The sequence below is a fragment of the Mycobacterium adipatum genome, assembly GCF_001644575.1.
Classification (GTDB): domain Bacteria; phylum Actinomycetota; class Actinomycetes; order Mycobacteriales; family Mycobacteriaceae; genus Mycobacterium; species Mycobacterium adipatum.
Genome location: NZ_CP015596.1, coordinates 4,278,308 through 4,390,168 on the forward strand (window position 1 = coordinate 4,278,308; position 111,861 = coordinate 4,390,168).

The window sequence follows — 111,861 nt, forward strand, 5'->3', positions numbered from 1 at the left end:
CGATATCGATCTACTCATCCGAAGTGGTAGCAAAGCCACGCCCCATGCCCTTTATCTCTGATTTCCGGACTGTTGCGGTGGGGATTGACGACCCCAATTCTTTCACCGGTATGACTTGGGGTATTCCGCCCATGTTTCAATTCGAACCACATTCCAACCTTAGCTGGACAGTCAGCTTTTCAGCGGGCATTCACTTGCCAAGCGCAGACACAAATCTGCAGGACCTCCCCCCGATCATCGTCGCGATGCCCCTGTTCGTCACCGACTGCCAGGCGGGACCTCAGGTTGCATACGACTCAAACGGAGGAATCCGCACACTCGACACCTATAACTCGCAGATCAGCAGGCGACCTTACGACGGCGACAACATTCTGTACGAAATCCGCCCTATCTCGAAAACGTCAGACCGGCGAACAGACCGCTTGATGGCACGCTATGAAATCCGATGCGAAACAAGAGACTTCAACACGACACCAGCCGGGATCGCTGCTGAGAACTTCGAACTCGCGTACCTTCCGCGTCGTGCCGCGGAGGCCGGCCTGACACCCGGACTCGGGGGCCTCGAACCTGGCTTTGGGGTCAGCCTATCGCCTTACACCCACGGCAACGGCGAGTCCGACGACGTCGTGATTGACATCGCTGGACTTGATCCGACACCGGCTGGGATTCAAGATCGCACTGCATTTTGGCATATCGTCCGCAACAATGAACTCGCTGTACGCGGTTCAATCGCACAGAGGTGGATCGCCACCGCAGACGCTTGGCAAAAGTGGGTGTTCATCGGCCTCGGCGGAGCGTTCTTAGGAGCATTGCTCGCTACGGTAATCCCCGCCCACCCGGGCGGCAAACGCGAAAGCTAATTGGTCGGTCAACCTCACGATGATTGCAGGAGTCTACTTTGTCCAATTGCTCCAAAGGTCACCAGTACTTGGCGAGGGGCGAAAGGTCAGTACCGCGGTAGAACAGGGCTCGTCGGGCCCTTGCAGACCGACCTCAAACGAGACTCGACGCTGCTTCAGGGCAGACGCCAGTCGATCGGTTCGGCTCCGAGCTGCGTCAGCAGTTCGTTGGCGCGGCTGAACGGCTTCGATCCGAAGAAACCGCGCGATGCCGACAGCGGCGACGGATGCACCGATTCGATACAGGCGCATCCGCCCTCGGTCAACATCGGTTTCAGCGTCTGCGCATCGCGCCCCCACAGCACCGCCACCAGCGGTTGCGGCCGCGCGACCAAGGCCCGGATGGCGCACTCGGTGACCGCCTCCCAGCCCTTGCGGCGATGCGAGGCCGGTTCCCCCGGGCGCACCGTGAGCACCCGGTTCAGCAGCATCACTCCGCGCTGCGCCCACGGGCTCAGATCCCCGTTCGCGGGCACCGGGTAGCCGAGGTCGGCGCCGTACTCGGTGAAGATGTTGACCAGGCTGCGCGGCACCGGGCGCACGTCCGGGGCCACCGAGAAACTCAACCCGACGGCATGACCGGGTGTCGGGTACGGGTCCTGGCCGACGATGAGCACCCGCACCGCCTCGAACGGAAACGTGAACGCCCGCAAGACGTTCTCACCCGCGGGCAGATACTGGTGACCGGCGGCCAACTCGGCACGCAGGAACTCCCCCAGTTCGGCCACCTGCGGTGCCACCGGCTCGAGCGCACGCGCCCAACCGGGTTCGACGAGATCTGTCAGCGGGCGTGGTGTCACGAGGCCCAAAACTAGCGTGCCGCCCGTTCAGTACGACTGCCAGCCCGCGTTTCCCGACCAGGACTCACCGTCGACGTACACCGCCGCCCGTCCGTCCAGTACCCGGCCGATCACCCGCCAGCCCCGCGGTACCGCACCGGGGAACGTGGCCACCAGCGCGTGATCCTCACCGCCGCCGAACACCCACTCCCAGGCGTCGACGCCGGTCGCCACCGCGGCACCGGACAGCGCATCGTGGTCCGCACCCAACGCCTCCCGCGACAGATCGATGACGACCCCCGACGCGGCGGCGATATGACCGAGGTCGGCCAGCAGACCGTCGGACACATCGGTCATCGAGGTGGCGCCGGCATCGGCGGCGACACGCCCCTGACCATACGGCGGCTTCGGCACCAGGTGCTGCGCACGCAATGCAGTGGGTTCACGTATTCCGTTGAGCCACAACGCATATCCCGCACCGGACCGACCCAGGTCACCCGCGACCGCGACCGTGTCACCGGGCTGGGCGCCGTCGCGGCGCACCGGTGCGCGGCCGCCGAGATCACCGAGCACCGTCACCGACACCACCCACAGCGGAGCGCTCACCAGATCGCCGCCGGCGATACCGGCGCCGCAGCGGCGAGCCTCGTCCCACAAGCCGTCCGACAACGCCTGAGCCGCCGCCACCGCGGTGTCCGGGGGCGCACCGAAGGCCACCACGAACGCCGTCGGGGTCGCACCCATCGCCTCGACATCCGCGGCGTTCTGCGCGATCGCCTTGCGGCCGATGTCATGCGCCGTCGACCAATCCAGCCGGAAATGCCGGTCCTGCACCAGCATGTCGGTGGACACCACGGTGCGCCCGTCGGCGGCGGTGATCACGGCCGCATCGTCGCCGGGTCCCAGCGCCACCGCATCGGGTTGGTGGCGGCCCGCGTTGATCGCGTCGATGACGCCGAACTCACCGAGCTGTGCCAACGTCGGCTCGTTGTCGCTCATCTCACCGTCCTGCGTCGGGGTTCCTGGCCTGAACACTCCCGCGACCTGCGGTACGTTTGGTCCCTGCGGCGACGAGTCTATGCAGCGGAAACGGAGGGCACACCCAGTGGTGGAGGCATTCATGCTGATTCAGACCGAGGTGGGCCGCGCCGAGGTCGTCGCCAAACAGCTGGGCGGCCAACCCGGGGTGCAGTCCGCGGAATACGTGACCGGACCCTATGACGTGGTGGCCCGGGTCGGTGCCGCTTCCGCGGACGAGCTCCAGCGCGACGTGGTGTCCAAGGTGCAGCAGGTGCCCGGAATCACCCGGACCCTGACCTGCCCGATCGCCGCGACGGCGCATCCCTAGAGTTACCGGTGTGACACAGCCCGATGAGCAGGACGGCCCACCCCGGTCGCTGATCATCGCGGCGGTCGGAGTGGCGGTCGCGGCTGTGATCGTGGTGCTCACCTTCGCCGCGACCCGGCAGGCCGCCCCGCCGGAGAAACCGGTGGCCATCGCCGCCGCCCCCGCCCCGCAGGCCGACAGCCCGCCGTGCGCGGCCCTGCTGGCGGCGCTGCCCGAGCATTTGGGTGATTATCGGCGCGCGCAGGCCGTCGAGCCGGTGCCCGCCGGCGCGGCCGCGTGGCAGGCCGATCCCGATGCCGACGCGGTCATTCTGCGGTGCGGCCTGGACCGGCCGGCCGATTTCGTGGTGGGCACCCCGCTGCAGGTCGTCGACGACGTGCAGTGGTTCGAGGTCAACGCCTATGGCGTCAGCACCTGGTTCGCCGTCGACCGGGGCACCTACGTCGCGCTCACGCTGCCGTCGGGGTCCGGGCCGACGCCCATCCAGCTCATCTCCAAGGCGATCGCGAAGACCATGCCCGCCCAGCCGCTGGATCCCGGGCCGCCACGCTAGCGCTAGCGCAGCCCGGTGCCGCGGGCCACCGCGGTGTCGACCATCGTCGCCAGCAGCGTCGGGTAGTCCACCCCGCTGGCCGCCCACATCCGCGGGTACATGGAGATGGTGGTGAAGCCGGGCATCGTGTTGATCTCGTTGATCACCGGGCCGTCGTCGGTGAGGAAGAAATCCACCCGGGCCAGACCCTGACAATCGATGGCGCGGAACGCTCTGATCGCCAGCGCGCGCAGTTCATCGGCGATCTCGTCGTCGACCTTGGCCGGCACGTCGAGTTCCGCGGCGTCGTCGAGGTATTTGGTGGCGAAGTCGTAGAAGGTGTCCTCCCGGTCGCGGACCCCGGCCACCCGGATCTCGCCGATCTCGCTGGCTTCCACCCGCCCGTCCGGGAACTCCAGGACACCACATTCCAGTTCGCGTCCGAGGATGGCGGCCTCGACGATGACCTTCGGGTCGTGCCGGCGGGCATCGGCGATCGCGGCGTCCAGCTGATCCCAGGCGGTGACCCGGTTGACCCCGATCGAGGAGCCGCCGCGGGCGGGTTTGACGAACACCGGCAGGCCGAGGCGCTCCCGGTCGTCCAGCGCGACGGTGTCCTGCCGGGCCCGCAGCACCACGTGGTCACCGATCGGCAGCCCATCGGCCACCAGCAGCTTCTTGGTGAATTCCTTGTCCATGCCGGTGGCGCTGGCCAACACCCCGGCCCCGACGTAGGGCACCCCGGCGAGTTCGAGCAGGCCCTGGATGGTGCCGTCCTCGCCGTAGGGGCCGTGCAGCACCGGGAAGACGACGTCGACGGCGGCCAGCACCTCACCGGCACCCTCGCCGAGGGACAGCAGTTCGCCCTTGCGCACCGGGTCCGCAGCCAGCGCCAGCGCGGCACCGTCGGCCACGTTCGGCAGCTCACCGGCGGTGATCGCCAGGGTTTCGGGTTTCCCGTCGGTCAGCACCCAGGACCCGTCCGGGGTGATGCCGACGGCGACCACCTCGAATCGTTCGGGGTCGAGATTGCGCAGGATGCTTCCTGCCGAAACACAGGAAATCCCGTGCTCAGAACTGCGTCCGCCATAGATGACGGCGACACGGGTACGGGCACTCACAACCTGCAGAGGCTACCGGCTCGAACCCGCGATCGGCTTCCCAGGGGATCGGCTCAGGCCAGCGCGCGCTCGATATCGGCGACGATATCGTCGGTGTCCTCGATACCCAGAGAGATCCTGGCGAAGCCGGCGGGCACCGGGTCCCCCCACCGCGCACGACGGTCGACACAGGTGTGGATACCGCCGAAGCTGGTGGCCGCCACCAGCAGCGCACTGCGCTCCACCAGTTGGTGAACGGCGTCGGCGTCGGCCAGTTCCACCGACACCAGGCCGCCGAAGCGCCGCATCTGTTCGACGGCGATCGGGTGCGACGGATCCTGCGGCAGGCCCGGGTAGCGCACCGCACGCACCGCGGGATGATCGCGCAGCATCAGCGCCACAGCCTGGGCATTGCGGCACTGCCGGTCGATGCGCAGCCCGGCGCTGCCCAGGCTGCGCAGCACCAACCACGCCTCGAACGTGCCGAGCACCGGACCGGCCAGCAACCGGTCGCGTTCCACGGCGGCCAACAGGGCCGGGTGCGAGCCCGCCACATAGCCGGCCAGCAGATCACTGTGCCCCGAGAGCGCCTTGGTGGCGCTGGCGACGACCAGGTCCGCACCCAGTGACAGCGGTTGCAGTCCCAGCGGGGTCGCGGTGGTGTTGTCGACCACCAGGACCGCACCGCGGGAACGACAGGTGGTGGCCAGCCGGTGCAGGTCCACCACGTCCAGGGTCGGATTCACCGGGGTCTCGGCAAGCACCACATCGGCGTGTTGGGCCGCCTCGCACATCTGCGTCGCGGCGGCCTCCACGACGGTGACACCGAGCGGTGCCAGGTATTCCGCGGCGTAGCGGCGCACCTGGTAGTAACCGTCGGCGGGGACGACCAGGGTGGCGCCCGGTTTGGCCAGCACGCGCAGCGCCGCGGTGATGGCGCCCATCCCGGAGCCGAAGGTGAGCGCCCAGGAGGCGCCCTCCAACTCGGCCAGCGCCGATTCCAGCTGCCGCCAGGTCGGATTCGACATCCGCCCGTAGGTGTCCAGCGGTTCTGACTCGTCCGGGGACAGATGGAACGCCGAGGCCGGAACCGGCACCGGCGCCACCGGTGTGCCGGGAACTGCGTGCGCACCAACAGCATTCACGGTGCGGGTGGAGTCTCCGAAAACATCCATGCTGATCTCCCGTCGCTTCGCTCGCCCCGGGTGGCGTTCACTCCGGCTTCGTGCTGCGCCCGAGCAGCAACATCACGGCCTGTTCGACGGACAGACCGCGATGACAGACCTGGTGGACCGCATCGGTGAGCGGCATCTCCACGTCGTAACTGGACGCCAAGGCCAACACCGACTGACACGATGTGGCGCCCTCGGCGACGTGTCCCTGCGCGGCACGCAAGGCGGACTCCATCGATCCGCCCTGTCCCAACCGCATCCCGAAGGTCCGGTTGCGCGACTGCGGCGAGGTACAGGTGGCGACCAGGTCTCCGACACCGGCCAATCCCGCCAGGGTTGCACCCTTGGCGCCCAGAGCGATTCCCAGCCGCATGATCTCCGCGAGTCCGCGGGTGATGATGGCCGCGGAGGTGTTCTCACCAAGCCCGACCCCGGCGGCCATGCCGCACGCCAGGGCGATGACGTTCTTGCACGCGCCGCCGATCTCGGCACCGATCACATCGGCGTTGGTATACGGGCGGAAGTAGGCGGTCGACAGCGCGCGCTGCAGCGCCACCGCCCGGCCGGAGTCGGTGCACGCGACCACCGTGGCGGCCGGCTGCTCGTCGGCGACCTCCTTGGCCAGATTCGGCCCGGTGACCACGGCGACCCGGGCCGGGTCGGCGCCGGTCACCTGGGTGATCACCTGACTCATCCGCATCAGGGTGTCCAGTTCGATGCCCTTGGCCAGACTCACCAGGGTGGCGTCGTGGCCGATCAGGTGCTTCCAGGATTCCAGGTTGGAGCGCATCGTCTGGGACGGCACGCCCAGCAGTACGGTGCAGGCTCCCTCGAGCGCTTCGGCGGCATCGCCGGTGGCCCGGATTCCGGCGGGCAACGGGGTGTCCCCGAGGTAAGCCGGATTGCGGTGCGTCGCATTGATCTCATCGGCGAGCTCGGCCCGACGGGTCCACAGCGTCACGCTGTTACCCGCGTCGGCAAGCACCTTGGCCAGCGCTGTTCCCCACGCACCGGCTCCCATTACTGCGGCTTCGACCACGGCTCAACCCTAGCTGCCCCGCGACGACTGGCAGGATGGCGGATATGAAGGGCAGCAGCGCGCAGCCGGAGGTCGGTGTGCTGATCGCGGTGAAGCGGCTGGCCGCGGCCAAGACACGGCTGGCGCCGGTGCTCTCGGCATCGGCGCGGGAGAGTCTGGTGCTGGCCATGTTGGTGGACACCGTCAGCGCGGCGTCGGCCGTGGCGGCCGTGAGTTCGATCACCGTGGTGACCCCGGATCCGGGAGCGGCGGCGGCCGCCCGCGAGCTCGGCGCGCGGGCTCTGATGGACCCTACCCCCGACGGACACCCCGACCCGTTGAACAACGCGCTCGGTGCCGCGGAAGAGGCCACCGGCCTGGCCAACGTCATTGTCCTGCAAGGCGACCTGCCGGCGCTGAGATCCGATGAACTGGCCGGTGCGCTGGCCGCCGCGCGTCGGTTCCCGCGCAGCTTCGTCAGCGATCGGCACGGCACCGGCACGTCGGCACTCTTCGCGTTCGATACGCCACTGGACCCGCGATTCGGCGCGGAATCCACACGCCGCCATGCCGATTCGGGTGCGGTCGAGTTGACCGGAGGATGGCCCGGGTTGCGCTGCGACATCGACACCCCCGACGATCTCGCCACCGCGCTGCGGCTGGGCCTCGGCCCGGCGACCCACCGGGTGGTCGGCGATCTGGCATCCACGGGTAGCGACGGCTGAGCGCGATGTGCACTGGAATGCTCGGTGGGGATAGGCAATGATCGAGGGATGACCGACGCCGATACAACAACTCCTGACACCGAGTGGACGCCGGCCGAGACTGTGGACAGCTCTCCCGACGCGCCTCCCGCGGAGACCACCGCCGCCGAGGAGGACGCGCTTCCCGAGGATCGCTACCTCAACCGCGAACTGAGCTGGCTGGACTTCAATGCCCGGGTGCTGGCACTGGCCGCGGACCCGTCCCTACCGCTGCTGGAGCGGGCCAAGTTCCTGGCCATCTTCTCCTCCAATCTCGACGAGTTCTACATGGTGCGCGTCGCGGGCCTGAAGCGCCGCGATGAGATGGGGCTGTCGGTGCGATCCGCCGACGGCCTGTCCCCTCGGGAGCAGTTGCGCCGCATCGGTGAGCGCACCCAGCAGATCTCCAGCCGGCATGCCCAGGTGTTCATGGAGGCGGTACGACCCGCGCTGGCCGAGAAGGGCATCGTGATCGTCAGCTGGTCGGATCTGGACGAGGACGAACACGCGACGCTGTCCACCTACTTCCACGAGCAGGTCTTCCCGGTGCTCACGCCGCTGGCGGTGGATCCGGCTCACCCGTTCCCCTTCGTCAGTGGCTTGAGCCTGAACCTGGCGATCAGCGTGCGCCAGCCCGATGACCGGACCCAGCACTTCGCTCGAATCAAGGTCCCCGACAACGTGGACCGTTTCGTCGAGTTGCCCCGCCGCGAGAGCGAGGACGGCGCACCGGGCCCGGTGCGTTTCCTGCCGCTGGAGGAACTGATCGGCGCCTTTCTCCCGGTGCTGTTCCCGGGCCTTGAGATCGTCGAGCAGCACGCGTTCCGGATCACCCGCAACGCCGATTTCGAGGTCGCCGAGGACCGCGACGAGGATCTGTTGCAGGCGCTCGAGCGTGAACTCGCCCGGCGCCGGTTCGGCTCCCCGGTGCGTCTCGAGGTCGCCGACGACATGACCGAGAACATGCTCGAGCTGTTGCTGCGGGAACTCGATGTCCATCCCGGCGATGTCATCGAGGTGCCGGGACTACTCGACCTTTCGTCACTGTGGCAGATCTACGGGGTGGACCGGCCCGATCTCAAGGACCGCCCGTTCGTGCCCGCCACACCCGCCGCGTTCGGGGAGCGCGAGACACCGAAGAGCATCTTCTCGACGCTGCGTGACGGCGACGTGCTGGTGCACCATCCGTATGACTCGTTCTCGACGACCGTGCAACGTTTCATCGAACAGGCGGCCGCCGATCCGAATGTGCTGGCCATCAAACAGACGCTGTACCGCACCTCGGGCGACTCCCCGATCGTCAACGCGCTCATCGACGCCGCCGAGGCGGGCAAGCAAGTCGTGGCCCTGGTGGAGATCAAGGCACGCTTCGACGAACAGGCCAACATCAAGTGGGCCCGCGCCCTCGAACAGGCCGGCGTGCACGTGGTGTACGGGCTGATCGGATTGAAGACGCATTGCAAGACCGCACTGGTGGTGCGCCGGGAAGGCTCGACGATCCGGCGGTACTGCCATATCGGGACGGGTAACTACAATCCGAAAACCGCCCGGCTGTACGAGGATGTCGGGCTGTTGACTGCCTCACCGGATATCGGCGCCGACCTGACCGACCTGTTCAACTCGCTGACGGGGTACTCGCGCAAGGTGTCCTACCGCAACCTGCTGGTGGCGCCGCACGGCGTGCGCCGAGGCATCATCGGGCGCATCGAAGAGGAGACCGAAGCCCACCGCCAGAATGGGCAGGGCCGAATCCGGCTGAAGGCCAACGCCCTGGTGGACGAACAGGTCATCGACGCGCTCTACCGGGCATCGCAGGCCGGGGTCCGGGTGGAGGTCGTGGTGCGTGGGATCTGCGCGCTACGCCCCGGCCAGGACGGGCTTTCCGAGAACATCGTGGTGCGCTCGATTCTCGGCCGTTTCCTGGAACACTCCAGGATTATTCACTTCCGCGCCATCAATGAGTTCTGGATCGGCAGCGCGGACATGATGCATCGTAATCTCGACCGCCGCGTGGAAGTCATGGCACAGGTCAAGGATCCGCGGCTCACCGCCCAGCTCGACGACATGTTCGAGTCCACCATGGATCCGGCGACCAGGTGCTGGGAGCTTCAGGCGGACGGTCGCTGGAATGCGCTACCGCTGCCCGGCCAGACGGTGCGTGATCACCAGGTCGCGTTGATGGCGAGACATCGCTCGCCGTGATCGCCTCGACTGTCGGCCACTGACAACACCTAGGAGTTGATGTGACGGACAGTTCGTCCCGCAAGAAGGCACAGACCGTGCATGCCGCCGGTGCGGTGTTGTGGCGCGAGCTCGCGGGACGCCTGGAGATCGCCCTCGTGCACCGTCCGCGTTATGACGACTGGTCGCTGCCCAAGGGCAAGGTCGATCCCGGGGAGTCCCATCCCGTCACCGCCGTGCGGGAGATCCTGGAGGAGACCGGGTTCGCCGGCCGCCTCGGACGCCGGCTCGCCGTCGTCAGCTATCCCGTGGACGGCGCCGTGAAGCGGGTGGTGTACTGGGCCGCCGGAGCGGGCGACGGCGAGTTCACCGCCAACGACGAGGCCGACGAGCTGCTGTGGTTGCCGCCGAAGGAGGCGATGAAACGGCTGCAATACCAACTCGACCGTAAGGTACTGCGCCGCTTCGCCAAAGCCCCGGCGGCCACGCACACGACCGTCATCGTGCGCCATGGGCGGGCGGGGTCGCGGTCGAAATACAAGGGCGAGGATTGCGCACGGCCGCTGGACAAGCTGGGTCGCGCACAGGCCGAATCGCTGGTGGGTCAGCTACTTGCCTTCGGGGCCACCGAGCTTCACGCCGCCCCTCGGGTGCGGTGCGTGCAGACCCTGCAACCGCTCGCGCAGGAGATCGGTGCGGCCATCGACATCGAGGCAACCCTCACCGAAGAGGCCTACACGGCCGACAAGAAGTCGGGCCGCGCACGGGTTCTGGAGATCGCCTCCGGGGCGGCCGGTGCGACGCCGGTGATCTGCACCCAGGGCAAGGTGATCCCCGATCTCATCGCGTGGTGGTGCGAACGCGACGGCGTGCGGCCGGACAAGTCACGCAACCGCAAGGGCAGCATCTGGGTGCTGTCATCGGCCGAGGGCCGCCTGATCGCCGCCGACCATATCGCGAGCCCGTTGGCCGTCCTCGACTGACGGCCGCCTCCTGGGCCGCGACACACAAGAACACCCCAGAACTTCCGTTCTGGGGTGTTCTTGTGGTTTCAGCCGGAATTACTTGCGGCCGCGCTTGACCGGAGCCTTCTTGGCCGGAGCCTTCTTGGCCGGAGCCTTCGCGACAACCTTCTTGGCCGGAGCGGCCTTCTTGGCCGGGGCCGCCTTCTTGGCCGGAGCCTTCTTCGCCGGTGCGGCCTTCTTGGCTGCCGGAGCCTTCTTGGCCGGTGCGGCCTTCTTCGCTGCCGGTGCGGCCTTCTTGACCACAGCCTTCTTGACCGGAGCCGCCTTCTTGGCCGGGGCCGCCTTCTTCGCCGGAGCGGCCTTCTTCACTGCCGCCTTCTTGGCCGGGGCGGCCTTCTTGGCGGCGGTGCGCTTGGCCGGAGCGGCTGCCACACCACGCTTGACGGCCGGGCCGTCCGCCGGGAGACGCTGCGCGCCAGAGACAACCGCCTTGAACTGCGCGCCCGGGCGGAAGGCCGGAACCGACGTCGGCTTCACCTTGACGGTCTCACCGGTGCGCGGGTTACGTGCCACACGGGCGGCACGGCGACGCTGCTCGAATACGCCGAAGCCGGTGATGGTGACGCTCTCGCCCTTGTGCACCGCACGCACGATGGTGTCGACGATGTTCTCAACCGCGGCAGTAGCCTGTCGACGATCGGTGCCCAACTTGGTTGTGAGTGCGTCGATGAGCTCTGCTTTGTTCATGCAAACCCTCCGAAGTCCAGTGGTCCACCTTGGACCGACTAGAGGACACGGTAAACCTATTTGCCGCATATTTCCAAGAGCCACGCGCAGTTTCATACGTAGCTGAGCCATATTCGGCAATGGGATTGCCCCACTTGGACAGTGGTACCGGCGTCCGAGAATGGGGTTGCCGAGCCATATTTGGGGGGCCTACAAGCCCCGAAATCAGGCTGGCAGAGTCCGTGGTTTGAAGCTCGGCCTGCGCTTCTCATAGGCCTCGATTTCGTCCTGTTTCCGCAGCGTAAGACCTATATCGTCGAGCCCTTCCAACAGCCGCCACGCGGTGTAGTCATCAATCTTGAACGGCAGCAGGACCGTTCCAGCGGAGATGGTCCGATCTTGAAGATTCACAGTGATTTCCAAGCCCGGATTCTGCTCGATCAGCTTCCAGAGAAGTTCGACATCATCGTGGGACACTTCGGCGGCCAAAAGACCCGCTTTGCCGGCGTTGCCCCGAAAAATGTCGGCGAATCGGGGCGAGATGACCACCCGGAACCCGTAGTCCATGAGCGCCCAGACGGCGTGTTCGCGCGACGATCCGGTGCCGAAATCGGGGCCGGCCACCAAAACCGACCCCCTGTCGAATGGCGGCAGATTCAAAATGAACGACGGATCATTACGCCACGCCGCGAACAAACCATCCTCGAAACCCGTTCGGGTGACCCGCTTCAAATAGACGGCCGGGATGATCTGGTCGGTGTCGACGTTGGAACGGCGCAGCGGTACGCCGATCCCGGTGTGAGTGGTGAAAGCCTGCATGTCCTGGTGCTCCTTACGGTTCGAAGACCTAATGAGTGGCGGTGGCCGGTTCGAGGTCGGCCGGCGAGGACAGCGTGCCGCGCACCGCGGTGGCCGCCGCCACCGCGGGCGACACCAGATGGGTGCGCCCGCCCTTGCCCTGTCGACCCTCGAAGTTGCGGTTGGAGGTCGACGCGCAACGCTCGCCGGGGGCGAGTTGGTCCGGGTTCATGCCCAGGCACATCGAACAACCGGCCTGGCGCCATTCGGCGCCCGCGGCGGTGAAGATCGCTCCCAGACCCTCGGATTCGGCTTGCGCGCGCACCCGCATGGATCCCGGCACCACCAGCATCCGGACCCCGTCGGCCAGTTTGCGGCCCTGCAGGATTTGGGCGACCACGCGCAGATCCTCGATGCGCCCGTTCGTGCAGGACCCGACGAACACCGTGTCCACCGGGATTTCGCGCATCGGAGTGCCGGCGCGAAGATCCATATAGGTCAACGCTTTCTCCGCCGCCTGCTTGGCGTCGTCATCGAGCATGTCCTCGGGATCGGGAACCGTCGCCGAAAGCGGGACACCCTGGCCGGGATTGGTGCCCCAGGTGACGAACGGGCTCAATGTAGTCGCGTCGATGAAGACCTCGGTGTCGAATTCGGCGCCCTCGTCGGTGTGCAACTCACTCCAGGCCGCCACCGCGGCATCCCAATCGGCGCCGGTCGGCGCGTGCGGGCGCCCCTTGAGGAACTCGAAGGTGGTGGCATCGGGTGCGACCATGCCCGCCCGGGCCCCCGCCTCAATGCTCATGTTGCAGATCGTCATGCGGCCCTCCATCGACAAGGATTCGATGGCGCTGCCCCGGTATTCGATGACGTGTCCCTGACCGCCGCCGGTGCCGATCTTGGCGATCACGGCCAGGATGATGTCCTTGGCGCTCACCCCGTCGGGCAGCTCGCCGTCGACGTTGACCGCCATCGTCTTGAACGGTTTGAGGGGAAGTGTCTGGGTGGCCATCACGTGCTCCACCTCAGATGTGCCGATACCCATGGCGATCGCACCGAACGCGCCGTGGGTCGAGGTGTGGCTGTCGCCACAGACCACGGTCATGCCGGGCTGGGTGAGGCCCAGCTGCGGTCCGATGATGTGCACGATGCCCTGCTCGGCATCCCCCATCGGGTGCAACCGGATACCGAACTCCGCGCAGTTGCGACGCAACGTGTCGACCTGGGTTCGCGACACCGGATCGGCGATCGGCTTGTCGATATCGACCGTCGGCACGTTGTGATCTTCGGTTGCGATGGTGAGATCGGGGCGGCGCACCGGTCGTCCGGCCAGTCGCAGGCCGTCGAAAGCCTGTGGGCTGGTGACCTCGTGCACGAGGTGCAGATCGATGTAGATCAGGTCGGGTTCCTTGGCCGCACCTTCCCCGGCGCCGCGTGAGACGACGTGGTCGTCCCACACCTTCTCGGCCAGGGTGCGGGGCCGCGGACGTGACTGTGTCTGCTCCATGGGCATCTCTATTCGACTCGGGCGTCCTGCCGTGACGGGCTGGCAATCTCACGATGCGGGACGCTAGTATCTCCCTGTGAGACAGGATAGCGGTATCGGCGTCCTCGACAAAGCGGTGGGCGTGCTGCACACGGTGGCCGAGTCACCATGCGGTCTGGCCGAACTGTGCGAGCGCACCGGCCTGCCCCGGGCCACCGCACACCGGCTGGCCGCCGGACTCGAGGTGCACCGCCTGCTCGCCCGCGACGAGGAGGGCCGCTGGCGGTTGGGTCCGGCGCTCACCGAATTGGCCGGGCAGGTCAACGATCCGCTACTGGCGGCCGGCGCCGCCGTCCTGCCCCGGCTGCGTGAACTCACCGGCGAGAGCGTCCAGCTCTACCGCCGGGAGGGCACCTCTCGGGTGTGCGTGGCCTCCCTGGAACCTCCGGTCGGGCTGCGCGACACCGTTCCCGTCGGCACCCGCCTGCCCATGACGGCCGGCTCCGGCGCCAAAGTGCTACTGGCCTACAGCGATAGCGCCACCCAGCAAGCGGTGCTCACGACCGCCAAATTCACCGAACGCACCCTCGCGGAGGTACGCAAGCGGGGTTGGGCGCAAAGCGCCGCCGAGCGGGAATCCGGTGTCGCCAGTGTGTCCGCCCCGGTGCGCGACGTACGCGGCGCGGTGATCGCCGCCATCTCGGTGTCCGGGCCGATCGACCGGATGGGGCGCCGGCCCGGGGCCCGATGGGCCGCCGATTTACTGGCCGCCTCCGAAGCGTTGACCCGCCGGCTCTAGCAAACGTCGCACCCGGGTCCTATTCTCGACACCACGAGCGCAACGGCGCTGGCCGGAGGTGTCGATCACGGGTTCACAATCACCGCAGTGGTTGGCGACCGCGCGGATGCTGCGCAAGTCCGGTTTCGGTGCGACCGGGCGCGACATCGACGCCGTGGTGCGCCAAGATCGGGCGGCCTACCTGGACGCGGTGCTCGCCCTCGACCCGGCGTCCGACCCCGGCGCCATCGCGACACCGATGCGCTCCTATTCGACCCCGGCACTGCCCGCCAGCGAAGCCGCCACCGCACCCTTCGTGAACGAGATGCTGGCGCAGATGCAGGACCTGTCGGGATGGTGGATCCGCCGGATGGTCGCGGTGCGCCAACCCCTGCACGAGAAGCTGACCTTCGTCTGGCACAACCATTTCGCCACCTCGGCGGAGAAGGTGGTGGCGGCCGAGTTCATGGCGGAGCAGAACCAAACCCTGCGCAGGCATGCGCTCGGCGATTTTCGCGACCTGGCATACGCGATGCTGACCGACTCCGCGATGTTGCGCTGGCTCGACGGGCTGGGCAACACGAAGGAGTCGCCGAACGAGAATCTGTCCCGGGAGTTCATGGAGCTCTTCGCGCTCGGTCACGACAACGGGTACACCGAAGCCGATGTGCGCGAGGGCGCCCGAGCGCTCACCGGACGCGTCGACACCCTGGGCGACGGCACGGTGGTGGTATCGGCGCAGCACGACGGGGGTACCAAGACGGTTCTCGGCGTGACCGGCCCGCACGGAGACACCGAGTTCTGCGATATCGTGCTCGGCCACCCCGCCTCGGCCCGCTTTGTCACGAACAAGCTGTGGCGACTGCTGGCCACCGACGCCGACCCCGGCGCGGCCACCTCGGACCGGTTGGTCGCCGCCTACGGCCCGAACCGGGATCTGAAGGCGTTGACCAAGGCCATTTTTGTCGACCCCGACTTCATCGCCGGCGCCGGCACCGCCGTGGTGACGCCGGTGGAATGGTTGATCGGGATGCTGCGCTCGTTGACGGTGCCACTGGACGCCGCGAACACCCTGACGGCCTGCGATGTCGTGCTCAAGGTGATGGGCCAGCGGCCGTTTGCGCCACCGGATGTCGACGGCTGGCCGCAGGGCCGGGTGTGGCTGTCCAATACGAGTGCGGCCGCGCGGGTCTGGGCGGCCGACCGGTTCGTCCCGATGGGTGATCTCTCGACGGTGCAGGACGCCCCGGCCCCCGACCGGATCGACGCCGCGGGATATCTGCTCGGTATCGGCGCCTGGTCCGATTCGACGGCCGCGGCCCTGAAACCACTGACGGACAAGCCGGACCGGTTGGTCGCCGCGGCCGTCAACACGCCCGAGTACCTCACGGTGTGACGAAGGTGGGGTGAACAGAACAGATGCCGGATATCAATCGACGCAGGTTCTTGCTCGCCAGCGCGGGCGCGGCCGGGCTGGCCGCCGCGGCCGGCGCGGCGGTCACCCTGCCCCAGATATTCGACCGCGCCGAACAGCAGCCGCTGCCCGCCGACGCCGGAATCCTGGTGATACTGACGCTTTACGGCGGCAACGACGGCCTGAACACCGTGATCCCCTACACCGACGACGCGTATTACGACGCGCGTCGGAATCTGGCGTTCGGCCCGGACTCGGCGATCGACCTCGACGGTGTCTTCGGGCTGAATCCCGCGTTGACCGGCCTTTCGGCCGCGTGGCACAACGACAACCTGGCCATCATCCGCGGGGTGGGCTACCCGAAACAGGACCGCAGCCACTTCCGCTCGATGGACATCTGGCAGTCGGCCTCCCCGGAGGATCCGACCGCCACGGGTTGGATCGGCCGCTGGTTGGACGCCGGCGGAGACGACCCGTTGCGTGCGGTGAACATCGGCACGATATTGCCGCCGATGGCCATCGGCGAAAAGCACGTAGCGGCGGGGCTTTCGGCGACCATTCCCAAGATGCCCGACGATATGTCGATGGTTCTGGACGCGATGAGCGCGCCCGACCCGCACGACACCGACGCGATGGCGGCGGTGCGTGCCGACTACCGGGCCTACCGGACGACCGATGACACGTTCCGGACCTTCACCGACAGCCCGCTGCCCCAGACAGCGGCCACCGATCTCGGCAAGCAACTCGCCGACGATCTCGAACTGGTGGCCCAATGTGTGCGCGCCGGGGTGCCCACCCGGGTCTACATGGTCTCGCTCGGCGGATTCGACACCCACGCCAACGAGCGCGGTGACCAACAGCGACTGCTCACCGCTCTCAACGACGCCGTGACGCCGTTCCTCAAGCAGATGCGTAACAGCGCCTATGGCCGCAACGTGGTGACAATGATCTATTCGGAGTTCGGCCGCCGGGTCGCCGCCAACGCCACCCAGGGCACCGATCACGGCACCTCCGGTCCGGTACTGATCGTCGGGGAACCGGTGCGTGGCGGCTTCTACGGCGACGCCCCCAGCCTCACCGATCTCCAGGACGGTGACCTCAAGACCACAACCGATTTTCGAGACATCTATCACGAACTGCTCGACACGACCCTGGGCACCGATCCTGAGCCGTCGGTCGGCCCTGGCCGCAAAGCCGTCGGCTTCCTGTGATGTCACGGTCAGGGAACACCGGAACAAAAAGAGAAGTCCCAGGATTTCTCCTGGGACTTCACGGTGTACCCCCGATGGGATTCGAACCCACGCTACCGCCGTGAGAGGGCGGCGTCCTAGGCCGCTAGACGACGGGGGCTAGAACTTCCGGTGAGCCAGCATAGCTCAGGAGCGTAAGCAGACCTAATCACCGGTAGTGCTCTGATCGCTCATCGTGCGAGCGCTCATTGCAGCTGGGGTACCAGGACTCGAACCTAGAATGAGGGAATCAGAATCCCTAGTGTTGCCAATTACACCATACCCCATTTGATGCCCATCACCGCAGGTCAAGGCATCGGCCGACCCAATCAGCGGCGCGGAGGTTGTCTCCGCTGTGCTTCTCGGGCCGACGAACAGATTACCAAAGAATCGGAGCCACTTTTCACACCCCACCCCGTGCGGCCCGCAACCGGGCCAGGCTGCGGTCACGACCCAGCAACTCCATCGACTCGAACAGGGGCGGGCTGATCGTCGCGCCGGTCACCGCGACCCTGATCGGACCGAACGCCTTACGCGGTTTGAGCTCGAGACCCTCCAGCAGCGCCGTCTTGAGCGCTTCCTCGATCGAGGCTGTCGTCCACTGCGGCGCGGCCGCCAGCGCCGCCAGCGCCGCATCGAGCACCGGAGCGGCCTCGGCCTTGAGCTCCTTGGCCGCCGCCTTCTCGTCGAGCAGATAGCTGGCATCGTCGAAGAACTTCAACAGCTCCCACGCATCGCCGAGCACGACGATGCGGGTTTGCACCAGCGCCGCCGCCACCGCGAAACCGGCGTCGTCCAGCCCGGTGTCGTGGCCGTGCGCGTCCAGGTAGGCGCGTAGCCGGGCGGCGAAATCCTCGGGCGCCAACATCCGGATGTGTTCGGCGTTGATGGCGTCGGCCTTCTTCTGGTCGAACCGCGCCGGATTGGAGTTGACGTCGACGACGTCGAAGGCCGCGACCATCTCGTCGAGGCTGAACAGGTCGCGATCGTCGGCAATCCCCCAGCCCAGCAGCGCCAGATAGTTCAGCAGCCCCTCCGGGATGAAACCCCGGTCGCGGTGCAGGAACAGGTTGGACTGCGGGTCACGCTTGGACAGCTTCTTGTTGCCGTCGCCGAGAACGCTTGGCAGGTGGGCGAACTCGGGAATGCTATCGGTGACACCGATCCGGATCAGCGCCTGGTACAACGCGATCTGTCTCGGCGTGGACGGCAGCAGATCTTCACCGCGCAGCACGTGGGTGATCTTCATCAACGCGTCGTCCACGGGATTGACCAAGGTGTACAGCGGATCTCCGCTGGCCCGGGTGATCGCGAAATCGGGCACCACGCCGGCGGCGAAGGTGGTCTCACCGCGCACCAGATCGTTCCAGGTGAGGTCCTCGTCGGGCATCCGTAACCGCAGCACGGGTTTGCGGCCCTCGGCGGCGAAGGCCGCGCGCTGCTCGTCGGTGAGGTTGCGGTCGTAATTGTCGTAGCCCAGTTTGGGATTGCGCCCGGCGGCGACATGGCGGGCCTCGACCTCTTCGGGTGTGGAGTAGGCCTCGTACACCTCGCCGGCGGCGAGCAGTTCGGCGATCACCTCGCGATAGAGATCGGTTCGCTGAGACTGCCGGTAGGGCTCGTGCGGCCCGCCGATCTCCGGGCCCTCATCCCAGTCCATGCCGAGCCAGCGCAACGCGTCCAGGATCGCGTCGTAGCTTTCCTGGCTGTCCCGCGCCGCGTCGGTGTCCTCGATGCGGAAGACGAAGGCGCCACCGGTGTGCCGGGCGTAGGCCCAGTTGAACAGCGCGGTGCGGACCAGCCCGACGTGCGGGGTGCCCGTCGGTGAAGGGCAGAAACGTACCCGTACGGTCATCGCTATTTTCCTTTACGCACAACAGGATTGGACAGGGTGCCGATACCCTCGACGGTGATGCTGACGATGTCGCCGTCCTCGATCGGGCCGACCCCCTCGGGGGTCCCGGTCAGAATCAGGTCACCGGGCAGCAGCGTCATGACCGCCGACACCCATTCGATGATGGCGCCGACATCGTGCAACAGCAGCGCGGTATTGCTGTTCTGCCGGACCTCGATCTCCCCGACCGAACCGTCCTCGGCCCGGTGGATCACCTCGGTACGCAGGTCGAGCCCGGAGGGGTCGACGTCGGTCTCGATCCAGGGACCGACCGGGCAGAAGGTGTCATGGCCCTTGGCCCGCATCCACTGGCCGTCCTTCTTTTGTTGATCGCGGGCGGACACATCGTTGGCGATCGTGTAGCCGAGGATGTAGTCCGCGGCCTTCGCGGCGGGCACATCCTTACAGGGCCGCTCGATCACGGCCACCAGTTCGCCCTCGTGGTGCACCGGATGCGCGTCGGCGGGTAACTGGATGGCGACATTGGGGCCGATGATGGCCGTGTTCGGCTTGAGGAAGATCACCGGATCCTCGGGCGCCTCACCACCCATCTCCAGGGCATGCGCGGCGTAGTTCTTGCCCATACAGACCACCTTGCTGGCCAGGATCGGGGCCAGCAGTCGCACATCGGCCAGTGGCCAACTGCGGCCGGTGAAAGTCGGGTTCCGCGACAGGTACTGCTCGGCGATCTCGCGGCATACCGCGTCGGAGTTCGAGTCGCCCTCGATGACCACGAAGGCGACCCCGTCAGGACTGGCAATTCGACCGAGGCGCATGCGTTCAGCCTAGTGAGGCCCCCCACCCCACCGTCGCCGGGCGTCGGCCCGCCCCTGCACAACACCGCGGTGTTCCATATAGTGAGATGATAGTTCAATATCATGGGATCGGCGTGGCACCATGGCGCTATGGCCACGTCGTCGATCAGCACCGCGCGGCGGTGGTCCATGCTGGTGATCGCCCTGACAGCGACCACGTGCGCCAACGTGTTCATCAACGGCGCCGCGTTCCTCATCCCCACCCTGCACAGCGAGCGCGGCGTCGACCTGGCTGCGGCGGGACTGCTCTCGGCCATGCCGAGCTTCGGGCTTGTTCTCACGCTCATCGCCTGGGGATGGCTGGTGGACCGGGTCGGCGAGCGACTGGTCCTCACCGTCGGCTCGGCGCTGACCGCCGCGTTCGCCTTCGGCGCCGCCTCGGTGCACTCGCTGTTCGCCGTCGGCGCGTTCCTGCTACTGGGCGGGATGGCCGCCGCCAGCAGCAACTCGGCGAGCGGGCGGGTCGTGGTCGGCTGGTTCCCGCCGCACCAGCGCGGCCTGGCCATGGGTATCCGGCAGACCGCGACCCCACTCGGTGTCGGCCTGGGCGCGCTGGTGATCCCCCGGGTCGCCGAGAGCCAGGGCGTGGCGACCGCCTTGCTGTTTCCCGCGGCGGTATGCGTGCTGTCCGCGGTGATCTGCGCCGTCGGCGTCCTCGATCCGCCTCGGCCGCCCCGCGCCGAGGCGCCGGCCGAGCACCTCGCCAATCCGTATCGCGGATCGTCGATGTTGTGGCGCATCCACGCGGTCTCGGTCCTGCTGGTGATCCCGCAAGGCTTCTTGTGGACCTTCACGTTGGTCTGGCTGATGACCGAGCGTGGCTGGTCGGCGGCCTCGGCCGGCACCCTGGTGACCGTCGCCCAGGTACTGGGTGCCGGCGGCCGGATCGCCGCCGGCCGGTGGTCCGATCTCGTCGGATCGCGGCTTCGGCCCATCCGTTCCATCGCCGCCGCCGCCGCGGTGACGATGGCGCTACTCGCTCTCACCGACCTGCTGGACTCTCCGGCGAGCATCGTCCTGATGGTCGTCGCGGCCGTGGTGACGGTGTCCGACAACGGGTTGGCGTTCACCGCCATCGCCGAGATTGCGGGCCCGTTCTGGAGCGGGCGCGCGCTGGGGACCCAGAACACCAGCCAACATCTCGCGACCGCCATCGGGTCGCCGCTGTTCGGCGGACTGATCGCACTCGCCGGCTTCCCGGTCGCCTTCGCGATATGTGCACTGTGCCCGTTGGCGGCGTTCCCGTTGGTGCCCACCGAGCCCCGTCCGCTCGCCAAATAGCACATCTCAGAACAACTCTCAGCGCCACCTCGAGGTCCGCCGCTGTGGTGACCATCACGGCAACACGGCTTGTCGTCGCCCGGCCGAGGCTGCAGAATCGACATGCACATTGGATCTATTCCAGATTTTAAGGAGTACCGGACGATGCCCTTGTTGACGATCGGCGACCAATTCCCCTCTTACGACCTGACCGCCGTCATCGGTGGTGATCTCAGCAAGGTCGATGCGAAGAAGCCCGATGACTACTTCACCCGGGTCACCAGCTCCGACCATGACGGCAAATGGCGCATCATCTTCTTCTGGCCCAAGGATTTCACCTTCGTCTGCCCCACCGAGATCGCGGCATTCGGCAAGTTGAACGAGGATTTCGAGGATCGTGACGCCGCGGTGCTCGGCGTCTCGGTGGACAACGAGTTCGTGCACTTCCAGTGGCGCGCACAGCATGACGACCTCAAGAAGTTGCCCTTCCCGATGGTGTCGGATCTCAAGCGTGAACTCGTCACGGCGACCGGTGTGCTCAACGCCGACGGCGTGGCCGACCGTGCCACCTTCATCGTCGATCCGAACAACGAGATCCAGTTCGTGTCCGTCACCGCCGGCTCGGTCGGCCGCAACGTCGAGGAGGTGCTGCGGGTACTCGACGCGCTGCAGTCCGACGAACTGTGCGCCTGCAACTGGCGCAAGGGCGACCCGACGATCGACGCCGGCGAACTACTGGCCGAAGCGGTCTGATGAGCCTCGACAACATCAAAGACGCGCTGCCCGAATACGCCAAGGACCTCAAACTGAACCTGGGCACCATCGCCCGCACCACCGAGCTCACCGAGCAGCAACTGTGGGGTGCACTGGTGGCCACCGCTTCGGCCACCAAATCCCAACGGCTGCTTCGTGAGATCGCCGAGGATGCGCTCGACGTGCTGTCCGGCGAGGCCTACAACGCCGCCCTCGGCGCGGCCGCCATCATGGGCATGAACAATGTGTTCTATCGCACCAAGGGACAGCTCGACGGTCGCTACGACGATCTGCGGGCGGGCCTGCGGATGAACATCATCGCCAATCCCGGTGTCGAGAAGACCGATTTCGAGCTGTGGTCGCTGGCCGTATCGGCGATCAACGGCTGCGGGCACTGCCTGGCCGCGCACGAGTCGGTGTTGCGCGATGCCGGAGTGGACCGCACCGTGATCTTCGAGGCTATCCGGTTGGCCTCCATCGTCGCCGGTGTGGCCCAGGCGTTGTCGACGGCGGACGCGCTCGCGGCGGTCTCCTAGCGCGAGCAGACACAAAGGGCCGCTTTTCCGGGTGGAATTGCGGCCCTTTGCGTCTGCTCGTCAGGTCGGGTGCCGCCGCCCGATCAGCAGCGCCGCGCTCAGAAAGCACAGCGCCCCGACGAAGGTGCCCAGATTCGCCAGCGGCTGGTCCACCGTGGCTCCGGTCTTGAGCACGAACGCCGCCACCGCCGATATCCCGAACGCGATACAACCAATCAGGTTGATCCAGCCCGCCTGCCAGTCCACCGATCTCGGTGACCACCAGCCGACCACCATCACCGCCAGCACCCCGCTGATCAGGAACGCCAACGAACCCGTCGCATCCGGAGCCCACACCTCGCGCCGCTCGGCATGGACGGTGTGCGCCCACACCGATGCCCCGGTGCTGACATTGAACAGGACGGTGCCCGCGAACTGGACGGCCGCCGACCACCAGCCGAGACCGCGGTCGGATCCGCGGTCGGCTTCGGAGAGTGCCAGTTGCATCCACGCGGCCGTGGTGAAGAACCACGATCCGATGAAACACAGCCCGTCGGCGGCACCGGAGCCGATCGACGCGGCCAGTCCCGGGACCGTCGCGATCGCGAAGAACGCCGAACCGATCGCGAACAGCCGGAACTGCCGACTCAGCGTCGCGACGGCGGCCACCCGCGTTACAGCAGCGACAGGATCCGGTCGCCGACCGCAGTGGTCGACAGCTTGGCCTCGCCCCGGCTCGCCAGGTGCGCGGAGACCGCGTTGTCCACCCTCGCCGCGGCGGCGTCCTCGCCGACATGGGAGAGCAGCAGCGCCACGCTCATCACCGCGGCCGTCGGGTCGGCAATACCCTGGCCGGCGATATCGGGTGCGCTGCCGTGCACCGGCTCGAACATCGACGGATTGGTGCGCGTCGCATCGATATTGCCGCTGGCGGCCAGCCCGATACCGCCGCACACCGCCGCCGACAGGTCGGTGATGATGTCGCCGAACAGGTTGTCGGTGACGATGACGTCGAATCGTCCCGGGTCGGTGACCATGTGAATGGTCGCGGCGTCGATGTGCTGGTAGGCCACCTCGACGTCGGGGTAGGCCACCCCCACCTCGGCCACCACCCGGGCCCACAGGCTGCCCGCGAAGGTCAGCACATTGGTCTTGTGCACCAGCGTCAGGTGCTTGCGGCGGTTCTGCGCGCGGGCGAACGCATCGCGCACGACGCGTTCCACGCCGAAGGCGGTGTTCACACTCACCTCGGTGGCCACCTCGTGCGGTGTGCCGACCCGCAGCGCGCCACCGTTACCGGTGTAGGGACCCTCGGTGCCCTCGCGGACCACGACGAAGTCGATGCCGGTCACACCCGAGAGCGGGCTGGTGACACCGGGATACAGCCGGCCGGGACGCAGGTTGACGTGGTGGTCCAGGGCGAAGCGCAACTTGAGCAGCAGACCGCGCTCCAGCACTCCGCTGGGCACCGACGGATCGCCGATCGCGCCGAGCAGGATGGCGTCATAGCCACGCAACTCTTCGATGGTCTCCTCGGTGAGCAACTCGCCCGAGGCGTGATACCGCCGCGCTCCCAGGTCGTACTCGGTGCGCTCCACACCGGGCAGCACCGCATCGAGGACGCGGAGCGCCTGCTCGATGACCTCCGGCCCGATGCCGTCACCGGCGATGACGGCCAATTTATTGAGAGATGTCATGACAGATCGACCACTTCCAGTGTGGTGGCGCCGACCGCCGAGGCGATCGCGGCGCGCACCTCCTCGGGCACATCGGTATCCAGGCGCAGCATCACGGTGGCGCTCTCACCGCTGGCATCCTGGCTCATCTGGGCGGCCAGGATGTTGACCTCGGCGCCACCGAGCAGGGTGCCGATCTTGCCGAGCGCGCCGGGCTGATCGGTGTAGTTGACGATGAGGTTGTAACCCTCGGCGCGCAGGTCCAGGTTGCGACCGTTGATCTGCACGATCTTCTCGACCAGCTGCGGGCCCGACAAGGTACCGGCCACGTTGAGCGCGCCCCCGTCGGCGTAGACCGCGCGGACATCCACGACGCTGCGATGGTTGGGGCTCTCGCTGGCCGTGCTGATCTCGGCGGTCACCCCGCGGTCCTTGGCCAGCGCCGGGGCATTGACGAAGGTCACCTGCTCGTCGACGACCGCGGAGAACAGGCCCCGCAACGCCGAGAGCCGCAGGATCTCAACATCTTCGGACGCCAGTTCACCGCGGACCTGCACGGTCAGCGACACCGGCGCAGATTCGGCGAGCGAGCCGACCAGCAGGCCGAGCTTGCGGACCAGGTCCAGCCAGGGCGCCACCTCCTCGCCGACGGCTCCCCCGCCGACGTTCACGGCGTCGGGCACGAATTCACCGGCCAGCGCCAATTTCACGCTGGCGGCGACATCGGTGCCGGCCCGGTCCTGCGCCTCGGCGGTCGAGGCGCCCAGGTGCGGGGTCACCACGACCTGCGGCAGCTCGAAGAGCGGGCTGTCGGTGCAGGGCTCGGTGGAGAAGACGTCCAGACCCGCGGCGCGGACATGCCCGCTGGTGATCGCATCGGCCAGGGCCTGCTCGTCGATCAGACCGCCACGCGCGGCGTTGACGATGATGACGCCGGGCTTGGTCTTGGCGAGGTTCTCCTTGCCGAGCAGCCCCGCGGTCTCCTTGGTCTTGGGCAGGTGCACCGAGATGAAGTCCGCACGGCTCAGCAGCTCGTCGAGGCTGAGCAGTTCGATCCCGATCTGCGCGGCCCGCGCCGTGGACACGTAGGGGTCGTACGCGACGACGTGGGTGCCGAATGCGGCCAGCCGCGCGGCGACCAGCTGGCCGATCCGGCCCAGGCCGACCACGCCGACGGTCTTGCCGAAGATCTCGGTGCCCGAGAACGACGACCGCTTCCAGGTGTGCGCACGCAGCGTGGCGTCGGCGGCCGGGACCTGGCGCGCGGCCGACAGCAGCAGCGCCAGCGCGTGCTCGGCGGCGCTGTGGATATTAGAGGTCGGGGCGTTGACCACCAGCACGCCGCGGGCGGTGGCCGCGTCGACGTCGACATTGTCCAGGCCGACGCCGGCGCGCGCGACGATCTTGAGCTTGGGCGCGGCGGCGATGACCTCGGCGTCCACCGTGGTCGCCGAGCGCACCAGCAGCGCGTCCGCGTCGGCGACGGCCTCCAGCAGCTTCGGACGGTCCGGGCCGTCCACCCAGCGGACCTCGACCTGGTCGCCGAGGGCGGCGACGGTCGACTCGGCAAGCTTGTCGGCGATCAGTACAACGGGAAGACTCACGGCGCTACAGCCTAGTGCGTGCCCCCGCGCGCCCGACACGCCACGTGCGGTCGACGGCGATGCTGTCTACTGGAGTGGTGGACGTCACCATCGTCGGAAGCGGCCCCAACGGGCTGACCGCAGCCGTCATCCTCGCCCGGGCCGGATTGTCGGTGCGTGTCATCGAGGCACAGACCACGGCGGGAGGTGGCGCACGCACCGTGGCCGACCCGGAGTTCGACGGCGTCAGCCACGACATCTGTTCGGCCGTGCACCCGCTGGCGCTGGCGTCACCGTTCTTCGCCGCCTATGACCTGCAGGCCCGTGGTGTGCGGTTGTCGGTGCCCGAGATCTCCTACGGCAACCCGATGCCGGACGGCCCCGCCGCGATCGGCTACCGCGATATCGAACGCACCGCGGCCGAACTGTCCGACGGTGCTTCCTGGCGGCGGCTGCTGGGACCGCTGGCCGCCGACTGTGACGGGGTGGTCGGGTTGCTGCTCGGCGACAAGCGTTCGCTGCCGCCGTCGATCACCGCGGCGCTCAAGGTGGCACCCAGACTGCTGACCCAGGGCAGCCCACTGTGGGGCGCGTTGCGCGGCGAGGACGCCCGCGCTTTGTTCACCGGTGTTGCCGCGCACACGATTTCGACGATGCCGTCACTGGTGTCGTCGGGCGCCGGTCTGATGCTGGCAACACTCGGGCACGCGGTTGGCTGGCCGATTCCGGTCGGCGGATCACAGGCCATCCCCGATGCGCTGATCGCCGATCTGCTCGACCACGGCGGCGAACTCGTGCTCGGCGAGGAGGTCACCACAGCCCCGGGCGGGGTCGTGCTCTATGACACCTCGCCCACCGCGCTGCTGTCCATCTACGGCTCGTCACTGCCATCGAAGTACGCAAAAGCCTTGCAGCGCTACACGTATGGCCCCGGGATCGCCAAGGTCGACTTTGTGCTCTCCGGTGAAATCCCCTGGCGTGATGCCCGGCTGGCCCAGGCCCCGACGCTGCACCTGGGCGGCAGCCGATCTCAGATGGCGCTGGCCGAGAAGCAGATCGCCGCCGGCCGGCATGCCGAGTGGCCGATGGTGCTGGCGGCGCTGCCGCATATCGCCGACCCGGGCCGCGTCGACGCCCGGGGCCGACGGCCACTGTGGGCATATGCCCACGTGCCGTCGGGTTCGACGGTGGACATGGCCGAGGCCGTCACCGACATCTTCGAACGGTTCGCTCCCGGATTCCGCGATCTCGTGCTGGCCGTGCGCAGCGTGCCCGCCGCGCGACTCTCCGAGCACAACGCCAACCTGGTCGGCGGCGATATCGGCGTCGGCGGTAACAACATGCGCAGCGCGATCGCCGGCCCCACCCCGCGCTGGAATCCGTGGTCCACCCCGATCCCGAAGGCCTACCTGTGTTCCTCGGCAGCACCGCCCGGCGGCGGGGTACACGGCATGGCCGGTTTCTACGCCGCGCGGACCGTGCTGAAACGCGAGTTCGGCATCCGGGAATTGCCCGACCTCGCGCCCTGAGTGAAAGCCGGCGACGGTGGGTACCCCACGGACCATGGCGGATCTCGACGAAGCGCATGCCCGCCCGCACGGCACCTCCGACGACACCGTGGAAGCCGTCGGCAAGGTGTCCGAGGCCCTGGAGTACGTCGAGCGGGCGCGCGGGCATCTGTATTCGTTTCACCAACTGATGGGGCATGCCGACCTGCTGCTCGGCGAGGCTGCCGACGCGCTGCGTGACGCCGGGCACCCCGAGGTCGCTGACCGGCTCACCGAGGACATGGTCGGCCGCAACGTCATTCGCGGCCGGTGGACGTTCCAGGTGGTCGAGGAATTCGACGATGACTACTGGTCGCGGCTGCGTGAGCACGAGAAGCGGGTCCGCGACGAACTGATGGACGGCAAGCGCCACGTGTTCGAGGCCGAGATGAAGGCAGACCGCCGCACCAAGGGCCGCGACGGCCACGAGGCGACGCCGTAGCCGCGATTTGTGGAGTCTTAGCCGCAATGAGTACGGCTAAGACTCCACAAATCGTCAGGCAGTCTCGGTGATCGGCCGGTCGACCCAGCTCATCAGGTCGCGCAGCTTCTTGCCGGTGACCTCGATGGGGTGCTCGGCGTTCGCCTTGCGCAGACCCTCGAGCTCGGTGTTGCCGTTCTCGACATTGGCCACCAGGCGCTTGACGAAGGTGCCGTCCTGGATGTCGGACAGGATGGCGCGCATCCGCTCCTTGGTGCCGGCGTCGATGACGCGCGGACCGGAGATGTAGCCGCCGAACTCCGCGGTGTCGCTCACCGAGTAGTTCATCCGGGCGATGCCGCCCTCGTAGATCAGGTCCACGATGAGCTTGAGCTCGTGCAGCACCTCGAAGTAGGCCATCTCGGGGGCGTACCCGGCCTCGACCATGACCTCGAAGCCGGTCTTGATGAGCTCTTCGGTGCCACCGCACAGCACGGCCTGCTCACCGAACAGGTCGGTCTCGGTCTCTTCCTTGAAGGTGGTCTTGATCACGCCGGCGCGCGCGCCACCGATGGCGGCGGCGTAGGACAGCGCCAGCGCCTGGCCCTCACCCTTGGGGTCCTGCGCGACGGCGATCAGGGCGGGCACACCCTTGCCGTCGACGAACTGCCGGCGCACCAGGTGGCCGGGTCCCTTGGGGGCGACCATCGCGACGGTGATGTTCTCGGCCGGCTTGATCAGGCCGAAGTGGATGTTCAGGCCGTGCCCGAAGAACAGCGCGTTGCCCTCTTCGAGGTTGGGCTCGATGTCCTTGGTGAAGATCTCGGCCTGCGCGGTGTCCGGCGCGAGCAACATGATCACATCGGCCCACTTGGCGACCTCGGCCGGCGTGCCGACCTCCAGGCCCTGCTCCTCGACCTTGACGCGGGACTTCGAGCCCTCCTTCAGGCCGACCTTGACCTGCACGCCCGAGTCACGCAGCGACAGCGAGTGGGCGTGGCCCTGGCTGCCGTAGCCGATCACCGCGACCTTGCGGCCCTGAATGATCGACAGATCCGCGTCGTCGTCGTAGAACAGTTCGATTGCCACTGAATTTCCTTCTCTTTTGTCTCTTTGATCCGTTGGTGAAGCTATTTGGCGGTGCCGATGCCGCGCGGTCCGCGCGACAGCGAGACGATGCCGGACTGCACGATTTCCCGAATACCGTACGGCTCGAGCACTCGCAGGAATGCCTCGAGCTTCTCCGGGGTGCCGGTGGCCTCGATGGTCAGCGACTCGGTGGACACGTCCACCACCTTGGCACGGAACAGATTGACCGCTTCGATCACCTGGCTGCGGGTGGTCGCGTCGGTGCGCACCTTGATCAGCGCGAGCTCACGCGAGACCGACTGCGCCTCGTCCTGCTCGACGATCTTGATCACGTTGATCAGCTTGTTGAGCTGCTTGGTGACCTGCTCCAGCGGGAAGTCCTCGACCTCGACGACGATCGTCATCCGGGACAGGTGCTTCTGCTCGGTGGCGCCGACGGCGAGGCTCTGGATGTTGAACCCACGCCGGGAGAACAACGACGCGACCCGCGCCAGCACGCCGGGCTTGTCCTCGACGAGCACGCTCAGGGTATGGGTGGAGATCGTCATCAGGCGTGCCCTTCCTCGGAATCGAACAGCGGGCGGATACCGCGCGCAGCCTGGATCTCGTCATTGCTGGTGCCGGCGGCGACCATCGGCCACACCTGCGCATCGGCGCCGACGATGAAGTCGATCACCACGGGCCGGTCGTTGATGGCACGCGCCTGGTTGATGACGTCCTCGACGTCTTCGGCACGCTCACAACGCAATCCGACACAACCCAGCGCCTCGGCCAGCTTCACGAAATCGGGGATCCGGTGGCTGTGGGTGGACAGGTTGGTCTGGCTGTAGCGCTCCTCGTAGAACAGCGTCTGCCACTGGCGCACCATGCCCAGGTTGCCGTTGTTGATCAGCGCGACCTTGATGGGCGCCCCCTCCAGGGCGCAGGTGGCCAGCTCCTGATTGGTCATCTGGAAGCAACCGTCACCGTCGATGGCCCAGACCTCGGCCTCCGGGCGAGCAAACTTGGCCCCCATCGCGGCCGGGATCGCGTAGCCCATAGTGCCCAGACCGCCGGAGTTCAGCCACGTCTTGGGGTTCTCGTACTTCACGAACTGCGCGGCCCACATCTGGTGCTGGCCGACGCCGGCGACGTAGAGCGCCTCCGGTCCGGCGATCTGGCCGAGCTTCTCGATGACGTACTCGGGGCTCAGGCTGCCGTCGCTCTGCGGACCGTAGCTCAGCGGGTAGGTCGCCTTGATGCTGGACAGGTACTCCCACCAGTTGCCCAGCTCCAGCGACGCCGCGGTGACGTTCTCCCGGCGCAGTATCTCCAGCAGATCGCGGATGACGTTGCGCACATCGCCCACGATCGGCACATCGGCGTGCCGGTTCTTACCGATCTCGGCGGGGTCGATATCGGCGTGGATCACCTTGGCCTCGGGCGCGAAGGAGTCCAGCTTGCCGGTGACCCGATCATCGAACCGGGTGCCCAGCGCGATCAGCAGATCGCTCTTCTGCAGCGCGGCCACCGCCGAGACGGTGCCGTGCATACCGGGCATACCCATGTGCTGCGGGTGGCTGTCGGGGAATGCGCCGCGGGCCATCAGGGTCGTGACGACCGGGATACCGGTCAACTGAGCCAGTTCCATCAGTTCTTCGGTGGCCTCGCCACGGATGACGCCGCCGCCGACATAGAGCACCGGCTTGCGTGCCTCGGCGATCAGTTTGGCGGCCTCGCGCACCTGACGGCTGTGCGGTTTGGTGTTGGGCTTGTATCCCGGCAGATCCATCACCGGCGGCCAGGAGAACGTGCACTCACCCTGCAGGATGTCCTTCGGGACGTCGACGAGGACCGCGCCGGGCCGCCCGGACTGGGCGATGTGGAAGGCCTCGGCGATCACCCGCGGGATGTCATCGCCCGAACGCACCAGGAAGTTGTGCTTGGTGACCGGCATGGTCATGCCGGTGATATCGGCTTCCTGGAACGCGTCGGTGCCGATCAGCGACCGCCCGACCTGCCCGGTGATGGCCACCACCGGGATGGAGTCCATCTGGGCGTCGGCCAGCGGGGTCACCAGGTTGGTGGCACCCGGGCCCGAGGTCGCCATCATGACCCCGACCTTGCCGGTGGCGTGGGCGTAACCGCTGGCGGCATGTCCGGCGCCCTGCTCGTGGCGGACCAGAACGTGCCGCAGCTTCTCGGAGTCATAGAGCGGGTCATACACCGGCAGCACGGCTCCCCCGGGGATGCCGAAGATCACCTCCACACCGATCTCTTCCAGCGACCGCACAACCGACTGGGCGCCAGTCATCTGTTGCGGGGCAACGACATTGGCCTTCGACTGCGCCTTGGCCGGGGCCTGGACGCCATTCCCGCGCGGGGTGGACTCCGGCGGACGCGTGGTGGGTGCGCTCACTTTTTCCTCATTGATTCGGGTTGATCTTCAGGTTGTGACGTTCGGTGACAGCAAAAAACCCCCGTCAGCGGAGTCCGCTGTACGAGGGTTGGCGCGTCGATGCTGTTGGCTAAGCCCGGCAGAGAGCTAGCGCGGCATCAACGCGCCAACCAATTACTACGAGCTTGTCCGGGGTGTGCATAGCACCTGACGGTAGCCGCCGCACTGCTCAAAGGTCAAATTGCCGCCGGCGGGCGCCCTGGGGGAACGGCCGGTCACACCCGCGATGAGAAGATGTCGGGGTGAGTGCCCCCTCCCCGCTTGTCATCCGCATCTCCCCGATGGCCCACTTCGCGGTGTTCTTCCTCTTCCTCGGGCTGGCGGCGCTGGTGTTCGTGTGGCCGAGCTGGACGCAGGTCTTGTTCGTGCTCCCGGTGCTGGTGTCGGCGGCCATCGTCCGCTACCGCACGGTGGCCGACCGGGACACGGTGAGCGCACGCACGCTGCTGAGCAGCCGGACCGTGCCGTGGACCGAGATCGAGGGCCTGCGCTTCACCCGTTCGTCGTGGGCCCGGGCACGGCTGCGCGACGGCAGCGAAATGACCCTTCCCGCAGTGACGTTCGCGACGCTGCCGTTGTTGACGGCGGCCAGCGGCGGACGGGTCCCCAACCCCTACGCGTGACGCGTCAGCCCAGCGGATTGGCGCCGTTGAGCAGCACCCACATCCCGACGCCGACACCGATGCCGAGCAGCAACGCCAGAAACGATCCGACGAACGGCCGCCGGGCCCAGCCCCGGCCGGCGTCCAGGCCGTAGCGCCCCGGACCGGTCAGGGTCAGCGCCGCGGCAACCAGGACCAGGGTGGCCTGGTGCTCATGTCCGCTCGGCACGACGAAGTCGACGAAGCCCACGCCGGGCCCGGCGGCGATGGACGCCAGCAGCGCGTTCACCAGATAGGCCAGTGCGGCGGCCGCGGCCAGCGGGGTGAACAGCCCCAGCACCAGCAGCAGACCGGCGGCGACCTGCGCGCCGGCGCCCACATAGGTCAGCAGGCCGGCGTGCTGATAACCCAGGTCCGCCAGCGAACCCTCGAAACCACTCAGGCCCGCGCCACCCCACCATCCGAAGATCTTCTGCAGGCCGTGCACGATCAGCAGTGCGCCCAGACCGACCCGCAGCAGCATCAAGCCCAGGTCGGTGGTGCCCCGCCGCCCGGCATTGCGGATCTGCTGCTCGGCGTCGTACGGGCCGATCTCGGTCGGGGCGGCCGGTGCCGCGGCGTACGGGTTGTGCTGCGCCGGGGACACATAGGGCAGCGGCTCGGGATCGTTGAGCAGCGCAAACGGCGACTGCTCGGGCTTGGATGAGCCATCGGCGCCGTAGCGCGGGATGGCGGTTGTTTCGAAGTCTCCCCCGTAGGTCGACGAGGGCAGGTCTTCTTCGGGGTCGACCAACTGCGCCGACGCCGGCCGTTGCCAGTCGGTCAGGTTTTGAGGTTCAGCGGTCACGAATGCCAGCGTAAGTGCAAGTCACCGCAGAACAAGGTATTGGCGCGGCGCATTGTGCAGCGTATCCACACCGTTGCCGAGTTGTGACACGGTCCTGGGCGAGCGCAGCGACGGGGAGGAACTCCTGGGCGAGCGCAGCGACGGGGAGGAACACAGGCCTTCGTGGCGCGCACTGCCCGGGGATCCGTAATCTGGCCTGCATGAGACTGGGCGCACCGACCCGAAGCATGTCGCTGCGACTGGCGGTGCTGCTGTGCGCGGCGTTGCTGGTCGGTTCGGGATGCGCACGGTTCGACGACGCCCAGTCCCAGCCGTTCACCACCGAGCCCGCGATGACGCCGCCTCCGCCGACCAAACCGGAACCTCCCCCACCGCTGCCCGCCACGCCGTTCCCGAAGGAGTGCAAGGCCACCGGCGTCATGCAGGGTTGCCTGGCGAGCACAAGCGGTCTGATCATGGGCGGCGACAGCCAGTCGGCGCTGGTCGCCGAGCGCACCACCGGTGTGGTCAAAGAGGTGTCGACGAAGGCCGAGCCGAAGGTCAAGCTGGTCATCCCGGTGGACCCGGCCGGTGACGGTGGTCTGCTCGACATCATCAAATCGCCGACCTATGCCCAGGACCGGCTGATGTACGCCTACATCAGCACTCCCACCGACAACCGTGTGGTGCGCATCGCCGACGGCGATCCGCCCAAGCCGATCCTCACCGGGATCCCGAAGGGCCCTACCGGCAATGCCGGCGCGCTGGTCTTCACCAGCCCGACGACGCTGGTGGTCCAGACCGGTGACGCCGGCGACCCGGCGCAGGCCGGCGATCCCGCGTCGCTGGCGGGCAAGGTGCTGCGCATCGAGCAGCCCACCACCGTCGATCAGGCACCGCAGACCACCGCGTTGTCCGGGATGGGTGCCGGTGGCAGCATGTGCGTCGATCCGGCCGACGGCGCGCTCTACATCACCGACCGGACCCCGACGGCGGACCGGGTGCAGCGGATCACCAAGGACTCGGTCGTGTCCACGGTGTGGACCTGGCCGGATCGACCCGGGGTCGCCGGTTGCGCCGCGCTCGACGGCACCGTGCTGGTGAACCTGGTGAACACCAAGCAGACGGTGGCGCTGCGGTTGGCGCCCGATACCGGCGCGGTCACCGGCGAGCCCGAGGTGGTCCGCCAGGACCAGCACGGGCACGCCTGGGCGCTGGCGGTGTCCCCGGACGGCAACATCTGGGGCGCCACCGTGAACAAGACCGCCGGCGACGCCGGGGATTTCGACGACGTCGTGTTCCCGTTGTTCCCGTCCGGCGGCGGGTTCCCCCGCAGCAACGCCGACAAGACGTAGCGTTTCGGCGTGATCCGACGCGCCCAGCGCATCGGATCACGCCGAAATCGCTCAGGAACAGGCGGCGAGCACCAGTTCGCGCACCCGGGCGGCGTCGGCCTGCCCCTTGGTGGCCTTCATGACCGCACCGACGATCGCGCCGGCGGCCGCCACCTTGCCGCCGCGGATCTTCTCGGCGATATCGGGTTGCGCCGCAAGAGCTTCATCGATGGCGGCTTGGATCAGCGAATCGTCGCGCACCACCACCAGGCCACGGGCGTTCATCACCTCTTCGGGCTCGCCCTCGCCGGCCAGCACACCCTCGACGACCTGGCGGGCCAACTTGTTCGAAAGCTTGCCGTCGTCAACGAGTTTGACCACAGCAGCCACCTGGGCGGGTGTGATCGGCAGATCGGACACCGGGGATCCGACCTCGTTGGCCTTCTGCACCAGGAAGTTTCCCCACCAGGCGCGCGCGGATTCACTGGAGGCCCCCTGCGCCACGGTCGCGGCCACCAGTTCGACGACCCCGTTGTTGACCAGGTCCCGCATCACCTCGTCGGAGACTCCCCATTCCTGCTGAACACGGTTGCGCACCAACCATGGAAGCTCCGGGATGGTGCCGCGCAACCGCTCCACCAACTCGGCCGACGGCGCCACCGGCTCCAGGTCCGGCTCCGGGAAGTACCGGTAATCCTGGGCGGTCTCCTTGCTGCGCCCGGGGGTGGTGTGACCGTCCTCGTGGAAGTGCCGGGTCTCCTGGGTGACGGTGCCGCCGGACCGCAGCACCGCGGCCTGCCTGCGCATTTCGTAACGCACGGCGACCTCGACGCTCTTGAGCGAGTTGACGTTCTTGGTCTCGGTACGGGTACCGAACTCGCCGGCCCCCTTCGGTTTCAGTGAGACGTTGGAGTCACAACGCATGGAGCCCTGATCCATCCGCACATCGGAAACGTCCAGGCCGCGCAGCAGATCCCGCAGTGCGGTCACATAGGCACGCGCGATTTCCGGGGCCCGCTCGCCGGCGCCCTCGATCGGCTTGGTGACGATCTCGATGAGCGGCACACCGGCTCGGTTGAAATCGGCCAGCGAGGTGGTCGCGCCGGAGATCCGTCCGGTGTCGCTGCCCAGGTGGGTGAGCTTGCCGGTGTCCTCTTCCATGTGCGCGCGCTCGATCTCGATGCGCCAGGTGGTGCCGTCGTCGAGCGGCACGTCCAGATAGCCGTTGATCGCGATCGGCTCGTCGTACTGACTGATCTGGTAGTTCTTCGGCTGATCGGGATAGAAGTAGTTCTTCCTGGCGAAACGCCCCCACGGCGCGATATCGCAGTTGAGCGCCAACCCGATCCGGATCGCCGATTCCACCGCGGCCTGGTTGAGCACCGGCAGCGAGCCGGGCAGCCCCAAGCACACCGGGCACACCTGGGTGTTGGGCTCGGCGCCGAACTGGTTGGCGCACCCACAGAACATCTTGGTGGCGGTGGACAGCTCGACGTGCACCTCCATGCCCATCACGGGGTCGAACTCGGCGATGACCTCGTCGTAGTCAAGAAGTTCGGCGGTATCGACAGACATGCATCGATCCTAATGGGGGCGGTCAGCGTCACTTCATGGTGGCGACGTTGCGCCAGAAGTTCTGCAAACTGTCGGTGCCCCCGAACAGGGTGGTGAAGTTGGTGGAGTCGACCAGCACGATATGACCGGACCGTGCCCCGGTCGGCGGCATCGAGATCAGCGCATTGAATTCGGTGTGGCCGGCCGCGGTGAACGGGTGCGGGCGGTGGGGATCGACCCGCTGCCTGCCGAGCACCCGCAAATCCTGGCTTTCCGGCGCCGTCAGTTCGTAGTGCGGCAGGTGCGGGTGGAAGTTGAAGGTGGTGACACCGCCGAGCAGGCCGCTCGTGTCGAGGTCGTGAAACGCGGTCAGTGGCGCGATCTGGTCGGTGGTGCCCTCGACGACCGCCGGGCGCAGCCCCCAGGTGTTGTGCACAGGAACCTGCAGTGCGCCCATCAGGGATCGGGTGTATTGGCTGAAGCGCTGCTGCCTGGGCACCAACCGGTCACCGTGGTGCAGGTACTCGACCTGGCGCTGGGCATAGTCGTCGGTGAACCCGACGTCGTGATGCGGGGCCAGCACCAGGCAGGTGCCCTCCCTGTGCAGCCACCGGGAAATGGCCTCGACCTCGTCGGGGGTGGCGTCCTGTTCGGAGGGCAGGTGGTCGAGCCCGAACACCATCAGGGTGTCGGTGTCGGCCAGGATGCGGTCGTCGATCGGCAACCGGTAGCCGGCCTGGTCGATGCGTTGGAACACCGCCACCGGATGCCCGGTCGCCTCCTCGGCGAGCGCCTGGAACGCTAGCGTGGACCGGTGGAAGAGTTCGAGTGTGCCGGCGATGCCCTGTAGGAAGTTCGCCGCGTCGTAGTCGGGTGTCTCATAGGCCGGCCACGCCACGTTGCGGACCTCGGTGATGGTGGAGAACCGGTTGGACATTTCCGCCGGGTCACGTTGGGCCTCCCACGGATAGCTCCACGTCCAGTAGATGCTCATCCGACGCCGCCCGTTGTGCGGGCGCGCCACGTGAGCCTGGTTGTAGGTGCGCGCAGCGCTCATGTCACTCCTCCGTCCCGAGTGCAGCGAGGTACCTCATCGCCGACATCCCCGGCAGAAAGAAGTACGCCCCACCGGTGAGGGTCGTGAAAGCCGGTAAACCCTTGTGCACTTTGCGAATCGGACGTTTGGGCACGGTGAAGTCCAGGGAGCCGTCCTGGGCTCCGCAGATCGGGTCGTGTTCGTTGCCCAACTCATGGAACGTCTTGTCGTTGATCCAGACGTTCTGTGCGAACTCGAACTGGCGCACCAGATCTGCGCAGATGATGAAAGCTGCGATACCGCGCTCGACACCGTCCTCGGGGGCGCCGTCGGGCAGCGCCGGGCCGTAGGTCGCGCCCCGCCGGATCATCCGGCGGCGATTCATGTAGTGCGCCGTGTCGCGAGGATTGAGCCGGCGGGCATGCGAGCCGAGTGGGCAGGCGTATCCGTGCGGATCCATCTCCCGATAGTTGAAATCGTTGTTGCGCATGGGGTCCGCGCCCAGCTCCGGGTCGTCACGCTCAGGGGCCAGCACCAGCGGTGCGCCGCTGCGCCACCGTCCCATCAACTTGGCGGCCAGCAGTTCCTGCTCCTCGGAGGTCTCGGCATGATCGCTGAGATACTCGCGAAAGGTGCCGACGTGCTCATGCAGTCTGCGGTAGGCCATGAAGCTGCCGTTGCGCGACAAGATCTGGGGCTGCGGAAGATTCGCAACCGGACCGTTCTCGTCGGGATAGCCGAGGATGAACTCCCCAGGTTCCAGCGCCTCGCCGGAACCCGGTGTCGGCTCCTCCCCCGATCCCTTCATCACCGGCTGGGACAGCCGGTCCCGGAAACCGAAATGATCGTGCGCGTAGTTGAACGGCGGCGAGGCGTTCAGGTCCAGGTGGGAGAGACTGCGCACACCGTCGGTGCGAGCGAGCAGCTTGTCGTGCTCCTCGATGGAGCGGGCGGACTGCTCGGCGGTGCGGGAGAACAAGATCGCAATGGCATGCACATCGTCGCCGGCCAGCCCGCCGACCCAGTGTGCGGGTGCATTGGTGCCGATGTCACCGAGGATGGCGGCCCGGGCGGCCATCCCCTCCCGGAACGCGGGCGGGAAGGTCGCCAGCGATTCTTCGGGCACGCCCAGCGCACGCAGGCCGGTCCAGGTGAACGCGAGGGTGACCCACCGGTCCGCGTCGTCCAGCGTCCTCCTCGCGTCGGACGCCGACTGCACGCGGTCGAGCAACGCGGTCAGCCAAGCACGGCCCCCCGCCGGGGTGTCGAACGTCAAGAACTCGTAACGCCCGGTGATCGCCGGCGTCCTGGTCAGCAGGATGTGCTGGATATCGTCGAACTCGAGCGTTTCGGTCACTGCATCTGGTCGAGCATGTCCGAGAAGGCGGCCTTGAGCTTGAGCGCCTTCTTGATCTCGTCGGCGGTGACGTAGGGGTACTCCCCGTATTCGAGGAAACTCGGATGCTGGTGGTCGCGAACGAACTTGACGAACGCCTCCGGATTCTCCTTCCAATCCTCGGGAAAGCCTTCGAGGTTGGTGAACACGGTGGTCACCCCGGTCGCGCTGAACAGCTGGACGGCATCCTCGGTGTACTTGTCGAAATCGGTGTCGAAGATACCCATGTACTGGAAGTGCAGTCCCGAGCCGATGTCGAACAAGTTCCACCGCAGGTAGTGCAACCGCAACGGCGCAAGAGCCTCCGGACTCGCGGCGATGGTCTCCTCGATCGTCTTACCGTAGGCGCGGACCGCCTCCTCGCGGCCCTCCTTCACCTTGGCGATGATGGAGAAGCCATAGCACGCCGGTGTCCTGGGGTAGACCGGACCGTACCGTCCGCGCTCCAGCTCGAAGTAGCCCTCTTTCGGGATGGCGAGCGCGGCCGGCTTGGTCCAGTCGTCATTGCCTGCAGCCATGTCGGCGCCCTCCCCGATTCGGTGCCTCGGACGCTACACCGGGAGACGCTGCGTCGCGCGGGAATTCGCAGCGATAGAGAACTGGTCACCGCCGTGCCGCCGGCCGTTCGCCATCGTCACGTTTGGGCAGCGCCCCGTCAGCCGAAGAACTCCGCGGCATCGTCGTAGCGACTCTGCGGAACCAGCTTGAGCTGGCGCACCGCGTCGGCCAGCGGGACTCGGCCGATCTCCTGCCCGCGCAGCGACACCATCATCCCGTACTCCCCCGCATGTGCGGCGTCGGCGGCGTTGACGCCGAACCTGGTCGCCAGCACCCGGTCATACGGCGTCGGGGTGCCGCCCCGCTGCACATGGCCGAGCACCGTCACCCGCACTTCCTTGTTGATCCGCTTCTCGATCTCCACGCCGAGCTGGTGGGCCACACCGGTGAACTTCTCGTGCCCGAATTCGTCGGTGCCGCCCTGCTTGAGCTGCATCGAGCCCTCGGCGGGTTTGGCGCCTTCGGCCACCACGCAGATGAAATGCGAATCACCGCGCACGAAGCGCTGCTTGACCAGCCGGCACACTTCCTCGACATCGAAGGGCTGCTCGGGGATCAGCGTCATGTGCGCGCCCGAGGCCAGGCCGGCGTTCAGCGCGATCCAACCGGCGTGCCGGCCCATCACCTCGACCAGCATCACCCGCTGATGCGACTCGGCGGTGCTGTGCAGCCGGTCGATGGCGTCGGTCGCGACGTGCAGCGCAGTGTCGTGCCCGAAAGTGACATCGGTGCAGTCGATATCGTTGTCGATGGTCTTGGGCACCCCGACCACCGGCACGTTCTCCTCGGACAACCAGTGCGCCGCGGTCAGTGTGCCCTCGCCGCCGATCGGGATCAGGACGTCGATGCCGTTGTCTTCGAGGGTCTGCTTGATCTGGTCCAGACCGGCCCGCAGCTTGTCCGGGTTGACCCGCGCGGTGCCCAGCATGGTGCCGCCCTTGGCGAGCAGCCGGTCATTGCGGTCGTCATTCGACAGCTGGATGCGGCGGTCCTCCAACAGCCCGCGCCAGCCGTCCTGGAAACCGACGACCGACGATCCGTAGCGCACCGCGCTGGTGCGCACCACCGCGCGGATCACCGCATTCAGGCCAGGACAGTCACCACCACCGGTGAGAACACCAATACGCATGGGCTAGATCCTGCCAGCTTCGTCCAGCCCGGGCTCGCCCACAGCGAAAGTCAAGCTCAACGCCCTAGGGTTGGGCTATGACCACAGTCGCCGATCACGTCATCTCGACACTGCAGGCCAGTGGCATCACCCGCATGTACGGACTGCCCGGGGACAGCCTCAACGGCCTGACCGACGCCATCCGGCGCGCCGAGCATTTCAGTTGGGAACACGTCCGCCACGAGGAAACCGCCGGTTTCGCCGCCGCCGCCGATGCCGCCCTGACCAAACGGCTCGCGGTCTGCGCCGGCAGCTGCGGGCCGGGCAACCTGCACCTGATCAACGGACTCTTCGACGCACAGCGCAGCCGGGTGCCGGTGCTGGCCATCGCCGCGCACATCCCGCAGTCCGAGATCGGCTCGCAGTACTTCCAGGAGACCCGCCCGCAGGACCTGTTCCGCGAATGCAGTGTGTACTGCGAGCTGGTCACCACCGCCGAGTCGGCGCCGCGGGTGCTGCAGATGGCGATGCGCGCCGCCATCGAGGAGAACGGGGTCGCCGTCGTCGTCATCCCTGGCGAGATCTTCCTGCACAAGACCGGTGACCTGAGAGTCCACCCGGTGCTACCCACCCACTCGACATGCCGGCCGGCTGACGATGAACTACTCCGCGCCGCAACAATTCTCAACAACTCCGACAAGATCACCATCCTCGCCGGCGCCGGGGTCGAGGGCGCCCACGACGAGTTGGTGACGTTGGCGGACACCCTGAAGGCGCCGGTGGTCCATGCCCTTCGCGGCAAGGAGTTGGTCGAATACGACAATCCGTACGACGTCGGGATGACCGGCCTGCTCGGCTTCGCCTCCGGCTACAAGGCGATCAAAGAGGCCGAGGTGCTGCTCATGTTGGGCACCGATTTCCCGTACCGGCAGTTCTATCCCGAGCACGCCACCGTCATCCAGGTCGACATCCGTGGACGGAATCTGGGGCGTCGCACCCCGGTCGACCTGCCCCTGGTCGGCTCCGTGGCCGACACGCTGCCCGCGCTGCAACCATTGCTGCGCACCAAGGACGACCGCACGCATCTGGACCGGTCGCTCAGGCACTACCGAAAGACCCGGCGCCGGCTCGACGAGCTCGCCGTCAACGACCGCGACAAAGCCCCGATCCGGCCCGAATATCTTGCCGCCGCGGCAGATCGGGTCGCCGCGGCGGACGCGGTGTTCACCGTCGACGTCGGCTCCCCGGTGGTGTGGGCGGCCCGCTACCTCACCATGAACGGACGCAGGCGTCTGCTCGGCTCGTTCAACCACGGCACCATGGCCTGCGCGCTGCCGCTGGCCATCGGCGCTGCGACCGTCAACCGTGACCGCCAGGTGGTGGCCTTCGCCGGTGACGGCGGGCTGACCATGCTGTTCGGCGAACTGATCACCCTGACCCAGAACCGGCTGCCGGTGAAGGTCATCGTGTTCAACAACTCGTCGCTGAATTTTGTGGAACTGGAGATGAAAGCGGCCGGTATCGTCACCTTCGGCACCGACCTGCACAATCCCGACTTCGCGGCCGTCGCGCAGTCCCTGGGCATCTTCGGCCGGCGGGTGGAACAGCCCGGCGACCTGGAGTCCGCGCTCGCCGAGGCCTTCGCCCATGACGGCCCGGCGCTGGTCGACGTCGTGACGGCGCGCCAGGAACTGTCCATCCCGCCGGCCATCACCGCCGAACAGGCCAAGGGATTCTCCCTGTACGCGATCCGCACCATCCTGGCCGGGCGGTCCGACGAGCTGCTGGATCTGGTCAGTACCAATGTGGCCCGCCGGATCCTGGACTGACCTACACCGCGGTGGGCAGCGCTCCCCGCGCGACCTCGTAGGCCGCACCCACCCGGTAGAGCCGGTCGTCGGCCAGCGCCGGCGCCATGATCTGCAGCCCGACGGGCAGGTTGTCCTCGGCGGCCAGGCCCGAGGGCACCGACATGCCGCAGTGCCCGGCGAGGTTCAGCGGCAGCGTGCACAGGTCGAACAGGTACATGGCCAGCGGGTCGTCGACCTTCTCACCCAGGCGGAACGCGGTGGTCGGGGTCGCCGGTGAGACCAGCACGTCGACCTTCTGGTAGGCCTCGTCGAGGTCGCGGGCGATCAGGGTGCGGACCTTCTGCGCCTGGTTGTAGTAGGCGTCGTAATAGCCCGCCGACAGCGCGTAGGTGCCGATCATGATGCGGCGCTTGACCTCTGGGCCGAAACCGGCCGCGCGGGTCAGGGCCATCACCTCTTCGGCGCTGCGGGTGCCGTCATCGCCCACCCGCAATCCGAACCGCATGGCGTCGAAGCGCGCCAGATTGGACGACACCTCCGAGGGCAGAATCAGGTAGTAGGCCGCCATCGCGTGGTCGAAGTGCGGGCAATCCACCTCGGTGACCTCGGCGCCCAGCGCGGTCAACTGGTCGACCGCGGTGTTGAACGAGGCGAGCACACCGGGTTGATAGCCCTCGCCGCGCAGCTGCTTGACCACACCGATGCGGACACCCGTGAGGTCGCCGTGCGCCCCCGCGCGGGCCGCACCGACCACATCGGGCACCGCGGCATCCACCGACGTGGAGTCCCGCCCGTCGTGACCGGCGATCACCTGGTGCAGCAGCGCGGTGTCGAGCACGGTGCGCGCACACGGCCCACCCTGGTCCAGCGAGGAGGCGCAGGCGACCAGCCCGTACCGGCTGACGGTGCCGTAGGTGGGCTTCACCCCCACGGTCGCGGTGAGCGCGGCCGGCTGGCGGATGGAGCCACCGGTGTCCGTACCGATCGCCAGCGGCGCCTGGAAGGCGGCCAGCGCGGCGGCGCTGCCACCGCCGGAACCACCCGGGACCCGGTCGGTATCCCACGGGTTGCGGGTCGGACCGTACGCCGAGTTCTCGGTCGAGCTGCCCATGGCGAACTCGTCCATGTTCGTCTTGCCGAGAATCGGGATGCCGGCCGCGCGCAGCCGCGTCGTCACCGTCGCGTCGTATGGCGGGTTCCAGCCCTCCAGGATCTTCGACCCGCAGGTGGTCGGCATGTCCGTGGTGGTGAACACATCCTTGAGCGCCAGCGGCACGCCGGCCAGCGGTGAGGGCAGCTGCTCACCGGCGGCGACCATGGTGTCGATCTCGGCGGCCGCGGCGAGCGCCCGGTCGGCCGCGACATGCAAGAACGCGTGGTAGCGCTCGTCGGTCGCGGCGATCTGATCCAGATGGGCCTGGGTGACCTCGGTCGAGGACACCTCCTTGGCCGCGATCCGGGCGCCCAGCGTGGCGGCATCCTCGCGGATCAAGCTCATTCGGGTTCTCCCAAGATCCTGGGCACGGCGAACCGGCCGTCCTCGGCGCGCGGCGCCGCGGCCAGTGCCTCGTCCTGCGCCAACCCCGCCACCACGGTGTCCGGCCGGGTCACGTTGAGGACCTTCAGGGGATTGTCGGTGGCTTCGACGCCGGTGACGTCGACGGACTGGATCTGGCCGACATGGGCCAAAATGGCGTCGAGTTGGCCTGCGAAACCGTCCAGCTCACCGTCGGACAGGGCGAGCCGGGCCAGTCGCGCGAGGTGCGCTACCTCGTCCCGGGAAATCTGTGACACGGCCGCAAGCCTAGTCACCCTGCAATCCCCGGGTCGCTGAGGCCCAACCCCTGTGACAGGGTGTTGGCCGTGCCGTCATATCTGCTGCGGGTCCAGCTGGAGGACCGACCGGGCAGTCTCGGCTCACTGGCCGTCGCCCTCGGTTCGGTGGGTGCGGACATCCTGTCCCTGGACGTCGTGGAACGCGGCGCCGGATACGCCATCGATGATCTGGTCGTCGAGCTGCCGCCCGGTGCGATGCCCGACACGTTGATCACCGCGGCCGAACACATCAAGGGCGTTCATGTCGACAGCGTGCGCCCGCACACCGGCTTGCTGGAGGCGCACCGCGAGCTCGAGCTCATCGACCACATCGCCGCCGCTCGCGGCCGCGCCGAGAAACTGCACGTCCTGGCCCAGGAGGCGCCGCGGGTGCTGCGGGTGGGCTGGTGCACGGTGGTCAGGTCCGTCGAGGCCGGCGTCGAGCGCATCGCCGGCAGCCCGGGCGCGCCGGAGACCCAGGCCACCACCGCGCCATGGCTGCCGCTGGAGCACGCCGAGGCGCTGGACGCCACCGCGGCCTGGGTGCCACAGGTGTGGCGCGATATCGATACCGCACTGGCCGCTGCCCCGCTGGGTGATCCGCTCACCGCGGTCGTGCTCGGCCGCGCCGGCGGCCCGGCGTTCCGGCCGTCGGAGGTGGCCCGGCTGGGCTACCTGGCCGGCATCGTGGCCACCATCCTTCGCTGATAAAGCTGAGAACCCGCTGTCAAGCGAGGCTGTACGGTAGAAATCTGGCCGCCGACCACGATGAAAGGTGTTGCGTGGGGGAACTACTGATCGTCCTCGCCATCGTCGCGCTCGCGGCGGGCGTCATCGTCTTCCTCGTCGCCCGCACTCGCCCCAAGCAGCCCAAGCAGCCCTCGGCCCGCCAGGATCCGTTGCGATTCGCTTCGGAGACAGCCACTTTCGGTCCCCGCCAGCTGGGCCCCGGTGCCATCGTCAGCTACGGCGGCACCGACTATGTGGTGCGCGGATCGGTCACCCTGCGGGAGGGGCCGTTCGTCTGGTGGGAGCACCTGCTGGAGGGCAAGGCCGACGAGCCGCCGGTGTGGTTCAGCGTCGAGGAGGACGAGGGCCGCCTCGAACTGGTGTGGTGGCACAAGCGCGCGGGATTGCCTGCCGAACCGGGCAGCAGCATCGACGTCGACGGGGTGTCGTTCACCGTCGACGAGAACGGCCGCGCGTCCTACACCACCGAGGGCACCACCGGCCTGCCCGCGGGCGGCGACATGGACTACGTGGACTACCGCGCCAACGGCGACACCGCGCTGCTGGGCTACGAACGCTGGGCGCCCACCATGGCATGGGAGGTCTCCTATGGCACGCCGGTGCGCGCCGGCGAGCTGACCGTGTACCCGGCCCCGCCGGCCGGATCCTAGGCACCGCGTTGCCGTTGCACCGCCTGCGCGTGGTTCCCGCCGATGTCAGTGGCGCGAATCTGCGGTTGACGCTCAACGCCCCGGCCCCGGCGCCGCTGGCGTCCTGCACGCTGCGCCATCCCGACGGTACGGATCTGGTCCTCGGGGTGCTCGGCGCCTCCCATGTCGTCAGCGTGGCCGGGTTCTGCGAACAGGTGTCCTGTACCGAGCACCATGACGGTGCGGCGCTACCGGACTCGGCGAGCGCACCCGGTTACCGGATGCGGTCCCAGACCGCCGCCCATGACGAGTCCGCCTTCCGTGGGATCGCCGCCGACCTGCGGCACCGCTGTGAGCACGAGACCGGTTGGCTGGGTGGCAGTTTCCCCGGCGACGAGGCCGCGCTCACGGCGCTGTGCGCCAGCCCCGATGGCCCCGGCTGGCACTGGCAGACCTGGCATCTGTACCCGGCGGCACGGGGCGGGGTCGTCGTGCACACCGAGAGCCGGTGGCAGCCGTGAGCCGCAACGCCCTGTTCGCGCTGGCCGGAGTGCTGGGCGCGCTCGGCGCCGTGCTGTTGATCACCGGACTGGTGTTGCTGAACAAGGATGTTCGCAACCACGTCAGCGAGAACTACCGGCAGTACGCGGCGGACGGCGGTGACGGCCGCTATGAATGCAGCGGCTCACCGAAGTCGGTGGCCGACGATATCGCGTCCTACGACGCCCCGGAATCGCGTGCCTCCGACCGCGGCAGCGAGTATCTGCGTTACCCCGATGACATCGTGATCGTCGGGCCGGACGGCCGGTACCCGTGCAGCGTCCGGGTCGAGGACATCAACTCCCGCTACAGCGGTGGCGGGTTCATTTTTCTGGGTCCGGGGTTCACCCCGGGCTCGCCAGCGGGCGGCTCGGGCGGTAGCTCCGGGGGACCCGGCGGAACGAAGTAGGAGCAGGAGACACCGATGGACACGTCTTATCTTGCACTGGAGTTCGGCACCCTCGACGGCGGCGCACTGATCCAGAACACGGTCGCGGCGGCGCTGTACTTCGTCGTCGGCATCACGGTGCTGGGCGCCGGATTCCTGCTGGCCGACCTGCTCACCCCGGGCAGCCTGCGCCACCTGGTGTTCGTCCAGCACCGGCCCAATGCGGTCGCGGTGGCCTGCGGGATGTACCTGGCGCTGGCGATGGTGACCGCCACCGCCATCGTCGCGAGCTCGGCCGAACTCGGTCAGGGGCTCGTCGATGCGTTGGTCTACGGGCTGGTTGGCGTGCTGCTGCAGGGCGCCGCGCTGGTGGTGCTGGAAGTGTTGGTGCCGGGCCGTTTTCGCGACCTGATCGCCGATGAGAAGCTGCATCCGGGTGCGGTCGCGACCGCGGTGATCCTGCTGGCGGTCGGAGGGGTGAACGCAGCCGCACTGTCATGACCGGCACCACGCGCTGGCGGGCACTGCTGCTGGCCGCTGTCGCGGCCTGCGCGGCGTGCGGGCTCATCTACGAGCTCGCCCTGCTGACGCTGTCGGCCAGCCTGCACGGCGGCGGTATCGTCGCCACCTCGCTGATCGTCGCGGGCTACGTCGCCGCGCTGGGCGCCGGCGCGCTGCTGGTCAAACCGTTGCTCGGGCATGCCGCCATCACCTTCATCGCCGTCGAGACCCTGCTCGGGGTGATCGGCGGTGTATCCGCTGCGGCCATGTATGTGGCGTTTTCCTTCATCGGCGGTTCACTGTGGGTGCTGGTGGCGGGCACCGCGGTGATCGGCGCGCTGGTGGGCGCCGAGGTGCCCTTGCTGATGACACTGCTGCAGCGGGGCCGCACCGCCGGCGCGGCGGACGCCGGCCGGGTGCTGGCGAACCTGAATGCCGCGGACTATCTGGGCGCGCTGATCGGCGGTCTGGCCTGGCCGTTTCTGGTGCTGCCGCAGCTCGGGATGATCCGCGGCGCGGCGGTCACCGGGATGATCAACCTGGCCGCCGCGGCGATCGTGGCGGTGTTCCTGCTGCGCACCATCATCAGCCGTCGCCAGCTCGTCTCGGCGCTGGCCGTGCTCACCGCCGCCGCGCTGACCCTGACCGCGTTGATCGTGGCCGCCGACGGGATCCAGGCCACCACCCGTCAGCGGCTCTACGCCGATCCGATCATCGCCCACCGGCAATCCGCCTACCAGGAGATCGTGGTGACCCGCCGCGGCACCGATACCCGGCTCTACCTCGATGGCGGGCTGCAATTCTCGACGCGCGACGAGTACCGGTACACCGAGAGTCTGGTCTATCCGGCGCTACGTGACGGCGCACGCTCGGTGCTCATCCTCGGCGGCGGTGACGGTCTGGCTGCCCGCGAGCTGCTCCGCATGCCCGGGTTGCAGACGATCGTCCAGGTGGAACTCGATCCGGCGGTGATCGAATTGGCCCGCGGCCCGCTGCGCGAGGCCAACCGTGGAGCCCTGGACGATCCCCGAGTCGACGTCGTGGTCGATGACGCCATGACGTGGTTGCGGACACCCGATGCGCGGCCCGCCGGCGGGTTCGACGCGGTGATCATCGATCTTCCCGACCCCGACAATCCGGTGCTGGGCCGGTTGTACTCACGCGAGTTCTACGCGCTGGTGACCCGCGTGCTGTCGGCCGACGGGCTCGTGGTGGTGCAGGCGGGTAGCCCGTACTCGACACCGAATGCCTTCTGGCGCACGGTATCCACGCTGGATTCGGCCGGGTTCGCGGTCACCCCATACCACGTGCACGTGCCGACCTTCGGCGACTGGGGCTTTGCGCTGGCCCGGCGCGGCAGCTCGCCACCCACGCCCACGATTGCCGAAGATGCTCCCCCGCTGCGGTTTCTGACCCAGCAGGTGCTGGATGCCGCGACGGTGTTCCCGCCGGACAACGCCCCGCAGCACCTGGCGCCCTCGACGCTGGACAATCCGCGGATCGTGGAGGACATGCGCGCGGGGTACCGCTAGAACGCACCCCGGGTGGACCGGGCAGAGTCGATGCTGCCGGGCCACACGTCGCGTGGCAGCACGAAAGTTGTTGCTTCCGTCCAGTTGTCGGACTTGTCCCCTGTGCGGCGAGACGATTCTTGGTGTTCGGTATGAGTCCCGTGACTGCGATCTTGCGTGCCCATAGGTTGAAAGTGCACACGGTAACACCACCCTCGGCGCGCCTCAGACACAGCCGGACATGCCGTCACAACCAGAAAGGCAACAAGAATGCCCAAGAACAGCTTCGCCACAATCGGCATCATCGCGTTGGCCGCCACGATCCTCGGGATCGCGCCGGCCGCGGCTACCACCCCGTCGTCAGCCATATCGGACGTCAAAGCCGCAGCAGAACAACGGGTTCCGAGCCAGGACACGACGGCCGATGGAACGCGCAACGGTCGCCAGAAACCAGCCGATCCCACCGCCGGAAAGATCTTCACTCCCCCGGTGACCGCCCCGCAGGCCACGGTCGATACGTACAACGACTGAGTGACCCCGCCCCGACTTTCGGACCGGCCGAGGCGAGCTCGCGCGCGGCTAGCTCTCGGCCGGCTCGGGCGCGGGCTCCGGCCCCGCTGCGAGCAGCTTGCGGAAGCCGTCCTCGTCGAGCACCGGCACCCCGAGTTCGATCGCCTTGTCGTACTTGGATCCCGGGGCGTCGCCGGCGACCACGTATGACGTCTTCTTGGAGACCGATCCGGCCGCCTTACCACCGCGGACCAGGATCGCCTCCTTGGCCTCGTCGCGGGAGAAGCCGGTCAGCGAACCGGTCACCACGATCGACAGCCCCTCCAGGGTGCGTTCGATGCCGGCATCGCGCTCGTCGACCATCCGTACCCCGGCGGTCCGCCACTTGTCGACGATCGCGCGGTGCCAGTCCAGCTCGAACCACTCGATGACCGCCGCGGCGATCGTCGGGCCGACACCCTCCACGGCGGCCAGTTCGGCCTCGGACGCGGCGATGATGGCGTCCAGGCTGCCGAATTCGCCGGCCAACGCGCGGGCCGCGGTCGGTCCGACATGCCGGATGGACAGCGCGACCAGCACCCGCCACAGCGGTTGGGATTTCGCCTTGCCGAGATTGGCGAGTAGCCGCTTGCCGTTTGCCGACAGCTCGCCCGCCTTGGTGGTGAACAGCTCGGTGCGCAACAGGTCCTCGGCGGTGAGGCCGAACAGGTCGCCCTCGTCGGTGATGACCCCGGCCTGCAGCAGTGCGGTGCCCGCCTCGTACCCGAGGCCCTCGATATCGAAGGCGCCGCGACCGGCGGCATGGAACACCCGCTCCCGCAACTGCGCCGGACAGGTGCGGTTGTTCGGGCAGCGGATGTCGGCGTCGCCTTCCTTCGCCGGGGCCAGCGTGGTGCCGCATTCGGGACACGTTGTGGGCATGACGAATTCGCGTTCGGTGCCATCGCGCAGTTCGACGACCGGGGCCAGCACCTCGGGAATCACATCGCCGGCCTTGCGCAGCACCACGGTGTCACCGATCAGCACACCCTTGCGTTTGACCTCGGACGCGTTGTGCAGGGTGGCCAAACCGACGGTGGATCCGGCCACCTTGACCGGTTCCATGTAGGCGAATGGGGTGACCCGTCCGGTGCGCCCGACATTGACGCGGATATCGAGGAGTTTGGTGGTGACCTCTTCGGGCGGGTACTTATAGGCGATCGCCCACCGCGGGGCCCGCGAGGTCGCGCCGAGACGGCGCTGCAGGGTCACATCGTCGACTTTGACGACCAGGCCGTCTATCTCGTGTTCGACATCGTGGCGGTGTTCGCCCCAGTAGGCGATGCGTTCGGCCACCGCCTCGATGCCCTGGACCTTGGCGGTGTGGGTGGACACCGGCAGCCCCCAGGCGCCCAGCGCCCGGTACGCGTCGTGCAGCGAGCCCGGCGTGAACCCCTCGGTCTTGCCGACTCCATGGCAGATCATCCGCAGCTTGCGCCGCGCGGTCACGGCGGGATTCTTCTGCCGCAACGAGCCAGCGGCGCTGTTGCGCGGGTTGGCGAACGGCGGCTTCCCCTCGGCCACCAGACCGGCGTTGAGTTCCTCGAAATCGGACAGCCGGAAGAACACCTCCCCGCGCACCTCGAGCACGGTGGGTACCGGGAATTCGTCGGTGCCGGTGAGCCTTTCGGGAATGTCCTCGATGGTGCGGGCATTGTTGGTGACATCCTCGCCGCTGCGGCCGTCACCGCGGGTGGCGCCGCGGACCAGAACGCCCTCACGGTAGACCAGGGCCAGCGCGACACCGTCGATCTTGAGCTCGCACAGATAGTCGATATCGGCGCCGACTTCGGCACCCACCCGCGCTGCCCATGCAGTCAGCTCATCGGTGTCGAATGCGTTGTCCAGCGACAGCATTCTCTCCAGATGGTCAGCCGCGGCGAAGTCGGTGGTGAAACCGGCGCCGCCGACCAGCTGGGTCGGCGAGTCCGGGGTGCGCAGTTCAGGGAAGGTGTCCTCCAGCGCCTGCAATTCACCCAGCAGGGAGTCGAACTCGGCGTCCGAAACGACAGGTGCGTCCTTGACGTAGTAGCGGAACTGATGGCCGCGCACTTCTTCGGCGAGTTCCTGCCAGCGTTGACGTACCTCTGCATCCGGTGAGCTCACCCTGGTCAGGCTAGTGGAGCCCGCCGACACCGCTCACCGGGTCTGGATGCGCCTGAACTGCACGACGTCGCGCCAGCTGCTGCCCTCCCAACGGTGCAGCACGAAACCGCGGGGCTCCATCAGTTCGCGCAGCGCCGCCACGCTCAGGCGGAGCACGGTATCCATCCACGATGTCGGCATCTGAGCCCCCTCACCTGCAAAAGTAAGGTTAGCCTAAATGATAGGTCGGCCCGATAGGGTGCTACCTGTGCCACACCCGGTCATGTTCTCCGACGACGATTTCGGGCTCGCCGAGCTGCGCGGTCTGGCGCTCGGGTTTCCGGAGGCCTTCGAGAAGGTGTCCTGGGGGCGGCCGGTGTTCGGCGCACCGAAGATGTTCGCCATGTACGGCGGCAACATGAAGGCGGATGGGGGGATGCTCGCCTTCCCACACTCTGTGCTGGTCAAGGTCGACGACTCCGACCGCAAGGCACTCGAACAGGACGACCGGTTCTACGTCCCCGCCTATATGGGGCCGTTCGGCTGGATGGGCCTGGACCTGACCGCGGCCGAGGTGGACTGGGACGAGGTCAAAGAGCTGCTGGACGCCTCGTTCCGCATGACCGCCAGCAAGAAGTTGGTCAAGCAGCTCGACGAGCGCTAGTTCACGGTGCCGATCCGCGTGAAAATTCTTCCCCGGCTGCGATATTCGCCGTTTTCTACACCACGGTCGCGCAACCGGCGCGACTACAGCCCTGGTGTAGAAAACGGCGCGGGCTAGTACGTCTAGGTGGTCTTGAGGAACGTCCGCAGCCGGTCGAGCACCAGTTCGGGGCGCTGTTCCACGATCCAATGCCCGACACCGGGCACCAGTTCGAGCTCGAAATCCGAACAGTGCTCGGGCAGCACCCGCAGCAGCTCCGGGGTGAGCACCGAATCGTCGGTGCCGTGCAGCCAGCGCACCGGCACCGTCACGTGGTGGGCGTCGAACTCCCCGCGCATCCAGCGCGCGGCTTCGCGGGTCTGGAAGGTCCGGTACCAGCGTGAGCCCGCCTCGGCGTAGCCGGGCCTGCGCATGCAGTCGACGTAGAAGGCGATGTCCTCGTCCGGGGTGGTGAAATCCCCGCCCACCCAAGAGCCCAGCAACCGGAAGAAGCGCGCCTTCGGGTCGGCGATCACCTTCGGGCCGATCACCGGCAGCAGCATCGGCACCTGGTACCACATGCGCCAGATGTTGATCAGCGCCGTCCGGTCGTGCTTGAGCCAGGGCACCGCCGTGTTCAGGCCCATGAACGCCGCGACCTTGCCGGGATGACGCAACATGAAGATGGTGGCCACCGGCCCGCCCCAGTCGTGCGCGACGAGTTTGACCGGGCCCACGTCGAGGCGGTCACAGACCGCGGCCAGATCGTCGGCCATATCGTTCTTGAGGTAGCGGTCCTTGGGCGCCGAACTCCAGCCCGCCCCGCGCAGATCCGGGCACAGCACCCGGTATCCGTCCTCGGCCAGCGGGCCGATCAGCTCATGCCACTCCCACCAGTTCTGCGGGAAGCCGTGCACCAGCATCACCGGCGGGCCGTCGGCCGGGCCGGCATCGGCGACGTGGATCCTCACCCCGCGACCGAGATCGACATAGCGGTGCTGCACGCCGGGGAGATCGGGCGGGTTATCCATGGCGACAATCTACGGTATCCGGTACCGGTGGTAACGAGTCGGCCTTCCCAGTTCGCCCCGCCGGCCCCGCGAGCGTGGTTCGATAGGCACCACCATGAGTATCGAGAGCCCGTTCCCCCCGGTCCAGATCCCCTCATCCAGCGTCTACGACTACCTCTTCGCGGATATCGACCCCGCGGTGGCAGAGCAGGTCGCCCTGCTCGACTCCAAGACCGGCACCACCCTCACCTACCGCCAGATGATCGACCGGATCGATGCGTTCGCCGGCGCGCTCGCCGCCCGCGGCCTCGGCCCCGGCGACGTGGTGGGATTGCTGTCCCCGAACAGCTCGGCCTTCGCGGTGGCCTTCCACGGCATCCTGCGCGCCGGGGCCACCGCCACCACGATCAACGCCCTGTTCACCGCCAAGGACATCACCAAGCAACTCACCGACTCCAAGGCTGCGCTGCTGGTGACGGTCTCGGCGCTGAAACCGCAGGCGCTGGAGGGCGCGCTCGGAGCGGGCCTCGATGAATCGTCGGTCATCGTGCTCGACGGCCCCGGCGCCGAGACCGACGGGCACCACAACGCCGACGATCTGCTGGGCCCCGCGCACCCGGCACCGCGGGTCAGCTTCGACCCGGCCGACCACCTGGCCGTGTTGCCCTACAGCTCGGGCACCACCGGTAACCCCAAGGGGGTGATGCTGACGCACCGCAACCTGGTGTCCAACGTCGCGCAGATCCGGCCGCTGCAGGGCATGCGCTCCGGTGACGTGGTGCTGGCCGTCCTGCCGTTCTTCCACATCTACGGGATGACGGTGTTGCTCAACGCCGCCCTGCACGCCCGCGCCCAGTTGGTCGTGATGCCCGCCTTCGACCTGGCCGAGTTCCTGGGCAATATCGCCGACCGGCGGTGCACCCACGCGTTCATCGCCCCGCCGGTCGCGGTGGCATTGGCCAAGCATCCGCTCGTCGACGACTACGACCTGTCCTCGCTGCGCGCCATCATGTCCGGCGCCGCCCCGCTGGACGAGGACCTCGGCAAGGCCGTCACCGCCCGCCTCGGCTGCGCCCTCGTGCAGGGCTACGGTATGAGCGAGCTGAGCCCCGTCAGCCACATCACCCCGTTCGATGGGGGCCGGGAGTTGGTGGGTGCCGCGGCGCCGGTCAGCTCCTGCGGATGGACGGTGCCCAACTCGGTGTCCAAGCTCGTCGACCCAGCCAGCGGGCAGGAGATCGGGCTACCGGATTCCGGTCTCAGCGAGACCGGCGAACTGTGGTTCAAGGGCCCCAATGTGATGGTGGGTTACCTGGGCAACGACAGCGCGACCCGCGACACCATCGACGACGACGGGTTCTTGCACACCGGTGATCTCGCGCGCGTGGACCCGACCGGCTGCATCTTCATCGTCGACCGGCTCAAGGAGCTGATCAAGTACAAGGGCTACCAGGTGCCGCCGGCCGAGTTGGAGGCCGTGCTGCTGGGCCACCCGTCGATCGCCGACGCCGCCGTCGTCGGGGTCGTCGAGCCCGAATCCGGCGAGGAGGTACCCAAGGCGTTCGTGGTGCGCCAGCCGGACGCCGAGCTCGACGAGCAGGCCGTGATGGACTTCGTCGCCGGCCAGGTCGCGCCGTACAAGAAGGTGCGGCAGGTGGCGTTCATCGATGCGATCCCGAAGTCGGCGGCCGGGAAAATCCTGCGCAAGGATTTACGCGGGCGGTAGCCCGCTTGTCCCGGCGGGCGGTAGCCCGCTTGTCCCGGCGGGCGGTAGGGCCCGCGCTGCCCGGGCCTGCCGGTAGCCCAGCGCCGCGCCGGCCAGCGGGATCAGCAGCAGCCCGAGGATGCCGAACAGCGAGGTCATGGGTTGACCGGGCCGCGGGTCGGGCCCGATCGGCAGGACCGCAACGCTCATATCGACCACGGGCAGCCGCGCGGCGGGCGGCGACGCGGCCGGCTGGGGCACCGGTGCCGTCGGCGCCGATACGACCACGTCGGCCGACGCCGGCACCGGCGACACGCTCGGCTGCGGTGCCGCAGCAGGCTGGGGTGTTCTGGCGGCGGTCGTGATCTGGGGCAGGGCCCGGCCGACGGGCTCGGCGGGCGCGACGGGGCGCAATCCCGCGCCACCGGTGCCGGCCTCATCGGCCGTGCGCGCGGTTCTGGCCGTGCGCACCGTCCGTGCGCCGTCCGCGGTGGTCAGCGACGGGCGAGCCCGCCGGCCCTGCGCCGCGGCGCCGGGCTGGTCACTGCCCGCGGCGTCACCGGCGGATTCGTTGCTGGCGGGCCCCGCCGAGGTGGAATCCGCGGCGCGGGCGCCGGTAGCGGCCCGGCGATCGGACTGACCGGAAGACGATCCGCGGGATCCTGGATCAGCGATTGCGACGGCGGCAGGGCCGATGACCAGCGTCAACGCGATCGTTGCGCCGGCACCGGCCGTCACCAAACGCTTCCACTGATTCACTGGCTCCCCAACCTTCAGCGTTCACCTTACGCCACCGAGATGTTTGCCTGTCACATTCGGTCAGGATCGGTTTCCAAACCGTCGGCCGCTTTCTGGGCCAAACCGATCGCGGTCCTGGCCCAGTCCTCGGTGGCCCCGGCCAGCCCGCAGCCAGGTGTGATGCCGATCCGCTCGCGCAGCACGGTGCGCGGGAAGCCCAGCCGGTCGGTGACCGCCGCTGCCGCCGCCGCGACGTTCGCGGGCAGCCACCGCTGTTGCTGCGCGGTGGCGGGCACCACCCCGAGCAGGACGGTACGGCCGGATTCGACGAATTCGCCCACCCCGTCCAGGTCGGCGGCGGCCAAGGTCGACACATCCACCGCGAGCGCCGCCAACGTGCTGCGCTGCAACAGTTTCCACGGAAGGTCGGCGGCACAGCTGTGCAGCGCGACCGGGCCGCCGACGGCGGCGATACATTCGTCCAGCAGCGCCGCGGCGACCTGTTCCTCGACCGGGTTCACCGGCGAGAATCTGGTCACCCCGGTCAGCCGGCCCAGCATGGCCGCGGGTAGGGACGGCTCGTCGAGTTGCACCACGACCTCGGTGTCCAGCCGCCGCGCCACCTCGGCCCGGTGCGCGGCGAGCCCCTCCGCCAGCGAGCCGGCGAGATCGCGCAGCGCCCCGGCGTCGGTGATGGCCCGGTGGCCGTTGGCCAGTTCCAGTGCAGCGGCCAGCGTGATCGGTCCGGCGGCCTGAACCTTCACCGGTCGGCCCGAGCCGCGCAGCCCGGCCTTCTCCCAGGCCTCCTCGAGGGCGTCGATATCCTCGCTGAGCCAGCTCACCGCGCGGCGCAGCACCGCGCTGCGGCCGGGTGCGATGCGGTAGGCGCGGGCCACGGTGTCGAATCCGATGTCGACGAGCAGCGCGCCGGTGCGCCCGATCAGGTCCGCCCCGACACCGCGGGCCGGCAACTCCGGCAGGTACGGCAGATTGTGCAACTCACCGACGATGATCTCGGCGGCCTGACGTGCCGCCGTGCCCGGCCAGGATCCGATGCCGGTAGCGGCGGCGAAAACACTCATCGGCCAACCGTATTCGATTACCCGATCACCGGGTGACGGTGGCGCTGCCGATGACCTCGTCGCCGGCCGGGTCGGGCCGGTAGAGCACCATGGTCTGGCCCGGCGCCACCCCGCGTATCGGGGTGCGCAGATCGGCGATCAGCAGGCCGTCACGTACTTCGGCGACGGCCTCGGCGATACCGCCGTGCGCGCGCACCTGCACCACGCCCTCGACCGGTCCGCTCGGTGCGGTTCCGGCGGTGAACACCGGCTTGTCCCCCGTCAACCGGGCCACGTCCAGGTCGTCGGCGGCGCCGACCCGCACCGTCCCGGTCGCGGCGTCGATACCCGTCACGTAGCGAGGCTGCCCGTCCGGCCCGGGGCCGGCGATACCCAGGCCCTTGCGCTGACCAATGGTGAAACCGTGCACCCCGTCATGTTCGGCGAGCACCGCGCCGCCGGCGTCGACGACCGCGCCGGGGCGTACCCCGATGCGGGCGCCCAGGAAGGCGCGGGTATCACCGGACGGGATGAAACAGATGTCGTGGCTGTCCGGCTTCTCGGCGACGGCCAGACCCCGCCTGGCGGCCTCGGCGCGGATCTCCGATTTCGGGGTGTCCCCGATCGGGAAGAGCGCGTGCCGCAGCTGCTCGGCGGTCAGCACCGCCAGCACATAGGACTGGTCCTTGTCGATGTCGACCGCGCGGCGCAACCGGCCGTCGGCAAGTCGCGCGTAATGACCGGTGGCGACGGCGTCGAATCCGAGGGCCAGCGCGCGCGCCGACAGCGCGGAGAACTTGATGGTCTCGTTGCACTTCACGCACGGGTTGGGCGTTTCACCGCGGGCATAGGAGTCGACGAAGTCGTCGATCACCTCTTCCTTGAAGCGGTCCGCGAAATCCCACACGTAGAAGGGGATGTCGAGGATATCGGCGACGCGGCGGGCGTCACCGGCATCCTCCTTGGAGCAGCAGCCCCGCGACCCGGTACGCAGCGTGCCCGGGGTCGCCGACAGCGCGAGGTGCACACCGACCACATCGTGGCCGGCATCCACCATCCGTGCCGCGGCCACCGAGGAGTCGACGCCGCCGCTCATCGCGACCAGAACCCTCATCGGCGCGTCCCCGCACTGGCCAGCGCGGCCTGGCGGGCGCGCTCCACCGCGGCGGGCAGCACATCGAGCGCGGCGTCGATATCGGCATCGGTACTGGTGTGCCCCAACGACAGTCGCAACGAACCCCGTGCGGCCGCCGGATCGGCACCCATCGCGATCAACACGTGCGAGGGCTGCGCGACGCCGGCCGTGCAGGCCGAACCCGTCGAGCACTCGACACCCTTGGCGTCCAGCAGCATCAGCAGGGCGTCACCCTCACAGCCGCGAAAGGTGAAGTGGGCGTTGCCCGGCAATCGGCGATCACCGTCGGCGCCGTTGACGTCGACATCGTCGATCTGCGCGAGCACCCCGGCGATCAACCGGTCCCGCAGTGCACGCACCCGCGCACCGGTCTCGGCGAGTTCGTTCACCGCCACCGTGGCGGCCGCGGCCATCGCCACCGCGGCGGCGACATCCGGTGTGCCCGAACGGACATCCCGTTCCTGCCCGCCGCCGTGCAGGATCGGCACGCAGGCGGTGTCGCGCCGCAGCACCAGTGCGCCGATGCCGACCGGACCGCCGAACTTGTGGGCGGCCAGACTCAGCGCCGACAGCCCGCTCTCGGCGAAGGCCACCGGGATGTGCCCGACCGCCTGGATCGCGTCACTGTGCATGGGGATGTCGAACTCCGCTGCCACCGCGGCCAATTCGGCGATCGGTTGGATGGTTCCGACCTCGTTGTTGGCCCACATGATGGAGATCAGCGCGACATCGTCGGGATTGTTCAGCGCCGCGCGCAGCGTCTCGGGAGCCACCGAACCCGCATCGTCGACCGCCAGCCAGGTGACCTCGGCGCCCTCGTGTTCGACGAGCCACTCGACGGCATCGAGCACCGCATGATGCTCGATCGGGGTGGTCACGATGCGACGCCGACGGGGATCGGCGTCGCGGCGCGCCCAGAAGATTCCCTTGACCGCCAGATTGTCGGACTCGGTGCCACCGGCGGTGAAGATCACTTCCGACGGGCGGGCCCCCAGCAGGCCGGCCAGCGTCTCGCGGGCCTCCTCCATCCGTCGCCGCGCGGCCCGACCCGAGGTGTGCAGCGAGGACGCGTTCCCGACCGTGGCCAGCGCGCCGACCATCGCCTCGACTGCAGCGGGGTGCATCGGGGTGGTGGCAGCGTGATCCAGGTAAGCGGCTGTCATGGCCCATCAAGGATAGCCGCCGGGGCGGGTACGGCTGTCCGTCGAGGTCAGGCCGCCATGGTCAGGTGGCCGTGCACACCGTGTGTCGCGTCCCGTCCGGCAGTGCCGCGCACGGCGGCCTCGCACCGGGCGGCCAGGTCGCGCCGGTCCTGACCCGGCAGTTCCAGCGACTGCACAGCCACGTGCACCACGGTGCGGCGCGCGGTGACGAGCCGGCGGATCGAGTTCAACAGGGTGTCCTCGCCGACGTAGGCGGGCACGGTGGACGGGCTGCCGTCGCGGTGGTGATAGGTCAGCCGGAGTGGCTGTACCGGACGACCGGCGTCCACGGCGGCCTGGAACATGGCCGGGCGGAACGGTCCGTACCCCAGTCCGCACCAGGTGGTGCCCTCCGGGAAGGCCACCACGGTCTGTCCACTGCGCAACCGTGCCGCCACCGCGCCGACCACCGCGGGCAGCCTGCGCAGGTTCTCCCGCTCGATCGGGATGACCTTCATGATGCGGGCCACCACGCCGAGTGCGGGCCAGTCGATCAGGTCGGCGCGCGCGACGAACGATCCCGGCAGGACCGCGCCGATGCTGAAGATGTCCAGCCAGGACACGTGGCCGCTGACCACCAGCACGCCCCGCAGGTTGCGGATGGGTCCCCCGGAGACGGTGATCCGCACGCCGACGCTGCGCAGCATCAGCCGGCAGTAGGCGCGCTGCAGGTGTGAGCGGCCCGGCAGCGGGACCGCGAGCAGTGGCACCGCCAGGAACAGCAGCAGGGCTCCGGTGATGCGCAGCGTGGTGCGGGTCCAGACCGCGGGACGTGACCCCAGCGGGGCGGCGCCGGCGTGCATGCAGCTGGCGTCACAGGAGGCGCGCGGCAACCAGGAGTGGTCCTTGGCGACGGTCATGCCCGGGCCTCGCTGTCGGTGGGGTCGGCGGCCTGCGACACCGAGCGCAGCCGCTTCAGGTAGCGGACGTCTGCGTGACGCTTGTCCAGTAGCGCCGGGAAGTCACCCACGCCGAAATCGGGGTCGTGGGCGGGTTCGCCGCACACCTGGGCGCCCAGGCGCAGGTAGCCGCGCATCAGGGCCGGCACGGTGACGCGGTCCGGTGGATCGATCTCGTCGAGGCTGCGTCCGTCGATCACGACCGGCCGGTAGGGCCGCACGGTGTACTCGGCCGGCGCGCCGTGCCGGCGGGACACGAAGTCGCGCACCCCGCGCAGGCCACGACCGGGCACCTCGCCCGCGGGATGGGTCGGCACCGACACACAGCCGGTCACGTAGTCATAGCCGCAGCGGTCCAGGTAGGCCAGGATGCCTGCCCACATCAGCAGCACCACGGCACCGTTGCGATGATCGCCACGCACCACCGCGCGGCCCATCTCGACCAGCGAGGGCCGCAGCGCATCGAGCGAGCGGACATCGAATTCGGTAGCGGTGTAGAGACTTCCGGCGGCGATCGCGCCGGGCGGCGGCAGCATCCGGTAGCAGCCGACCAGCTCACCGGAGCCGTCCTCGCGCACCAGCAGGTGATCGCAGAACTGGTCGAAGCGGTCGGCGTCCAGTCCGTCGTGCGTGCGCGCCATGGCGAAGCCGGGCTCGGTGGTGAACACCTCGTGGCGCAGGCGCTGGGCCGCCTCGATATGGGCCGGATCGGTGGACAGCAGCAGGGTGTAACGGGGACTCGGTGTCCCGGACGTCGCGTGGTCGATGTCATCGGCCGGTATGAGGACGGATGCGGTGCTCATGCCCAGCACGGTCGCGCCTGTGGGTCTCCGGGCGGCATCAGGGGCGTGACGTGTCCGTGCACGGTGCGTGAACAGCACGGTCAGCGCACGAAAGGCGCCCCGGAACATGCGGGCGGGTTCACATGGTCGTCGCAACACTCTCGATTGAGAGGTTGCGGCGACCATGTCGTTTTCGGAGGACTGTGTTCGGTTGGGGGATCAGCTAGCGAGGCTGGTTGATGCTGGGGTGCCGGTGAAAGAAGCCGCGGTCGTGATCGGGGTCTCGCGTGAGCGGTGTTATGCCATTCTGCGGGCGATCGGCCGGCCTGTCGGGTCGGCCCGTGGTCAGCGCGCGGTGGCCGACCGGGATGTCATCGTGGCCGTCTTCCAGGACAGCGGTTCGATCCTGCAGGCGGCTAAAGCGTGTGGGGTGTCGCATTCGACGGCACGCAAAATGTTGGTCGCCGAAGGGCTGGTCACCAGCGAAAAGATCCCGTGGGGCAAGCCCGAGGCGAAACGTCGGTGCGTGGAGCTGTTCGAGCAGGGCTGGTCCACCGAGCGAGCCGCGCGGGAGGTCGGTGTCAACGTGCGGACCGCGCGGGACTGGCGCAAAGGGATCCGGCACGTCAACAACACGCGGATTCACTCCGATGGGCTGGTCGTGGACTACACCAAAAAGACCGTCTACAAACAGCCGGTGAGCAATCTGATCTGCGATGACACCGGGCGACCGGCCATCGGTGACCGGTACTTGTCGGTCCAGGACCGTGTGGCCATCGCCGACGGAATGCTCGGCAAGCAGTCGCTGCGCACCATCGCCAAACGGATCGGCAAGAACGTGTCCACGGTGTCACGGGAGATTCGTGCTCGCAGCGTTGATGGCTGCTATCTGCCTTATCACGCCGATCGGGCGGCCGCCGAAGCCCGGGCTCGGCCCAAACAGTCCAAACTGGTCGTCAACGCGGTCCTGCAGGAAGCGGTTGAAGAAGGTCTGTCGCGCAAGCTGTCACCGGAGCAGATCTCCCATCGCCTCCGTCGGGATCATCCCGACGACGAGAGCATGCGGGTGAGCCACGAAACGATCTACCAAGCCCTCTACTTCCAGGCTCGCGGTGGCCTTAAAAGGGAAGTGGCTCACGCACTTCGGACCGGTCGCACCAGACGTAAACCGCAGCGCAAGGAAAGTGAACGCTATCAACGCTTCGTCGATCCGATGGTGATGATCAGTGATCGTCCTGCCGAGGTGGCCGACCGTGCGGTTCCTGGACATTGGGAAGGAGACCTGATCACCGGTGAGAAGAACCAGACTGCGATCGGCACCCTGGTTGAGCGATCGACGCGCTACACCATGCTGGTACACCTGCCGGGCAGCCACGACGCCGAATCCGTACGCGACGCACTGATTGCGACCATGAGCACGCTTCCAGCGCATCTGCGTGGATCGCTGACCTGGGATCAGGGCGCCGAGATGGCAGGGCACAAACAGTTCGCCATGGCTACAGACATGGCGGTGTACTTCTGCGATCCGGCCAGCCCCTGGCAGCGCGGCAGCAACGAGAACACCAACGGCCTATTGCGCCAGTACTTCCCAAAAGGCACGGACCTGAGCGTGTTCGGGCCCGAAGATCTCGAACACGTCGCCCAGGAACTCAATGGCCGCCCACGCAAAACGCTCGGCTGGGATACCCCAGCCGAGCGCCTGCGTGATCTACTACTGGCCAATTAACCAGCAGTGTTGCAACGACCCCTAGAAACCGCCTGCGTTCCGGGGCGCCTTTCGAACTGCAGAGAGCGGGATCTAACCCTTGCGGGCCTTGACCGCCTCGGTCAGCTGCGGGGTGACCTTGAACAGGTCGCCGACGATGCCGAGGTCGGCGATCTCGAAGATCGGCGCCTCTTCGTCCTTGTTGACCGCGATGATGGTCTTCGAGGTCTGCATGCCGGCCCGGTGCTGGATGGCACCGGAGATGCCCAGCGCGATGTAGAGCTGCGGGGACACCGTCTTGCCGGTCTGACCGACCTGGAACTGCCCGGCGTAGTAACCGGAGTCGACGGCGGCGCGCGATGCACCGACGGCGGCGCCGAGCGAATCGGCGAGCTCCTCGACGATCTTGAAGTTCTCCTCGCTGCCCACGCCGCGGCCACCGGCGACCACGACGCTGGCCTCGGTGAGCTCCGGACGGTCACCGGCGACGACCGGCTCGCGGGAGGTGATCTTCGTCGCATTCTCGGCCTGGGCGGGCACCTCGACGCTGACGACCTCGCCGGCGCCCTCGGCCGGGGCTGCCTCGACGGCACCCGGACGGACGGTGATCACCGGGAGTTCACCGGTGGCCTGGGCGTCGACGGTGAAGGCACCACCGAAGATGGAGTGCACGCCCACTCCGCCTTCCTTGATCTCGACGACGTCGACCAGCAGGCCCGAGCCCAGGCGCGCGGCCAGCCGGCCGGCGACTTCCTTGCCCTCGGCATTGGCGGCGATCACGACGGCCGCGGGTGCGGCCGACTCGGCCAGCGCGGCGAGCACGTCGACCTTCGGGGTGACCAGGAAGTTGTCCACGTCGGCGGACTCTGCGACGTAGATCTTGGCGGCACCGGCGGCCTTGAGACCATCGGTGAGACCGGCGGCGGTGCCCTCGGGGCCCACCACGACCGCAGACGGCTCGCCCAGCACGCGGGCGGCGGTGATCAGTTCGGTGCTGACCTTCTTCAGGGCACCTTCGGCGTGCTCGACGAGCACAAGTACTTCAGCCATGTGTGTCTATGTCCTTTGTGAAATGAATGTTCGGGGGGCCGCTGCTAGATCAGCTTCTGGGAGACCAGGTACTCGGCGACCTTCTTGCCGCCCTCGCCCTCGTCGGTGACCTTCTCGCCGGCCGTCTTCGGGGGCTTGGGGGTCGAGGAGAGCACCTTGGAACCGGCGTTGGCCACGCCGACCTCGTCGGCCTCGACACCGATCTCGGCCAGCGTCAGGACGGTGACTTCCTTCTTCTTGGCGGCCATGATGCCCTTGAAGGACGGGAAGCGCGGTTCGTTGATCTTCTCGTTGACGCTGACCACGGCGGGCAGCGACGCCTCGAGGCCGAACACGCCGTCGTCGGTCTCGCGCTCGGCGGTGACCTTGCCGCCTTCGACGTTCAGCTTGCGCACGTGGGTCAGCTGCGGCAGTCCCAGGTACTCGGCGATGACGGCGGGCACGGCACCGCCGACACCGTCGGTGGCCTCGTTACCGGCGATGACCAGCTCGGTGCCCTCGATGGTGCCCAGCGCGCGGGCCAGCGCCCAGCCCGTCTGGACCAGGTCGGAGCCGTGCAGACCGTCGTCCTTGAGGTGCACGGCCTTGTCGGCGCCCATGGACAGCGCCTTGCGGATGGCCTCGGTGGCGCGCTCGGGACCGGCGGTGAGCACGGTCACCGTGCTGTCGCCACCCTCACGTTCCTTGATGAGCAACGCTTCTTCGACGGCACGCTCGTTGATCTCGTCGAGCACGGCGTCGGCGGCTTCCCGGTCCAGGGTCCAGTCACCCTCGGACAGCTTGCGCTCGGACCAAGTGTCAGGGACCTGCTTGATCAGGACCACGATGTTTGTCATGACTGTGGTTCGTCCTCCTCGATGAGGCCGGCAGCCGGCCTGGGCATATCACGTTTCGTCCAACGGCCACCATGTTACTCGCGGGTAACTTTGACGGCGCGCAAGGACACCATAACCGGTCAGTTGGTTCGCTCAGACCCCACGGTCACCCAGGGCATCCGTTCGCGAACCGGCCATTACGGGTTAGCCTGCCTTCCAATGAGCACAATCGGTTCCGTCGACAGCACCGGCCCGGGTGATCCCCTGCCTCTCACCGGCGAGCGCACGATTCCCGGCCTGGCCGAGGAGAACTACTGGTTCCGCCGCCACGAGGTCGTCTATCAGCGCCTCGCCGACCGCTGTGCCGGTCGCGACGTACTGGAGGCCGGGCCCGGCGAGGGGTACGGCGCGGATCTGATCGCCGATCGCGCGCGCAGTGTCACCGGGGTGGATTACGACGAGCAGGCCGTCGCCCACATCCGGGCGAAATACCCGCGGGTGCAGATGCACCTGGGCAATCTGGCGGACCTGCCACTGGCCGACGACTCGGTCGATGTGGTGGTCAACTTCCAGGTCATCGAGCATCTGTGGGACCAGGGCCAGTTCGTCGCCGAATGTGCCCGCGTGCTGCGCCCGGGCGGGCAGCTGCTGATGTCCACCCCCAACCGGATCACCTTCTCGCCCGGGCGCGACACCCCGCTCAACCCGTTTCACACCCGCGAACTGAATGCCCGCGAGCTCACCGAGCTGCTGCACGAGGGCGGCTTCCGGGTGGACGCCATGCTCGGGGTCTTCCACGGGGACGCGCTGGCCGAACTCGACGCCCGGCACGGCGGGTCGATCATCGCGGCCCAGATCGACCGTGCGGTCGCCGGCGCACCGTGGTCGCACAGCCTGCTCGCCGACGTCGCCGCGGTCCGTGCCGAGGATTTCGATCTGCTCGACGCCGGTGAGCGCAGCATCGATGACAGCCTGGATCTGGTGGCCATCGCGGTGTTGCCGTGACGCAACCTGCGGTCCCCGGAATGTTCACGCTGGTGCTGCACACGCACCTGCCGTGGCTGGCCCATCACGGGCGCTGGCCGGTCGGTGAGGAGTGGCTGTATCAGTCGTGGGCGGCGTCCTATCTGCCGCTCATGCGGGTACTGCGCACCCTGGCCGCCGAGGACCGCAGTCACCTGGTGAGCCTGGGCATGACGCCGGTGGTCACCGCCCAGTTGGACGACCCGTACTGCCTGACCGGCATGCACCACTGGCTGGCAAACTGGCAGCTGCGCGCCCTCGAGGCGACCACCATCCGCACCGGCACCGCGGCGGGCACCTTCGGTTCCCCGGAAGCCATGCGACAGTTCGGATTTCGCGAGCACGAGGCAGCGACCGCCGCACTGGAGGACTTCACCACGCTGTGGCGCCACGGCGGCAGCCCACTGCTGCGCCAGCTCGTCGACGCCGGAACCATCGAACTGCTCGGCGGACCGCTGGCACATCCGTTCCAGCCCCTGCTCAATCCGCGGCTGCGCGACTTCGCACTGCGCGAGGGGCTGGCCGATGCCCGGCAACGTTTCGCCCACACCCCGACCGGGATCTGGGCGCCCGAATGCGCGTACGCACCCGGCATGGAGGTCGGTTACGCCGCGGCAGGTGTCGGCCATTTCATGGTCGACGGGCCGTCGCTGCACGGCGATACCGCGCTGGGCCGCCCCGTCGGCGACACCGATGTGGTGGCCTTCGGCCGGGACCTGCAGGTGAGCTATCGGGTGTGGTCACCGAAATCCGGTTACCCCGGGCACGCGGCCTATCGCGATTTCCACACCTACGACCATCTGACCGGCCTGAAACCGGCGCGGGTGACCGGGCGCAACGTGCCCTCCGACGCCAAGGCGCCCTACGAGCCGGAGCGCGCCGAGCGGGCGATCGACAGACACGTCGCCGATTTCGTCGACGTGGTGCGCCGCCGGTTGCACGCGGAGTCCGAGCGCATCGGCCGGCCCGCACACGTCGTCGCCGCCTTCGATACCGAACTGTTCGGGCACTGGTGGCACGAGGGCCCGCGCTGGCTGGAACGGCTGCTGCGTGCCCTCCCGGAGGCCGGAGTCCGGGTGGGCACCCTCGCCGATGCCACCGAGGCCGGGTTCGTCGGCACCGCTGTCGAATTGCCGCCCAGCTCTTGGGGTTCGGGCAAGGACTGGCAGGTGTGGAACGGTACGAAGGTGTCCGATCTGGTGGCGCTCAACGCCGAGGTCGTCGATACCGCGCTGGCGGCGGTGGACAAGGCGCTGGCCCACCGCGGCCCCGGCGCGTCCCGCGACTTCGTGGCCGACCAGATCCTGCGGGAGACGCTGCTGACGGTGTCGAGTGACTGGCCGTTCATGGTCAGCAAGGATTCCGCCGCCGAGTACGCGCGTTATCGCGCCCATCTGCATGCGCATGCCACGCGCGAGATCGCGGCCGCGCTGGCCTCCGGGCGCGGTGAGCTGGCGCAGCGGCTGGCCGGCGACTGGAACCGGGCCGACGGGCTGTTCGGTGCCCTCGACGCCAGGCGGCTCCCCCGATGAACCGGATCGTCGAAGGTGCCTGCGCGTGAAGATCCTCATGGTGTCCTGGGAGTACCCGCCGGTGATCATCGGCGGGCTGGGCCGGCACGTGCATCATCTGGCCACCGAGCTCGTGCTCGCCGGCCACGAGGTCGTCGTGCTCGCGCGTCGGCCCACCGGCACCGACCCGAGCACCCATCCGTCCACCGACGAGGTCGACGAGGGTGTGCGGGTCATCGCCGCCGCACAGGACCCGCATGAATTCGGTTTCGGCACCGACATGATGGCCTGGACGCTGGCGATGGGCCACGCCATGGTCCGCGCCGGACTGACCCTGCGTGACTGGCAGCCCGACCTGGTGCACGCGCACGACTGGCTGGTGGCGCACCCGGCCATCGCCTTGGCCGAGTTCTTCGACGTGCCGTTGGTGACCACCATCCATGCCACCGAGGCCGGGCGGCACTCGGGCTGGGTGTCCGGGCAGGTCAGCCGGCAGGTGCACGCACTGGAATCCTGGCTGGTCCACGAATCCGATTCGCTGATCACGTGTTCGGCGTCGATGCGCGAGGAGATCGACACGCTGTTCGGGCCGGGGCTCTCCGAGACCACCGTCATCCCGAACGGGATCGACACCGACGGATGGCCTTTCGCGCCCCGCAGCCGCCACGGTGGACCCGCCGAGCTGCTGTACTTCGGCCGCCTCGAATACGAAAAGGGTGTGCACGACGCGATCGCCGCGCTGCCGCGCATCCGCAAGGCCCACCCTGGCACCACCCTGACCATCGCCGGCGACGGCACCCAGCTCGATTTCCTCACCGCGCAGGCCCGCAAGTACCGGGTTCTCAAGGCGACCCGGTTCATCGGCCGGGTGGATCATCAGGGACTGGTCACCTTGTTGCACCGCGCCGATGCGGCCGTCCTGCCCTCGCATTACGAACCCTTCGGCATCGTGGCGCTGGAGGCCGCCGCCACCGGAACCCCGTTGGTCACCTCAACCGCCGGTGGGCTCGGCGAAGCCGTCATCGACGGCGTCACGGGGGCATCGCACCCGCCGCGTGATGTCGCCGCCCTCGCCGCGGCGGTGTGCGGCGTGCTCGACGACCCGGCCGCCGCGCAGGTGCGGGCGTTCGCCGCCCGGGACCGGCTCACCTCGGATTTCTCCTGGCCGACGGTCGCCGACCACACCGCGCAGGTCTACCTGTCGGCCAAACGTGCCGAGCGGCAACCACAACCGCGACGGCTGATCGTGGAACGCCCCCTCCCGGATTACGGCTGACCCACCCGGCCGCACCCGCGGAACCCCTTGACAAATAATTTTGTCAAGGACGAGACTGGCTGACATGGTCGAGATCGAGGTGATCAGCGACCCGGCGGCCGCCACCAGCGTGCTCGACCCCGTGCGCGCCCGGCTGCTGGCCGAGTTGACCGAGCCCGCTTCCGCGGCGACGCTGGCCGCCCGCGTCGGGCTGACCCGGCAGAAGGTCAACTACCACCTGCGGGCGCTGGAACAGCACAACCTGGTCACCGTCGCCGAGGAACGGCAGTGGGGTGGACTCACCGAACGTCTGTTGGTGGCCAGCGCGGCGTCCTACGTGGTGTCGCCCACCGCCCTCGGCGAGGTCGCCCCCACCCCGGGCAAGACCAACGACCGGTTCTCCGCCGGCCACCTCATCGCGCTGGCGGCTCGCATCGTCAGCGAGGTGGGCGAACTGTGGCAGGCGGCGCGCAGCGCCGACAAACGGATGGCGACGCTATCCGTCGACACCACGATCCGCTTCCGGTCCCCGGCGGATCGGGCGTTTTTCACCCGGGACCTCACCGAGGCCGTCGCCGCGCTGGCGGCCCGCTACCACGACGAGACGGCACCGCGCGGACGGGCGCACCGATTGGTCGTCGCGTCCTACCCCGCGCCGTCGGACGGATAGAAGGAGTGCCCCATGCCCGCCCACCACGATGACGAGAAGCGCTGGGTCGACCTCGAATTGGTCGTCGACGGCACACCGGAACAGGTGTGGCAGGCGGTGGCCACCGGCCCGGGAAACTCGGCCTGGTTCACCGACACCACGATCGACGAGAGCGTCGGCGGCAGAGTCGAATTCGATTTCGGAGCGAGTGGATCCTCCAGCGGTGACGTGACCCACTGGGAACCGCCGCACCGGTTGGGCTATGTCGAACGGGACTGGTGTGAGGGCGCGCCGCCGGTCGTCACCGAGGTCACCGTCACCGCACGCGCCGGGGACCGCTGCGTCATCCGGATGGTGCACTCGCTGTTCACCGACAGTGCCGACTGGGATGACCAGATCGAGGGGTTCGAGTCCGGTTGGCCCGGGCACTTCGCGGTGCTGCAGACCTATCTCCGGCACTTCGCGGGCCGGCCGGCGGTCTCGGTCCACCTTTCGGCCACCGGCGACCTCCCCCAGCCCGAGGCGTGGAAGCTCATGCTGGCGGCCTTCGGCCTGCACGGCGCCGACGTGGGCGACCTGCGCACGCTGCGGCCCGCCGAGGACGATTTCGTCGGGCTGGTCGAGCGGATCCATCAGGACGAGAACCAGCGCTACCTGGTGGTGCGGTTGGCCGAACCCACCCCGGGGACGGTGATGTTCGGCAGCTGCGCGCCGGGGGGCCAGACCAGCACCGCGGTCAACGCGTTCTTCTACGGTGCCGACGCCGAGCGCAATGCCGCGCTGGCCCGGCCCGCGTGGCGCACCCTGCTCGAGGGCGCGCTGCGCTGATCAGCGGGCGGCTTTCTTCCGTTCGATATCGGCCAGGTTCGCCGCCAGTTCGGCGCGTTCGGCGGCCGAGGCATCCCAGGCGACCTTGCGGTTCTTGACGACCTTGGCCGGTGAGCCGACCGCGATGGAGAAGTCCGGGATCTCCCCCTTGACCACCGCGTGCGCACCCAGCACGCACCCGCGCCCCACGGAGGTGCCGCGCAGCACGCTGACCTTCGCCGCGACCCAGGTGTCCGGCCCGATCCGCACCGGGCTCTTGATGATGCCCTGGTCCTTGATGGGCAGCTCCAGGCTGTCCATCTTGTGGTCGAAATCGCAGACGTAGCACCAATCGGCCATCAGCACCGAATCACCGAGTTCGATGTCGAGGTAGGTGTTGATCACGTTGTCGCGGCCCAGCACCACCTTGTCGCCGATGCGCAACGAACCCTCGTGGCAGCGGATGGTGTTCTTGTCCCCGATGTGCACCCAGCGCCCGATTTCCATGGTGGACAGCTCCGGGGTGGCCTCGATCTCGACACCCTTGCCCAGGAACACCATGCCGCGGGTGATGATGTGCGGGTTGCGCAGCTTGAACTTCAACAGCCGCCAGTAGCGCACCAGGTACCACGGCGTGTACGCCTTGTTGGCCAGCACCCAGCGCAGCGAATCGCGGGTCAGAAACTGCGCCTGGCGCGGATCGCCCAACCGCGAACCCCGCCACCTCTTGTGCAACGGCGCGCCCCACATCGTCGTCATGGCCGGTCAGCCTACGCGAGCCCGGTACGGGCTAGTCTCGGGACTCGATGCCTGCTCGAGGAGGAACTGTGCGCCGGCTTGCTGCCGTGTTGGGAATCGCGGCGCTGACCGTCAGCTCCTGCGGAAATACCGATTCGTGGGTGGCGGCCCACCCGTCGACCGGCTGGGCGGCCCAGTACGCCGACGCGGCCAACAGCAGCTACCGCCCGCTCGACGGGGCGCAGGCGCTGACCCCGGACTGGGAGCGGTCGGTCAAGGGCGACCTGGGCGCGCAGGTCGCCCTCGGATCGCGCAGCTACCTCGCCGTCAACGGGCAGACCCCCGCCGGGTGCTCGCTGATGGTGTGGGAGACCGACAACAACGCCCGTCAGCGCTGGTGCACCCGGTTGTGGCAGGGCGGCGCGCGGTCGAGTCCACTGTTCGATGACTTCGACAACCTCTACATCGGCCAGCCCGGCGGCATGATGTCCTACCCGCCCACCCAGTGGATCCGCTGGCGTCAGCCGGTGATCGGGATGCCGACCACGCCAAGGCTGCTGTCCCCCGGCCGGCTCCTCGTGCTGACCCATCTGGGCCAGGTACTGGTGTTCGACGCCCACAAGGGCACCGTGGTGGGCACCTCACTGGATCTGGTGGCCGGGGTCGACCCGACCGATTCCGATCGTGGTCTCGCCGACTGCGCGACGGCCGGACCCCGGTGCCCGGTGTCGGCGGCCCCCGCATTCGCCGCGCAGACCGGCATCCTGGTAGTCGGGCTGTGGGAGCCGGACGCGCCGGCGCCCGTGCTCGTCGGCCTGCGCTACCGACCGGACCAGACCCCCATCCTGAGCCGTGAATGGACCAGCCAGGCGGTCGGCGGCGGGCCCATCGCCAGTCCCGTGCTGTCGGCCGACGGCAGCACCGCCTACGTCAACGGCCGCGACGGACGGTTGTGGGCCCTCGACACCGCCGACGGCACCGCGAAATGGTCGACGGTGCTGGGGTACCAGCCGCAGACCCCGCCCTCGGTGACACCGGAGGGCGTCATCGTCGCCGGGGGTGGCCCGGGCGCGCAGTTGACCGGGATCACCGACACCGGCGAGATCGTCTGGACGCGTGCCGATATCGAACCGCTGTCGACGTCGAGCCGGGCCGGTGAGGACCTCGGCTACACCGTGGTGCGCGACGGCGAGCAGGGCCAGGCCCTGCTGGTGTTCGACCCCCTGGAGGGCGGCACCGTCAACCGGTACCCGCTGCCGGAGGCCACCGGCTGGCCGGTCGGGGTATCGATCGGTCACGACGGGCGGATCGTCACCGCCACCAGCGACGGCCAGGTCTACGGCTTCGCACCCGCCTAGCCTGTCGTGGGATCAGGCGAGCAGCGGGGCGACGATCGCCCGCGGCACCGACACCGCAACGGCGCCTGCCGCTTCCGGCAGCAGCTCGCCCTGCCCGAAGAAGAAGATGACGGCCTCGTCGGTGATGGCGAAGTTCTGGTAGTTGGCCGGATCCAGCCCGGCGTCCGGCAGCACCGGGTCCGGGATGCCGGACTGGCGGGCCAGGTCGGCCTGCACCACCGGGAAGATCACCGGCAGCGGGTCGGTGCCCGCGCGGAACAGGTTCTCGAAGGTGATCGGTTTGCGGTAGGCCTGGTCCCAGCTGAACGCCTTGTAGAAGGTCTGCGGGTGCGCACCCCCGACGTTCTGGTAGGTGGTGAACACCACCGACTGCGTGCCGCGCGGCGGCACCGCGGAGGTGTACTGAACCGAGGTGGTGTCCAGTTCGTAGGGCATCGGACGGTAATCGGGGGTTTTCGCCACGTTCAAGAACCCGTCCCGGGTCTGCTTGATGTACTCGACGACCGCTTTCTGGTCCGGGTAATCGGACGGGAAACTGATGTTCAGGGTGTAGGCCGGGTCGGTCTGCTGGATCTGGCAGGTGAAACCGGGGCCGGCGGTGGCACCCACGTCCTCGCACTTGGGCGGGGCGGCCGCCGCCGTGCCGGCACCCGCGAGACCCGACAGGGCGGTGACGGTTGCGGCCAGCACCGAGACGGCCAGCGGGGGTACGCGCATCTAAGGGATCCTCCGGAAGCAGGGGGCGGCCCAGGCGCCGCTGCCCGTCAGGGTACCCGTGGCACTATCGCGACGGCCGACAAATGAACGCCACCGCCCGTCCCGCCGCTCCGGTACCGATCCGGGTGATGACCACCGAGTGCGGTTGCGCGCCGCGCAACTTCAGACGTCGGCGTAGCGCGTCGGGATCCACGTCGACACCGCGCACCAGGATCTCCAGCGCACCACCGTCGCGGGCCGCCAGTTCCCGGCGCAGTCGCTTCTCGTCGAATCCGATCTCGGCGAGAACCTCGAAACCCCGCACCCCGTCCGGAAGTTCGTCACCGGACAGATAGGCGATGTCGGGGTCCAGCTGCCAGCACCCGTACCGGGTGCCGTACTGGCGCACGAGGCCGGCGCGCACCACCGCACCGTCGGGGTCGATGATCCAGCGCCCCGCCGGGCGCACCGCGCACTCGTCGGGATCGGCGTCGGTGAGCTGCTCTGCGCGATCCAGCAGGCTCGCCCGGCGCCGCACCCCCGGCGTCGCCAGACCCGCCGACCACAGGCATGCCTCCCGCACGCTGCCGCCCGACGAGCACAGCTCCACTTCCCCGTCGAAACCGAGTTCGGGGAGCTGGTCGAAATCGATTCCGGGCGCGCACTTCACCACCAGATCGCGCCCGCGATAGACGTCGAACAGCGCGTCCAGCGGCGGAGCGTATGCGCGCGGATCGAACCGGCGCCGGCCACCGGAGCGGCGGCCCGGGTCGGCCAGCACCACGGTGTCCCGGGTGACCGGCCGCAGCGCGTCCGCACGGCACAGCGGAACGTCGGGAATGTTGTTGTGCGCCATCGCCAGTCGCACGGGGTCGAGATCACTGCCCAGCAGCTGCCCGGCGACCGGCCCCAGCGCGGCCAGTTCGGCCCCGACCGAGCAGGTCACGTCGTGCACCCGCGCGCCGACGAGCCTGCGGGCCCGGTGCTCGGCCACCGCGGCGGCGGTGGCCTGTTGCAGGGCGTCGTCGGTGAACAGCCACGCCGACGGATCGTCGAACTTGGCCGCGGCCTTGCGGCGCAGCAATATGGTCTCCACGAGTATCGCGGTGCGCTCACCGAAACGTGTTCGTACCGTGGCGATATCGGTGACCTGTCCGGCGCCGCTCAGCGCCAGGTCGGCCACGTCGGCCAGCGCTCGTCGGCCATCGTCACTGCGGAGGTAGGCGACGTCGTCGAGCGTGAAGTCAACCAACGGTCAGGACGGCTTGACCCCGGTGACCATCACGTTGTAGAACCAGCCCTTGGGCACCACCCGGCGCCAGACGTTGGCGTCCACCCAGCTCAGGGTCGTCCAACTGTTGAACGCGAATTTGGCCCAGCCCCAACCCAACCGGCCCGCGGGCACCGACGCCTCGAAGGTGCGGATCGGCCAGCCCAGCATGGCGGCGGTGAATTCCTCACTGGCGGTCGCGACGTCGACGGCTCCGGCATTGGTCGCCATCCGCTCCAGATCCTCGGGATCGAAGGTGTGCAGGTCCACGACGGCCTCCAGGGCGGCCGCGCGCGAGGATTCGTCAAGCTCCTCTTGCGGGCGGCGCCAGCTCTCCAGTCCGGGCAGCTTGGTGATATTGGTCGACAGCCGCCAGGTCAGCGTGGACAGATTGCGGGCGTAGACGTTGCCGGCGCTGGTGGGCTCCCCGGCGAACACGAAACGGCCGCCCGGCTTGAGGATCCGTACCACCTCGCGCAGCGACTTCTCCACATCGGGGATGTGGTGCAGCACGGCGTGGCCGACCACCAGATCGAAGGTGTTGTCCTCGTACGGGATGCCCTCGGCGTCGGCGACCTTACCGTCGATGTCGAGTCCCAGGCCCTGCCCGTTGCGGGTGGCGACCTTGACCATGCCCGGGGACAGGTCGGTGACCGAGCCTCGCCGGGCCACCCCGGCCTGGATCAGGTTGAGCAGGAAGAACCCGGTGCCGCAGCCCAGCTCGAGCGCCCGGTCATACGGCAGTTCCCGCTGCACCTCGTCGGGCACGATGGCGTCGAAACGACCGCGCGCGTAGTCGATGCAGCGCTGGTCATAGGAGATCGACCACTTGTCGTCGTAGGTCTCGGCCTCCCAGTCGTGGTAGAGGATCTGGGCCAGCTTGGTGTCCTTCAGCGCGGCCTCGACCTGCTCGGCGGTGGCGTGCGGATTGGGTTCCGGAGCCGCTCCGGCGGCGACATCGGGCTTGCGGTCGGCGTCGGTGGCAACGCCTGGCGTGTGGTCCGTGCTCGTCATATGGGCAGCCTAACTGCCGATGGTCGACCCGAAGACCTCGACGTAGCGGCGCACCCCTTCACCTGCGGCGTCGGTCACGGTGGCAGCGGCATCGATCATCGCCTTGGCCCCGGCGAGCACGTATCCGGGCGCCTCGGCGTGCCGGCGCGCCCAGCTCAGCGCGGCATCGTACACCCCGTCCGGGGCCACCAGCTCGTCGACCAGGCCGAGCGCGAGGGCCTCTTCGGCGCCGACGAAGCGACCGCTGAACACCAGCTCCTTGGCCCGCGCGGCGCCGACGGTGCCCACCAGCCGGTCGGTGCCCGCGGCGGGCAGCAGCCCGGCCAGCACCTCGGTGACGCCCACCTTGACGTTGTCGCCGGCGATCCGCCAGTCCGCGGCCAGCGCGAGCGCCAGACCGGAACCCAGCGCATACCCGGTGACCGCGGCGACCGTCGGCTTCGGGATCGCCGCGACGGCGTCCAGTGCGGCCCGGCAGCCCGCGGTGACGCTCTCGGCATCGGCGGCCCCCAGGCGGCGCAACACCGCGATGTCGTCACCGGCGCTGAAGACCTCGTGGCCGCCGAACACGATGACGGCGCCCACATCGTCGCGGGCACCGAGCTCGGCGGCGACCGCGCCGATCTCGCGGTACATCTGCCGGGTCAGCGCATTGCTGGGCGGCCGAGACAGCACCAGGGTGCCGATCCCCTCATCGGCGACGGAGGTGACGAACTCCCTCATGCGCGGTAACCGTCCGGGGAACGCCGGTTGCGGGCCTCGTTGTAGCGGCCACTGTCGAAGAACTCGATCTCCCAGTTGCCCTCGGACACCGTCAGGTGCGGCGACACCGCCACGATCTGGCGGTCCACCGCCAGCACCTCGGCGACGGTGCGCCCGGCCAGCGAGTCCAATTGGGTCCAGGTGGGCGGGAGCAGGAAGGTGCGGCCCTCGGCGAAGTCATCGAGCGCCGACTCGGGGGTGGCCCAGTAGGCACGGTCGGTCTCGGTGTTGTCGCCGTCGGCCTTCTGGCCTTGCGGCAGCGCACCGACGAAGAAGTAGGTGTCGTAGCGACGGGTGCGCTCCTCGATCGGGGTCACCCAGTTGGCCCACGGCCGCAACAGATCGGCACGCAGCATCAGGTTCTCGGTACGCAGGAACTCCGCGAAGGACAGTGACTTGTTCTCCAGGGCGGCGCGCTGCTCGCGGTAGACCGACGCGTCATCGACCAGCAGGTCCGGATCGTCGGCGGCCCCGGCGAACAGCACCCCGGACTCCTCGAAGGTCTCCCGCGCCGCCGCGCACACCAACGCCGCGGCGAGGTCGTCGTCGACGCCGATCTTGTCCGCCCACCACGTGGGGTCGGGCCCGTACCAGGCGATCGTCGCATCCCGGTCCCGGTCATCGACGCCGCCGCCGGGGAACACCGTGGTGCCCGCGACGAACTGCATGCCCGCGTGCCGGCGCATCAGGAACACCGAGATGCTCTCCTGCGGAGTGTCCCGGATGAGCATGACCGTGGAGGCCGGCCGGGCCGGCAGCGGCTCGAAACTGTCGGTCATGCGCGCCTCCTGTGTGCCGCGCGGCTGCGGGTGCGCCGGGCGAAATAGCGACCGTCGATGTAGTCCAGGGCGATCGACTGCCCGAATGCCGTCGACAGATTCTGCGCGGTCAGCACCTCGGTGAGCAGTCCGGCCGCGACCACGCTGCCCTCCGAAAGCAGCAGGCAGTGGCTGAAACCGGGCGGGATCTCCTCGACATGGTGGGTGACCAGCACGATGGCGGGCGCGTCGGGGTCGGCGGCCAGATCGGCGAGGCGGGCCACCAACTCCTCGCGGCCGCCCAGGTCCAGACCGGCGGCGGGCTCGTCGAGCAGGAGCAGTTCCGGGTCGGTCATCAGGGAACGCGCGATCAGTACCCGCTTGCGTTCGCCCTCGGACAGGGTGCCGTAGGTGCGCATCGCCAGGTGCTCGGCGCCGACGCTTTCGAGCATGTCCAGGGCCTGCTCGTAGTCGACATCGTCATAGTGCTCGCGCCAGCGCCCGAGCACCGCGTAACCGGCCGAGACCACCAGGTCGCGAACCATCTCGTCATCGGGAATCCGTTGGCTCAGAGCCGAACTGCTCAACCCCACCCGGGAGCGCAGTTCGGCCATATCGGTGCGCCCGAGGCGCTCGCCGAGCACGTACGCCGTCCCCGAGGACGGATGGTCCACGGCGGCGGCGATGCGCAGCAGCGACGTCTTGCCCGCCCCGTTGGGCCCGATCACCACCCAGCGTTCGTCGAGTTCGACGGCCCAGTCGATGGGCCCCACCAGGGTCTTGCCCCCACGCCGCAGGGTGACCTTGGCGAAATCGATCAGTAGGTCTTCTCCGGGGACATCGGCTGCAACGGGCTCGTCTGCGGGCACCCGCCCATCGTAGTGTCGCCACCCCCGACCGGACGGCGCCGCCCGGCACCGCGCGGTGTCACCGCTCGCTCCGCTCGCCCCGGGGCGCCGAAGTCGTGCAGCAGCAGCCGCCGCGGCATGTGCCGAAGGATCAGTTGCACCAGTGGCCCGATACCGAACGCGTAGACGACGGTGCCGACACCGACGGTGCCGCCGAGCAGCCACCCGGCGCTCAGCACGGTGGCCTCGATGACGGTGCGGACCAACCGCACCGAGAGCCCGGTGCGCGCCACCAGCCCGGTCATCAGCCCGTCACGCGGGCCGGGTCCCAGCCCGGCCCCGATATAGAGCACCGTGCTGACGGCGTTCAGCAGCACCGCGCCCACCATCATCGGTACCCGCAGCCGGAGGTCTTCGGGGGAAGGCAGCACGGCGATCCCGATGTCGACGGTGACGGCGATGACGATGACGTTGGCGATCGTGCCGATCCCCGGCCGGTTGCGCAGCGGGATCCAGGCCAGCAACACCGCCACGCCGACGACCGCGGACGCGACGCCGATGGTCATCCCGGTGTGCCGGCTCAAACCCTGATGAAAGACATCCCACGGGTCCAGTCCGAGTCCGGCCTGGACCATCAGGGCCATCGAGAAGCCGTAACCGGTCAGGCCCGCGAGCAGCAGGCCGGCCGGCAGCACCGCAGCACCGCGGCCCCTCATGCGTGGTCGGGGAAGCGCGCGCGGATGGCGTCGAGTTCGTTGCGGACCCGGCGTGCGTCCGAACTCTCCGGGTCGCGCGCATCCCACCGGTTGTGGGTGCCGGCCCGTCGATACTTACCGACCACTCGGGACATCCAGTTGCTGTGCATGACTCGATGATCATGGTCATGTGGCTTGCCAATCAATAGCCAGTTGACCGATACTGGCCTTAATGTCCAGCGAAATGGGAACCAGAGCACTCGATGTGGACCTACTGGCCCGCGAATTGGGCAACTGGCGCACATCCAGTTTGACCGGCCCGGCCTACCTCGGCCTGGCGGATGCCCTCCGGCTGCTCATCGTCGACGGCCGTGTCCCGGTGGGCTCCCGGCTGCCCAGCGAGCGTGCGCTGGCCGACGCGTTACGGGTGTCGCGGACCACCGTCACCGCGGCGTTCAGCGCGCTGCGCGAGGACGGCTATCTCACCGCCCGTCGCGGCGCCCGCAGTACCGCGTCCCTGCCGCCGCGACCGCAGATCGCCGCTGCGGCCGGCGCGCCGACGATGAGCCTGGCCGCGGCCGCGCTGTCGGCTCCCAGCGCCGCGGTGCTGGAGGCCTTCGCCGATGCCACCCGCGATATCACGCCCTACCTGGCCGAGCCCGGCCACGAACTGACCGGTGTCTGCACGCTCCGCCGGGCGGTCGCCGAAAGATACTGTGCGCGTGGACTGCCCACCGAACCCGAGCAGATCATGATCACCAGCGGCGCGCAACACGCCATCGGCCTGATCCTGGCGGCGTTCACCCAACCCGGTGACCGGGTACTCGTCGAGCAACCCAGCTATCACGGTGCACTGTCTGCGATCTCGACCGCCGGTGCCCGCGCGGTGCCGGTGGCACTCAACGAGAACGGGTGGGAACTCGACGCCCTGCACGCCGCGATCCGTCAGCTGGCACCCGCGCTGGCCTACGTCATCCCGGACAGCCACAACCCGACCGGGTTCACCATGTCGCCCGCGCAGCGAAACCGACTGGGCCACATAATTTCTGAGACCCGGACCCGCACCATCGTCGACGAGTCCATCATGGACATGTGGATCGACGAGGCACCGCCGGCGCCGCTGGCCGCGGCGGTGCCGTCCCGCCACGACCTGGTGCTGACCATCGGTTCGATGTCCAAATCGTTCTGGGGCGGCCTGCGGATCGGCTGGATCCGCGCCGAACCCGCCACCCTGGCCACCATCGCCGCCATCCGGTCCTCGGTCGATCTCGGTACCCCGATTCTCGAACAACTCACGGCGGCAAGACTTCTCACGATCCGCGACGCGGTCCTACCGGAGCGTCGCGAACTACTGCTGGCCCGGCGGGCCCATCTCGTCGAACTGCTGGCCCGCCGGCTGCCGGACTGGCGTCCCGGACCGGGCCGCGGCGGGATGTCACTGTGGGTGCAACTGCCCGCGCCGATGAGCACCGCGCTGTCGGCCGCCGCGTCGCGGCTCGGGCTGGATCTCCCCGCCGGGCCGCGCTTCGGCGTCGACGGCACGCTGGAACGGTTCATCCGGGTGCCCTACGCGCTGCCCGAGCCCCAACTGGAGGCGGCCGTGGAGGTGATGGCGCGCGCCTGGCAGTCCATCACCGGCGTCGCCGCCGCCGAGACCCGCGCGGGAGTGGTCGTCTAGACGTCGGGGATGTCGACCCGGCGTGCGGTGCCGTCGACGGCGTCGGCGGCCTCGATCTCACCGCGGGTCACCCCCAGGATGAACAGCACGGTGTCCAGGTACGGGTGGCTCAGCGACGCGTCGGCCACCTCGCGCAGCGCGGGTTTGGCGTTGAAGGCCACACCCAGCCCGGCGGCCGAGAGCATGTCGATATCGTTCGCACCGTCCCCGACGGCCACGGTCTGCTCCATCGGCACCCCGACCTGCTGGGCGAAATCGCGCAGCGCCTTGGCCTTTCCGGGGCGGTCGATGACCTGACCCACCACCCGGCCGGTGAGCTTGCCGTCGACGATCTCCAGCTCGTTGGCCGCGACGAAATCCATCATCAGGTCGTGCGCCAGCGGCTCGATCACCTGGCGGAAGCCGCCGGAGACGATGCCGCAGTGATATCCCAGTCGACGCAACGTGCGGATCGTGGTGCGCGCCCCGGGGGTCAGCTCGATCTGATCGGCCACCTCGTCGAGCACCTCGGCGGGCAGGCCGGCCAGCGTGGCAACCCGCTTGTGCAGCGACTCGGCGAAGTCCAGCTCACCGCGCATCGCCGCCTCGGTGACCTCGGCGACCGCCGCCAATGCGCCGGCCCGGTCGGCGAGCATCTCGATGACCTCACCCTGGATCAGGGTGGAATCCACGTCGAACACGATGAGGCGCTTGGTCCGCCGCGACAGGCTGTAATCCTCCAGCGCGATATCGACCCCGAGCGCGACGGCGGTGCGCGCCATCACGTTCTGCAGTTCGGCGTAGACCGCGCCGGGCGGCACCGAGACCCGCAGCTCCAGCCCGGTCACCGGGTAGTCGGAGACCCCGCGGATGAAATCGATGTTCACTCCGAGCGCGGCGACCTCGCGGGCCACCACCCCGAACGCCTCGGCGGTGATCGGGCGGCCCAGCACCACGATGGTGTGCGTGGAGGGCCCCTCCAGCACCGGCTTGTCGTCACTGCGCTCGATCGCGACATCCAGGCCCACCCCGTGGATGGCGGCGCGGACCTCGTCGGCGAACTCGGAGCCGTCGGCGACCTTGGACTCCACCGACACCAGCACACCCAGGGTGAGCCTGCCGCGGATCACGACCTGTTCGACGTTGAGCAGCTCCACATGGTGGCGGGAGAGCACCTCGAACAGTGCGGAGGTCACGCCGGGCTGGTCCACCCCGGTGACCGTGATCAACAACGATGAACGCTTGCGCGCGGGGTCGACTGACTGCGAGGCCGTCGGCACACCCACCTCCGTTTGATGCCTCGAGTCAGTTGTCGTCAGGTCGTGCCGGATCAGATCAGCTGCGGACTTCGACGTCATCGATTCTGGTGACGTCACCGTCGGAGGGCCCGTGCGCACGACCGATGTGCGCCTCGGCCCGCATCCGCTCGACCATGTGCGGGTAGTGCAGCTCGAACGCCGGACGCTCCGAACGGATCCGGGGCAGTTCGGTGAAGTTGTGCCGCGGCGGCGGGCAGCTGGTGGCCCACTCCAGGGAGTTGCCGTAACCCCACGGGTCGTCGACCACCACGGGCTCGCCGTAACGCCAGCTGCGGAACACGTTCCAGACGAACGGCAGCGTGGAGATGCCGAGGATGAACGCGCCGACGGTGGAGACCACGTTCAGCGTGGTGAACCCGTCGCTGGGCAGATAGTCGGCGTAGCGGCGCGGCATGCCCTCGTCACCCAGCCAGTGCTGCACCAGGAAGGTGGCGTGGAAACCGATGAAGGTCAGCCAGAAGTGCAGCTTGCCGAGGCGCTCGTCGAGCAGGCGGCCCGTCATCTTCGGGAACCAGAAGTAGATACCCGCGTAGGTGGCGAACACGATGGTGCCGAACAGCACGTAGTGGAAGTGCGCGATGACGAAGTAGGAGTCCGTCACGTGGAAATCCAGCGGCGGGCTGGCCAGCAGCACACCGGACAGACCACCGAGCAGGAAGGTGATCAGGAAGCCCACCGAGAACAGCATCGGTGTCTCGAAGGTCAACTGCCCCTTCCACATCGTGCCGATCCAGTTGAAGAACTTGATACCGGTCGGCACCGCGATCAGGAACGTCATGAACGAGAAGAACGGCAGCAGCACCGCACCCGTGGCGTACATGTGGTGCGCCCACACCGCCACCGACAGCGCCGCGATACCGAGCGTCGCGTAGATCAGCGTGGTGTATCCGAAAATCGGCTTGCGGCTGAACACCGGGAAGATCTCGGAGACGATGCCGAAGAACGGCAGCGCGATGATGTACACCTCGGGGTGACCGAAGAACCAGAACAGGTGCTGCCAGAGCAGCACGCCGCCGTTGGCCGGGTCGTAGATGTGCGCGCCGAGGTGACGGTCGGCGGCCAGACCGAACAGCGCGGCGGTCAGGATCGGGAACGCGATCAGGATGAGGATCGAGGTCACCAGGACGTTCCAGGTGAAGATCGGCATCCGGAACATGGTCATGCCCGGGGCACGCATGCAGACCACCGTGGTGATGAAGTTGACCGCACCCAGGATGGTGCCAAGACCACCGACGGCCAGACCCATGATCCACAGGTCACCACCGGCGCCCGGGGAGTGGATGGCATCGGTCAGCGGCGAGTACGCGGTCCAGCCGAAGTCGGCGGCGCCGCCGGGGGTGATGAAACCACCCATGGCGATCAACGCGCCGAACAGGAACAGCCAGAACGCGAACGCGTTGAGCCGCGGGAACGCGACGTCCGGGGCGCCGATCTGCAGCGGCAACACCAGGTTGGCGAACCCGGCGAAGATGGGGGTCGCGTAGAAGAGCAGCATCACCGTGCCGTGCATGGTGAACAGCTGGTTGAACTGCTCGTTGGACAGGAACTGCAGGCCCGGGACCGCCAGCTCGGTGCGCATCAGCAGCGCCATCAGGCCGCCGATGAGGAAGAAGCTGAAACACACGACGCAGTACATGATGCCGATCAGCTTGTGATCGGTCGTGGTGATCAGCTTGTAGATGAGGTTGCCCTTGGGGCCCATCCGCTGCGGGAACGGACGCCGTGCCTCGAGTTCTCCGATTGGGGGCGCTTCGGCTACCAACAGATCCTCCATAAAAAGTCGACGGGTCGTCCCGGCAATGGCTCTGTCGGCATCTTATCCCCATCACCGTCGGGCGCGGCATCGGTGTCCTACAAACTGTCGTATTCGCGTGTGGACGGTGTCTGACCGGCCGGAAACGGCCCGGTTGGTACCCTCGCCCGGTGCCGTTCCCCACTGCGCGCAAGGGCCTGCTCGCCGCGGGTGTCGTGGCCTCGTTCACCCTGCTGACGGCCTGTGGGGCCACCGAGACCGTGCCGGGTACCGAACCGGGCGCCCCGATCACCAGCACCACCAGGATCGCCAGCGCCGGCGTGCTGGGCAACCACCGCAGACCGGACGAATCCTGCGCGCCCGAACCGGCCCCGGCCCAGTCTCCCGACGCACCGCGGCAGGTCCGCAACGCGACCGGCCCGGGCGTGGCCCCAGACACCGAGGTGCGCGGAGATCCGCAGCGCATCGTGGCGCTGTCGGCGTCCGCGCTCGACGCGCTGTGCGCTCTCGGTCTGCAGGGCCGGGTGGTCGGCACCGCGGTCCCCCAGCCGTCGTACCTGGGCACCGTCCTGCACGACGCGCCCGGCGTCGGCCCGCGTGACACACCGGACCTGGACGCCGTGCGGGCCGCCGCGCCGGACCTGATCCTGGGCTCGGTGGCGCAGACGCCCGGATCCTTCACCGCGCTGTCGGAGATCGCGCCGACGGTGTTCACCGGCGGCCCTACCGACTGGCAGGACACCTTGCGCGCGGTGGCCGCGGCCACCGCGCGCCCGGGCGCGGCCGATGCCGCGCTCGACGGTTTCGAACGCGACGCCCGTGAGGCCGGTGCGCGCGCCGACGCCACCCATTTCCAGGCCTCGGTCCTGCAGTTCACCGAGACCACCATCAGGGTGTTCGGTGCGGCGAACTTCCCGGCCACCGTCCTGCGCGCGGTCGGCGTGGATCGCCCTGCGGCACAACGCTTCACGGATACCCCGTATATCGAGTTGAGCACCGCGGACCTGTCCGGCGACACGGATCTGTCCGCCGCCGACGGCGACATCATCTACCTGTCCTTCGAGACGGCCGCAGCCAAGGAACGGGCGACCACCGTGCTCAACAGCCAGGCCTGGCGGGCATTGTCGGCCAACCGCGACGATCGGGTGTTCGCGGTGAACAACGAGGTGTGGCAGAGCGGACAGGGCGTGATCGCGGCCCGTGGCATCGTCGAGGACCTGCGCTGGCTGAATGCGCCGATCAACTGATCCGTCGGTAATCTTCGGCGCGTGTTCCACATACTGACAATCACCTACCTGCAGCCGCCCGATGTCATCGAGGGCACCCGTCCCGCGCACCTGCAATGGTTGACCGACGAGGTGGCCGCCGGTCGCATCCTGTTGGCCGGCCGACTGGAATCCCAGCAGGGCGCGGTGCTGATCGCCGGGGACATGTCCGCCGAGCAGGCCGATGCCGTGGCCGCCGCCGATCCGTACACCCAGGCGGGCGTCGCGCGCTATGACCGCGTCAGTTTCACCGCCGGATTCCGCGCGCCCGGGCTTTAAGCCGATTCACAGCTTGAACCGGGATTAGCGCGGGTACTCCCCCCGTTGTGTTCCACAGGGCGCACACCGCGCCCGATTCTGCTTCCTTCACTACTGTCTGGTGAAGGTGCATGTATTCGCACGTGGACATACGAGACGCACGCAGAGGACTGATTGATGACCACCACCGTTTCCGCTTACGCGGCCGAGTCGGCCACCGCGCCGCTGAAGAAGACCACCATCGAACGCCGCGACGTCGGCCCCCGCGATATCGCGTTCGACATCAAGTTCGCCGGGATCTGTCACAGCGATATCCATACCGCCAAGGCTGAATGGGGCACCCCGCACTACCCGCTCGTCGTCGGGCACGAGATCGCCGGTGTCGTCACCGAGGTCGGAGCCGAGGTCACCAAGTACAAGGTGGGCGACCGGGTCGGCGTCGGCTGCATGGTCAACTCCTGCCAGGAGTGCGACAACTGCGCGGCCGGCCTTGAGCAGTACTGCACCGGCACCGGCATGATCGGCACCTACAACGCCACCGACCGCGACGGCACCGTCACCCAGGGCGGCTACAGCCAGGCGATCGTCGTCGACGAGAAATTCGTGCTGCGCATCCCGGACAGCATCCCGCTGGACAAGGCCGCTCCCCTGTTGTGCGCCGGTATCACCCTGTTCTCTCCGCTGAAGCACTGGAACGCCGGTCCCGGCAAGCAGGTCGCAGTCATCGGCCTCGGTGGTCTCGGACACATGGGGGTGAAGCTGGCGCACGCGATGGGGGCGCACGTCACCGTGCTGAGCCAGTCGTTGAAGAAGATGGAGGACGGGCTGCGCCTGGGCGCCGATGAGTACTACGCCACCTCTGATCCGGACACCTTCACCAAGCTGGCCGGCAAGTTCGACCTGATCCTGAACACGGTCTCGGCAAACCTCGATCTCGGCCAATATCTGGGCCTGCTCAAGATCGACGGCACCCTTGTCGAACTCGGTGCGCCCGAGCATCCGCTGGAGGTGCCGTTCTTCCCGCTGGCCGGTGGCCGGCGCAGCATCTCCGGTTCCATGATCGGCGGCATCCCGGAGACCCAGGAGATGCTGGACTTCTGTGCCGAGCACGGCGTCACCCCGGAGATCGAGGTCATCGAGGCGTCCTACGTCAACGAGGCCTGGGACCGCGTGATCTCCAGCGATGTGCGGTACCGCTTCGTCATCGACACCTCGACCCTGTAAGCACCGCCACGACACCGCAAATCGGGCGGCCGCCATCTCGGCGGCCGCCCGTTCTGCATGCGACGATCGGCGGCGTGACCCGCGTCGTACACCTGATATCCGTGCTGGGCGTGATCGGGGTACCCGTCTTCGGCTGGTTCGGCCGCGACTGGGCCGGTGGCACCACCCTGGCGGTGTATTGGTTCGAGACGGTGGCCGCCTGCCTGTTCATCGTGGCCCGGATCGCCCTGCACCAACGGTGGTCGCCGCGGCGTGGCCACTTCTCCTACAACGCGCCCGGCAACGAGGGCCCGCGGCTGCGTCACACGGTCAACGGACGCCGGCGCAGTGGTAAGCCGCTGGCGACCTACATGTCGAGTTTCGCCGTCATCAGCCTGAGTTTCTGCGCGGTGCACGGGGTGTTCCTCGGGACCGTGCTCTTCCTGCTGAACCACAACGGTGTCGGCCACCTGGTCCAGGTCGATTGGCGCAGTGTCGGTTTCGGATGTCTCACCATGCTCGCCTTCATGTCGGTCGACTTCCTGGTGGACCTGATCAGCCTGCGCAACTGGCCGTTTCGTCAGCTGGAGCAGATCGGCAGCCGGGCCTTGAGCCGCGTCATGGTCATCCACCTGACGCTGCTGATCGGTTTCGTCGCGATCGCGGTCACCGACACCCCGAGCACCTTCTTCGGCGTGTTCGTGGTCCTCAAGACCATGGCCTCGCTGAGCACCGCACTGCCCCAGTGGGAACCGGCCCAGCCGCCGAAGTGGCTCAGCTCCGCACTCAACCGGATACCCAGCGCCAAGCCGGGTAAGCGGTTCGAGGATGCCTGGGCCGACGAACGCACCGAGGAGCGCCAGCGGATGGAAGCCAACGAACGTCCCTGGACCGACGCCTGACCGATCGCTAGCTGTCAGACAGATCGGCCAGCGGCCAGCCCGCTGCGGCGAGTCTCGCCGCCACCCGCGCGGTGTTCTCGGGTCCGGCGTCGTGCTGGGTCATCTCGGCGATGAACGCCTCGATGTCATCGCGCGTGATCGGGTCCTCGATATCGGCGGGTGCGGCCGCCTCGGCGATATTGCGCACCACCTCGCGCACCTGCTCCTCGGTCAGCGGGGTGGCCCGCAGCAGCGCCAGCAGCGGCACCCGGTCCGGCCCGGGCACCCCGTCGGGATACCCGGCGCGCAGCCAGTTCAGGATCGAAGCCATCAGAGTCGTGACGGTCATGTGCTCAGTGTGTCACCGAGGCCGTATCCCCGGTCACCGCGTGGGCGCGGTGGCGTGCCCGGCCGATGCGCGACGCAGCGCGCGCACCACGCTGTTACGGGCCAGGTCCACCTTGAAGCCGTTCTGCGCGAGCGGGACCGCGTCCGCGGTGATCAGCTCGGCGGCGGCCCGGAACGCGGTGTCGGTGGCGCGGGCGCCGATCAGGATCGCCTCGGCCGCGGCCACCCGCCACGGTGTGGCCGCGACACCGCCGAGAGCCAGCGCGGCCGCGACGATCTCACCGTCGAGGAGTTCCACGCCCGCGGCCACCGACACCAGCGCGAAGGCGTAGCTGTGCCGGTCACGCACCTTGAGATACCAGCTGTGCCGAGCCAGCCGCGACGGCGGCAGCTCGATGCCGGTGATCAGTTCGGCGGGTCGCAGCGTGTTGTCCCGCTCCGGGGATTCGCCCGGCAGAACGAAGAACTCGTCGAGACCCACCGTCCGCGATCCGGCGGGACCGCGGACATGCACCCGGGCATCCAGTGCCGCCAGCGCCACCGCCATGTCGGAGGGGTGCACCGCCACACACGCCGCACTGGCCCCGAACAGGGCGTGCTCCCGGTTGAACCCGTCGCGCGCCGCGCACCCGGAGCCCGGATCGCGCTTGTTGCAGTGGGCGAACGATGGATCCATGAAGTACGGGCACCGGGTGCGCTGCATCAGGTTTCCGCCCGCGGTGGCCATGTTGCGGATCTGGGTGGTGGCACCGGAGAGGATGGCCTGCGACAGCATCGGGTAGTCGCGGCGGATCACGGGGTGGTTGGCCACCGCGCTGTTGGTCGCGCCCGCTCCCACCAGGACACCGCCGGAATCGGTCGCGGTGATCGCCCGCAGGTCGAGGCGGCCGATGTCGACGAGGGCGGCGGGGGTTTCCACACCGAGTTTCATCAGATCGAGCAGGTTGGTTCCGCCTGCGTAGTAACGCGCGCCCGCGGTGGCGCTGCGCACCGCGCCCACCACGGTGTCGGCGTGCTCGAAGGCGAAGGTCTTCACGACGGCGCTCCTGCGGCGTCGCGGATCGCGGCGACGATGTTGGCGTAGGCACCGCACCGGCAGATGTTGCCGGCCATCCGTTCCCGGATCTCGTCGTCGCAAAGGTGTTGCGGCCCTTCGGGGACGGTGTGCCGGCAGCCCTCGAACGAGGCCACCGACAGATCGCCGCGCGCGACCTCGCGCAGCATCGCCCGCGCCGACGTGATTTGGCCCGATGTGCAGTAACCGCACTGAAATCCGTCGTGCCGGAGGAAGGCACATTGGAGGGCATCGATCTGCGGGTCGCTGCCCTCGATGGTCTCGACGCTGGCCCCGTCGATCGAGACGGCCAGCGTCAGACAGCTCAGCACCCGCTCACCTTCCACGGTCACGGTGCAGGCACCGCACAAGCCGTGATCGCAGCCCTTCTTGGTTCCGGTGAGGCCGAGGTGCTCACGCAGCAGGTCCAGCAGGGTGCTGCGGACATCGGCGCGCACCCGTCGCGGTGTGCCGTTGATCCTCAGGTGCAGTTCGGTCATGACGTGTACTCCGATGCGAAGGGCTCTAGCAGGGATTCCAGGGTGATCGGCAGGTCGCGCAGCCGTTTTCCGGTGGCGTGATACACGGCGTTGGCGATCGCGGCGGGGACGCCGCAGATGCCGATCTCACCGATACCGCGCACCCCGACCGGGTCCAGCCCGTAGTCGGGGACGTCGATGAAGCTGATGTCGAACTCGGGGCGGTCGGCGTGGGTGGGCAGGTAGTACTCGCCGATGAGCTGCCCGGTGCGAGCGTCGTAGGGCACCTGTTCCAGCAGCGCCATCCCCAGACCGAAGGTGATACCGCCCATCACCTGGTTGGCCGCGAGCTTCGGGTTGAGTACCCGCCCGCAGTCCAGCACGGCGGTCCATCGGGTCACGCTGGCCCTGCCGATCTCCTCGTCCACCTCGACCTCACAGAAATACGCACCGAAAGACTGTGACAACGGCCCGGTTTCGTCGGGTCCGCCGCTGGTGACGGTGAAGCACAACCGCTCGCACAGCTCGGGTGCCGCGCGCAGCAGCTCGCGCAGCTCGGACACCGATGTCACCGCGGTCCCCAGCCGCTGCCGCCACTGCCGGCCCGCCAGTGCCACCGCGGAGCCGACGGTGGCCGTGGTCTGGGAGGCCCCGCTGTACGGCGCGTCGGGGAACAACGAGTCCCCGGATTCGAAAATGACTGCCTCCAGCGGCATCCCGGTGACATCCGCACCGATCTGAGCCATCACGGTGCGCACCCCCGTGCCGATCTCGTGGGTGGCCGCGGCGAACCGGATCTGCCCGTCGGGGGTGGTGACGACTCGGCAGCCCGACGGCATCCGCCGGCCGGGATAGCTGGCCGCCGCCATCCCCCATCCGACCTGGATCCCGTCGCGGCGCAACGAACGCGGCACCGCGGGCCGCTGGGACCAGCCGAACCGTTCGGCGCCGTCGAGCAGGCATTCACGGAAATGTTTCCCCGACCATGCCCGACCGCTGGGCTGATCCCGGGCCGAGTCGTTGCGAAGCCGCAGCGCCACGGGATCGGTGCCGGTCGCTTCGGCGAGCTCGTCCATCGCGACCTCCAGGGCGAACATGCCCGGCGCCTCCCCCGGCCCGCGCATGAAACATGGTGTGGGCGCGTTGATCCGGGCGACGGTGTGCGATACCGACATCCGCGGGGACCGGTAGAGGAAGCGGGCCGTCAATCCGACGGGTTCGCAGAAATGTGCCACCGTGGAGGTCTCGGTGATGGTGTGCTGTTCGGTGCTCAACAGGGCGCCGTCGGTATCGGCCACCAAGGCCACCTGCTGTTCGGTGCGGGGTCGGTGCCCGGTGGAGCTGAACATCTGGGTGCGGGTCAGCACGAGTTTCACCGGCCTGGCGACCGCTCTGGCGGCCACCGCGCACAGCACCACATGCATCCACAGGAAGCTCTTGGACCCGAACGCCCCACCGACCAAGGGGGACAGTATCCGGACCCGGTCCTCTGCTATACCGAGGTAGGCGGCCAGGGCGCGTCGTTCGCCGGTGATCCACCGGGTGCTGTCATGCACGGTGAGCATGTCGGCCTCCCAATAGGCGACGGTCGCGGACAGCTCGATCGGATAGTGCGCATTGATCGGCGTTCGGAACCGCGATGCGACACGGATGCCGTCGGGCTCCTCGGCGGGGCCGCGGCTGTCCTGCAGCTTCTCCTCGTCGAGTTTGACGAAGTGGTCGGGTTGATAACTGCCGTAGCGGATTTGGCCGCCCTTCTCGTCGGCGGGCGCCGGCGCACCCAGCACGTCGGCGGCCGTCAGCTGGGCGGGCGCGGTGTCGTAGTCGAACGTCATCAGCGAGGCCGCGTGGGTGGCCTCCTCCAGTGAACCCGCAACCACGAGTGCGAGGTGCTGTCCGACGTGCTGCACGGTCAGATCCGAGAGCGGCGGTCGGCGTTCCAACGGCAGATCCCAGGTCATGTCCACCGGAAGGACATGCAGCGGTGGACAGTTGAGCGGCGTCAGCACGAACAGCACGCCCGGCGCCTGCTCCGCGGCGGCCGCGGCCGCGGCCATCGATTCGGCGGTCACCCGACCCTTGGCGATGGTGGATTGCACCAGCACGGCGTGGACCATGCCGTCGATGACGGTATCGGCGGCGTAACCGGCCGCGCCGGTGACCTTCTCCCTGCCCTCGACGCGATCGACGGGCCGCCCGATTGCCGCTGTCACTGGCCGACACCGGCCGGATCGACCGGGTTGCACCGCGAGACGATCAGCGGGTCGGCCGGCGTGAACGGGAAGTCGGGCAGGTCCTCGATGTGGGTACCGAACGCCGCGGCCAGCACTTCGCGGGTGTAGGCGCTCATCGACGCCCGGTAGCCGATGTCGGCCGGGGTGGGCTGGTCGAAGAAGATCAGGAAATGCCACTGGTCGACACCGGTGTTCTCGATGTGGTGCGGATAGGCGCGCGGGATGAAGTACATGTCACCGGTGGTGAGGTTCCAGGTATCGAGCGTGCCGTCGGGATTCATGATCGTCATCCGGGCGTCGCCGTGCGCGACATAGCCCATCTCGGCGGTCGAGGGGTGCCAGTGCGGTTCCCGCATGCCGTTGTCGTTGACACGCAACGAGTACATCGAGATGTCCTTGAGGATCGGCCAGAACTGGGCGCGCGCGAAACGCGCGTTACCGCTGACGTAGTTGAGGCCGGGTTGCTGGGCTTCGACGTCGAACTTGTGCGGGTCACCGAAGTAGGCGCGAGCCGGGATCTCCGCGGCTCCGGTGCGGGCAGCCAGCCGGCGGTCGACGGTACTGCGGCGGATCTTGGCCAGATCGGCGGCGGGCAGGTCGTAGGTGTTGCCCAGCACGGCGTCGCTGAAGGCGCCGAGCGTGGCACCGAAGCCGAAGTCCTCGGGACGTTCGCTGCGGAACGCGACGATGAACTCCGCGACATCCTCACCGACGTTCTCGATGTGGTGCAGCGAACCGGAGTTCGCGTGGAACATCTGCCCGGCGGTGATGATGAAACTGGAGAAGGTGCTGCGGTCGTCGAGGATCGAGACCAGCGCGGTGCCCGACACACAGTAGGTGAGCTCGCTGGCGTTGGCGTGCCAGTGCGGCGTCCGCATCGCCCCGGGGTTGAGCACCAGCCGCTTCATGGACAGCCCGCGCAGGATCGGGAAGTTGTCGGCGGTGACCCGGTGGATGGAACCCAGGTCGGACTGTTCGACATCGTCGCTGTGCAGCAGGGAGATGGCATGCGGGCTGCGGGTGGGCGCTGTGGTCATGGTGTTCTCCTCGGAGCGAGTCGGTTCTCGGTGTTCTCCAGCATCGCCCCGTCGGGCGGTGATGTCTGCTCCGTTGGCGTCCATCGGCGGGGGTGTGTTTCGGTAGGCCGCGCTACCGGCTAGCCCCCATGCGCCGCGCGTCCCCGGACGTCGGCCCTGCCGGAGTGCGAGAATGCAGCGGCGCTGAAGGGATCGGCGACGGAAGGACAGCATGGATGCCCTGCGGGTGGTCATCGCCGACGATGACGTGCTGTTGCGTGAGGGGCTGGCAAGCCTGCTGCAGCGCGAGGGTTTCGAGGTCGTCGGGCAGGCCGGTGACGCCGAAGAGTTGTTGACGCTGGTGGACGCGCAGCACCCGCATCTGGTGCTCACCGATATCCGGATGCCGCCGGGCCACAGCACCGAAGGCCTGGATGCCGCGCGGCTGATCCGCGAGCGTTCCCCCGAGACCGCGATCATGGTGCTCTCGGCGCACGTCGACGTCGATCACGCGATGGAATTGCTGGCCGGCGGGCAGAGCATCGGCTACCTGCTCAAGAGCCGCGTGGTGGACGTCAACGACTTCGTCGACACCCTGCGCCGGGTCAGCCACGGGGCCTCGGTGATCGACCCCGCGCTGGTGGCCGAGTTGGTGTCCGCCCGCCGCCGCGATGATCCGCTGGCGGCGCTGAGTACCCGCGAACGCGAGGTGCTGACGCTGATGGCCGAGGGCCTGTCCAACGGCGGGATCGGGCGCCGGCTGTGGGTCACCGAGGGCACCGTGGAAAAGCATGTGCGCAGCATCCTGACCAAGCTGGACCTACCCGAGACCGGGGACGATCACCGCCGGGTGCGCGCGGTCATCGTCTACCTGGAGTCGCGCTAGCCGAGCATCTCGCGGATCGCATCCGCGGACAGCGTGAGTTTAGGCAGAAATCCGCGGGCCGGGCTCGCGGCCACCAGATCGGCGAAATCCTGCTCGTCGTGGGTGGAGGTGAGGATCACCGCGAGGTCGTGGTGGCTGTCGTTGAGGCGGTCGGCGACGTCGAATCCGCTGTCGGCGCCCAGGTCGACGTCGACCAGCGCCACGTCGGGGTGCAGTTCGGCGGTCAGTCGCTCCGCTTCCGCGGCGTCCGCGGCGGCACCGACCACGGCGAAGCCGCCGCGTTCCAGCATGGCGCGCGCGGCGTCACGGAAGGCGGCGCTGTCGTCGACGATCAAGCAGCGCGGGGCGGTCATGCTTCCAGCTTGGCAGGGCGCGTCGGCGATGGCATTCCTGTTAACGGGAAAACTCCGGGGGCCGCCCGTGCGTGCTGTCCACTACCATCGCCCGGTGACCTGGCGAACCCTGCCGAACCGACTGCTGGCGCAGGTGGTGCGCCCGACGGCGCGCCCGCTGTGGGCCGGCATCCTGGTGGCCGTCGTGTTCCTGATCGCCGAGGTCGCCGCGGTGGCCGCCCTCAAGCAGGTCGCACCGGAGAATGCGTTCGGCGCCTTGCTGCTGCTGGGTGTGCTGGTGGTGTCGGCGGGGTGGGATTTCGGCCTGGCACTGGCGACGTCGCTGGCCAGTGCCGCCGTGTACGTCTACCTGCACCTGGAGGGCCGCGACAGTCTGGCACCTGCACTGGCAGTGTTCTTGACGCTGGCGCTGCTCACCAATGTCCTTGTCGGGCAGGCCCGATTACGCGCCGCCGAGGCCGAAGAACGCCGCAGGGAGGCCGATCTGCTGGCCGTTCAGCAGGCCGCGCTGCGCCGGGTGGCCACCCTGGTCGCCCGCTCGGCGGACCCCACCGAGTTGTACGACGTGACCGTCGACGAACTGTCCCGCAGCTCCGGCGCCGACCATGTGACGCTGGTGCGTTTCGAGTCCGGTGACAGTTGCGTGGTGCTGGCCGCCCGGGACCGCGCAGATCCGGCGGGCGGCAGCGCCATGCATGTGGGCGAACGCTTTCCGCTGACCGGTGACAGCATCAGTGCGCGCGTCCTGCGCTCCGGCGCGCCCGACCGCATCGTTGATTACGCGACCGTCGCGGGCCCCATCGCGACGCGATTGCAGGGCCTCGGGGTGCGCTCCGGTGCCGGTGCGCCGTTGATCGTCGACGGTGTCGTCCGCGGCGCGCTGCTGGTGGGATCGCGCCGCCCCCTGTCGTTTTCGCCCCAGTTCGAGGATCACCTTGGTGATTTCGCCGACCTGGTCTCGACCGCCATCGCCAATGCCGAGACCCGCGCGGAGCTGACGGCGTCCCGTGCCCGCATCGTGGCCGCGGCCGACGAGGCACGGCGCGGTTTCGAACGTGATCTGCACGACGGCGCCCAGCAGCGCATCGTGTCGCTGAGCCTGCAGCTGCGGGCCATCGAAGGCGCGGCCGAGGATCCGCTGCGCGGCGAGCTGTCCCAGGTGGTGAGCGGTCTGGCCGAATTGCACACCGATCTGCAGGAACTTTCCCGCGGTATGCACCCAGCCGTCCTGTCGCGCGGCGGGCTGCGGCCGGCGCTGCGGGCGTTGGCGCGCAGATCACCGGTCCCGGTGGAACTCGATCTGCGGGTGGACGGACGGCTGCCGGAGTCGGTGGAGGTCGCGGCGTACTACGTCATCGCCGAGGCGCTGACCAACACGGCAAAGTACGCGGGGGCCGAGTTGGTGACGGTGTGTGCCTACGTCGAGGACTCGGTGTTGCTGCTCTCGGTCACCGATGACGGCGTCGGCGGCGCGCAGGCCGGCGGTGGGTCCGGGCTGATCGGGCTGCGGGACCGGGTGGAGGCGCTGTCGGGCCAGTTCGCGCTGACCAGCGCACCCGGCTTGGGCACCACCTTGCGGGCAGCGATCCCGGTCAGCTCTTGAACTGCAGCACCCGGCACCCTTCGGGCGCGGCCTTGGCCACCGCCATCCGGCCCACGTAGGACGGGTGGCGGTACCTGGCCTCGTTGATGGCGCGCAGGTTGCGCCGGGCGCGGCGCACCGAGAGTTCGACGACATTGGTGTCGGCCATTGCGATCGTCGCCATGAGATCCTCCTTGAGCCGGCTGCTAACCGTATGCGTCCCAGACTGCGGTGCGGACCGATGAGGATCCTCAACGTTAGCCGTGAACTCGATAAGAATGCCCGCTGGCCAGAGGCGGTAAACCGGGACTATGTCGGGCGTTGGCTTGCGGCGTATTCCTCGGGCCGGTTCTTCTTCATCCACGCCCGCACGGGCCAGAACAGCACCCACAGCACCGGGTAGACGGTGACGTAGAACAGGCCGTACACGGCCAGGCAGGCCAGGATGCCGGCCACCCACGCGGGGTAGACGATGATCAGGCAGAACTGCACGAACTGCTTGAGCACCACCGGCTGGCCGTCGGCCATCTTCCAGACCGTGGAGGGCTTGAGCGCGTCGACGAGCAGTCGCCAGTTCGATTTCTTCGGTTCGACCGTCGGCACGACGCCATCGGTCTCGGCAGCGCTGACGGGCTCGGTCATATCGGTTCTCCAGTCGCCGGCGCCGTTGCCGGCACACTCGTTCCGACTGCGTGTCTAACACACCGCCACCGAGTTCACCCGGTGAAACCTCGCCACGTCAGCGCAGCGTCACAACCTTTGCTGTGGGCAGACCTCGCTAGAAGTCCCAGTCCTCGTCCTCGGTGACCACGGCCTTGCCGATCACGTAGCTCGAGCCCGACCCGGAGAAGAAGTCGTGGTTCTGCACAGCACCCTGGTCAGGGACTCGATACCATCGCTCACCTGGAAATTCTCGTATCTGCTCATACCTCTAGGAACCCCGTTTTGCCGGACAAATGTGGGCAAAATAAGGGCGAGTTAACCCCGGAAGGGGATCGGTGATGCCCTCACCACGGAGGGGTCATGGCCGTTCGTCTCTAGCAGCTGCTTGGCTGCGGTCACTCGGAGCGGCTGATCCGGACTCGGTCCGACGACCAAATCGTCGATCGTGCGGGTGGGCCTCGGAATTCCAGCTTCTTCCTTCGCTGCGATCCAGGGCGGACCAGCCGTCGGATTCACCGCGATCGACAGGAACGGGAGGACACCAAACCGACCAGTTCGAAACTCTGCAGGCATCGACATCCGGGTGTTGTTCGGAGCGTGATACCAGATCATTCGCCACTCCTCCTCGTCCTTGAATCCCATGTCCTTGAACCGCGCCATCTTCGCAACGGTTTCCCAGAGCGCCCCGAAGTTCGCACTTATGCCGGGGACAGGGCTGCCCGGTTGCAGAGTCTGCGCCAGGCGATCAGCCTCTCGAATTGCTTCGTTCTCTTTGTAGAACACCCGTCGCGGTGGCCACATCAGCGACGGCGGTTCGCCGTTGATCGGCCCCAGAGGTGACTGGGTCACCGGCAGGGCGAAGGTGAAGTGGTCCAACGTCCGTCTGGCAATGCCAATTGCGTAGCCGCCGGTACCACCGGCATAGCCTCGCCATTGACTTAGTTCATCGCTCTCACCTGAGAAACATGCCGCGAACACTTGAACTGGGTCACCGAGATAGCCGCTAACTTCTAACGTCTTGGCGAGTTGGTCCAGCAGTTCGGACCGGTCTCTGGGCGTACTGGGGTTCTTCGCGACTTCGCGGAACCGCCTCGCGAAAATCTCCCCTGCGTGGCGCAGCTCGGCGCGGTCATTCATGAACCGCACGTCCGACGCAAGGAACTTGATTGCACCGGTGAAGTCCACCCCCGCGTCGACGTACACCTTGGGAAAGTTCGGGCTGGCCGCGATGCCCATGAGTCCATCAGCGTCGGTGTAGTGATAGAGAATCGGCGGCATCGAGTCGTCCGTGGCGGTCACACTCAAATTCTCGGCGACTCGTCCACATCAGCACACGCGGCGCGCTGGGAAGGAATGTCTCAGACCCAGTGCTGAACCTGACGATGAGCTTGGCGTGTTCGTCGAGCTGCTGGCCATCGAAGTACATCAGCAATTGACCTCGGAATATTTGTGACTATGCCGACGCAGACGCGGATCGATCCCCCAGCTGAGTGCTTAATCCGTAGGCTCGGCCGATTCCAGCTCTTTAAGTAGGTAGCGGCCAAAGGGATTGGGACTGCCCCGAGTTCAGTTGACTCGCGGGGTGTGAATTTCAGGCCGCGGTTGCGACTGGTGTGTGGAGCAGTTCGAACTCTATCGGGGTGAGCCTGCCGAGGGCGCGTTGGCGCCGGCGGCGGTGGTAGGTCCGCTCGATCCAGATGACGATCGCCATCCGGAGTTCGGCGCGGGTTGTCCAGCGTCGTCGGTCCAGGACGTTGCGTTGCAACAGGGCGAAGAACGACTCCATGGCTGCGTTGTCTCCGCAGGCACCGACACGGCCCATCGATCCGTGTAATCCGTTGTGTGACAGCGCGTGGACGAACTTTCGCGATCGAAACTGGCTACCCCTGTCGGAGTGGACAATCGCCGCAACCGGTGAGCGCAGCGCCACAGCGTGGTCCAGCGCCGCCACGGCCAACGACGACTTCATTCGGGAGTCGATCGAGTAGCCGACAATCCGGTTGGAGTAGACGTCTTTGATGGCGCAGAGGTAGAGCTTGCCTTCATCGGTGCGGTGCTCGGTGATGTCGGCCAGCCAGACCTGGTTGGGAGCGTGGGCGCTGAACTGACGTTGCACGAGGTCGTCATGCACGGGCGGCCCGGATCGGCGGTTCAGCCCTCGCTTCTTGGCGAAGATCGACCAGATCCGTTCCTGGGAACACAGCCGTGCGACACGGTTCTCGCTGGCGGTGATCCCGCGCCCAGGCAACTCATCAGCGATGAACCGGTACCCGAAAGCGGGATCATCAGCGTGGATCTCGCGAGCCGCGTTGATCAGGTGCGCGTCGTCCCAATCCCGCTGTGACAGCGGTGCTTTGCGCCACTTGTAGAACGCCTGGGTGGAGAATCCCAGGACCCGGCAGGTCACCGTGACGGGCACGCCGTCAGCGGCAAGGTCAAGGACCAGCGGGTACATCATTTTGGGTTGGCGTCCCGGGACAGATAGCCGACCGCGCGGCGCATCACCTCGGCCTCTTGCTCGAGGAGTTTGATCCGCTTGTGTGCTTCGCGCAGCTGCGCGGCCATGTCCTCAGCATCGGCCGCTGAGGCGGGCTTACCGCGGCCATCCTCACGATCAGCGATCTTGAGCCAGCGGTGCAGGCAAGCCTCCGATATGCCGAAGTCCTTCGCGATCTGGCGCAGCGGCGCCTCGCCCTTGCGGGCCACCGCGATGACGTCGGCACGGAACTCGGCAGGAAACGGTGTCGGCACGAGGTTGATCCTTCCAGCAAGGACGAATCCTCACAGGTCAGGAGTCAACCAAACTGGGGGCAGTCCCCAATGGACAGCTGAAAGTGCCCATAGGCGGACAGAAGAACTGCCCGTAGGTGGCCAATAAGAACTGCCCAGGGGCGGTCACGAATCTGCCCATGAAGGGGTGTCCGCCACCGGCTGTGTTCGTCAGGCCAAAGGTTTGACTCCTTTCCCGTGCAGGGCTTGAGCCAGGCGTACGGAGTCGCCGCTGGTTTGGCACAGGTGCGCGTGGTGCAGCAGCCGATCGACGGTGGCGGTCGCCAACGTCTTGGGCATCAGCTCATCGAAACCACTCGGATGCAGGTTCGACGAGATCGCCACCGAGCGGCGCTCATAGGCTGCCTCGACGATGCGGTAGAGCCCTTCGGCGGCATCGGCACCCACCGGCAGCAGGCCAACGTCATCAATGACGACGAGCTCGGCGCGCACGATCTTGGCCACGGCCTTGCCCAGGGAATCGTCGGCACGGTGCGCCCGCACCAGCACCCCGATCTGTTCGAGGGTGAACCACGCCACCGGCATCCCGGCCTCAATGACTTTCTGCCCCAACGCTTCGAGGAAGAACGTCTTACCGGTGCCGGCGGGCCCGCAGACCACCAGGTTCTCGCGGCGCCCGACCCACTCCAGGGTCTGCAGCGCCTGCTGGGTGGGCAGCGGGATCGACGACGCGCCGGGTTCCCAGACATCGAAGGTCTTCCCGGTCGGGAATCCGGCGGCTTTGCGACGGGACGCGAGCATGGAGCGGGCCCGGCCGGCGGCTTCTTCGGTCAGCAGCGCTTTGATCACCTCGGTCGGGTCCCAGCGTTGGGCCCGGGCGGTGGCCAGCACGTCGGCGGCGATCGCCCGGGCGTGCGGCAACCGCAATGCGCGCATCAGCGCCTCAACGTCGGCGGGCAACACCGCAGTGGTCGTGGTGGTAGTCATGCGATGCCTGCCTCGGGGCCGTCGATGATGGTGCGGCCGAACAGGTTCCAGGAACTGGTGCCTTGGGCCAGGGAGGTATCTTCGTCGGCGCCGCGACGAGTGGGGTCCAGGCCTTTGGCGGCCAGGATGGAATCCAGATCGCCGGTGGCGAACCGGCCATGCACAGCGGCATGACCGAGCGCCCAGTCGACATCGGCGCGGCCAGCCAGCGCGGAGAGCTCCACGGCGTGGGCCATCTTCTGCAGGATCCGTTCGGCGCCGACGGCGGCGGCTTCTTTGAGCCACACCGCCGCACCAGGGCCCAGCGCCAGGAACATCTGCTCACTGATGGTGCGGGCCCGCACCCGGTAGTCGCCGGGAACTTTGTCACGGTGCTCGGGGAAATGGCTGTCGTCGATCGCGGGGCTGCCGGTGGTGGCGCGGCGGTGGCGCGCCACTTCGACCGGGCCACCGTCATCGAGAGCGCAGATCACCACCTCATCGGTCCCGCCGTGGTGCCGGATCCACACCGTCTGGCCCAACAGTGTTGCCGGCAACGAGTATTGGCAGTGCTCGAAGGTGACCATCGGGGTGTTGTCCGGGACTCGGCGGGTCACCCCCAACGCGGCGGTGTGCGGCAGTTCAGGGATGGCGTGCAGGGCGGGGCGCTCTTGAGTAAGCATCTCCGCCGGCCGGCGTCCCGTGGCGCGGTGCACCCGGGCATTGATCTCGGCGGTGAACCCGGCGCAGGCTGCCTCCACCTCGGCGAACGAGTCGTACTGCGGCAGCAGGTTCGTCTCGGTGGGCACGATGTCGGCTTTGGCGAGCTTGACCGCGTTCTCCACCCCGCCTTTGGAGGCGGGGTCGGCAGGCTCGCAGGTCAACACCGAGATGCCGTAGAAGCGGCCGAAGGTGACCGCGGCGCGGTTACGGACCGGCACCCCGGCGATGTGTCCGACTGTCACGGTCTTCTCGTTGTCGGTCAGCAGATAGGTCGGGGCGCCCCCGACGATCCGGAAGATGCGGTCCAGACCGGCGAAGACACTGGGGGCGGTGCGATCCCGTAACGCGATCACTACCCGGTAGCGGCTCCACGCCAACCACGCCACCAACAGCACGATCTTGCGGCCGGCGACCAGTGGGCCGTCGGCGAAGTCGTACTGCAACCACAGCCCGGGCTCGGTGATCCACGGCCGGTGCACGCGGGTATTGCCCAGTCGCCATTGGACTTTGATCTCCGCCAACGCACGCCGGGTGGTGCGGTCAGTGCCTGTGTATCCCAACGCGAGGAGCTTGTCGTGGGCTTTATCGCCGCGGATCTTGCCCTTCGAATCCGCGACCCACGTTTCGAGCAGGTCGCGCCAGTCGTCGATCATCCGGGCCCGCCGCGTCGCCGGCGGCAACCCGGCATCGCGGTCTTCGACCGCTTTCTTCACGGTGTGATGCGAGCAACCGCACAACTCGGCGGCGGCGCGGTAAGACCCGGTCAGGTCGTAAGCATTGAGTATTTCCATGAGTTCTCCATCAGACTTCACGTAGGTCTCTCCTGCGGTTTTCGGTTCGACTAGGCATCGAAATCGAAACCGCAGGAGAGGCCGCTCCGGCGCTGACGCGCCGGACGGCATCAAACAGGTCTGGGCAGATTCATGGCCGCCAACGGGCACTTTCGTGTCCGCCAGTGGGCAGTTCTTATTGGCCGCGAGTGGGCATTTTCATGTCCGCCTACGGGCAGCTTTTCATGTCCGCCGACAGTCAAGACCTTCAGTGCGTGCGCGCCCGACCACTCCACCCCAACAGACACCTCGTACTTACTGTGGCCGAGTGCGTCGGCATTGGCTCGCACCGGACCGGTGAAGTCTGCGATCGCCGACTCGACCGCCCACGCTTCCACCTCATGGCCTTCAAATTGTGACGACGGACCGGACGGGTGCGCTCCAATGGCCACTGCCAAACTGACAGATCCATCGCGGTGAACGCTCTCCCACGCTTGCTTCCAGTACGCGCTCTTATGCGTCCAGGCGGGCGGAGCAGTTCAGCGCCTGAGCCGCCCCGGACGGATCAACGTCGAACGGACCATGCTTCCTGCCAGGCAGGCATATCTTTGCACGACGAACTCGCTGTCGCCTTGGCTCAGCCTATGGCAGGCGGGGCAGTAAAGTTTGCCCCGCTGCTAACGATGATCGGGGGGCCGTGGGGCACAAACAAAGCGCTGCGCGTTGTGCGGGAGCAATCGTGTGTGCTGCACTCCTTATCGCCGCAATAACCCTCGGCACCGCAGGCGATCAAGCGCATACGATTCCTAGCGATCCGCCGGGTGTAGCGGCTTCAGACCCCGACTCGGCAGAGGGCTACAGCGCCAAAGGCGGCTGGGGTCCACCAAGGCCAACCTTCACAATCGATTATCCCTCGACGTTCATTACGCTTAATTCGATCGTGGACAACCCGACTGCAGGCGATGAGCGGAACTTCTTTTCTGTAATGTCACTCGAAAGTCCAAACTCGAAGTTCGCTGACAACGTCAGCATCAAACCTGGCCACCGTTATCGGGCCGCGCTGTTTTTCTCGATGGACGCTATGCCCAGCCTGAACCTGGTCAGTGAAAATACACGGGTACAGTTCGCGCTACCATCAACTATAAAGGGCTCCGGTCGTTTGAATGGATTTGTTAGTGCGAGCAACGCAGCGCCTAGAAGGATATGGGATTCAGCTGTACTAACCCTTCCAAGTCGTGATGACGCAGTTGCGCTCCGCTATATGCCCGATTCTGCACGAATCTATAGTCAAGGCAGCGTGAATGGCCACCAGCTAGACGTTCTTGCCCTAACGAGCGAGGAGGGTGCGTTAGTAGGTTGCGATGCCCTCGATGGGCGCCTGGACGGTTCGAGTCGATGTGAGGGGTGGGTGACCGTTGACTTCATTGCAGTGCAAGCAGACTTCGTGATCGACACCTGGCTTTCGCACGCGAATCAGGTCGAACGCGTGAAGGATGCAAATCTTAAACCGAGCGATCGCATCGTCGTCACGGCCAGATACGAGAACACCGGCAGCGTCCGGCAGGACAACGTGCGCCTTATAATTGGGTCACTTCCCCGCTGCGTGCAACTCAAAGAAACGTCCGCTGCTATGTCTAACAGTAACTCGCAGAATGCTTGGACTCCTTTACCCGAGCCGGTCGAATTTGATAAATCCATCAACATGGGCGATTATCTTCCGGGCGGCACTGTATACCTTAAATTCGAACTGGAACTCTGCGACAGCGAAACGCTTTCCGATGAATACGCTCATGATTTTGGTGAAGACGGCGCGCTCTGGCTGGTTCCCGATATCATAATCCGCGCAGACACGGCGGACGGCTCAAAGAGCGGCGGACCCTTATTGTTAACCGTCCTAGGCCCTAACCAAAAGTAGCCGAGACTAAAGTGGAAGAAATCGTTTGCACTACAATCCTACAATCGCTCGCGGCAGTGGTGCTGGCGGCAGCGCTGTTCGTCATCAGCTGGTTAATCCTTCGCGCTGTTAGGTTTAAGCTGTCCAACCTGGCAGGGCCCGAGCTTGAACTCGCCGCGCTGATCGTTGCCGTAGTGAGTGTGGTGCTGGCTGGAGTCTATGTTCCGAATAGGATCGACCACGATAATCGGATACAGCAAGGCCGGAGTGAGTGTTTCGCTTCTGTTGTCACGTTACGACGAGCAACCGATGCCCTCGAGCTTGGCTATCTAGTGGCTCCCTTGCAACGTGACCAGAGGTTGGGCGACTGGCGTACCCTCGAGACCGACCTCGAGAACACTCAGTTCAGTTGCCGGAGGTCGGAGCTTGCGCCTCCGGGTGACCGATCAGCTCTCGAAGTTTTGCGGCGGGATTTTGCCGCAGCCCGAGCCGACTCAGAGCGCCGGGACCCAAACACTGATTTTATTGCGCGTGTGCGTAGCTGGTCGACGTCGGCGATGCAGAGCTTGCAATTGCGTTAGCGAGATCCAGCTAGAGCTGAAGTCGTGATCGCCTGGAGATGACCTAGTCCGGAGGCTTGAAGTCGAATCGGGACTCGCTGTAGGAGCCGCTGCAGGCCGCTATCACCGTCGTAAGGCCTGCAGCGCTGGTCTGCGTGCTCGTACGTGGCTGGTTGTTCCTGGAGACCCCATGTCTTACTCCGAAAAGACCACCACGTGGCAGCGGGAACGCGCCCGTGTGGCTGGAATGTCATCTCGGCCCAATCGCGCCCCGGACGACCCCGATCTAGTAGCGGCACGCCGCAACATGCGCGCCCTCAAGCTGGAAGCCGACATCCTCAAGGTGCTGGCTGGCGAACCCGCCCTGAACGAGGAGCAGCGCAACCACATTGCGGAGATGCTGCGCGCCGGGGATTCCCTGTGACCGGCCTGGCCACAGCCCGCGAGGTGGCCGACTACCTGCGGACGACGCCGAATCAACTGAACCGCTTGCGGTATGAGGGCAGCGGCCCCGCCTATCGCACCCGCCACGTCGTCTCCATCACTGCATAGCCTGACGGCTTCAGATGGCCCTTCTGGCGCTCGAGCCAGGCCGTGCCGAGGCCGTCCACGGTGGTACGGGCGTCGGACGGATTGACGTACTCGCCCCGCATCTTGGAGACCTCGACCGTGTTGGCGAACCGTTCGGCGTCGCGCTTTGTCCGAAACCCGCGCTTATCGGTCTGCCGGTTGTCCGGGGTCCGGTACCGCTTGCCCTGCTTGGTCTCGTAAGCCGCCACGACTGCCGTGCCGCCAGCGTAGAGAAATGTGGGCAGAAGCTCCGCACGAGGTTGCGAAAGCTAGCAAGAGGGCGGACCGTTTCCAGTCCACCCTCCGCTCAAATATTGCGCTGAACAGGCACTTTAGAAGTCCCAGTCCTCGTCCTCGGTGACCACGGCCTTGCCGATCACGTAGCTGGAGCCCGAGCCGGAGAAGAAGTCGTGATTCTCGTCGGCGTTGGGGCTCAGCGCGGACAGGATCGCCGGGTTGACGTCGGTCTCGTCCTTGGGGAACAACGCCTCATACCCGAGATTCATCAGGGCCTTGTTGGCGTTGTAGCGCAGGAACTTCTTGACGTCCTCGGACAGGCCGACCCCGTCGTAGAGGTCCTGGGTGTATTCGACCTCGTTGTCGTAGAGCTCGAAGAGCAGCTCGTAGGTGTAGTCCTTGAGCTCCTGCTTACGGGCGTCGTCGACCAGCGCCAGGCCCTTCTGGAACTTGTAGCCGATGTAGTAGCCGTGCACGGCCTCGTCGCGGATGATCAGCCGGATCATGTCGGCGGTGTTGGTCAGCTTGGCGCGGCTGGACCAGTACATCGGCAGGTAGAAGCCGGAGTAGAACAGGAAGCTCTCCAGCAGCGTGGAGGCCACCTTGCGCTTGAGCGGGTCGTCACCCTTGTAGAAGTCCATCACGATCTGCGCCTTGCGCTGCAGGTTCGGGTTCTCCTCCGACCAGCGGAAGGCCTCGTCGATCTCGGCCGTGGAGCACAGCGTGGAGAAGATGTTGCTGTAGCTCTTGGCGTGCACCGACTCCATGAACGCGATGTTGGTGTAGACGGCTTCCTCGTGCGGGGTCAGCGCGTCGGGGATCAGGCTGACCGCACCGACGGTGCCCTGGATGGTGTCCAGCAGGGTCAGGCCGGTGAACACCCGCATGGTGAGCTGCTTCTCGTGCTCGTTCAGGGTGCCCCAGGACGGGATGTCGTTGGACACCGGCACCTTCTCGGGCAGCCAGAAGTTGCCCGTCAGCCGCTCCCACACCTCGGCATCTTTGTCGTCCTGAAGACGGTTCCAGTTGATGGCCGAGACGCGGTCGATCAGCTTCATTCCATCGGACACCTTGGAACCCCATTTCACCTGGCTGTTTGTGCATTCGCCCGGATGTATCCCGTGGCGACTCCAACACTACAACTGGTGTGCGACATCACCGAGCTGTACGAGATGTTGTGTTTTGGCGTGTCGCGGCGCAGGGCTGCTTGCGGTGAAAGATCATGGGCGCGCGTCGGGTGCGGGAGCCACGCGATTCAGCAGGTCACCGAGCGCCACCAGGTCCAGATACGCCGTCACGCGCACCACCCGCTCGTCGCGCATCGTCATCACCCAGGCGTAGTCGTTGACATAGGGCAGACCGTCGAGCGCGGTGGCCGTGCCTCGCCACCGGGCCACCACCACATCACCTTCGGTGATCAACTCACGAACTTCGGCCTGGATCGGGCCGGTCAGCCGGGTCACGATGGGACCGGCACCGGCACGCAGGAATTCGGCACGGCTGGTGTAGGTGGCCGGCTCCGTGGCACGCGCCACCGTCCACTGCACATCGTCGGCCAGGATCGCATAGAAGCTGTCCTCGTCGCCGACACCCCGGGCGAAGGCGTCGCGCACCAGGTCGGCGTTGCGCTGCTGCTGGCCGTCACGGCCCGAGACGTCGGCGTTGCTACTGCATCCGAGCATCGCGGTGGCCGCGAGCACGCCGATCAGCCACAGCGGGAAACGGGCAATCATCGTCATGGCCCCCACGCTAGGAGCACCCGCAACGGTCTGGGAGGCCGCGATTCCCCTAGGAACGCGCCATCTCCGGCTGCGGGGTGAACACGTACTCCGACGGCTTGAACGTGCGCGTGGCCAACCAGTATTGCCAGGTCATCCCGCTCCACAGGGTGCGGTTGGCGCCGTGGGCGTCCATGTACCAGCTCTGGCACCCTCCGGTACTGAACACCGTGCCGGCCAGATCACGCTGCAACTCGGCGTTGAATTCGTCCTGAGCACGACGGCTCGGCGCGAGCGCGGCCGCTCCGGCCGCGTCCACCGCGGCGATGGCCTGCGCGGCGTAGCGGATCTGGGACTCGATCATGAACACCACCGAGTTGTGCCCCAGCGCCGTGTTCGGGCCCAGCAGGAAGAACAGGTTCGGCATCCCGGCGACGGTGATACCGCGGTGCGCGGCCATTCCCTCGGCGTTCCAGCGGTCCACCAGGTCCTCGCCGCCCACGCCCGTGATATCGACGTACGTGTAGGAGTCGGTGACGTGGAAACCCGTCGCCCACACCAGTACATCGACCGGATGCTCGACACCGTCGGCGGTGAGGACCCCGCCCGGGGTGATCCGGTCGATCCGCTCGGTGATCACCGTGGTCTTCGGATTCGCGATCGCGCGATAGTAGGTGTCGGAGTTGAGGATTCGCTTGCAACCGGCGCGGTAGTGCGGAGTCAGCTTACGTCGCAGCTCGGGGTCTTTGATGCTGCGGTTGATGTTCCATTTCCCCATCAGCTCACCGATTTTGAGCAGACGCGGCTGCCTGGTCATGGCAAAGCCGACACCTTCGTGGATCCAGTAGATGCCGGCCCGCAACAGCGCCCGGACACCGGGCACCGTGACGAACACCGTGCGCATCCACTGCGGGAAGGCATTGTTGGGACGCGGCATCACCCAGGCCGGGGTGCGTTGGTAGAGCTGCAGTTCGGCGACGTCATCGATGATGGCGGGCACGATCTGGATGGCGCTGGCTCCGGTTCCGATCACCGCGACCCGCTTGCCCCGGATGTCGACGCTGTGATCCCACTGCGCGGAATGAAAAGCCGTACCGCCGAAGTCGTCGACACCGGGAATCTCGGGGATCAGCGGGATATGCAGTCCGCCGGCACCGGAAACCAGGAACTGGGCGATGTACTCCTGCCCGGTGGCGTCGAAGACATGCCAGCGTGCCTCGTCCTCATACCACTGCGCGCGCTCGACATGGGCGCCGAAGCGGATGCTGCGGCGCAGGTCGTGCTTGTCGGCGACGCCCTTGAGGTAGTCGAAGATCTCCGGCTGAAAGGACCACATGTGGGTCCAGTCCGCCTTCGGCTCGAAGGAGAACGAGTACATGTGTGACGGGATATCGCACGCGCAGCCCGGGTAGGTGTTGTCGCGCCAGGTCCCGCCGATCTCCTCGGCCTTCTCCAGGATCAGGAAGTCGACGCCTTGTTTCTTGAGCGCAATGGCCATCCCGAGCCCGGAGAAACCGGAACCGATGATCAGCGCGCGGGTGGTGATGGCAGGCATGACGTCGAAGCCTTTCCTGGGAACGGCGGTACCGGATACTTCACAGTGTTCCGGCACGGGAGAGCACGTGTCAACGCCGCCGCGCGGGCAGGAACGGCGCTCCGGTCAGGGTTGGGGTGCGGGCTCCTGGCGGCGCACCGCGTTGTGCACGGGCTGGTCCGGGTCGATCTGGACACCCATCAGCTCGGCGGTGCCGTTGACCGCCCCCATCATGATGGTCGTCATATGAGCGACGAATTCCTCGGCGGGCATCCGGCGCGCGCTGTCGTCGTCGCCGCCGAGCCACCAGTCGGTGGCCGAGGCCGCGGTGCCGAACAGGGCGAAGGCGGCCAGCTCGAAGACGGCAGGATTGAGATCCATCTCACTGAGTTCACCGCTGACCATCTCGGCGATCGCCAGCGTGATGTCACGCCCCCGGTTGACCGTCGTCATGGCGGCCGCGGACTGATCGGCGAACCGGCCCTGCAGCAGGAACCGCACCACGTTGGGATGTTGGTCCACCAGGTCGACATAGTGCTCGACGGCGCGACCGATCACCTGGCGCGCCGAGTCGGACTCGATATCGATCGACGGAATCACCGCCGCCCACAACATGTCTCGCATGCGCTCGCCGATCTGGGCGAACATGTCGGACTTATCGGTGAAGTGGCGGTAGATCTTCGGTTTGGCGGTGCCCGCCTCCTCGGCGATCTCACGCACGCTCACATTGGGGCCGAGGCGGTCGATAGCACGGAAGGCAGCCTCGACGATCTCGGCGCGCACCTTCTTGCGGTGCTCGCGCCAACGTTCGCTGCGCGCATCGACCTTCACGCCGGGTTGTCCCGGCAGCGGAAGCGAGGGTCTGCGCACCTGCTCACTGTACCGGGCGGCGCTGACCTGGTCAGAACACCGGCCGGTGCGGTGGTTTGACCCGTGCGATCGCTGGGTAACCCTGCGCCTGAGATTCCGCCGACCGGCGACCGGCACGTTGCTTCGGTAGCATCCAAAGGTCACAGCCCACCTCATCGAGACGAGACAATGACTGCCCGATACGACGTAGTGATTGCGGGCGGGGGCCCCTCCGGTTCGGCCGCCGCATGGCAGGCCGCGCAGACCGGCGCACGAGTGATCGTCCTGGACAAGGCCGAGTTCCCCCGATCAAAGCCGTGCGGCGACGGCTTGACCGCCCGCGCCGTGAGCTACCTGCAGAAGATGGGCCTGGCCGACGAGGTGGCCACCTATCACCGCGTGAACAAGGTGACCGTGTACAGCCCGAGCGCCTGGGAGCTGTCGTTCCCGCGCCGCCCCGGAATGCCCGATCACGGCCACACCGTGGCCCGCGAGCACCTCGACACGGTGCTGCTCAAGCACGCCGAATCCGCCGGCGCACAGGTGCGCCAGGGTGCCGAGGTCGCCGGCCCCGAGTTCGACGCCAGCGGGCGGGTGGTCGGTGTGGTGCTCAAGAGCGGCGAGAAGATCTTCGGGGACGCCGTCATCGCCGCCGACGGCGCCTACTCCCCCATCAAGCGCGCGCTGAAGGTCGACTCGGAATACAACGGGTACTCCGCCATCGCGATCCGCTCGGAGATGCACCTCAACCGGCCCGACAACGACAGCCTCGACATCTATCTGAAGCTGCTCTTCCAGGGCGATCAGCTGCCCGGATACGGCTGGGTGTTCCCGATGGGCAACAACGTGTTCAACATCGGGTTGGGCTATGTGAACAGCTACAAGAACTGGCAGGCGATCAATGCCACCCAGTTCCTCGGCGACTTTTTGCGCACCCTGCCCGCCGAGTGGGAAGCACCCCCGATCGAAGAGCTCAAGAAGAACAAGAGCGTGCGGGCCTGGCGATTGCCGATGGGCTTCACCGCGTGGCCGCCGTGGCGCCCGGGCGTGCTGTTCACCGGTGATTCGCTGGGTGCAGGGAAGCCGGCCTCCGGGGCGGGGATCTCCAAGGCCCTCGAGTCGGGGCTGGCGGCCGGCGAATGCGCGGTGGCAGCGCTGCAGAACGGCGGACCCGACGATTTCACCAACTACGCGCAGCGCATGGAAGCGGCCTGGGGCAAGGAATACCGCCGCGGTCGCTACATGCACAAGCTGATCGGCTACCCGAAGGTCGCCGACGCCGGGATCAAGCTGATCGACAACGCCGCGTTCCGCGACCGCATGCTCAAGGCGCTGTACAAGAAGGCACAGGGGCCGCAGCACAAGGTCAAGTGAGCACACGTGTCGGGGGCCCTGGGTAACCTCCGGCCCATGGAGCAACGCGTCAGTCTGATCACCCTCGGTGTCGACGACCTTCAGCGGGCCCGCACGTTCTATGAGCAGGGCCTGGGCTGGGAACCCAAGGCAGCCCTGGAGCGAGTCGTCTTCTATCAGCTCCCGGGCATCGCCCTCGGGTTGTTCGGCCGCGAGGATCTCGCCGAGGATGCCCGCCACCCGGTCGACGGCCGGTTCAGCGGGATCACCATCGCCATCAACCAGCGCACCGAAGCCGATGTGGATGCGGTGCTGGCGCAGGCCGAAGCGGCGGGCGCCACCATCCTCAAACCCGCCGAGCGGGTGTTCTGGGGCGGCTACTCGGGGTACTTCGCGGACCCCGACGGCCACGTCTGGGAGGTTGCGCTCAACCCGGAGTGGACCATCAATCCCGATGGCACACTGACGATCTGACGCACCTCAGCGCCGGCCGCGCTTGGGCTTGCCGGGAATGCTGGCCACCTTGCCCGCCGCGGCGCGGGCGGCCTGCTTGGCCATCGTCTTCTCCCGTGCGCTGCGCTTGGGGGCCGGTGCGGCCTGCCCCCGCGACGAACTGGACTTGCGGCCGCGCACGATGCCGATGAATTCCTCGACGAGTTCGGACTGCGGCCCGTCCGGGAACGCCAGTGCCACCGCGCAGGTCGGGGCGTCGCCGATGCGGCGATAGGTGAGGTCCTTGCGGTGGTGCAGGCGCGCCAGTGATTGCGGAACGATCAACACACCCATCCCCGCTGCGACGAGTTCTGTTGCCCCCTGGGTGGTTTCGGGCCGGTGCTGAACAGTCGCCCCGGCCGTCCAGGTGACGACGTCATCGATGGGACGCAACACCGGCTCACCTTCGAGGTCGGCGGCGGTGAGTTCCTCGGCCGCGGTCAGCACGTGGTCGACCGGCACCACCGCGACCGTCACCTCGTCGTAGAGCGCAATGGTCGCCAGCCCCGTCGTGTCGATCGGTAAACGCAGCACGGCCAGGTCGACGGCGCCGGTCCGCACCGCCTCGGCCGCGTCGGCCGCATCGACGGGCTGAAGCGTCAGCGGGGTTGCAGGGTGGCGTTCCGCCCAGATCCGCGCCCACTTGGCGGGCGTCCCACCTGGGACGTAGCCGAGGGTGAGCGAGGACTGGGGCACCGCATCAGGCTACCGATAGGCTCACCCGTATGAGCAGGCCGAACGCGCAGTCCATGAAACCCGCCACCGCGGCGAAGAAGCTGGACGTCTACCTTCCCGCGACGCCTGCGGAGTTCCAGCAGAACGCGATCACCCGCGCCGAACTCGCCGCCTTGCAGGAGGACCCGCCGCAGTGGCTCAAGGACCTCCGCAAGAACGGACCGCACCCGAAGAACCTGGTCGCGGCTAAGCTGGGCGTATCCATCGCCGGCCTGGCCCGCGGCGGCGTCACCGAGGCACTGACCACCGAGCAGATCACCGCGCTGCTCGACGAGATGCCGGACTGGCTGGTCGCCGAACGCGAGAGTTTCCAAAGCGTGCTGACCGAGGAGCGCCGGCTCAAGGCGCTGCGGGCCGAGAAGACTCCCTAGGCGTGGTCGTGCGGCTATGACAGTTGAGCGGGTTTGCGCCCGCGCAACAGATACGCCGCCGGCAGCACTCCCGCCGATGTGACCATTCCCAACGCGCCGCTCCAGAGCCATCGCGGACCGTTGACCTCAGCGGCATCGCGGCCGGCGAGGTCGCGCAACGCCCAGGCGCGCAATCCGGCATCGAGTGCGGTGACGGCGATGATCGTCGCCTTGCCCGCCGGAGGTAGATCTCTCCACGCCTTGCCCGCCACGGCTGCCCCGCCTTCCTCTGGGAGTTGTCCGATCGTGAGGTCCAATCTAGCGACGGCCTCACCGATCGAACAGATTGCCGAGGCGGTCGAAGATCCGGTCGACACGCTGCTCCAGTCGAGAGCCTTTGCCCCACTTCTCCCACGCGTAGATCAGCACGAACATCGCCACCACGATCCCGAAGACCAACGCGGTCACGAGAATCGCCTCAACGGTGGTCGACACCCGGACATTCTCGCGCACCGGCGCCACCCAGGAGCACGGGCCCGGCCCGCGCGTCGGAAACGGTGTGCCGACAGACGCTATTGACCGTAGGTGTACCGGAGGTTCGCGTGGATCAGCGTGTTGATCCGCTTGCGCATATGCCCGGTCAGGCTCTGGTCGGGCACCGGCTCGTCGACCGTCAGCGTCCACCGCAGATCGGTGCCACCGCCGGCGCGGCCCGGCGGCAGCTCGAAGGTGATCCGTGCGTCGTCCCGCCGCGGCCACAGCGAGGACCACACCACATGCTCCGGTTCGCGGGACTCCACGATCTCGGGCGCCACCTCGTCATCGAGCAGGTCCAGCCACGGCCGAGCCTCGCTGCGGTTCGGCACGGTGAGGTCCTCGAACACCACGTGCGGCGGTGCGGGGAGGTTCCGGCGCCGGGATCCGATCTCGGGCATGACCCCGAGCATGACACGGTGCCGAGGTGGGTGCGACCGGGTTATCCGAGGCCTTCTCGGGCGGCATCGCCGCCGTGAATCGGGCTCACCATTCGTCGATATCGTCGTCCTCGCGCGGTGGACGCGGCTTGCGCATCACCATCACCGCCCAGACCACACCACCGATCAACGCCGCGACGATCGCATAGAACACCAACTGCCCCGCCACATAGGCCATCGCTCATCCCCCATTGCTGCCCGAGAACCCCGACCATGATTGTTCACGGCGGCGAGTGCGTTGTCACCACCGAGGCTCAGAGCGCGTCGATCCAGGCATGCCCGGGGTGGAGGCGCGACAACCATCCGCGCAGCCGAAATCGGCGCTCTTGGCTCAGTTTCGGTACGACGCGCCGCAAGTCCGCTTCGTCCTTCGCTCGGCAGTGTTTGGCCTTGAACAGCAGGGCCACCTCCGGGATGACGTACGGGATGCCGTCATCGGTGCGCAGGATCAGCTCGGTATAGGGCATGCTGATCGCGCGATCGCGACGGCAGAGCCAGTGGTCATCGCGGTGGGGTTCGCGGAAGACGTCGAGCCGGTAGGTCCCGGTTGCCGGCTCGCGCAGCCAGGTCTGAAAGTGTTCCTGCAGCCGTTGCGGGTACGGCCAGATCCTGCCGTCGCCCACCACATCCCACGCGTAACCGGGCAGTGCCGCGGCGATCTCATCGAATCCTGCAGCCGGCACGGCGATCTCGGTGTCGTCATGATCGCGGGTGACCTCGCCGACAAAAAGGTCCAGGGCCCACCCGGCGGCCACACACCACGGGGCACGCACCTGTGCGAGCCGCTCGGCAACCTCGACCGGGTGCCAGGCATCCCAGCGGTCGTCGATCTCGTCACCGGACAGCACGACTCCCCTGTCCTCAGTCATGTCGTTGCCCGCCGAAACCGAAAGTGCGGCCCCATCCGCGTCTGGTGACGTGTCGCGGATGGAACCGCACTTTCGATGTCAAAGCCCTAGAGCATGCAGCTGACGCAACCCTCGACCTCGGTGCCCTCCAGGGCCATCTGGCGCAGCCGGATGTAGTACAGCGTCTTGATTCCCTTGCGCCAGGCGTAGATCTGCGCCTTGTTGACCTCGCGGGTATCGGCGGTGTCCTTGAAGAACAGCGTCAACGACAGGCCCTGGTCCACGTGTTGGGTGGCCGCGGCGTAGGTGTCGATGATCTTCTCGTACCCGATCTCGTACGCGTCCTGGTAGTACTCCAGGTTGTCGTTGGTCAGGTACGGCGCCGGGTAGTAGACGCGACCGATCTTGCCTTCCTTGCGGATCTCGATCTTGGACGCCACCGGGTGGATCGAGCTGGTCGAGTGGTTGATGTAGCTGATCGACCCCGTGGGCGGGACGGCCTGCAGGTTCTGGTTGTAGATGCCGTGCTTTTGCACCGACTCCTTGAGCAGCTTCCAGTCGTCCTGGGTCGGGATGTGGATCTCCGCATCCGAGAAGAGGGTGCGGACCTTCTCCGTCTTCGGCTCCCACACCTGGTCGGTGTACTTGTCGAAGAACTCGCCCGAGGCGTACTTGGACTGCTCGAACCCCCCGAAACGCGTACCGCGTTCGATCGCAATGAGATTCGAGGCACGCAGCGCGTGGTAGAGCACCGTGTAGAAGTAGATGTTGGTGAAGTCCACACCCTCTTCGGAGCCGTAGTGGATCCGCTCCCGCGCCAGGTAACCGTGCAGATTCATCTGCCCCAGCCCGATGGCGTGCGAGCTGTTGTTGCCCTGCTCGATGGAAGGCACCGACCAGATGTGGGTCTGGTCGCTCACCGCGGTGAGCGCCCGGATGGACACCTCGATGGTCTGCGCGAAGTCCGGCGAGTCCATCGCCTTGGCGATGTTCAGCGAACCCAGGTTGCAGGAGATGTCCTTGCCGACCTTGGCGTAGGACAGATCCTCGTTGAACTCCGAGGGTGTGGACACCTGCAGGATCTCCGAGCACAGGTTGCTGTGGGTGATCTTGCCGGCGATCGGGTTCGCCCGGTTCACGGTGTCCTCGTACATGATGTACGGGTAGCCGGACTCGAACTGCAGCTCGGCCAGGGTCTGGAAGAACTCGCGGGCCTTGATCTTGGTCTTGCGGATCCGGGCGTCGTCGACCATCTCGTAGTACTTCTCGGTGACCGAGATATCGGCGAACGGAACCCCGTAGACCTTCTCGACGTCGTACGGCGAGA

115 protein-coding genes, 2 tRNA genes and 1 pseudogene (2 of these 118 only partly in view) are annotated in these 111,861 nt (G+C 67.6%); 45 read left to right on the plus strand and 73 right to left on the minus strand.

Going from position 1 to position 111,861, the window contains the following annotated elements; genetic code table 11:
* Window positions 1-860, plus strand: the 3' portion of a protein-coding gene (locus A7U43_RS20310) for a hypothetical protein (RefSeq protein ID WP_156525972.1). 67 nt of this gene lie to the left of the window's left edge; only the last 860 of its 927 coding nucleotides appear in the window; its start codon lies off the left edge, out of view; the stop codon is at window positions 858-860.
* 155 nt (window positions 861-1,015) lie between these two features.
* Here A7U43_RS20310 and A7U43_RS20315 read toward each other — a convergent pair whose 3' ends face one another.
* Complete coding sequence (locus A7U43_RS20315) at window positions 1,016-1,699, minus strand: uracil-DNA glycosylase (RefSeq protein ID WP_067998821.1); 684 nt, start codon at window positions 1,697-1,699, stop codon at window positions 1,016-1,018.
* A 27-nt stretch (window positions 1,700-1,726) separates the two neighbouring features.
* Window positions 1,727-2,677: a thiamine-phosphate kinase gene (locus A7U43_RS20320; RefSeq protein ID WP_067998823.1), complete on the minus strand. Its 951-nt coding sequence runs from the start codon at window positions 2,675-2,677 to the stop codon at window positions 1,727-1,729.
* A gap of 106 nt (window positions 2,678-2,783) precedes the next feature.
* Between A7U43_RS20320 and A7U43_RS20325 the strand changes: the two genes are divergently transcribed.
* On the plus strand, window positions 2,784-3,026 hold the full coding sequence (locus tag A7U43_RS20325) for an Lrp/AsnC family transcriptional regulator (protein WP_067998826.1): 243 nt from the start codon (window positions 2,784-2,786) through the stop codon (window positions 3,024-3,026).
* Window positions 3,027-3,036: 10 nt separating this feature from the next.
* Entirely contained in the window at window positions 3,037-3,579 is a 543-nt protein-coding gene (locus tag A7U43_RS20330) for a DUF3515 domain-containing protein (protein ID WP_067998828.1), read from the plus strand.
* A gap of 2 nt (window positions 3,580-3,581) precedes the next feature.
* On the opposite strand, the gene A7U43_RS20335 is transcribed toward A7U43_RS20330, so the two are convergent.
* The 3 genes from A7U43_RS20335 to A7U43_RS20345 are packed head-to-tail and all read right to left on the minus strand — an operon-like array spanning window position 3,582 to window position 6,851.
* Complete coding sequence (locus tag A7U43_RS20335; protein WP_067998830.1) at window positions 3,582-4,679, minus strand: D-alanine--D-alanine ligase family protein; 1,098 nt, start codon at window positions 4,677-4,679, stop codon at window positions 3,582-3,584.
* Between the two features lie 53 nt (window positions 4,680-4,732).
* Window positions 4,733-5,833 (minus strand): cystathionine gamma-lyase, encoded by a 1,101-nt coding sequence (locus A7U43_RS20340; RefSeq protein WP_067998831.1) that lies wholly within the window; start codon window positions 5,831-5,833, stop codon window positions 4,733-4,735.
* A gap of 37 nt (window positions 5,834-5,870) precedes the next feature.
* Window positions 5,871-6,851 carry an NAD(P)H-dependent glycerol-3-phosphate dehydrogenase gene (locus tag A7U43_RS20345; protein ID WP_156526157.1) on the minus strand — a complete coding sequence of 327 codons (981 nt, stop codon included), beginning with the start codon at window positions 6,849-6,851 and terminating at the stop codon, window positions 5,871-5,873.
* 62 nt (window positions 6,852-6,913) lie between these two features.
* Between A7U43_RS20345 and cofC the strand changes: the two genes are divergently transcribed.
* From cofC to mutT1, 3 genes are read left to right on the plus strand one after another with little or no spacing between them, the layout of a single operon-like run.
* Entirely contained in the window at window positions 6,914-7,573 is a 660-nt protein-coding gene (gene cofC, locus A7U43_RS20350; protein WP_067998836.1) for a 2-phospho-L-lactate guanylyltransferase, read from the plus strand.
* Between the two features lie 48 nt (window positions 7,574-7,621).
* Window positions 7,622-9,793 (plus strand): RNA degradosome polyphosphate kinase, encoded by a 2,172-nt coding sequence (locus A7U43_RS20355; RefSeq protein WP_067998838.1) that lies wholly within the window; start codon window positions 7,622-7,624, stop codon window positions 9,791-9,793.
* A 41-nt stretch (window positions 9,794-9,834) separates the two neighbouring features.
* Window positions 9,835-10,755: an 8-oxo-(d)GTP phosphatase MutT1 gene (gene mutT1, locus A7U43_RS20360; protein WP_067998840.1), complete on the plus strand. Its 921-nt coding sequence runs from the start codon at window positions 9,835-9,837 to the stop codon at window positions 10,753-10,755.
* Between the two features lie 78 nt (window positions 10,756-10,833).
* On the opposite strand, the gene A7U43_RS20365 is transcribed toward mutT1, so the two are convergent.
* The 3 genes from A7U43_RS20365 to leuC form a co-directional block, all read right to left on the minus strand.
* Complete coding sequence (locus A7U43_RS20365) at window positions 10,834-11,484, minus strand: HU family DNA-binding protein (RefSeq protein ID WP_067998842.1); 651 nt, start codon at window positions 11,482-11,484, stop codon at window positions 10,834-10,836.
* Window positions 11,485-11,688: 204 nt separating this feature from the next.
* Window positions 11,689-12,282, minus strand: a complete 594-nt coding sequence (gene leuD, locus A7U43_RS20370) for a 3-isopropylmalate dehydratase small subunit (protein ID WP_067998844.1) — start codon at window positions 12,280-12,282, stop codon at window positions 11,689-11,691.
* A gap of 28 nt (window positions 12,283-12,310) precedes the next feature.
* On the minus strand, window positions 12,311-13,768 hold the full coding sequence (gene leuC / locus A7U43_RS20375) for a 3-isopropylmalate dehydratase large subunit (RefSeq protein WP_067998845.1): 1,458 nt from the start codon (window positions 13,766-13,768) through the stop codon (window positions 12,311-12,313).
* A gap of 76 nt (window positions 13,769-13,844) precedes the next feature.
* Between leuC and A7U43_RS20380 the strand changes: the two genes are divergently transcribed.
* The 3 genes from A7U43_RS20380 to A7U43_RS20390 all read left to right on the plus strand — a co-directional run bounded on the left by A7U43_RS20380 (window position 13,845) and on the right by A7U43_RS20390 (window position 17,150).
* Window positions 13,845-14,546 carry an IclR family transcriptional regulator gene (locus A7U43_RS20380; RefSeq protein ID WP_067998847.1) on the plus strand — a complete coding sequence of 234 codons (702 nt, stop codon included), beginning with the start codon at window positions 13,845-13,847 and terminating at the stop codon, window positions 14,544-14,546.
* 106 nt (window positions 14,547-14,652) lie between these two features.
* Window positions 14,653-15,921, plus strand: coding sequence for a DUF1800 domain-containing protein (locus A7U43_RS20385; protein WP_068003275.1), 1,269 nt, complete (start codon window positions 14,653-14,655; stop codon window positions 15,919-15,921).
* A gap of 23 nt (window positions 15,922-15,944) precedes the next feature.
* Entirely contained in the window at window positions 15,945-17,150 is a 1,206-nt protein-coding gene (locus A7U43_RS20390; protein WP_067998849.1) for a DUF1501 domain-containing protein, read from the plus strand.
* A 66-nt stretch (window positions 17,151-17,216) separates the two neighbouring features.
* On the opposite strand, the gene A7U43_RS20395 is transcribed toward A7U43_RS20390, so the two are convergent.
* From A7U43_RS20395 to A7U43_RS20410, 4 genes are all read right to left on the minus strand, one after another.
* Window positions 17,217-17,289 (minus strand) — tRNA-Glu (locus A7U43_RS20395).
* Between the two features lie 94 nt (window positions 17,290-17,383).
* A tRNA-Gln gene (locus A7U43_RS20400) sits at window positions 17,384-17,455 on the minus strand.
* Window positions 17,456-17,571: 116 nt separating this feature from the next.
* Entirely contained in the window at window positions 17,572-19,023 is a 1,452-nt protein-coding gene (gltX, locus tag A7U43_RS20405; RefSeq protein ID WP_067998851.1) for a glutamate--tRNA ligase, read from the minus strand.
* 2 nt (window positions 19,024-19,025) lie between these two features.
* Window positions 19,026-19,838, minus strand: coding sequence for a fumarylacetoacetate hydrolase family protein (locus A7U43_RS20410; protein WP_067998853.1), 813 nt, complete (start codon window positions 19,836-19,838; stop codon window positions 19,026-19,028).
* 129 nt (window positions 19,839-19,967) lie between these two features.
* On the opposite strand from A7U43_RS20410, the gene A7U43_RS20415 reads away from it, so the two are divergent.
* From A7U43_RS20415 to ahpD, 3 genes are all read left to right on the plus strand, one after another.
* Window positions 19,968-21,158: an MFS transporter gene (locus A7U43_RS20415; protein WP_067998855.1), complete on the plus strand. Its 1,191-nt coding sequence runs from the start codon at window positions 19,968-19,970 to the stop codon at window positions 21,156-21,158.
* A gap of 144 nt (window positions 21,159-21,302) precedes the next feature.
* Window positions 21,303-21,890, plus strand: a complete 588-nt coding sequence (locus A7U43_RS20420) for a peroxiredoxin (protein ID WP_067998858.1) — start codon at window positions 21,303-21,305, stop codon at window positions 21,888-21,890.
* A complete protein-coding gene (gene ahpD, locus A7U43_RS20425) occupies window positions 21,890-22,426 on the plus strand; it encodes an alkyl hydroperoxide reductase AhpD (protein ID WP_067998860.1) in 537 nt (178 codons plus the stop codon). Before A7U43_RS20420 ends, ahpD begins: the two co-directional genes overlap by 1 nt.
* Before the next feature lie 60 nt (window positions 22,427-22,486).
* On the opposite strand, the gene A7U43_RS20430 is transcribed toward ahpD, so the two are convergent.
* From A7U43_RS20430 to serA, 3 genes are read right to left on the minus strand one after another with little or no spacing between them, the layout of a single operon-like run.
* Window positions 22,487-23,074, minus strand: coding sequence for a hypothetical protein (locus A7U43_RS20430; RefSeq protein WP_067998862.1), 588 nt, complete (start codon window positions 23,072-23,074; stop codon window positions 22,487-22,489).
* A 5-nt stretch (window positions 23,075-23,079) separates the two neighbouring features.
* The gene (locus A7U43_RS20435) at window positions 23,080-24,102 is read right to left on the minus strand and encodes a 3-isopropylmalate dehydrogenase (protein ID WP_067998864.1); all 1,023 of its coding nucleotides are present in this window, start codon (window positions 24,100-24,102) and stop codon (window positions 23,080-23,082) included.
* Window positions 24,099-25,685, minus strand: coding sequence for a phosphoglycerate dehydrogenase (gene serA, locus A7U43_RS20440; protein WP_067998867.1), 1,587 nt, complete (start codon window positions 25,683-25,685; stop codon window positions 24,099-24,101). Before serA ends, A7U43_RS20435 begins: the two co-directional genes overlap by 4 nt.
* Before the next feature lie 77 nt (window positions 25,686-25,762).
* Between serA and A7U43_RS20445 the strand changes: the two genes are divergently transcribed.
* Together A7U43_RS20445 and A7U43_RS20450 are read left to right on the plus strand one after the other, a co-directional pair.
* Window positions 25,763-27,193 (plus strand): phytoene desaturase family protein, encoded by a 1,431-nt coding sequence (locus A7U43_RS20445; RefSeq protein WP_231963363.1) that lies wholly within the window; start codon window positions 25,763-25,765, stop codon window positions 27,191-27,193.
* A 34-nt stretch (window positions 27,194-27,227) separates the two neighbouring features.
* Window positions 27,228-27,653 carry a hypothetical protein gene (locus A7U43_RS20450; RefSeq protein ID WP_067998871.1) on the plus strand — a complete coding sequence of 142 codons (426 nt, stop codon included), beginning with the start codon at window positions 27,228-27,230 and terminating at the stop codon, window positions 27,651-27,653.
* Window positions 27,654-27,707: 54 nt separating this feature from the next.
* Here the strand turns inward: A7U43_RS20450 and ilvC are convergent, their stop codons facing one another.
* From ilvC to A7U43_RS20465, 3 genes are read right to left on the minus strand one after another with little or no spacing between them, the layout of a single operon-like run.
* On the minus strand, window positions 27,708-28,709 hold the full coding sequence (ilvC, locus tag A7U43_RS20455; RefSeq protein WP_197500084.1) for a ketol-acid reductoisomerase: 1,002 nt from the start codon (window positions 28,707-28,709) through the stop codon (window positions 27,708-27,710).
* Between the two features lie 53 nt (window positions 28,710-28,762).
* On the minus strand, window positions 28,763-29,269 hold the full coding sequence (ilvN, locus tag A7U43_RS20460; protein ID WP_067998875.1) for an acetolactate synthase small subunit: 507 nt from the start codon (window positions 29,267-29,269) through the stop codon (window positions 28,763-28,765).
* Complete coding sequence (locus A7U43_RS20465; RefSeq protein WP_067998877.1) at window positions 29,269-31,119, minus strand: acetolactate synthase large subunit; 1,851 nt, start codon at window positions 31,117-31,119, stop codon at window positions 29,269-29,271. Before A7U43_RS20465 ends, ilvN begins: the two co-directional genes overlap by 1 nt.
* A 320-nt stretch (window positions 31,120-31,439) precedes the next feature.
* Here A7U43_RS20465 and A7U43_RS20470 point away from each other — a divergent pair, with 320 nt between their 5' ends.
* On the plus strand, window positions 31,440-31,781 hold the full coding sequence (locus A7U43_RS20470; protein ID WP_067998880.1) for a PH domain-containing protein: 342 nt from the start codon (window positions 31,440-31,442) through the stop codon (window positions 31,779-31,781).
* A gap of 4 nt (window positions 31,782-31,785) precedes the next feature.
* Here A7U43_RS20470 and A7U43_RS20475 read toward each other — a convergent pair whose 3' ends face one another.
* Window positions 31,786-32,607 (minus strand): DoxX family protein, encoded by an 822-nt coding sequence (locus A7U43_RS20475; RefSeq protein ID WP_067998882.1) that lies wholly within the window; start codon window positions 32,605-32,607, stop codon window positions 31,786-31,788.
* Window positions 32,608-32,834: 227 nt separating this feature from the next.
* On the opposite strand from A7U43_RS20475, the gene A7U43_RS20480 reads away from it, so the two are divergent.
* Complete coding sequence (locus tag A7U43_RS20480) at window positions 32,835-33,941, plus strand: PQQ-dependent sugar dehydrogenase (protein ID WP_197500085.1); 1,107 nt, start codon at window positions 32,835-32,837, stop codon at window positions 33,939-33,941.
* Window positions 33,942-33,992: 51 nt separating this feature from the next.
* On the opposite strand, the gene gatB is transcribed toward A7U43_RS20480, so the two are convergent.
* The 5 genes from gatB to A7U43_RS20505 form a co-directional block, all read right to left on the minus strand.
* Window positions 33,993-35,495, minus strand: coding sequence for an Asp-tRNA(Asn)/Glu-tRNA(Gln) amidotransferase subunit GatB (gene gatB, locus A7U43_RS20485; protein WP_067998884.1), 1,503 nt, complete (start codon window positions 35,493-35,495; stop codon window positions 33,993-33,995).
* 28 nt (window positions 35,496-35,523) lie between these two features.
* The gene (locus A7U43_RS20490; protein WP_067998886.1) at window positions 35,524-36,531 is read right to left on the minus strand and encodes a hypothetical protein; all 1,008 of its coding nucleotides are present in this window, start codon (window positions 36,529-36,531) and stop codon (window positions 35,524-35,526) included.
* A gap of 1 nt (window position 36,532) precedes the next feature.
* On the minus strand, window positions 36,533-37,867 hold the full coding sequence (locus A7U43_RS20495) for a Dyp-type peroxidase (protein WP_067998888.1): 1,335 nt from the start codon (window positions 37,865-37,867) through the stop codon (window positions 36,533-36,535).
* On the minus strand, window positions 37,864-38,424 hold the full coding sequence (locus tag A7U43_RS20500) for a hypothetical protein (RefSeq protein WP_067998890.1): 561 nt from the start codon (window positions 38,422-38,424) through the stop codon (window positions 37,864-37,866). The genes A7U43_RS20495 and A7U43_RS20500 overlap by 4 nt, the downstream gene beginning before the upstream one ends.
* 137 nt (window positions 38,425-38,561) lie before the next feature.
* The gene (locus A7U43_RS20505; protein WP_057166292.1) at window positions 38,562-39,593 is read right to left on the minus strand and encodes an ATP-dependent 6-phosphofructokinase; all 1,032 of its coding nucleotides are present in this window, start codon (window positions 39,591-39,593) and stop codon (window positions 38,562-38,564) included.
* A 77-nt stretch (window positions 39,594-39,670) separates the two neighbouring features.
* On the opposite strand from A7U43_RS20505, the gene poxB reads away from it, so the two are divergent.
* Window positions 39,671-41,401 carry a ubiquinone-dependent pyruvate dehydrogenase gene (poxB, locus tag A7U43_RS20510; protein WP_067998892.1) on the plus strand — a complete coding sequence of 577 codons (1,731 nt, stop codon included), beginning with the start codon at window positions 39,671-39,673 and terminating at the stop codon, window positions 41,399-41,401.
* Between the two features lies 1 nt (window position 41,402).
* Here the strand turns inward: poxB and gatA are convergent, their stop codons facing one another.
* Together gatA and gatC are read right to left on the minus strand one after the other, a co-directional pair.
* Window positions 41,403-42,881 (minus strand): Asp-tRNA(Asn)/Glu-tRNA(Gln) amidotransferase subunit GatA, encoded by a 1,479-nt coding sequence (gene gatA / locus A7U43_RS20515; RefSeq protein WP_067998893.1) that lies wholly within the window; start codon window positions 42,879-42,881, stop codon window positions 41,403-41,405.
* Window positions 42,878-43,177: an Asp-tRNA(Asn)/Glu-tRNA(Gln) amidotransferase subunit GatC gene (gene gatC, locus A7U43_RS20520; protein WP_067998895.1), complete on the minus strand. Its 300-nt coding sequence runs from the start codon at window positions 43,175-43,177 to the stop codon at window positions 42,878-42,880. The genes gatA and gatC overlap by 4 nt, the downstream gene beginning before the upstream one ends.
* Window positions 43,178-43,246: 69 nt before the next feature.
* On the opposite strand from gatC, the gene A7U43_RS20525 reads away from it, so the two are divergent.
* From A7U43_RS20525 to A7U43_RS20555, 7 genes are all read left to right on the plus strand, one after another.
* Complete coding sequence (locus A7U43_RS20525; RefSeq protein WP_082902449.1) at window positions 43,247-43,906, plus strand: ACT domain-containing protein; 660 nt, start codon at window positions 43,247-43,249, stop codon at window positions 43,904-43,906.
* A gap of 74 nt (window positions 43,907-43,980) precedes the next feature.
* Window positions 43,981-44,598 carry a DUF4178 domain-containing protein gene (locus A7U43_RS20530; RefSeq protein ID WP_067998899.1) on the plus strand — a complete coding sequence of 206 codons (618 nt, stop codon included), beginning with the start codon at window positions 43,981-43,983 and terminating at the stop codon, window positions 44,596-44,598.
* Between the two features lie 8 nt (window positions 44,599-44,606).
* Window positions 44,607-45,098, plus strand: coding sequence for a DUF2617 family protein (locus A7U43_RS20535; protein WP_067998901.1), 492 nt, complete (start codon window positions 44,607-44,609; stop codon window positions 45,096-45,098).
* Window positions 45,095-45,526, plus strand: a complete 432-nt coding sequence (locus tag A7U43_RS20540; RefSeq protein ID WP_068003282.1) for a DUF4247 domain-containing protein — start codon at window positions 45,095-45,097, stop codon at window positions 45,524-45,526. Before A7U43_RS20535 ends, A7U43_RS20540 begins: the two co-directional genes overlap by 4 nt.
* A gap of 15 nt (window positions 45,527-45,541) precedes the next feature.
* On the plus strand, window positions 45,542-46,006 hold the full coding sequence (locus A7U43_RS20545) for a DUF350 domain-containing protein (protein ID WP_067998904.1): 465 nt from the start codon (window positions 45,542-45,544) through the stop codon (window positions 46,004-46,006).
* Window positions 46,003-47,538, plus strand: coding sequence for a polyamine aminopropyltransferase (locus A7U43_RS20550; protein WP_067998906.1), 1,536 nt, complete (start codon window positions 46,003-46,005; stop codon window positions 47,536-47,538). The genes A7U43_RS20545 and A7U43_RS20550 overlap by 4 nt, the downstream gene beginning before the upstream one ends.
* Window positions 47,539-47,787: 249 nt before the next feature.
* Complete coding sequence (locus tag A7U43_RS20555) at window positions 47,788-48,048, plus strand: hypothetical protein (RefSeq protein ID WP_067998908.1); 261 nt, start codon at window positions 47,788-47,790, stop codon at window positions 48,046-48,048.
* Between the two features lie 48 nt (window positions 48,049-48,096).
* Here A7U43_RS20555 and ligA read toward each other — a convergent pair whose 3' ends face one another.
* A complete protein-coding gene (gene ligA / locus A7U43_RS20560) occupies window positions 48,097-50,172 on the minus strand; it encodes an NAD-dependent DNA ligase LigA (RefSeq protein WP_197499880.1) in 2,076 nt (691 codons plus the stop codon).
* Window positions 50,173-50,205: 33 nt separating this feature from the next.
* A complete protein-coding gene (locus A7U43_RS29780; RefSeq protein ID WP_156525974.1) occupies window positions 50,206-50,352 on the minus strand; it encodes a hypothetical protein in 147 nt (48 codons plus the stop codon).
* Window positions 50,353-50,419: 67 nt separating this feature from the next.
* On the opposite strand from A7U43_RS29780, the gene A7U43_RS20565 reads away from it, so the two are divergent.
* Entirely contained in the window at window positions 50,420-50,815 is a 396-nt protein-coding gene (locus A7U43_RS20565; protein ID WP_067998912.1) for an MmcQ/YjbR family DNA-binding protein, read from the plus strand.
* Window positions 50,816-50,937: 122 nt separating this feature from the next.
* Here the strand turns inward: A7U43_RS20565 and A7U43_RS20570 are convergent, their stop codons facing one another.
* Window positions 50,938-51,825 carry an alpha/beta fold hydrolase gene (locus A7U43_RS20570; protein WP_067998914.1) on the minus strand — a complete coding sequence of 296 codons (888 nt, stop codon included), beginning with the start codon at window positions 51,823-51,825 and terminating at the stop codon, window positions 50,938-50,940.
* A 94-nt stretch (window positions 51,826-51,919) separates the two neighbouring features.
* Here A7U43_RS20570 and A7U43_RS20575 point away from each other — a divergent pair, with 94 nt between their 5' ends.
* Entirely contained in the window at window positions 51,920-53,530 is a 1,611-nt protein-coding gene (locus tag A7U43_RS20575) for a 4-coumarate--CoA ligase family protein (protein WP_067998916.1), read from the plus strand.
* On the opposite strand, the gene A7U43_RS20580 is transcribed toward A7U43_RS20575, so the two are convergent.
* From A7U43_RS20580 to A7U43_RS20605, 6 genes are read right to left on the minus strand one after another with little or no spacing between them, the layout of a single operon-like run.
* The gene (locus tag A7U43_RS20580) at window positions 53,516-54,268 is read right to left on the minus strand and encodes a hypothetical protein (protein WP_067998918.1); all 753 of its coding nucleotides are present in this window, start codon (window positions 54,266-54,268) and stop codon (window positions 53,516-53,518) included. The two genes, A7U43_RS20575 and A7U43_RS20580, sit on opposite strands and share 15 nt — an antisense overlap.
* Window positions 54,269-54,318: 50 nt before the next feature.
* Window positions 54,319-55,329, minus strand: coding sequence for a uroporphyrinogen decarboxylase/cobalamine-independent methonine synthase family protein (locus A7U43_RS20585; protein WP_067998920.1), 1,011 nt, complete (start codon window positions 55,327-55,329; stop codon window positions 54,319-54,321).
* Between the two features lie 25 nt (window positions 55,330-55,354).
* Window positions 55,355-56,422 (minus strand): tRNA 2-thiouridine(34) synthase MnmA, encoded by a 1,068-nt coding sequence (gene mnmA, locus A7U43_RS20590; protein WP_067998922.1) that lies wholly within the window; start codon window positions 56,420-56,422, stop codon window positions 55,355-55,357.
* Complete coding sequence (locus A7U43_RS20595) at window positions 56,419-57,606, minus strand: cysteine desulfurase family protein (RefSeq protein ID WP_067998923.1); 1,188 nt, start codon at window positions 57,604-57,606, stop codon at window positions 56,419-56,421. Before A7U43_RS20595 ends, mnmA begins: the two co-directional genes overlap by 4 nt.
* Before the next feature lie 47 nt (window positions 57,607-57,653).
* On the minus strand, window positions 57,654-58,505 hold the full coding sequence (locus tag A7U43_RS20600) for a lysophospholipid acyltransferase family protein (protein ID WP_067998925.1): 852 nt from the start codon (window positions 58,503-58,505) through the stop codon (window positions 57,654-57,656).
* Complete coding sequence (locus A7U43_RS20605) at window positions 58,502-59,347, minus strand: GNAT family N-acetyltransferase (protein WP_068003285.1); 846 nt, start codon at window positions 59,345-59,347, stop codon at window positions 58,502-58,504. Before A7U43_RS20605 ends, A7U43_RS20600 begins: the two co-directional genes overlap by 4 nt.
* A gap of 505 nt (window positions 59,348-59,852) precedes the next feature.
* Here A7U43_RS20605 and A7U43_RS20610 point away from each other — a divergent pair.
* Entirely contained in the window at window positions 59,853-61,052 is a 1,200-nt protein-coding gene (locus A7U43_RS20610) for an IS30 family transposase (protein WP_472419442.1), read from the plus strand.
* 72 nt (window positions 61,053-61,124) lie between these two features.
* Here the strand turns inward: A7U43_RS20610 and A7U43_RS20615 are convergent, their stop codons facing one another.
* Window positions 61,125-62,081, minus strand: a complete 957-nt coding sequence (locus A7U43_RS20615) for an electron transfer flavoprotein subunit alpha/FixB family protein (RefSeq protein WP_067998929.1) — start codon at window positions 62,079-62,081, stop codon at window positions 61,125-61,127.
* 44 nt (window positions 62,082-62,125) lie between these two features.
* Entirely contained in the window at window positions 62,126-62,917 is a 792-nt protein-coding gene (locus A7U43_RS20620) for an electron transfer flavoprotein subunit beta/FixA family protein (RefSeq protein ID WP_067998931.1), read from the minus strand.
* Window positions 62,918-63,115: 198 nt separating this feature from the next.
* Between A7U43_RS20620 and A7U43_RS20625 the strand changes: the two genes are divergently transcribed.
* From A7U43_RS20625 to A7U43_RS20645, 5 genes are all read left to right on the plus strand, one after another.
* Entirely contained in the window at window positions 63,116-63,901 is a 786-nt protein-coding gene (locus tag A7U43_RS20625) for a class I SAM-dependent methyltransferase (RefSeq protein ID WP_067998933.1), read from the plus strand.
* A gap of 20 nt (window positions 63,902-63,921) precedes the next feature.
* A complete protein-coding gene (locus tag A7U43_RS20630) occupies window positions 63,922-65,451 on the plus strand; it encodes a 1,4-alpha-glucan branching protein domain-containing protein (RefSeq protein WP_067998936.1) in 1,530 nt (509 codons plus the stop codon).
* 25 nt (window positions 65,452-65,476) lie between these two features.
* Window positions 65,477-66,706, plus strand: a complete 1,230-nt coding sequence (locus A7U43_RS20635; RefSeq protein WP_067998937.1) for a glycosyltransferase family 4 protein — start codon at window positions 65,477-65,479, stop codon at window positions 66,704-66,706.
* A 64-nt stretch (window positions 66,707-66,770) separates the two neighbouring features.
* Complete coding sequence (locus A7U43_RS20640) at window positions 66,771-67,355, plus strand: winged helix-turn-helix domain-containing protein (protein WP_067998939.1); 585 nt, start codon at window positions 66,771-66,773, stop codon at window positions 67,353-67,355.
* A gap of 12 nt (window positions 67,356-67,367) precedes the next feature.
* Window positions 67,368-68,162, plus strand: a complete 795-nt coding sequence (locus tag A7U43_RS20645; protein ID WP_067998941.1) for an SRPBCC family protein — start codon at window positions 67,368-67,370, stop codon at window positions 68,160-68,162.
* Here A7U43_RS20645 and A7U43_RS20650 read toward each other — a convergent pair whose 3' ends face one another.
* Window positions 68,163-68,900, minus strand: coding sequence for an acyltransferase (locus A7U43_RS20650; RefSeq protein ID WP_067998944.1), 738 nt, complete (start codon window positions 68,898-68,900; stop codon window positions 68,163-68,165).
* A 47-nt stretch (window positions 68,901-68,947) separates the two neighbouring features.
* Here A7U43_RS20650 and A7U43_RS20655 point away from each other — a divergent pair, with 47 nt between their 5' ends.
* Window positions 68,948-70,237 carry an outer membrane protein assembly factor BamB gene (locus tag A7U43_RS20655; RefSeq protein ID WP_067998946.1) on the plus strand — a complete coding sequence of 430 codons (1,290 nt, stop codon included), beginning with the start codon at window positions 68,948-68,950 and terminating at the stop codon, window positions 70,235-70,237.
* Window positions 70,238-70,249: 12 nt separating this feature from the next.
* Here A7U43_RS20655 and A7U43_RS20660 read toward each other — a convergent pair whose 3' ends face one another.
* The 8 genes from A7U43_RS20660 to A7U43_RS30115 form a co-directional block, all read right to left on the minus strand.
* Entirely contained in the window at window positions 70,250-70,954 is a 705-nt protein-coding gene (locus tag A7U43_RS20660) for an esterase (protein ID WP_067998948.1), read from the minus strand.
* 64 nt (window positions 70,955-71,018) lie between these two features.
* The gene (locus A7U43_RS20665) at window positions 71,019-72,185 is read right to left on the minus strand and encodes a THUMP-like domain-containing protein (RefSeq protein ID WP_067998950.1); all 1,167 of its coding nucleotides are present in this window, start codon (window positions 72,183-72,185) and stop codon (window positions 71,019-71,021) included.
* Between the two features lie 3 nt (window positions 72,186-72,188).
* Complete coding sequence (locus A7U43_RS20670) at window positions 72,189-73,217, minus strand: class I SAM-dependent methyltransferase (protein WP_067998952.1); 1,029 nt, start codon at window positions 73,215-73,217, stop codon at window positions 72,189-72,191.
* A 9-nt stretch (window positions 73,218-73,226) separates the two neighbouring features.
* Complete coding sequence (locus tag A7U43_RS20675) at window positions 73,227-73,940, minus strand: enoyl-CoA hydratase (RefSeq protein WP_067998955.1); 714 nt, start codon at window positions 73,938-73,940, stop codon at window positions 73,227-73,229.
* The gene (locus A7U43_RS20680) at window positions 73,937-74,758 is read right to left on the minus strand and encodes an NUDIX hydrolase (RefSeq protein ID WP_067998957.1); all 822 of its coding nucleotides are present in this window, start codon (window positions 74,756-74,758) and stop codon (window positions 73,937-73,939) included. Before A7U43_RS20680 ends, A7U43_RS20675 begins: the two co-directional genes overlap by 4 nt.
* Window positions 74,755-75,606 (minus strand): ABC transporter ATP-binding protein, encoded by an 852-nt coding sequence (locus A7U43_RS20685; protein ID WP_067998958.1) that lies wholly within the window; start codon window positions 75,604-75,606, stop codon window positions 74,755-74,757. Before A7U43_RS20685 ends, A7U43_RS20680 begins: the two co-directional genes overlap by 4 nt.
* Window positions 75,555-76,301, minus strand: coding sequence for a membrane protein YczE (gene yczE, locus A7U43_RS20690; RefSeq protein WP_067998960.1), 747 nt, complete (start codon window positions 76,299-76,301; stop codon window positions 75,555-75,557). Before yczE ends, A7U43_RS20685 begins: the two co-directional genes overlap by 52 nt.
* Complete coding sequence (locus tag A7U43_RS30115; RefSeq protein WP_197499881.1) at window positions 76,298-76,450, minus strand: hypothetical protein; 153 nt, start codon at window positions 76,448-76,450, stop codon at window positions 76,298-76,300. Before A7U43_RS30115 ends, yczE begins: the two co-directional genes overlap by 4 nt.
* Window positions 76,451-76,512: 62 nt before the next feature.
* Between A7U43_RS30115 and yczR the strand changes: the two genes are divergently transcribed.
* Window positions 76,513-77,958: a MocR-like transcription factor YczR gene (gene yczR, locus A7U43_RS20695; RefSeq protein WP_067998961.1), complete on the plus strand. Its 1,446-nt coding sequence runs from the start codon at window positions 76,513-76,515 to the stop codon at window positions 77,956-77,958.
* Here yczR and serB read toward each other — a convergent pair.
* Window positions 77,955-79,217: a phosphoserine phosphatase SerB gene (gene serB, locus A7U43_RS20700; protein ID WP_068003288.1), complete on the minus strand. Its 1,263-nt coding sequence runs from the start codon at window positions 79,215-79,217 to the stop codon at window positions 77,955-77,957. The genes yczR and serB overlap by 4 nt on opposite strands.
* A 55-nt stretch (window positions 79,218-79,272) precedes the next feature.
* Window positions 79,273-81,018: an aa3-type cytochrome oxidase subunit I gene (gene ctaD, locus A7U43_RS20705; protein WP_068003291.1), complete on the minus strand. Its 1,746-nt coding sequence runs from the start codon at window positions 81,016-81,018 to the stop codon at window positions 79,273-79,275.
* Between the two features lie 161 nt (window positions 81,019-81,179).
* On the opposite strand from ctaD, the gene A7U43_RS20710 reads away from it, so the two are divergent.
* The 4 genes from A7U43_RS20710 (at window position 81,180) to A7U43_RS20725 (ending at window position 84,637) form a co-directional block, all read left to right on the plus strand.
* On the plus strand, window positions 81,180-82,256 hold the full coding sequence (locus tag A7U43_RS20710; protein WP_067998963.1) for an ABC transporter substrate-binding protein: 1,077 nt from the start codon (window positions 81,180-81,182) through the stop codon (window positions 82,254-82,256).
* Window positions 82,257-82,277: 21 nt separating this feature from the next.
* Window positions 82,278-82,553 (plus strand): YciI family protein, encoded by a 276-nt coding sequence (locus A7U43_RS20715; protein WP_067998965.1) that lies wholly within the window; start codon window positions 82,278-82,280, stop codon window positions 82,551-82,553.
* Window positions 82,554-82,709: 156 nt separating this feature from the next.
* Complete coding sequence (locus A7U43_RS20720; RefSeq protein WP_067998967.1) at window positions 82,710-83,756, plus strand: NAD(P)-dependent alcohol dehydrogenase; 1,047 nt, start codon at window positions 82,710-82,712, stop codon at window positions 83,754-83,756.
* Between the two features lie 74 nt (window positions 83,757-83,830).
* On the plus strand, window positions 83,831-84,637 hold the full coding sequence (locus A7U43_RS20725; RefSeq protein WP_067998969.1) for a DUF6498-containing protein: 807 nt from the start codon (window positions 83,831-83,833) through the stop codon (window positions 84,635-84,637).
* A gap of 7 nt (window positions 84,638-84,644) precedes the next feature.
* Here A7U43_RS20725 and A7U43_RS20730 read toward each other — a convergent pair whose 3' ends face one another.
* From A7U43_RS20730 to A7U43_RS20750, 5 genes are read right to left on the minus strand one after another with little or no spacing between them, the layout of a single operon-like run.
* Window positions 84,645-84,965 (minus strand): DUF3349 domain-containing protein, encoded by a 321-nt coding sequence (locus A7U43_RS20730; protein WP_067998971.1) that lies wholly within the window; start codon window positions 84,963-84,965, stop codon window positions 84,645-84,647.
* Window positions 84,966-84,998: 33 nt separating this feature from the next.
* Entirely contained in the window at window positions 84,999-86,000 is a 1,002-nt protein-coding gene (locus A7U43_RS20735) for an FAD binding domain-containing protein (RefSeq protein WP_067998973.1), read from the minus strand.
* The gene (locus tag A7U43_RS20740; protein WP_067998977.1) at window positions 85,997-86,518 is read right to left on the minus strand and encodes a (2Fe-2S)-binding protein; all 522 of its coding nucleotides are present in this window, start codon (window positions 86,516-86,518) and stop codon (window positions 85,997-85,999) included. The genes A7U43_RS20735 and A7U43_RS20740 overlap by 4 nt, the downstream gene beginning before the upstream one ends.
* Entirely contained in the window at window positions 86,515-88,710 is a 2,196-nt protein-coding gene (locus tag A7U43_RS20745; protein ID WP_067998979.1) for a xanthine dehydrogenase family protein molybdopterin-binding subunit, read from the minus strand. The genes A7U43_RS20740 and A7U43_RS20745 overlap by 4 nt, the downstream gene beginning before the upstream one ends.
* A complete protein-coding gene (locus A7U43_RS20750) occupies window positions 88,707-89,768 on the minus strand; it encodes a cupin domain-containing protein (protein WP_068003293.1) in 1,062 nt (353 codons plus the stop codon). The genes A7U43_RS20745 and A7U43_RS20750 overlap by 4 nt, the downstream gene beginning before the upstream one ends.
* 211 nt (window positions 89,769-89,979) lie before the next feature.
* Here A7U43_RS20750 and A7U43_RS20755 point away from each other — a divergent pair, with 211 nt between their 5' ends.
* On the plus strand, window positions 89,980-90,633 hold the full coding sequence (locus A7U43_RS20755; protein WP_067998981.1) for a response regulator: 654 nt from the start codon (window positions 89,980-89,982) through the stop codon (window positions 90,631-90,633).
* Here the strand turns inward: A7U43_RS20755 and A7U43_RS20760 are convergent.
* Window positions 90,630-90,986, minus strand: a complete 357-nt coding sequence (locus A7U43_RS20760) for a response regulator (RefSeq protein ID WP_067998983.1) — start codon at window positions 90,984-90,986, stop codon at window positions 90,630-90,632. The genes A7U43_RS20755 and A7U43_RS20760 overlap by 4 nt on opposite strands.
* A gap of 94 nt (window positions 90,987-91,080) precedes the next feature.
* Here A7U43_RS20760 and A7U43_RS20765 point away from each other — a divergent pair, with 94 nt between their 5' ends.
* Window positions 91,081-92,589: a GAF domain-containing sensor histidine kinase gene (locus A7U43_RS20765; RefSeq protein ID WP_231963364.1), complete on the plus strand. Its 1,509-nt coding sequence runs from the start codon at window positions 91,081-91,083 to the stop codon at window positions 92,587-92,589.
* Here A7U43_RS20765 and A7U43_RS29785 read toward each other — a convergent pair.
* The 7 genes and pseudogenes from A7U43_RS29785 to istA all read right to left on the minus strand — a co-directional run bounded on the left by A7U43_RS29785 (window position 92,579) and on the right by istA (window position 98,462).
* Window positions 92,579-92,752: a hypothetical protein gene (locus A7U43_RS29785; RefSeq protein ID WP_156525975.1), complete on the minus strand. Its 174-nt coding sequence runs from the start codon at window positions 92,750-92,752 to the stop codon at window positions 92,579-92,581. The genes A7U43_RS20765 and A7U43_RS29785 overlap by 11 nt on opposite strands.
* A gap of 125 nt (window positions 92,753-92,877) precedes the next feature.
* Entirely contained in the window at window positions 92,878-93,210 is a 333-nt protein-coding gene (locus tag A7U43_RS20770) for a hypothetical protein (protein WP_067998984.1), read from the minus strand.
* Window positions 93,211-93,346: 136 nt separating this feature from the next.
* A pseudogene (locus A7U43_RS30675) lies at window positions 93,347-93,439 on the minus strand (hypothetical protein); the annotation flags it as partial.
* 107 nt (window positions 93,440-93,546) lie between these two features.
* Entirely contained in the window at window positions 93,547-94,530 is a 984-nt protein-coding gene (locus A7U43_RS20775; protein WP_067998985.1) for a DUF2971 domain-containing protein, read from the minus strand.
* A 292-nt stretch (window positions 94,531-94,822) separates the two neighbouring features.
* A protein-coding gene (locus A7U43_RS20780) for an IS3 family transposase (RefSeq protein ID WP_110810709.1) occupies window positions 94,823-95,982 on the minus strand; the annotation gives its coding sequence in 2 pieces (ribosomal slippage) (window positions 94,823-95,691 and window positions 95,691-95,982; 1,161 coding nt in all).
* Window positions 95,983-96,171: 189 nt separating this feature from the next.
* Window positions 96,172-96,948, minus strand: a complete 777-nt coding sequence (locus A7U43_RS20790) for an ATP-binding protein (protein ID WP_067998990.1) — start codon at window positions 96,946-96,948, stop codon at window positions 96,172-96,174.
* Window positions 96,945-98,462, minus strand: a complete 1,518-nt coding sequence (gene istA, locus A7U43_RS20795; protein ID WP_067998992.1) for an IS21 family transposase — start codon at window positions 98,460-98,462, stop codon at window positions 96,945-96,947. The genes A7U43_RS20790 and istA overlap by 4 nt, the downstream gene beginning before the upstream one ends.
* A gap of 697 nt (window positions 98,463-99,159) precedes the next feature.
* On the opposite strand from istA, the gene A7U43_RS29790 reads away from it, so the two are divergent.
* Window positions 99,160-100,335 (plus strand): hypothetical protein, encoded by a 1,176-nt coding sequence (locus tag A7U43_RS29790; RefSeq protein ID WP_156525976.1) that lies wholly within the window; start codon window positions 99,160-99,162, stop codon window positions 100,333-100,335.
* A gap of 729 nt (window positions 100,336-101,064) precedes the next feature.
* Window positions 101,065-101,298, plus strand: coding sequence for a hypothetical protein (locus tag A7U43_RS29240; RefSeq protein WP_082902231.1), 234 nt, complete (start codon window positions 101,065-101,067; stop codon window positions 101,296-101,298).
* 91 nt (window positions 101,299-101,389) lie between these two features.
* Here the strand turns inward: A7U43_RS29240 and A7U43_RS20815 are convergent, their stop codons facing one another.
* The 5 genes from A7U43_RS20815 to A7U43_RS20835 form a co-directional block, all read right to left on the minus strand.
* Entirely contained in the window at window positions 101,390-101,653 is a 264-nt protein-coding gene (locus A7U43_RS20815; RefSeq protein WP_067998999.1) for a hypothetical protein, read from the minus strand.
* 123 nt (window positions 101,654-101,776) lie between these two features.
* Window positions 101,777-102,739: a class 1b ribonucleoside-diphosphate reductase subunit beta gene (gene nrdF / locus A7U43_RS20820; RefSeq protein WP_067999001.1), complete on the minus strand. Its 963-nt coding sequence runs from the start codon at window positions 102,737-102,739 to the stop codon at window positions 101,777-101,779.
* 162 nt (window positions 102,740-102,901) lie between these two features.
* Window positions 102,902-103,420 carry a nuclear transport factor 2 family protein gene (locus A7U43_RS20825; protein ID WP_156525977.1) on the minus strand — a complete coding sequence of 173 codons (519 nt, stop codon included), beginning with the start codon at window positions 103,418-103,420 and terminating at the stop codon, window positions 102,902-102,904.
* Window positions 103,421-103,469: 49 nt separating this feature from the next.
* Complete coding sequence (locus tag A7U43_RS20830; RefSeq protein WP_067999004.1) at window positions 103,470-104,954, minus strand: flavin-containing monooxygenase; 1,485 nt, start codon at window positions 104,952-104,954, stop codon at window positions 103,470-103,472.
* A 105-nt stretch (window positions 104,955-105,059) separates the two neighbouring features.
* Entirely contained in the window at window positions 105,060-105,803 is a 744-nt protein-coding gene (locus A7U43_RS20835) for a TetR/AcrR family transcriptional regulator (RefSeq protein WP_067999006.1), read from the minus strand.
* Window positions 105,804-105,971: 168 nt separating this feature from the next.
* On the opposite strand from A7U43_RS20835, the gene A7U43_RS20840 reads away from it, so the two are divergent.
* A complete protein-coding gene (locus A7U43_RS20840; RefSeq protein ID WP_067999008.1) occupies window positions 105,972-107,156 on the plus strand; it encodes an NAD(P)/FAD-dependent oxidoreductase in 1,185 nt (394 codons plus the stop codon).
* 36 nt (window positions 107,157-107,192) lie between these two features.
* Window positions 107,193-107,609 carry a VOC family protein gene (locus tag A7U43_RS20845; protein WP_067999010.1) on the plus strand — a complete coding sequence of 139 codons (417 nt, stop codon included), beginning with the start codon at window positions 107,193-107,195 and terminating at the stop codon, window positions 107,607-107,609.
* Window positions 107,610-107,615: 6 nt separating this feature from the next.
* Here the strand turns inward: A7U43_RS20845 and A7U43_RS20850 are convergent, their stop codons facing one another.
* Complete coding sequence (locus A7U43_RS20850; RefSeq protein ID WP_067999013.1) at window positions 107,616-108,323, minus strand: LysR family substrate-binding domain-containing protein; 708 nt, start codon at window positions 108,321-108,323, stop codon at window positions 107,616-107,618.
* Window positions 108,324-108,352: 29 nt separating this feature from the next.
* Here A7U43_RS20850 and A7U43_RS20855 point away from each other — a divergent pair, with 29 nt between their 5' ends.
* Complete coding sequence (locus A7U43_RS20855) at window positions 108,353-108,733, plus strand: DUF5997 family protein (RefSeq protein ID WP_067999015.1); 381 nt, start codon at window positions 108,353-108,355, stop codon at window positions 108,731-108,733.
* 14 nt (window positions 108,734-108,747) lie between these two features.
* Here A7U43_RS20855 and A7U43_RS20860 read toward each other — a convergent pair whose 3' ends face one another.
* From A7U43_RS20860 to nrdE, 6 genes are all read right to left on the minus strand, one after another.
* A complete protein-coding gene (locus A7U43_RS20860) occupies window positions 108,748-108,984 on the minus strand; it encodes a hypothetical protein (protein WP_067999018.1) in 237 nt (78 codons plus the stop codon).
* A 58-nt stretch (window positions 108,985-109,042) separates the two neighbouring features.
* Window positions 109,043-109,207, minus strand: coding sequence for a hypothetical protein (locus A7U43_RS30120; RefSeq protein ID WP_197499883.1), 165 nt, complete (start codon window positions 109,205-109,207; stop codon window positions 109,043-109,045).
* A 77-nt stretch (window positions 109,208-109,284) separates the two neighbouring features.
* Complete coding sequence (locus A7U43_RS20870; RefSeq protein ID WP_068003302.1) at window positions 109,285-109,647, minus strand: hypothetical protein; 363 nt, start codon at window positions 109,645-109,647, stop codon at window positions 109,285-109,287.
* Between the two features lie 85 nt (window positions 109,648-109,732).
* Window positions 109,733-109,864, minus strand: coding sequence for a hypothetical protein (locus A7U43_RS30560; RefSeq protein WP_257747535.1), 132 nt, complete (start codon window positions 109,862-109,864; stop codon window positions 109,733-109,735).
* A gap of 76 nt (window positions 109,865-109,940) precedes the next feature.
* A complete protein-coding gene (locus tag A7U43_RS20875; RefSeq protein WP_067999022.1) occupies window positions 109,941-110,555 on the minus strand; it encodes a nucleotidyltransferase domain-containing protein in 615 nt (204 codons plus the stop codon).
* Between the two features lie 86 nt (window positions 110,556-110,641).
* Window positions 110,642-111,861: the 3' portion of a class 1b ribonucleoside-diphosphate reductase subunit alpha gene (gene nrdE / locus A7U43_RS20880; RefSeq protein WP_082902232.1), read on the minus strand. Its footprint extends 949 nt past the window's final position; the window shows 1,220 of its 2,169 coding nt (coding positions 950-2,169); its start codon lies off the right edge, out of view; its stop codon occupies window positions 110,642-110,644.

Excerpts from the sequence above, each read along its gene's own strand:
- A7U43_RS20320 (WP_067998823.1), bottom strand. The coding sequence starts at position 2,677 with ATGAGCGACAACGAGCCGACGTTGGCACAGCTCGGTGAGTTCGGCGTC.
- A7U43_RS20340 (WP_067998831.1), bottom strand. The coding sequence starts at position 5,833 with ATGGATGTTTTCGGAGACTCCACCCGCACCGTGAATGCTGTTGGTGCG.
- A7U43_RS20345 (WP_156526157.1), bottom strand. The coding sequence starts at position 6,851 with ATGGGAGCCGGTGCGTGGGGAACAGCGCTGGCCAAGGTGCTTGCCGAC.
- cofC (WP_067998836.1), top strand. The coding sequence starts at position 6,914 with ATGAAGGGCAGCAGCGCGCAGCCGGAGGTCGGTGTGCTGATCGCGGTG.
- A7U43_RS20355 (WP_067998838.1), top strand. The coding sequence starts at position 7,622 with ATGACCGACGCCGATACAACAACTCCTGACACCGAGTGGACGCCGGCC.
- A7U43_RS20365 (WP_067998842.1), bottom strand. The coding sequence starts at position 11,484 with ATGAACAAAGCAGAGCTCATCGACGCACTCACAACCAAGTTGGGCACC.
- leuD (WP_067998844.1), bottom strand. The coding sequence starts at position 12,282 with ATGCAGGCTTTCACCACTCACACCGGGATCGGCGTACCGCTGCGCCGT.
- leuC (WP_067998845.1), bottom strand. The coding sequence starts at position 13,768 with ATGGAGCAGACACAGTCACGTCCGCGGCCCCGCACCCTGGCCGAGAAG.
- A7U43_RS20385 (WP_068003275.1), top strand. The coding sequence starts at position 14,653 with ATGCTGCGCAAGTCCGGTTTCGGTGCGACCGGGCGCGACATCGACGCC.
- A7U43_RS20390 (WP_067998849.1), top strand. The coding sequence starts at position 15,945 with ATGCCGGATATCAATCGACGCAGGTTCTTGCTCGCCAGCGCGGGCGCG.
- gltX (WP_067998851.1), bottom strand. The coding sequence starts at position 19,023 with ATGACCGTACGGGTACGTTTCTGCCCTTCACCGACGGGCACCCCGCAC.
- A7U43_RS20410 (WP_067998853.1), bottom strand. The coding sequence starts at position 19,838 with ATGCGCCTCGGTCGAATTGCCAGTCCTGACGGGGTCGCCTTCGTGGTC.
- A7U43_RS20415 (WP_067998855.1), top strand. The coding sequence starts at position 19,968 with ATGGCCACGTCGTCGATCAGCACCGCGCGGCGGTGGTCCATGCTGGTG.
- A7U43_RS20420 (WP_067998858.1), top strand. The coding sequence starts at position 21,303 with ATGCCCTTGTTGACGATCGGCGACCAATTCCCCTCTTACGACCTGACC.
- ahpD (WP_067998860.1), top strand. The coding sequence starts at position 21,890 with ATGAGCCTCGACAACATCAAAGACGCGCTGCCCGAATACGCCAAGGAC.
- A7U43_RS20435 (WP_067998864.1), bottom strand. The coding sequence starts at position 24,102 with ATGACATCTCTCAATAAATTGGCCGTCATCGCCGGTGACGGCATCGGG.
- A7U43_RS20450 (WP_067998871.1), top strand. The coding sequence starts at position 27,228 with ATGGCGGATCTCGACGAAGCGCATGCCCGCCCGCACGGCACCTCCGAC.
- ilvN (WP_067998875.1), bottom strand. The coding sequence starts at position 29,269 with ATGACGATCTCCACCCATACCCTGAGCGTGCTCGTCGAGGACAAGCCC.
- A7U43_RS20470 (WP_067998880.1), top strand. The coding sequence starts at position 31,440 with ATGGCCCACTTCGCGGTGTTCTTCCTCTTCCTCGGGCTGGCGGCGCTG.
- A7U43_RS20480 (WP_197500085.1), top strand. The coding sequence starts at position 32,835 with ATGTCGCTGCGACTGGCGGTGCTGCTGTGCGCGGCGTTGCTGGTCGGT.
- gatB (WP_067998884.1), bottom strand. The coding sequence starts at position 35,495 with ATGTCTGTCGATACCGCCGAACTTCTTGACTACGACGAGGTCATCGCC.
- A7U43_RS20490 (WP_067998886.1), bottom strand. The coding sequence starts at position 36,531 with ATGAGCGCTGCGCGCACCTACAACCAGGCTCACGTGGCGCGCCCGCAC.
- A7U43_RS20500 (WP_067998890.1), bottom strand. The coding sequence starts at position 38,424 with ATGGCTGCAGGCAATGACGACTGGACCAAGCCGGCCGCGCTCGCCATC.
- A7U43_RS20505 (WP_057166292.1), bottom strand. The coding sequence starts at position 39,593 with ATGCGTATTGGTGTTCTCACCGGTGGTGGTGACTGTCCTGGCCTGAAT.
- poxB (WP_067998892.1), top strand. The coding sequence starts at position 39,671 with ATGACCACAGTCGCCGATCACGTCATCTCGACACTGCAGGCCAGTGGC.
- gatA (WP_067998893.1), bottom strand. The coding sequence starts at position 42,881 with ATGAGCTTGATCCGCGAGGATGCCGCCACGCTGGGCGCCCGGATCGCG.
- A7U43_RS20545 (WP_067998904.1), top strand. The coding sequence starts at position 45,542 with ATGGACACGTCTTATCTTGCACTGGAGTTCGGCACCCTCGACGGCGGC.
- A7U43_RS20550 (WP_067998906.1), top strand. The coding sequence starts at position 46,003 with ATGACCGGCACCACGCGCTGGCGGGCACTGCTGCTGGCCGCTGTCGCG.
- A7U43_RS20555 (WP_067998908.1), top strand. The coding sequence starts at position 47,788 with ATGCCCAAGAACAGCTTCGCCACAATCGGCATCATCGCGTTGGCCGCC.
- A7U43_RS29780 (WP_156525974.1), bottom strand. The coding sequence starts at position 50,352 with ATGCCGACATCGTGGATGGATACCGTGCTCCGCCTGAGCGTGGCGGCG.
- A7U43_RS20570 (WP_067998914.1), bottom strand. The coding sequence starts at position 51,825 with ATGGATAACCCGCCCGATCTCCCCGGCGTGCAGCACCGCTATGTCGAT.
- A7U43_RS20575 (WP_067998916.1), top strand. The coding sequence starts at position 51,920 with ATGAGTATCGAGAGCCCGTTCCCCCCGGTCCAGATCCCCTCATCCAGC.
- A7U43_RS20585 (WP_067998920.1), bottom strand. The coding sequence starts at position 55,329 with ATGAGTGTTTTCGCCGCCGCTACCGGCATCGGATCCTGGCCGGGCACG.
- mnmA (WP_067998922.1), bottom strand. The coding sequence starts at position 56,422 with ATGAGGGTTCTGGTCGCGATGAGCGGCGGCGTCGACTCCTCGGTGGCC.
- A7U43_RS20595 (WP_067998923.1), bottom strand. The coding sequence starts at position 57,606 with ATGACAGCCGCTTACCTGGATCACGCTGCCACCACCCCGATGCACCCC.
- A7U43_RS20600 (WP_067998925.1), bottom strand. The coding sequence starts at position 58,505 with ATGACCGTCGCCAAGGACCACTCCTGGTTGCCGCGCGCCTCCTGTGAC.
- A7U43_RS20605 (WP_068003285.1), bottom strand. The coding sequence starts at position 59,347 with ATGAGCACCGCATCCGTCCTCATACCGGCCGATGACATCGACCACGCG.
- A7U43_RS20615 (WP_067998929.1), bottom strand. The coding sequence starts at position 62,081 with ATGGCTGAAGTACTTGTGCTCGTCGAGCACGCCGAAGGTGCCCTGAAG.
- A7U43_RS20620 (WP_067998931.1), bottom strand. The coding sequence starts at position 62,917 with ATGACAAACATCGTGGTCCTGATCAAGCAGGTCCCTGACACTTGGTCC.
- A7U43_RS20625 (WP_067998933.1), top strand. The coding sequence starts at position 63,116 with ATGAGCACAATCGGTTCCGTCGACAGCACCGGCCCGGGTGATCCCCTG.
- A7U43_RS20630 (WP_067998936.1), top strand. The coding sequence starts at position 63,922 with ATGTTCACGCTGGTGCTGCACACGCACCTGCCGTGGCTGGCCCATCAC.
- A7U43_RS20640 (WP_067998939.1), top strand. The coding sequence starts at position 66,771 with ATGGTCGAGATCGAGGTGATCAGCGACCCGGCGGCCGCCACCAGCGTG.
- A7U43_RS20645 (WP_067998941.1), top strand. The coding sequence starts at position 67,368 with ATGCCCGCCCACCACGATGACGAGAAGCGCTGGGTCGACCTCGAATTG.
- A7U43_RS20650 (WP_067998944.1), bottom strand. The coding sequence starts at position 68,900 with ATGACGACGATGTGGGGCGCGCCGTTGCACAAGAGGTGGCGGGGTTCG.
- A7U43_RS20655 (WP_067998946.1), top strand. The coding sequence starts at position 68,948 with ATGCCTGCTCGAGGAGGAACTGTGCGCCGGCTTGCTGCCGTGTTGGGA.
- A7U43_RS20660 (WP_067998948.1), bottom strand. The coding sequence starts at position 70,954 with ATGCGCGTACCCCCGCTGGCCGTCTCGGTGCTGGCCGCAACCGTCACC.
- A7U43_RS20670 (WP_067998952.1), bottom strand. The coding sequence starts at position 73,217 with ATGACGAGCACGGACCACACGCCAGGCGTTGCCACCGACGCCGACCGC.
- A7U43_RS20675 (WP_067998955.1), bottom strand. The coding sequence starts at position 73,940 with ATGAGGGAGTTCGTCACCTCCGTCGCCGATGAGGGGATCGGCACCCTG.
- A7U43_RS20680 (WP_067998957.1), bottom strand. The coding sequence starts at position 74,758 with ATGACCGACAGTTTCGAGCCGCTGCCGGCCCGGCCGGCCTCCACGGTC.
- yczE (WP_067998960.1), bottom strand. The coding sequence starts at position 76,301 with ATGAGGGGCCGCGGTGCTGCGGTGCTGCCGGCCGGCCTGCTGCTCGCG.
- A7U43_RS30115 (WP_197499881.1), bottom strand. The coding sequence starts at position 76,450 with ATGCACAGCAACTGGATGTCCCGAGTGGTCGGTAAGTATCGACGGGCC.
- yczR (WP_067998961.1), top strand. The coding sequence starts at position 76,513 with ATGTCCAGCGAAATGGGAACCAGAGCACTCGATGTGGACCTACTGGCC.
- A7U43_RS20720 (WP_067998967.1), top strand. The coding sequence starts at position 82,710 with ATGACCACCACCGTTTCCGCTTACGCGGCCGAGTCGGCCACCGCGCCG.
- A7U43_RS20730 (WP_067998971.1), bottom strand. The coding sequence starts at position 84,965 with ATGACCGTCACGACTCTGATGGCTTCGATCCTGAACTGGCTGCGCGCC.
- A7U43_RS20740 (WP_067998977.1), bottom strand. The coding sequence starts at position 86,518 with ATGACCGAACTGCACCTGAGGATCAACGGCACACCGCGACGGGTGCGC.
- A7U43_RS20750 (WP_068003293.1), bottom strand. The coding sequence starts at position 89,768 with ATGACCACAGCGCCCACCCGCAGCCCGCATGCCATCTCCCTGCTGCAC.
- A7U43_RS20755 (WP_067998981.1), top strand. The coding sequence starts at position 89,980 with ATGGATGCCCTGCGGGTGGTCATCGCCGACGATGACGTGCTGTTGCGT.
- A7U43_RS20760 (WP_067998983.1), bottom strand. The coding sequence starts at position 90,986 with ATGACCGCCCCGCGCTGCTTGATCGTCGACGACAGCGCCGCCTTCCGT.
- A7U43_RS29785 (WP_156525975.1), bottom strand. The coding sequence starts at position 92,752 with ATGGCGACGATCGCAATGGCCGACACCAATGTCGTCGAACTCTCGGTG.
- A7U43_RS20770 (WP_067998984.1), bottom strand. The coding sequence starts at position 93,210 with ATGACCGAGCCCGTCAGCGCTGCCGAGACCGATGGCGTCGTGCCGACG.
- A7U43_RS20790 (WP_067998990.1), bottom strand. The coding sequence starts at position 96,948 with ATGACTACCACCACGACCACTGCGGTGTTGCCCGCCGACGTTGAGGCG.
- A7U43_RS29240 (WP_082902231.1), top strand. The coding sequence starts at position 101,065 with ATGTCTTACTCCGAAAAGACCACCACGTGGCAGCGGGAACGCGCCCGT.
- nrdF (WP_067999001.1), bottom strand. The coding sequence starts at position 102,739 with ATGAAGCTGATCGACCGCGTCTCGGCCATCAACTGGAACCGTCTTCAG.
- A7U43_RS20825 (WP_156525977.1), bottom strand. The coding sequence starts at position 103,420 with ATGACGATGATTGCCCGTTTCCCGCTGTGGCTGATCGGCGTGCTCGCG.
- A7U43_RS20830 (WP_067999004.1), bottom strand. The coding sequence starts at position 104,954 with ATGCCTGCCATCACCACCCGCGCGCTGATCATCGGTTCCGGTTTCTCC.
- A7U43_RS20840 (WP_067999008.1), top strand. The coding sequence starts at position 105,972 with ATGACTGCCCGATACGACGTAGTGATTGCGGGCGGGGGCCCCTCCGGT.
- A7U43_RS20845 (WP_067999010.1), top strand. The coding sequence starts at position 107,193 with ATGGAGCAACGCGTCAGTCTGATCACCCTCGGTGTCGACGACCTTCAG.
- A7U43_RS20855 (WP_067999015.1), top strand. The coding sequence starts at position 108,353 with ATGAGCAGGCCGAACGCGCAGTCCATGAAACCCGCCACCGCGGCGAAG.
- A7U43_RS20870 (WP_068003302.1), bottom strand. The coding sequence starts at position 109,647 with ATGCCCGAGATCGGATCCCGGCGCCGGAACCTCCCCGCACCGCCGCAC.
- A7U43_RS30560 (WP_257747535.1), bottom strand. The coding sequence starts at position 109,864 with ATGGCCTATGTGGCGGGGCAGTTGGTGTTCTATGCGATCGTCGCGGCG.
- A7U43_RS20875 (WP_067999022.1), bottom strand. The coding sequence starts at position 110,555 with ATGACTGAGGACAGGGGAGTCGTGCTGTCCGGTGACGAGATCGACGAC.